The organism is Marinobacter sp. BW6, from assembly GCF_008107725.1.
Classification (GTDB): Bacteria; Pseudomonadota; Gammaproteobacteria; order Pseudomonadales; family Oleiphilaceae; genus Marinobacter.
Genome location: NZ_VIRN01000083.1, coordinates 1 through 115,343 on the forward strand (window position 1 = coordinate 1; position 115,343 = coordinate 115,343).

Genomic DNA, 115,343 nt, shown 5'->3' on the forward strand with positions numbered 1-115,343 from the left:
CAACCTGGTCCACCACCGCCAATTTAAAGGCCAGGGAATAATCCCTCTGACTCCTCCGCCTCTTCGTATTCATCACACCCTCCGTAATCTCAAGCAGGAAGGTGTAAACCTTATTCAGGACGGGTCATGAGTCACAAAAAGGGCCCGAAGTGAAAACTTCGGGCCCTTTTTGTGTGTTGGTCGACCACTATAAACTGTAATCGATCAATCGTCTGATTTTGAGACTGCACCATCGCCGCCCTCGTCTTCGGGTGGCATCGCCCAATCTTCAGCAAGGACCGACCGAGCGGAATCACGTACGCGCAGGGGGTAATCGGCGGGGAAATACCACAGATTCTCTGTTTCTGCATTGAGCAGCCCCCGCCTCTCTGGGCCAAGATCAGTGCGCATCAGCAGGATAATATCGCTGGCGTTCCATGGGTGTCGGTACCAATAGTGATGGCCAGTAATGTCAAAACCGCGAGCTTCATGACCGTGTGAGACGTCGATTATCTCGACATTTTCCATATGATGCGACCGGATAAACTCCAATTCAGCAGCCTCGGCGTCCTGGGTGCCGATCCGTACCTCGCCGCGCATATACATGCGGGCCGCGTTGAGCGCAACGTCACCATCGGTAACCGTAACGATCACTTCCTGCGCGAGATCGCTAGCAGAAGGTAGCCGCTCGAGGAACCGGTCGAGTTCCACATCGGCGGCGGCAAATACAACAGAACCGAGTCGATAACGTTCACGCAGTTGATGACGATCGAGATCTGGATGGTTTCGCCGCAGTTCATCGAGCGCCTTGGAGGTCACCCTTCCACCGGCCGACCAGCAAAGCAGATTGATACGGGTTGCGTCGGTCTCGGCCGCAAGCAGTTTGATCAGATCGCGCAGTGCCTCGCTGGAATGCTGGGCGCGGCGCACGTCGATACCTACCAAATAACTGATAATGTTCTCGTGCGCAGGCCATGCAAAGGCAACACCGACAAAATCCTTGCCGGCAAAATGGTCGATCTCGCCAGCCATTGCGATCGCCGGCACGAAGCCCGTCTTGGTACCGTGGACGTAGACCATGATCTCCTTGTCAGGATGATGCGCAAGTTCATAGTTGATATCGCTAACGAAGCGGCGATGTGACTCCTCGCGCCAATCAACCGCATTCTCAGATGATCTGTGGATCAGCGAATCCCAGTGCGTGATTGCTTCCAGAGTAATCGGCACGTCGCTGTCAGGCGGATTAAACAGGGACAAATCCACCACGTCATCCCAGCGGGCGTCGGGCCAGCCAATTCGCACCCAGGCCTGGCCCAGATGAAGCTCGTCGTCCACGCCGTTGCCGTACGGACGCTGTGCATCGTGCTCACGATGGGCACGATTGGTAGCGTAGAACACCTGTGTCAATGGCGTCTGAAGCGGCTTGGCCACATGCGAGAATGGCTCAATAACCTGTTCTTCGTAGAGAACCGGCGTGGGCATTAACGTAACCGGCTTCTGACTTGCGCATCCGGCCAGGACAAAGAGCGCAAAACAGGAGAGCAGGAGGCTGCAGTCGGTTCTCGATCGTGTCATTCTTCCAGTATAGCTGCTACTTGAGCATTGGTAGCTATACACCATGTATACGGGCCCCACGCCCTACAAGAGCAATTCAGAATTACCAGCGAGCGTACGTAACAATTTGCCAGCCCATGCTCAGGAGATTTATCGCAAAGCGTTCAATACCGCCTGGAAAACCGGGACAGATCTATTTTTCGTGACCCTCTGACTTAACGCTACCTCTCACCCACTCGATAACAGGAGACCGCCAATGACAGCCTACGTTATCGGCAACATCACCGTGAAAGACCCGGACAAATGGGCGGAATATCGCAGCTTGGTGCCGGAAACGCTGGTTCCCTGGGGTGCGGAACTGGTGCTTCGGGGTAAACAGGCGAAGGTGCTGAGCGGGCAATACCGGCATACAGATACGGTGGTTATCCGGTTCCCGGATGCGGATTCCGTCGCCGATTGGCACAACTCCCCTGCCTATCAGGCGCTGGTGCTGTTACGCACCCAGGCAGCGGATGTAGATCTGGTGACCTTCGAGGCCGATTAATAAGTACTGCCACCTGCCAGCACCCTGGCGCCTATACTGGATAGCAAACCACCAGAGAAGCGCCATGGACAACAATTCAACAAGCCTGAGCATGACCGTTCTGATGACGCCGGACAAAGCCAATTTCTCCGGCAATGTGCACGGCGGCACCCTGCTGAAGTATCTGGATGAAGTCGCCTATGCCTGCGCCAGCCGTTATGCGGGGACGTATGTCGTTACCCTGTCCGTCGACCAGGTAATGTTCCTCCAACCCATCCACGTTGGCGAGCTGGTCACCTTTCTGGCCAGCGTGAACTACACCGGCCGCACCTCCATGGAGATCGGCATTAAGGTGGTTACCGAGAACATCCGGGACAAGTTGGTCCGCCATAGCAACAGCTGCTTTTTTTCCATGGTGGCAGTTGATGACAACGGCAAAGCCGTCGCCGTGCCGCAGCTGGTCCCGAGCACCGATGATCAGATACGGCGATTTGCCAACGGTAAGGAGCGCAGGGCCATTCGTGCCGAACTGGAGGAACGCTATAGGGAACTGCATAAAAAATGAGCCCGGCGTGCGAGAAGTGAGCCGGCATCTCAGAAAAGACAGTGTCATCCATATTTGAGCACTCGCTCGGATGTTATTGTTAAAGGGTGCCAGTCAGACTGATATCGGAGGAACCATGGCAGGCGGATGGTCTCGTGATGGTGCGGTTCAGGAACAAATCGACGCAAGCGTTGAGGATGAAATCCAGCGCGCACGCAGCCAGTTGGCCAAAGGCGAGAGTGCCGAGGAATGCGATGAGTGCGGAGCACCAATTCCAGAGGCCCGGCGCAAGGCCATTCCCGGTGTTCGTTTGTGCATTGACTGCCAGTCGGCCCATGAAAAGGAGCACAGCCAGTCTGGCGGCATCAATCGCAGGGGCAGCAAGGACAGCCAGCTACGATAGAGGCGGCCCACAAAGTAGCCTGGGCGGGGGTTAAAGAGGAATATCACAAAGAGGGCGACAGGTGGGTCAAAAGCAAATCCCGAGAATAAATCGCCATGGTGTTCCCTCCCGGAGTAGCATTTGAACATGGACGTTTCAATCGAACCGGGGCGGGTTGATCATCTTGATGGTATTCACGCTCTGGTCCTCGAATGGGGTTATACAGCCAGCAGGCTCCGAACGAAAGAATGGCTCGAGGCAATCGCTGACTCTCCCGACCATCAGCTTTTCGTCGCCATTTCCGGGGCTTCGGTCGTTGGATGGATAGCAGTGGAAAAGCGCCTGTTCCTCAGCGAGCTGTTTGTCGCGGAAATTACAGGCCTGGTTGTAGGCTCCCGCGCACGGAGAGCTGGCGTCGGCCAGTTATTGGTGCAGTCTGCTGAAGACTGGTCCAGCTCTATGGGGCTCCCGCGGGTGGTGGTGCGCTCCAATGTAACGCGCCTGGAGTCTCATGGCTTTTATCCGGCGGTCGGCTATACGCAATCCAAAACGACGCATGTCTATACCAAAGACCTCAAGCAACCCGGATCGGAACCCTGAACGCCCCGGCCTGAAATACGTCGCACTCCCAGCAAAGGAAACTGCATGAAAATCTACGGCGATACCAAATCCGGCAACTGCTACAAGGTTCAGCTCGTTTGCCAACTGCTGAACATCGACCATCAGTGGATTGATGTCGACATTCTGGCCGGCGACACAAAATCCGATGATTTTTTGAAAAAGAATCCGAATGGCAAGATTCCTCTGCTGGAGCTGGATAGTGGCGAGACGCTGTCAGAGTCCAACGCCATCATCAACTACCTCGCATCCGGCTCTGATCTGTACCCGAATGACGGCCTCGCCCAGGCCCGCGTTCTGCAATGGCAATTCTTCGAGCAGTACAGCCATGAGCCGTTTATCGCTGTCGCGCGCTTTATCAACAAGTACCTGGGACTGCCGGCGGACAAAGCCGATGAGTACGCCGCCAAGCAAACCGGCGGGCACAAGGCCTTGCAGGTGATGGAGCAGCAGCTGGCACAAACGCCATTTCTGACGGGCGAGAATGTCACTACTGCAGATCTCTCACTCTATGCATACACCCACGTCGCGGATGAGGGTGGTTTTGAGCTGGAAGCCTACCCTGCGATTCGGGCATGGCTGGATCGCGTTGCGGCATTGCCGAATTTCAGGCCTATGGTTTAGGAGTCCTCTGTAATTGCCTACCAATCCCCGTGTGAAACCCAATAAGTTTGAACAGGGTCAAGACAATGAGTCTGAGAACAAATTTCGAATTGATGGCCGCCTACAATCAGTGGATGAACGAAAAGATCTATGGGGCGGCAAGAGGCCTTGAACAAACCGAGTTGGCCAGGGATCGTGGTGCGTTCTTCGGTTCCATTCTCGGAACGCTCAACCACATTATTGTAGGCGATACCATCTGGCTAAAACGGTTCGCCATGCACCCAACGTTTAGCAGTGCACTGAAGGAAGTCGCAGATCTGCCCTTACCCAACAAACTGAACGATATCCTGTTTGAAGACTTCGCCGCACTGTCGGAGCGGAGGGCCTGGCTCGACAACCATATCATCTGTTGGGTTGGTACATTGTCGGATGACGACCTGAACGTGGTTATCCGTTATCAAAACACAAAGGGGGTTCCAGCGAACCGGCGGTTTTCCAGTCTTCTTCAACACTTTTTCAATCACCAAACCCACCATCGCGGGCAGGTTTCTACGTTGCTCTTTCAGGCCGGGGTGGATATCGGGGTGACGGATCTACTGGCTCTGATTCCAGACGAGGCTTTGAAATAACCCTAAGCGAATCTCGAAACCTCATTGAATACGGCATTTCATCGATTAAAAGGAAAAACCTGTGCCTGAACTGAAGACAGTCGGTCTTTTTCTCGTCACCGCGCTGGCTGAAATCGTTGGCTGCTACCTGCCCTATCTCTGGCTTCGTGAGGGAAAGAGCATCTGGCTTCTGGTACCCGGGGCCCTGAGCCTGGCGGCATTTGCCTGGTTACTTTCCCTGCATCCCACTGCCGCCGGGCGGGTTTATGCGGCCTACGGCGGTGTGTATATCTTCATGGCCATTCTCTGGCTTTGGGCCGTTGATGGTATCCGGCCAACCGCCTGGGATCTGGTGGGATCCGGCGTAGCACTGCTCGGCATGGCGATCATCATGTTTGCGCCTCGAAGCGCATAAATTTGCATCGCGTACCCGATAATCGCCACATGTCTGATTAAGCCGTGACCTCTTTCGGCGCGCTGACGTACAGTAATCATGTGCTCGACGTTCCACTTACCAAAACGAAGACGATAGCGCCTCCTTACACTATGCAACGCTTTTCATATTGGCTTCTCGCACTGCTGCTCCTGGTGACCCAGCCAAGCCACTCAGAGACGGCCGACTGGCAAACAGAGGTGTCCAGAGAGGCTGCGAATCTTGAGCGCCTTCACACCCTGATTGTTGTTCATGGAGGTGAGGAAGTGCTGGCACTGGATTTGAAGAACGCCGGGCTGGACACGCCAACCAATATCAAATCTCTCTCCAAGACAGTGCTCGCTGCGCTGGTGGGTATCGGCATTGAAAAAGGCGTGTTCGAGGGAACCAGTCAACAGGTTATTGAAACGCTCGGTGACCGCGTACCGGCCTCCGCTACCGAGGGCGTGGACCGGATAACTCTGGGTCACCTGCTGTCTTTGCAGGCCGGGTTGCAGCGGACATCTGGCCGTTACTATGGCCCCTGGGTTAACAGCGATAACTGGGTGCACCATGTGCTCACCCGGCCTTTTGTGGATAAGCCGGGCGGTCGCATGCTCTACTCCACCGGCAGCAGCCACCTGCTCTCCGCCGCGCTCACCGAAAGCGCCGGACGCAGCACCCTCGACCTGGCGCGGGAATGGTTAGGCGGGCCACTGAATATAACCATTCCGGCCTGGGGCCGGGACCCCCAGGGAATCTATTTCGGTGGCAATAATATGGCTCTTTCGCCAAGGGACCTCGCAAAAATCGGTGAGCTTTATCGCAATGAAGGCCGCCTTGGTGATCGGCGCTTGTTTCCGGAAAACTGGGTGCGCGAATCCTGGACTGAACGCGGAAGATCCGCCTACACAGATGATCCCTATGGCTACGGCTGGTTCCAGCAACCTCTCGCCGGTGAAATGGGGTATTACGGGCGTGGGTACGGAGGCCAGGTACTCTACGTGATGCCCGCTCGTAAACTGACCGTGGTGATGACCTCCGACCCTACCCCACCCTCGCCAGGTTCGTCCTTTTTGCGCCGCCAGTTCCAGTTAATTGAGGACCACATAATTCCCGCCCTGGAGAACTGACCCGGCCGCCAAAACTTCACTTCCTCAACTATACTCACCCTTGGTAAACACCAAGGAGGAAATGAAATGAACAGGATTGCCATTACCCTTGCTTTAGCTCTGTTGACTGCGCCAGTGGCCGTGTTCGCAGAGAGCATGATGTCCGAGGCCCCGGCCAACGCCGGCGTGTATTTCGTCCAGCCAACCGATGGCGCAACCGTCGAGCAAACCTTCAAGGTTGTCTTTGGCCTTCGAAATATGGGCGTGGCGCCTGCCGGCGTTGAGAAATCAGGCACTGGGCACCACCACTTGCTGATCGATACCGAGGTACCGTCGGATTTGAGCAAGCCCTTGCCGGCCACCGATCAGGTCAAACATTTCGGCGGTGGGCAAACCGAAACGGAGATCACGCTCTCCCCAGGCAAACACACTTTGCAGCTTTTGCTGGGCAACCATATGCACGTGCCGCACAACCCTCCCGTAGTCTCTGAGAAGATCACGGTTACGGTGGAATAGCCTGCTTCGCTGAACGGAATGGCCAGTGCAGAGCCGCATTTCAGTCAATCCCATGGGCGTCCGATCATGGTACTGTGAGCGCAAATAACTCAAACGGACCCAGGGGATAACTGATGCGAAAGAACATTCTGATTACCGGTGCCAGCACCGGTCTCGGGGAAGGCATGGCCCGCGAATGGGCCGCCAAGGGCTGTAATCTGGCGCTTTGCGCACGGCGGGCTGACAAGCTGGAGGCTCTCCAGCGGGAATTGCAGCAGGCCAATCCCGGTATCCGGGTGCTGGTTCGTGGCCTTGATGTCTGCGATTACGATCAGGTGTTCGAAGTATTCCGTGGCTTCCGGGATGAGCTCGGCAGTCTGGACCGGGTGGTGGTTAACGCGGGCATTGGCAGCTCGCAGCCCATCGGTCGTGGGCATTTTACCGCCAATCGCCACACCGCCGAGACCAACTTTATCGCCGCGATTGCACAGAGCGAGGCGGCGATGGAGATCTTCCGCGAGCAGAACAGCGGCCACCTGGTGCTGATGTCGTCGGTCAGCGGCGTTCGTGGTTTCCGCGGTCCACTGAACGTTTATGCCGCTACAAAGGCTGCCGTGGCCTCTCTGGCGGAAGGCCTGCAATTGGACACCAAGGGCAAACCGATTAACGTCAGCAATATCATGCCCGGCTACATTCTGACCGATATTAACCGGGGTACGAAGAATGCGCCTTTCCGAGTGGACCTGGAAACTGGCGTGAAGGCGCTGGTGAAAGCCATCGAATCAGAAAAACGCCGCGCCTATGTGCCCTGGTGGCCCTGGACACCGCTAAGTTACGTAATAAAGGCTCTGCCCTTCGAGGTCTTCTCCAGGGCTATGTGAGCAATTCTCAAGGAGGCTGGAAATGTCTGGATTCAATCCTGCTTATGTTCTGGTGCTACTCGCATTTAGCTTTCCAGGTGCATGTGCAAGCACCCAGGCCGCCGCCCCCCTGAGCGCTGAAGCATCTGACCCTGAAACGCTGCAATGGATGACCGGATTTCCACCGCCAGACGACAAGCTGATCGCCCAGCCGCAAAGCAATTATTTCAGCTTCCCGAAGCTACGCTGGACGGTGTGCCACATCCGGGAACTGCTGCCTACCATCCAGGTTAGCCGGGGCATCGGTACACCTGATGCTCTGCCCCATGCACTGGATGATGGGATCAACAGCATTTCATTCACGCCTCTAGGTAGCGACACGCCCATGGGCTGGCAGGAATCTCTGGCCGCCAACTACACCGACGGGCTACTGATTCTGCATAATGGCAAAATCGTGTACGAATTTTACAGCGGCTGCCTGAACGAAACCGGCAAACACGCTGCCATGTCGATGACTAAGTCGCTTACGGGTTTATTGGCTGAGATCCTGGTAGCCGAAGGCAAACTGGATGATCACGCCAAAGTAGCCAGCATCGTTCCTGAGCTGGCTGACAGCGCCTTCGGAAGTGCCACGGTGCGACAGGTAATGGACATGACCACCGCGCTGGATTACAGCGAAAATTACGCCGACCCCAACGCCGATATCTGGCAGTACTCGGCTGCCGCCAGCCCCTTGCCCAAACCTTCCGATTACAACGGGCCTGATGGCTATTTCGAGTACCTGCAAACGGTGGAGCAAGCCGGCGAACATGGTCTGGCCTTTGGCTACCGCACCATCAACACGGATGCCCTGGGTTGGGTTATCTCCCGTGTGAGCGGTCAGAGCGTAGCTAATATGCTATCAGAACGCCTGTGGCAGCCACTCGGCACCGAACAGGACGCCTATATGACTGTCGATGGTAAAGGCACACCCTTCGCCGGTGGCGGCCTGAGTGCCGGCCTCAGAGACCTTGGCCGCGTTGGCCAGCTGATGCTTGAAAAGGGTCACTACGACGGCCACCAACTGTTCCCGGAAGCCGTGGTGGATAACATACAGGCTGGTGGCGACAAAACTGCCTTTGCCAAAGCGGGTTACACCACCCTCCCCGGCGGCAGCTATCGCAGCATGTGGTGGAACTTCCACAACGCCCACGGTGCTTACGCAGCAAGGGGCGTGCACGGCCAGACCATCTACATAGATCCCACCGCGAACATGGTTTTGGTACGCTTTGCCTCCTTTCCCAACGCCAGCAACAGTAATATAGACCCGACTTCTCTGCCTGCCTATCAGGCTGTGGCGGAGTATCTAATGGAAAGCGATTGAGGCAACCTTTGGCTCGTACGGAATCTTTTACATGATCAAGTCCACCGCCCTGGCCACACTGCTTTTCGTGTTGGTGGCCTTTCTCGGCTTTCAGTACTACATCACCTCAGTCCCAGATCTCGCAGAGCCGGTTTCTGTAGAGGAAACCCGTTTTATCGAACGGGACAACTCGCTGCTGGTAACGCTCCGGGGCAATGAAGGTCGCCAATTCACCCTCGGCTTGCGGGGAGACATAGAGAACAAACCGAAAGAAACCGCCCTGTTTTTTATCAGCAATCCGGAGCTAGTGCCCTATGTCTACTGGCCAGGACTTCGCAGCAACGATGAGAAGCGGGTGCTGGAATTACTTGAGGATGTGATAGAAAGAGAGGCGCAGGACGAGGCGGCCATATCGCGGATTTATGAGGTTCTGAAGAACCGGAACTGACTCTGTCAGTTTTGGACCAGAAGAATGCAATACCGTCTTGGGACTGGAAAAATGGCTGGGGAAGCGGGTCCAAGAACTCCCCCAACCAGCGCCACGCCTGTGGCGACTTTTTAGCGCACCTTGGAAAGGAATTTCTGGGTGAGCGGGTTTTGCGGATCGGTAATCACCTGCCTGGCTTCACCAATCTCGGCAATCACACCCTGATGGAAATAGGCCACGCGATCGGAGACATCCCGTGCGAATCCCATTTCATGGGTCACACAGATCATGGTCATCCCCTCTTCCGCCAACAGGCGCAGGGTGTCCAGAACCTCGCCGACCAGCTCAGGGTCGAGCGCAGAGGTCACCTCATCAAGCAGCATGTAGTCGGGCTTCATGGCCAGGGCACGGGCAATCGCCAGGCGCTGCTGCTGGCCGCCGGACATCTTGGTGGGGTAAACGTCGAACTTGTCACCCAGACCAACATGCTCCAGTTCCTTTTTGGCGATTTCAATCGCCTCTTCCTTGCTCATTTTCTTCACAATTCTGGGGGCAAGCGCCGCGTTCTCCAGCACCGTCATGTGGGGAAAGGAGTTCCACTGCTGGAAGACCATGCCCAGTTTTTGGCGCAGCTTGTCCTTGTTGGTGCCTTTGGCATGGACATCCACATCATCAACGAGGATCTTGCCCTTGTTGATAGGCTCAATGGCATTGATGCAATACAGGAGAGTCGACTTGCCACTGCCGGAGCCCCCGATAACGCTCACGACCTCGCCTTTCTTTACATCCAGGCTGACGCCTTTCAGTACTTCAAGATCGCCGAAGGATTTATGGACATTCTGTACGCTGATCATATTGCCATTTTCCTCTCAACATACCGGCCGTAGTGGGACAGCGGGTACGAAATAATGAAGTAAAAGATACCAACACCGATCAGGATCTCGAGCGGTTGCTGGGTTCTTGAAATCAGTTGCTCCGACGTTCGCAGCAATTCCATGTAACCGATGACCGAGACCAGGGCCGAGTCCTTGATTACACTGAGTGCAACACCCAGCCACGAGGGGAACACGGCACGCAAACCAATCGGTAACCGAATGTGGTAGATGGTTTGCCATTTGGTCATACCCAGTGAGCGCGCTGCCGTCTGCATTGAGGGGCTGACACTCTCAAAGCCACTGCGGAATACCTCGCTCATGAAGGCCATGGTATACAGCGAAAGCACAATGGAGCCCGCAACAAACGGAGCCAATGGATTCCCCATCGCACCGACAAAGGTGGAGAACAGGATAAGCTGAATGATCAGGGGAACACTTCTGAGCACGTCAAGCACGCTACCAAAAAGAACGTTGACGGCCTTGTTGCTCTCGGCACGGAGAAAACCGACGATCAAACCCAGGAGAGTGCCCACCACGATGGCGACAACGGAGATGATGACGGTATTCCAGACGCCGGTCAGGATTAGACCGCTATCGCTCCAGGACAAGGGAGTAAATAAAGAATTCATCAGATTTCCCCCTTGAACAGTCGACGCGCAAGCAGTGATGAGCCGAACAACACCAGTTTGGTGATGATGAAGTACATAACAGCCGCCACAATGAAGAACTCAAGCGTTCTGAACGACAGCGACTGTAACCGCTGTGTCGTACCGGACAATTCACTCATGCCCACCAGAATCCCCAGAGAGCTCATCAGAATCGACCAGACGAACTGGTTGGTCATCGGGTGGTAGATGCGTCTCAGCATCTGCGGGAGGATGATATACCGGTAGCTCTGGATGCTCGTCATGCCCAGGGATTTGGAGGCACTGTACTGGGTGCTCGGAATCGACTGGAACCCACCTCGGAAGGTCTCGGTCAGGTAACCGGCGTTAATGAAGACCAGTGCACTCAGTACCGCCAAATAGGGGCTGAGATGGATGCCAAACGCTCCAAGGCCGAAATAGGCCATGTAGATCTGGAACAGGGCTGGCGTATTTCGGGCGATCTCGACCCAGACCGTAGCGACCTGGCTGAAGAACTTTGTATTGTTCATTTTGGCGATCGCCAACAGTATTGCGATCACAACGCCCAGAAGCATCGCCAGAACGGACACGTGCAGGGTAACGAAGGCACCGTTCAGCAGCTGGGGCATGTTCTGGAACACAACGTTCCAGTGAAATTCGTAGTCCATACCTTGGCCATTTTATGAATGGTAGGAAACTCGACCACAGCCCTTTTACCGGGGCTGTGATCAGAATTTTAGGTCAGGACACCGCTGGGTGAGAGCCCGACCCGTGAACCAATGCAATGACGGCCGCCTGTTTGGCGGCCGTCGGCTCGGCGCTTACTTGTTGTCCCTGAGGGACTGGATCAGATCTGCCGGCGCATCGGTACCGAAGTGCTTGTTGTACGCTTCGTTCATGTTGCCATCGCGAATCTGACGCACCAGGAACAGGTTCAGGTAGTTGATCCAGGCAACCTCATCACGCTTGGCGATGATGCCCACTACGTCGTCGTAGTTGGGAACGTAGGGACCGGCCTCAAAATCTTCGAACTCTTCGCTACGCAGTTTGGTCGCGATGTTCGTGTTGGTTGAGATGATTGCGTCGACCTTGCCCTGGTAAAGACCCAGGTACGCATCGTTCTCGGATTTGAAGGAGGTGTAGTTGTCCTTGCCCCAGCCCTGCTGCTCGGCATAGGCGAGGTATTCGGTTTCGTAAGTGGTGCCGAGTGCCGCACCGACTTTCAGATCCTTCAGGTCATCGAAGGATTCAATGTTCTTGTCCTCGTTGGCGATTACCTGGAATTTGAACACAAAGTACGGATAGGTGAAGCCAACGGTCTTGGCGCGCTCAAGTGTATCGGAGGTAGAACCGATAACCACGTCGGTCTTGCCAGAGACCAGGGAGGGGATCCGCTCGCCCCAGGTCAGGTTGAGAACGTTGACGTCTACGCCGAGCGCTTCGCCCAGATCGTTACAGTAATCGACGTCGAAGCCGGCCGCCTCGTTGTTCTCGTCAAAATATCCCATTGGTGGGAAATCCAGAACCACGCCACAGTTCAGAGTGCCACGTTGAATCACGGTGTCCAGCTGATCGGCTGTCGCGCTTACGGAGGTTACCGCAGCACAAGCGAATACAAGCGGTGCTAGTTTGCGAATCATAGTTATTCTCTCTTTTTCTTTCGTGGGCGAAAAGTGTGTGTCCGTTATGCCTACACAACACGAGTTATGTGCAAAAAGCATACGTAAAAATACTACCGTAGATTATTTAGTGAAAATTTTTGAAATTTGCCATTTGGTAGGCAATTTTCCTTAATTTCCTCAATATAACGGGATTTTTTGGGCCTGCAACTCGTGTGCTGGCCACAAAATGAACAAACATTCTTTTTTCGTAATCTTAAGTGTTTAATTTAAATGATTTTTCCACCTCCTCTTTATAAAAGACGAATTTATTACGACAGCAGGGCTTTTTAACTGTCTCTGAGCAACACCGCGGGGTTTAACCGCATTGCCCTGAGCATGGGCAGGAGTCCACCCAGCAGCGCCAGCGAGCTGACACCGCCGGCAATCACCGCCCCAACCCACCATAAATCGCCTGCCGGCAGCTTTAAGGCGAGGTCAGCCACAGGTAAAGCAATTAGCGCACCAAGCGCCGTCGCGAAAACCGTTGCCAGAAAGGTCAGCAAGCCGGTTTCCAGCAGCATGGATTGGCGGATGGCCGAGTGACGGGCGCCAAGGCAGTGCAGCAGGTTGGCTTCGTAGAGCTGCCGCCTGCGGCTGACACTGACCACACTGGACAATACAAGCAGGCTGGCGAGGAGACTTACCGATGCTACAGCAGCCAGGCCAGCGGCGGCCTTGTTCAGCAGATCGCCGGCGGTTTCAAGCCAGTCAGCGGTGCGCAGCGTGATCACGTTGGGGATGTTCTGTGCCAGCCACTGCTGGGATTCTCTGGCGGCCTCATCGCTTTGGTAGACCGCACCGACGTAAAGGCTGATCAGGTCGTCGAGTGCGCCCTGCTGCAATATACCCTCGAACCAGAATCGGGTCTGGAGCCCTTTTTGCCGGTAAATTGCACGGATTTCGACGTCGATGCTCTTATCCTGTGCAGTAAAGGTGAGCTGATCACCAATCCCCAGGCCCAGCTGATAGGCCTCCCGATCCTCCATGGCCATGTATGCGGGCTCTCCCTCGGGAGCTGGTGATTCCCACCAGGTTCCTTCTATCAGTTCCAGGGCTTCGGGATTTCCCGAGAGATAGCTCAGTTTGTATTCATCCCCCATGGCTTCCCGCCGAGCTTCGGCATCATCGGCGAGAACCCTGGCAATTGGCTGCTGATTGATGGTATCCAGGCGGGAACGGACCATCGGAAGCAGCTCAACGCGACTGGAAGCATCCAACGCTTCCAGGCCGGTTTGCAGCGGTTCCATCTGGTCCGGGAATACTTCATAGAGAATCAGCGCCGGTGATTGTTCCGGGATGGTGGTTTCCAGCGCCCTCAAGAGCGTTGTAACCATCAACGTGCATGCCACTACAAGAGTCAGTGCGGTGCCCAGTGACAGCAGCGTTGCCCGTAGCGGCGAATCCGGCCGGTGCAGATTGGCCAGGGCCAACCTCCGGGCAAACCTGCGGTCGGCAAAACCGCCATCTTCCAGAGCCTTGGCACCGCGGCGTAAAGCCTTGATCAAACCTTCCAGTAGGCCCCAGAGCAACGTAACCGCCAGCAGGAAGAGAAAGCCCAAGTGAGGCGATGGAAGCCAGAACAGAGTAGCGCCGATGTAGACGGCCAGCAGCAGATAGCTGGCAATCCGCCAGCTGCGAGGCTCGTTTGGAGCCGCCTCAACCTGTCCCCGGAAAAGTCCGGCAGGCGCAGCAGCCAAGGCTCGAGCCAGTGCCGGCAGAGCAAACACGTAAGCAGTAAGAACAGCGAACAGCCAGCTCAGCAGCAAGGGAACCAACCACAAGGACAACCAGCCTCCGGCCCCCTCGGGCCCCGCCAAAGCAAAGGCATCGCCCGCCAGGCTGATCGCCAGGGCGGAAAGCCCCAGCCCGATACCGCCGCCAATAAGCCCTGCAAGGCTGCCCAATACGCCAATCTGCAGCAGGTATATGCCGACAAGCGGTTTGCGGCGCAGACCAAGTGTTTGCAAGGTGGCAATCGTGCCCAGCTTTTCATCGAGGTAGGCGTGGATGCTGTTGGCAACGCCGAGACCACCAATGAACAGGGTGGTGAAAGCGATAAGGATGAGTGCCGTGGCAATCTGATCGAGCCGCTCGGAAATCCGTTCGCTGCGCTCGGCAAAGGTGGTGATTTCCCATCGCGCATCCGGGAATGCCTGCTCGAATTCCTCAAGCCAGGTGTCAAGATTCTGCTCGGTCTGCACCCGGTATTCGTAATCCACGCGGCTACCCGGGCGTATCAATCCGGTTGCCTCGACCGCCTGCTCAGAAATCATGATCGGCAGGCCTCGCCAATTGGCGTTCAGGCTCCGATCCGGTTGCTTTTCAATAAGACCGCTGATTCGAAAGGTGGCTGCGCCGATCTCGATCTGTTCGCCAACCGACTGGTCCAGGCGTTCTGCCAGCAACGGATCGATAATGGCGCCCCACTGCCCTTCTTTCTCGTCTGTAAGAGCACCCAGGGGTTCATCCGGAGTGAGCTCCAGCTCGCCATAGAGGGGATAGAGGGCATCCGGAACCAATATCTCAGCCCGAAAGAAGCCATCGCCGCCGCTCCCGCTGACAATGGTATCGAACTCCCGAACCAGCGAAATCTTGCCGGTAGTGCGGATCCATTCGAGCGCCTCATCGGGCAGAGGCTCGCTGGTATCGAGTTCCACATCGCCACCGAGCAGCGCACGGGTATCTGCCAGCAAACTTTGCTCGATCACCCTGTAAAGGCTGGCTGTGGCAGCCACAAGGGTGACGCCAAGAATCAGGCAGGCCAGGAAAATCTTCAATGCAGAGATACGTGAACGCAGATCGGTGATTGCAAATCTGAGCATCCAGAGCGGGTTGGCCGAGCGTTCAGGAGGCATAGAGACGCCCACCGTCCATGCGTACCCTGTGCTGGCAACGCTCAGCAACGCGCTCGTCGTGGGTGACCAATACCAGCGTGGATTTGCTGTCTTTGTGCAGGTCGAACAGCAGGGACAGCACCTTCTCGCCGGTTTCGTGGTCCAGGTTGCCTGTGGGCTCATCCCCCAACAACAGACTTGGCTGATGAACCAGAGCCCTCGCGATCGCAACCCGTTGCTGCTCACCACCAGAGAGCTGCCCCGGGTAATGCTGCAGCCGATGGCTGAGACCGACCGCCTGCAGCATGTCGAGAGCTCGTTCCCGCGGTCTTGCCTCGCCGGCGATCTCAAGCGGCAGACTGACGTTTCCCAGCGCCGTAAGGCCCGGCAACAGGTGAAAGGACTGGAAAATAATGCCAAGGTGTTCACTTCGCCAGTCGGCCAGGGCATTGGCGTCCATATCGCCGAGGCGTTGATCGCCGACCAGAATCTCGCCGCTGGTCGGGCTCTGCAGTCCAGAGAGCAACAAAAGCAGGGACGTTTTCCCGCTGCCAGAGGGGCCTGTAATTGCCAGTGTTTCTCCCGGGGGCACCATGAGGGAGGCATTTTTGAGTACGGCGACCTTGCCGGACTCTGTGGGGTACTCGAGAAAAATGTCGGTCATTTCAACACTGGTGGACACTGGCGCTCCTCTGGTTTGATGAATTTCCTGTTGTGTTGCGTACTAGTAAATGATCGGCATCCGCATAAAGTTTAGAGTACGAACCCTTTTTAAGAGTGGCGCACTCACGTTTTTTGGCGCCTCCACGGAAAAACAGGAGTCCTCACCATGACCGGACCTCTCGATGGCATCCGCATTATCGATCTGACAGCCATGATTTCCGGGCCTCTCGCGACCATGATACTGGCGGATCAGGGTGCCGAGGTTATCAAGATCGAGAATCCGGCGGGTGGCGACTTTACTCGCTCCGCGGCCAATCGGCAGGGCGATATGTCTGCGCTGTACCTCAACAACAACCGCAACAAGAAATCAGTGGCACTAAACCTGAAAGAAAAGGCAGGACGCGACGCGCTGCTTCGACTGGTAGCGTCGGCCGATGTCTTTGTGCAGAACTTCCGGCCAGGCGTCATTGAGCGGATGGGGCTCGGCGAGGAGCAGCTGCGCAAAGTGGCCCCGAATCTCGTGATGGTATCAATCAGTGGCTTCGGTGACACCGGCCCCTATTCCCAGCGACCGGTATACGACCCGCTGATTCAGGGCCTCTCCGGATTGGCCACGGTGCAGGCGGGCGCCGATGAACTGCGTCCGCAACTGGTGAGGACCATCCTGCCCGACAAGCTCACGGGTGTAACCGCAGCCCAGGCGATTACCGCGGCTCTGTTTGCCCGGGAACGTACCGGGGAAAGCCAGCATGTCCGGTTGTCCATGCTGGACGCGATCATCGCGTTTCTGTGGAGCTCCGACATGGGCAGCCAGACCTTTGTTCACAGTGAGGTGCCACAGCAGGAGGCTGCGAGCCTTCAGGATCTCATCTATGAGACTACAACCGGCTACATCACCATTGCGGTTCAGAGCGATCGTGAGTGGCAAGCCCTTATTCGTGCTGTGGACCGCCCGGAGTGGGCGGAGGATCCAAGGTTCCTGACTGCCCGGCTGCGCCAGGAGAATATTGATGCGAGGCTGGAGCTGATCCAGTCGGTTATCAAAACCGATGCGGCCGAACACTGGCTGGCAAGGCTTGAAGCCGAACAAGTCCCCTGTGCCCCGGTGTTGACCCGCACCCAGGTGCTCGACCATCCCCAGGTACTGGCCAACGATCTGCTCTCACACTACGACCACCCCCAGGCCGGCCGACTCCGCCAGGCCCGCGCCCCGTCGCGATTCTCGGCAACACCAGAGCAGCACTGGCAAGGCGCTCCACGCCTCGGAGAGCAAACCAACGAACTTCTCGCAGAGTGCGGGTATTCCGCCGAAGAAATCCAGGCGATGTGTGATTCAGGCATTGCAGCCGTAGCCGCTGATTAACACTCCGAGGCCGGCATTCACGAACGGGACTTTCAAGTGCTGACGAAAATTTGGGCTATAGTCCGAAAATAACGCCCTTACGACAGCGTAATTATATCTGGTTGGGCTGAGTGTTAGGGTTGAGGGAGCGGTCAGGCAACGGGAGGGACACTAGGAATGCCTAGCCAGGAGGCCATTCAGCTACATCGTGACGTTGCGATAGGTTCACCGGGAATCTATCAGAGCATCGTCAACCGGATCGGCTGGGTGATCATTGTCGTATCCAGCCTGGTTTTGCTGTCCTGGTTTCTTGATATTGAAGCCGGTAAACGTGTTTTACCGGGCTTCCAATCAATGAAATTCAACACAGCCCTGTGTTTTCTCATCTCTGGCTTACTCCTCAGACACAAATCGCTGCGACCAACCCCTCACGCAAACGACCCCGTTACCGCGATGGCGGCGGTGTTCCTTATAGTTGTTTCAGCCCTTACGCTTCTTGAGTACGGTACTGGTTGGCAGCTTCACATTGATAATCTCGTAGTCATGGACACCGCAACGCCGGTCGATTCATACCCGGGGCGGATGTCCATTGGCACAGCGCTGTGTTTCGGCATTATCGGTATTGCATGGGCTGCAACGTTACTACCCATCCGCCACGCCACAGTCGCGCTGCAAGTCCTCGCTCTGGCTCTATTCACGATCAGCGGCGCAGCCCTGATTGGTTACCTGTTCGGAGTTCAGCAGTTCGAACTAACCATTTTTTCCACTATGGCTCTGCACACATCCCTGCTATTCGTACTCTGCGGTACCGCTATGCTGCTGGCGAAGCCTCGTGAAGGCGTAATGAGCTCTGCCACAAGCGCCTTTATTGGTGGGCGATCCCTACGGAGACTACTACCGTTCATTGTGGTTACACCTATCCTGGTTTGCTGGATAAGCCTTAAGGGCATCGAAGCGGGCTACTATGGCGAAGCCTTCGGGTTTGCCGTGGGCGCCGTGGTCAGCATTCTCGTGCTGAGTTTCGTTGGCTGGCTGGGCGCCGATGCTCTTAACCGAGAAGAAGACCGCTTCCGCTCGACAATCGACTCCTCTCCCGTCGCCACGGTGATGATCGATACGAGCGGCACAATCCAGATGGCTAACCGGCTCGCACACTCGCTCTTTCTTTACCCCAGGGGACAGCTGGTCGGAAAGTCGGTCGAGTACCTGATGCCCAATCGGTTCCGCAAAGGGCACGGTGGATTTGTCAAAGGTTACATGGACTTCCCTGAACAGCGCATGATGGGCCAGGGTCGGGCGCTCTTTGCCTTGCGACACGACGGCTCCGAGTTCCCAGCCGAAATTGCCCTAAACCCTGTTCGAACTGTCGAGGGGCGTTATGTCATGGCCTCGATTGTGGACATTACCGAACGAGTCGAGGCCGAGCAGAAAATTCTGAGACTCAACCGCATTCACAGAGTACTGAGCGGGATTAATACCCTGATAGTGCGTGCCCAGACTCAGGAGGCCTTATTTGAGGAGGCTACCCGCATTGCCGTTGAAGCGGGTGAAATAGCAGCCGCATTCGTTGTGCAATACAACCGGGCGCTGGGGCAATGCTCCGTGTCACAGCAACACGCTTCCGACCATCAGCTTTCACAACGACCTTTATCCATTGCGGAGAAGAACATCGTTCAGGAATGCCTGCAAAGACATCATGTGGTGATTCGAAATGAGCTTGCAGAGCGTCACAACCTTGGTGACTTTCGTGAGCTCATAGATCTTGGCGTTCAGGCATTGGCCGTGTTCCCGTTAACATCCCAACAACACTCTTTCGAGGCGGCTCTGGTGCTCTATCGCCGCGAGGCGTTTTCCTTCGATCATGCCGAAATGAAACTCTTGCATGAGGTTGCTGGCGATATTTCGTTTGCGATCGCTAACCTGGCAAAAAATCAGCAACTCGAATATCTGACCCATTTCGACGGTGTTACAGATCTGCCAAATCGACTCTTGCTGACCGACCGCCTCGAACAGGCCATACTCCAGGCCGACAGGCATCACGGTATATTCAGCATACTTTACGTAGACATCGACCGCTTCAAGCAGGTCAATGATAGCCTCGGTCATACAGGCGGCGACGATGTGCTCCGGAAAGTTGCCCATTGCATCCGATCATGCGTGGGAGAGGCTGATACGGTGGCGCGTTGGGGAGGCGACGAGTTCGTTGTGCTCCTTCCGGGCCAGAGCGCCGCCAAAGTTTCAGAGATCGCCAACTGCATCAATGGAGAACTGCACTCGGTAATTGTGCTGGAGGACGGGCGGGAACTATTCGTGTCTTGCAGCATGGGCATAGCAGAATACCCGCGCAACGGAGTCAATCTGGACGTCATGATCAGTAGCGCCAGGAGTGCGATGAGCGCTATCAAAGAGCATGGAGGTAACGACTATCGACTTTTTGTTCCGCAATCCGACGGCGCCGTTGATGACCGGCTTGCACTGGAAACCTCATTGCGGCACGCAATGGAGCAGGAACAGTTCCAGTTGTACTACCAGCCCCAGATCGATATCGCTTCCCGGCAAGTTGTCGGCCTTGAGGCACTGTTGCGCTGGAATCATCCCACGGAAGGCATGATCGCACCGGACCGTTTTATTCCCCTCGCCGAGAGGACTGGCTTGATCATCCCTATCGGAAAATGGGTCCTGGAAGAGGCCTGTCGTCAGGCTGTGGCGATGCCCGGTCTTAAAATGGCGGTAAACCTGTCAGCCCGCCAGTTCCACCAGGAAAACCTGGTTGCGAACGTTCAGGCAGTGCTCAGGAAAACCGGGATGCCGCCGGCCAACCTGGAACTGGAGATAACGGAAAGTGCCCTGATTTACGAGGTTGAATCGGCCATTGCCACTATGTCGCAATTAATGAACTTGGGCGTAGACATTTCCCTGGACGACTTCGGCACCGGCTACTCCAGTCTGAGCTACCTGAAGCGCTTCCCTATCGACACGTTAAAGATCGACAAGTCATTTATTAACGAATTGACCACTGACCCGGGCAGCGAGGTGATCGTCAACACCATTATTGCCATGGCCCACAGTCTGAAGCTCAAGGTTATTGCCGAAGGCGTGGAGACTGAGGAGCAGCTTGCGATGTTGCGCGAGCGCCAATGTGACCAGGCTCAGGGCTATCTGTTTTCCCGGCCGCTGCCATTCGCAGAAGCAATTGCCAAAGTGCAGCCCTGAACCGTATTTAGATTACTCGTCATCATCGCTGAACGCAGACCGATGGAATTCTGCGGCCTCTTCCGCTTCTCTGACACCCATTTCCCGGATTTCCGGAACCTCTCCGCCCGCCAAAGTTTCCAACACTGCATGTACACCCCGGGAGAGCGAAGTCAGGTTGTAACCGCCTTCGAGAACCAGCGCCAGCCGCCCTTCACAGTGCTTCTCGGCTATGCCCTCAACGATCCTTGTGATTGCCCGGAAGCCGTCGTAGGTCAGATTCATCGCCATGTCGTTTCGATGCGGATCGAAGCCGGCCGAGACCAGGACAAGATCGGGTTTGAAGTAATCGGCCGCTGGTACCAATATGTCGCGAAAGACCTTTTCGAAGGCGACGTCGCCTGCAGTTTCTGGTAACGGCACATTGATTGTGTAACCCTCCCCCATTCCGTCTCCGATATCCTCAATGTGGCCTGAGCCGGGATAGAAAGGGGCTGCACAATGGGTATCGAAGAAGAGCACATCCGGGTCAGCCCAGAAAATGTCCTGGGTACCGTTGCCATGATGGGCATCCCAGTCGATGATCAGAATCTTCTCACAGCCGAGTTTGACCTGGGCATGAGCCGCAGCGATCGCAACATTGTTGAGTAGGCAGAACCCCCGGGCCCGGACCGGTTCGGCGTGATGGCCGGGCGGGCGGATCAGGGCAAACGCGCTGTCACATTCACCTTTGACGACGCTTTCAACGGCGGCAATGGCGTTGCCAGCCGCAGCGGTAGCCGCTTTGATGCTGTCTGGCGACACCGCCGTTGTATCTTTATCGAGCCATGCGCGCTTACCGTCTAGTGAAAAGATGTGGTCAAGATAGGAAGTGGTGTGTACCCGGGCCAGCTGATCGTATGTGGCGGCAGGGGCACCGGATCTGAATTGAACGCCCGCTACGGGGTTTTCGTCCAGATACTCCTTGATAGCGCTAATCCGCCCGGGGTGCTCCGGATAGCTCCATTTGAAGTCCAGCCCCTGAAGAATCGATCGCACACGTTTTTCCACCCGGCTGGGCATGAACGGAAGATCCACCTCGGGGTTATGCCCGAGCATAATCTCATCGTAAAACACATTCACACTGCGATCGCCGATCATGGCCTGTTTCCTTTTCTTATCCTTGTGATTCTGTCAGCGCCTGCTTCACCACTGAGGTGAACGCCGCCGCGCGAACTCCGGTCGGTTTGAAACCCAGTTTGGTCCAGGCTGCCTTGGCTTCCTTGTTTGAAGCAGAATATTCCAGGATCAGCTCCGAGGCGTGATGCTCCTCCGCGAACGTCACCAGGTCCCGCAACAAGGCCTTGAGGATTCCGTGCCCGCGAAATTCCGGCTCTACCCAGATATCGTCAATAACGCCAGACTTGAACTCTTTGGACTCAGACTGCTCCCAAATGCCCTGGCTTCGCCAGATATAGACATAGCCCATTCCCACGAGACCCGAGTTTTTATTTTCCGCCACAAGCAACAGTTTGTTGGGATCGTCCAGCGAGGAGTGCAACGTTCGCAGAAGTCGTTTACGTTCGCTTTCCTTGAGATCATGAGGGGGCGCGCCCGAAACATGCAGGGCCAGTTTGGCCAGGAATCCCACCATTTCGGGCAGATCCTCTTCGCAGGCCTCTCTGATAACAAATCCACGCTTCGTGTGCTTTCCAGCCACGTGCAACTCCCGTTAGACCGCTGTGTAGAGCTAACCTTCAAAGCTTAGTCGCTGGTTGATCCCGCTACAAAAGCAAAGTCCTTGAAACTGTTCTTGGAATAATTTCGGCTGCAGGTTAGTTTCAACAACAAACCTGATTTGAATTGCATCGGGATTTCTATGAGGCACGCGTACCGGAACAACATTGGTCGAGTGAGTATTCAGGCCAAGCGATGATGGGAAAACTTCTTCTGATCCTTGGCCTTGCGACGATGATCGCGCTGGTAGCCACTATCAGCTCACGGCCTATGCTGATTGAAGAGAGGCTGATCCGGATTCAGGCGGAGGATACTCTCCGGGAGTTCCCTCGCATCGAATCGGAGCCACTTGAAGTTCAGGCTGCCTTGCTCGATATGGCCGACGACGAGCTTCTTCTACTGAAGGCCCGCGCGGCCTATTTGCGATACCCCGCCATGACCCGCGAGATCTTTCCGGTTTACGGACCTGAACCGGAATTCCGGGATATTCTCCGGCTATATGGCGAAAACATTCTTCCGCCGATCCACTATTTCCTGAGCAACCCAATTGGCTCGATCGAGCTGATGAACGATCTTGCCACTCAATACCAGGCAGCCGTGGAGTTCTTTACCGGGAGCGGAAAGACAGACACCGATGCAGCCCCCCAGCAAAGCACGCCCGGAGAGGAGAAGCTGACTCGGGAAGAGCGCGGGTGGTACGCCGTGCGCTTTATCCAGGAAGAAGGACATGATTTCCTGGGTCAGTTTGTTGTAAACGACCAGGGCGACATTATCTGGGTTCGAACGGAACGGGTTCTGGAGAACATTAACCAGTTTTTCGCCAGTGGCATCCGCAACCTTGAGATTCAGCACCGCACGGGTGAGGATGTGTCCGCCGCTGACGTTGGCTGGGCATCGGTGGATGTACTGGTTTTTGCCAGTGCATTGAAGGTGCTTCGGGCAGGACGGGCGGTTGCTGTTTCTTCAAGAAGCGCCGCGGCGGGTACCCGGTCTGCGGCGCTTGGCGCTCGCCTGGCCAATAGCGGGCGCATGCTGCTGACTACCGCCCGATACGCAAAATGGCCCGCCGTGATCGGCGTAGGGTACCTGGTGGTCACGCACCCGGGTATCATCAACGACTTTTTGGCCGAGGTGTCCGAAATCCTGGGCTACCCGGTAAAGCTGGTGCAGTTTCTCGGATGGATGCTGATATTGCTGCCCGTGTTGTACATCGGCAGCTGGGTATTCCGATTCATTTTACGTCCGGCACTCGTCTTGCTCGGAACCCTGATCAATGGCCTGGCACACCTTGGCAGCAGAAAATCACTTAACAGACTGGACTGATTCAGAAACCGCTATGTCCTTTTCCCGCATCTACGAACAAGCCGTCCTCCAGAAAGGCGGTGAAAATGAGGTCCACACACGGCTGCCACGAGTGGCAGAACCGGTTGAACTGGAAGCACTTGGGGATGATCGCTACCTCTCGGAAATCACCCGATGCATATTCAAGGCAGGGTTCGTCTGGCGGGTGATCGAAAATAAATGGCCGAAGTTTGAAGAGGCGTTTGAGGGGTTCGTTCCGCTTTACTGGCAACAGGTTCCACCCGAGGTACTTGAGCAGCTGGCCGGCGATGAACGGATCGTGCGAAACGCCCAGAAGATTCAGACCGTGCCCGAGAATGCCCGAATGATTGTGGATGCCGCCCGGGAACACGGCAGCTTTGGTAAATTCCTGGCGAATTGGCCCAGTAGTGACCAGGCTGGGTTACTGCTGTGGCTCAAACGCCACGGTGCCCGGCTTGGTGGCAACAGCGCCCAGTACTTTTTGCGCCGTGTAGGCTGGGACGGCTTTATTCTCTCCCGGGATGTCATTGCTGCGTTGCATCGCGAAGAGGTCCTGGATGCCTCGCCCACCAGCAAGAAGGGGCTATTGCAGGCCCAGGAAGCCTTCAACCGCTGGCATAAGGAGAGCGGCCTGCCCTACAGCCATATCTCGAGAATCCTCTCGTTTACTATCGACTGAGCCAACCTCGGACAGTGCAATTGGCCTTGCTTATTTAATGATAATTGTTATCATTCGCCTCCGCATTAACAACGAAGGCGCATCATCCTATGAAAGTCACCTACTCCCAACGCTGCGGTTCTCTGGCACTGGTTTCACTGCTGGGCGCAAGTTCAATTGCCACGGCACAATCCCAAACCGATGGCGCTACCACACTTGAAGCTCTCGATGTGGTGTCCGACGCCATTACCGCCCCCGACTATATGCCTCTGGAGAAGACGCCCGAGGTCGGCAAGCTCAATGTTCCGGTAGAGGAGCAACCCTATTCAGTCTCAATCGTCGATCGCGGATTCATCGAAGATTCCGGCGCCAAGAACATACAGGATGCCCTGCTCTACACACCGGGGGTCTACGCAGGCAACTTTGGTTTTGACACCCGAATCGATTCTGCAAAAGTTCGTGGTGTCGATGCCGGGCGCTATCTGGATGGTCTGCGTCAGATCTACGGTTCCTACAACACCGTGCGCACCAATGTGTACGCACTCGAGAGCATCGAAGTGCTCAAAGGCCCCTCGTCCATGCTTTATGGACAGAGTGACCTGGGCGGCATCATCAATGGGGTATCCAAGCTCCCGGAAAAGGAACAGGGCGGCGAGATCTGGGCCCAGTACGGCACGTTTAATCGTAAGCAGCTGGCCGTGGATGTAACCGGCCCCGTTAACGAGAGCGGTGATTTGCTGTACCGCCTCATCGCACTGGGACGCGACAGTGACACCCAGGTCGATTATGTGGAAGACGATGGCTACGTGCTCTCCCCTTCCCTGACCTGGCGCGCCACCGATGACACAAGCGTTACCCTGCTCCTGAACCGCCAGGAGAACGAAGGCCAGGTATCCGCCCAGTTCCTGCCACAGGCCGGCACCCTTGAGCCGGGATCACAAGGGTTTATCGGCTCTGAGCGATTTGTTGGCGAGCCAGGCTGGGATAGTTACGATCGGGAGAAAACAGAGGCTACTCTGCTTGTTGATCATCAGTTAAACACCAACTGGGCATTTGCCGCCACGGCCCGGTATACCCGCTCCAGTACCGAAAACCGCGAACACTGGATAACCATTCCAAGCGTTCCCGACGCCAATGGCGAAGTTCCGCGTACCATTTACACGGCAGATGCTGAAACTCGCATTTTCAATATGGACGCTCGCCTGGAGGGAGATGTTGAGCTGGGCATGACCCGCCACCGCCTTATTATCGGCGCCGACCGCCAGGACGCTCTCTGGAAACAGGACAACTACTTCTATGGTTACGGGCTGGGTGGCACCTTCGATGTGTATGACCCACAGTACGGCAACCTGAATGACGGTGTCATAAACCCAACTGACCGGCCGGATAACGAGATTGACCAGATCGGCCTCTACATTGCCGACCACATCGAGATCGGACCCGTCGTTGTGTCCGCCGGTCTTCGCCACGACTGGGCCGAGAACCGCCGCCTGGCCGTCTCCGGATCAGACACCGTCGGCGACGAAGAGGCCACCACCGGCCGAGCCGGGTTAATGTACCGGTTTGAAAACGGGATCTCCCCGTACATCAGCTACGCTGAAGCTTTCAGCATGAACCTCGGTACCGATGGCACCGCAGCGGCCAACACGTTGGAACCCACCACCGGCGACCAGCAGGAGGCGGGCGTTAAGTACGTTTCCCCAGACCAGTCCCTGGGCATTACCGCCGCTTACTTTGACATTACCCAGGAGAACCGGATCAGCGACGGCAGCACCCCCGGTGGTGTCGAGCAGACCGGTGCGGTGATCGATGGCTGGGAGCTGCAGGTGAATAAGCGCTGGCAGCGTTTTGAAACCCAGCTGGCCTATACCGACCTCAACGCCAAAGACGATGCCTCTGGCAATCGCCTGCCCTATGTGGCCGAGCGTCAGGCCTCCTGGTGGAACCAGCTCTACATCGCCAGCAACTGGCGCTTCGGTGCCGGGGTGCGTTACGTGGGTGACAACGTTGGCTCAGGCGGCGGGCCAGTCGTTCCTTCCGTAACCCTCTACGACGCCATGATTGGCTACACCTGGCAGAACTGGGACTTCACCGTAGATGCCAAGAACCTGGCCGATGAGGAGTACATCACCTGGTGCCGCTCCGAAGGCGCAGACTGCGGCTACGGCGAGCGGCGCACTGTGAACGCAAACGCCAAGTATCGTTTCTAAAACTTCATCCTGACGTCTCTGGTCGCCGCAGCCTGAAAACCTCTGCGGCGATCAGCTCTTCTTTTTCTTCTTTTTGGCCTTCTCGTACAATTCGCGCAATGCTTTGGGATTCTTCCCTTTACCCGAGCCGTGAGACTCCAGGATACGTGTCCAGATCGCCTGCTTATGATCAGGAGAGAGCTGCTTCCACTCCTTTTTTTCTTGCCTGGTTCGGCCACAGGCTTTGCAGATGGTTTTCTTGTCGAACTCGCAGACGTCAATACAGGGTTTCTTGGTGATGGGCTCCATGGGCTCTGGTTTCCCCTCGTTCTGAAAAAGTGGGCTACTTCAAACCTGAGGATTTTAGAGCTCCGATACAAGGCACAGAGCCAGTGGAATACCGAGACGGGCCCCTAGTAGGGAATAAACGCTTCCTCATCACCGACCACTTTGACGAACCGCCCTTCGCGCCAGTCTTCTCTGGCTTTATCTATGCGAGCTTTGCTGGAAGACACGAAGTTCCACTCGATAAAACGCTTGCCCAGCGGCTCACCGCCAATCACGACAATCCGGGTATCTTCTGTGGCGGTAATGGCAACATCGGGCTCTCGGGAAAAGATCGTCATGCTGTGGGTGGGCAGCTCAGAGCCATGGGCTCGCAGGGCGCCACTGGCAACGTAGACGGCGCGCTCAGGCGCCTGGGGTAATGCCAGGGTCTGACCGGTTTTAAGGCTGGCCTCAAGGTACAGAGTTTCGCTGAACTGGCGCACGGGCGAGGTTACTCCGTAGGCACTGCCGATCATGACTCGAACCGGCACGCCGTCTATCTCAACGGCGGGGATGTCATCCTCTGGATAGTGGTGGAACGCTGGCGCCGTTTCTTCGTGCCCTTGCGGCAGAGCCAGCCAGAGCTGGAGCCCATGCAAGCGGTGATCCGTTGCGGTGATCTCAGGGCGCTCCCGCTCGGAATGGGCGATACCGCTGCCGGCCACCATAAGATTGATATCTCCGGGCCGGATTGGCTGGTAGCTGCCAACGGAATCCCGGTGCAGTATCTCGCCCTCAAACAGGTAGGTTACGGTAGCAATGCCTATATGGGGGTGCGGCAATACGTTGATGCCCTCGCCCGCCGGAAAATCCGCCGGGCCCATTTCATCAAAGAAAATCCACGGGCCGACCATTTTCCGTTTTGCCGTTGGCAACAGGCGGCGGACAGAAAAGCCGCCCAGATCCGCAACCCGGGGGCTCAGTATGGTTTCAATAGCACCGCACGGTGCTTCAGTGGCATCACAGCCCTGCTCCGCCAATCTCATCAGATTACTCACGCTTCTCTCCCGAGGGCATAATACCCCTACCGAGTAATTGTAGAGCCATTATAGAGCCGCCCCCTACTTGGTCACCGATATTAGGCTTAACCGAATCTGGCCCGCTATAGTGAGCGTCAAGAAATTTAAGCAATACCATTAGCCCGGAGCCCTGATGTTTTCATCCCTGACTACAGGCATCATCGCTTTCGTCATCGCCACTTTCGTCATCGTGACTGCCGGCAGCCGGTTGGCACGGGTAGCCGATGAACTGGCCGATCGAACCGGCCTGGGCGAAGCCTTGTTCGGCATCTTTCTGCTGGCCGGGGTAACGTCACTTCCCGACTTCGCCGCCACTCTCAGCGCAGCCATGGATTCAAGGCCAGATCTGGCCATGAGCAATGTCATGGGCAGCATGGCTGCAAACCTGGTATTTCTGGGCATTGCGGACATCATTTACCGAAAGGCCAATCTGGAACACGCCGCCGCTTCTTCCACCAACCTGATGTTGGCCGCGTTGTTGATCGTCTTACTGGCTCTACCGCTGCTGGCAATTGCCAGTCCGCCTGTTTCCATTTGGGGCGTCCACCCAATCACGCCTGTTATTACCGCAGCCTATCTGTTTGGGCTGCACCTGGTTCGCACCACAGACAGCAAACCCATGTGGTTTCCCCGCCTGACCCGCCAGACGGTTCCCGACAAGCCCGATCATTACCTTCACGGAGGCCTTGCCCAGGCGTGGGTCGGTTTCATTGTGCTCGCTGCCATCACAGGTGTCGCCGGTTGGGTACTCATGGAGGGCGCCAAGGTGATCAGCGACGAAACGGGCCTGTCTGATACCCTGATCGGCGGCCTGTTTACAGCTCTCGCTACCTCCTCCCCTGAACTGGTCACTACCATTGCCGCCATTCGCAGAAATGCGCTGACTCTCGCGGTGAGCAATATCTTCGGCACGAATTGCTTTAACATGCTGGTGATCGCCTCCGCCGATGTGGGCTACCCGGGCGGTTCCATCTATCACGACATCACGCCCGTCCAGATGACCTGGGGTCTTGTCAGCATTCTGATGACGGCAACGCTGTTGATGGGTATGGTTCGGCGGCAACGCTACGGCATCGGCAAAATCGGTTTTGAAAGCGCTCTGATACTGTCGGTCTATGCAGTGGCGCTGACTATCGTTACGGTTAGCGGATAATAGGGAGGTTACCCATGAAAACCATTGGCCTTCTCGGCGGCATGAGCTGGGAATCCACCCAAACCTACTACCGACTCCTCAACGAGGGCGTCAAAGGCCGACTGGGCGGGCTGCATTCGGCGAAGCTGGTGCTCTTCAGCGTGGATTTCGCCGAGATCGAAGCGCTTCAACACAAAGGTGATTGGCCCGCTACTGCCGACATTCTTTCCGACGCCGCCTTGTCATTGCAGAGGGCCGGCGCGGATTTCCTGGTGATCGGCACCAACACCATGCACAAGGTTGCTCCGGAGATCGAACAGGCAATCGGGATTCCATTGCTACACATCGCGGATGCCACCGCGCAGTTACTGAAGAAAGAGGGTGTGACCCGAGTAGGCCTGCTGGGCACCCGCTTTACAATGGAGCAGGCGTTCTACAGGGAACGACTGGAGGCGGCCGGTATCGACGTTCTCACCCCGGATGAAGGCCAGCGGGATGAGGTGCACCGTGTTATCTACGAAGAGCTTTGCCAGGGCGAGATCAAGCCTGACTCGCGCCACATCTACCTGGATATCGTTTCGTCGCTTTCCGGGCGCGGGGCCCAGGCGGTCATTCTCGGCTGCACCGAGATCGGATTGCTGATCCGCCAGGCCGACACTGAGGTTCCACTTTACGACACCACGGAGATTCACGCCGCCCGAGCCGTGGAGCTGGCGTTACATCATCCGTAGAAGACCGACCAAGACGAACACCTGCAAAAACTGGATAATGGCCGCCATTAGAAGCCATGGCGCGCCAAATTCTCCGATCCAGGACTCTTTGCAATGGAAATCAACGTCAACTTTCTCGAGAACCTCAGACTTGAAGCCAAGTTTGACGATTTCACCGTCGTAACGGACCAGCCGATTCGCTATAAGGGCGACGGCTCGGCGCCCAGCCCGTTCGATTACTTCCTGGCGTCCTCTGCCCTGTGTGCGGCCTACTTTGTTCGGGTTTACTGTCTCGCGCGGGACATTCCCACCGAGAACATCCGCCTGTCCCAGAACAACATCGTGGACCCGGAGAATCGCTACAACCAGATCTTCAAGATTTCCGTGGAGCTGCCCGAGGACATCTCCGAGAAAGACCGTCAGGGCATTCTGCGCTCCATCGATCGCTGCACCGTAAAAAAGGTCGTCCAGACCGGCCCCACCTTCGAGATTGAAACCGTCGAGAACCTCGACGCCGATGCCCAGGCGCTGTTGATGACCCAGCCGGAAGGAGGCACCCAGACCTTTATCGAAGGCAAAGACCTGCCCCTTGAGCAAACCATTGCCAACATGACCGGCATTCTTGAAGAGCTGGGCATGAAGATCGAGATTGCGTCCTGGCGCAACATTGTGCCCCACGTGTGGTCCTTGCATATTCGCGACGCTGCCTCGCCCATGTGCTTCACCAATGGCAAGGGTGCCACCAAGGAGAGCGCTCTGTGCTCTGCCCTGGGTGAGTTCATCGAGCGGCTCAGCTGCAACTTCTTCTACAACGACCAGTTCTTCGGGGAAGAAATCGCCAACAGCGAGTTCGTCCACTACCCGAACGAAAAGTGGTTCAAGCCCGGCCCGGATGACGAGCTTCCCGAGGGCATCCTGGATGACCACTGCCTGGCCATCTACAACCCGGACGGCGAGCTGGGCGGTTCCAACCTGATCGATACCAACTCCGGCAGAGCCGACCGGGGCATTGTCTCCCTACCCTACGTCCGAAAATCTGACGGCGAGGTGGTGTATTTCCCCTCCAACCTGATCGAGAACCTTTTTCTCAGCAACGGTATGAGTGCGGGCAATACGCTGAACGAAGCACAAGTCCAGTGCCTGTCGGAGATTTTCGAGCGGGCGGTGAAGAAACAGATTATCGAAGAGGAAATTGCCCTGCCGGACGTGCCCCGGGAGGTGCTGGAAAAATACCCGGACATCCTCGAAGGCATTGATGCCCTGGAAGCCCAGGGCTTCCCGACCCTTGTGAAAGATGCCTCCCTCGGCGGCCAGTTCCCGGTGATGTGCGTAACCCTTATGAACCCACGAACCGGGGGCGTGTTTGCTTCCTTCGGCGCTCACCCAAGTTTCGAGGTGGCGCTTGAGCGGAGCCTGACCGAGTTGCTGCAGGGCCGCAGCTTCGAAGGCCTCAATGATGTGCCAGCGCCCACATTCAACAGTCTGGCAGTCACAGAGCCGAACAACTTCGTGGAGCACTTCATCGACTCCACTGGTGTGGTGTCCTGGCGCTTCTTTAGCGCTAAATCCGATTTCGATTTTGTCGAATGGGATTTCTCCGGCACCAACGCGGAGGAAGCCGAGCGCCTGTTTGGCATCCTCCGGGATCTGGGCAAGGAAGTGTATGTGGCAGTTTATGAGGAACTGGGCGCACCGGTCTGCCGGATCCTCGTTCCAGGCTATTCTGAGGTGTATCCGGTTGAAGACCTGATCATGGATAACACCAATATGGCTCTGGACTACCGTGAAGACATCCTCAACCTGCACCGTCTGGACGATGAGCAACTGGCCGATCTCGTGGAACGTCTGGAAGCCAGCCAGCTGGACAACTACATGACGATCATCACCCTGATCGGTGTGGAATTCGATGAGAACACCATCTGGGGACAGCTAACGATCCTGGAGCTCAAGATCCTGATCTGTCTTGCCCTGCAATGGCATGAAGAGGCGTTGGAGTTCGTCGATATGTTCCTGCAGTTCAACGACAACACCGTTGAGCGTGGCCTGTTCTACCGCGCCATGTACGCAGTACTGGAAGTCACCCTCGATGATGAAATGGAACTGACCGACTACATCACCAACTTCACCCGCATGTTCGGTGAGAAAACCATGGAAGCCGTTGTGGGCTCAGTGGATGGTACCGTTCGATTCCATGGACTGGAGCCGACCAACATGCAACTGGAAGGGCTGGAGAAACATCAGCGCTTGATCGAGAGCTACAAGAAACTGCACACCGCCCGCGCAGTCAAAGCGGGTTTGTAAGAGATCCTGAATTTTTCTGGAATAAATCCCTGGCTGGTACGTCCTCCTGATGAAAGCAACCCGAAAAGGGAAAACAGGAGGACGTAACCATGAAAAAGCACGTACTGACACTCGCAATCTGCTCACTCCTTTCCACTGGTGCATTTGCGGCCGAAGGTGCTGCCAACGCACAGGCCGACGCCAACATGTCGGCCGAAGCCAGCAGCCAGAATGGCGTTTCCGCGCAAGGTGGCGCATCGGCCAGCGCTCAAGGTAGCGTAAATGGCAACGCGGCGAGGGACGAAGCGCGCCAGAATGCCAATCAGGCCATCAGCGCCGGTGTTGAGGCCGGTCAGCGGGCACGAAGCACGGCGTCGGCAACGGCAACCACAGCCAGCAACGAAGCCAATGAACAAGCCGACCAAGCAAAGACTGAAATGAACAAGGCTCGAAATGCCGAGATCCGAGCCGAAACCAATCAACAGATTGGTACGTCTGTGTCCGATAGCGTTAAGAGCCAGGTCCAGAATTCCGTTAAGAGCACTGTTAAAGGTTCCGCCAGTGGCGGGCTGCTCTAAAACGCTTGCCGAATCTGGATCGCCGGGCCTCTTTTGGCCCGGCTCTTTTTTCAGCTCAGGAGGAACACACCGTCATGAACCTCACGCGATCCCTACCGTATGTTGTTACCGTTTTTGGCCTCACGACCCCTTTGGGTTTTGCCCAGGCTAACGAACAGGCTGCTTTTAACGGACACCTGTCAACCGGTATCGAACACGACAGCAATGTCTCAGTAGATGATCTGAACGCCTCATCGGACCAAAGTGATCAAGCCTGGGTTATCGACGCTGGCCTCGAAGGCGTGCTGAAGCCAACCCAGCGACTGAACCTTACTCTGGGGTATTCCCTCTCTGGCAGCCGATATCAGGAGCTCGATCAATTCGACCAGGACATTCATCTGCTCTCTGCCGATCTCAGCTACGATTTTGATCCGGTGACCATTGGTACGAGCTACCACTATTCACATTCGGTTCTTGGCTCTGAGCCCTTCCTCGATTTCCAGAGGGCAAGCGCCTATATCGGGAGTCTCATTGGTGATGATGTCTACCTGCTGGCGAGCCTGCAGGAAAAGCAAAAGGACTACGAAGAAAGCAAGGCACGCGATTCGGACATCCGCGGTGCAAGCCTTGATTCGTTTTTCTTCTTTAATAACGCCAGGAGTCATTTCGTGATCGGCGTGGACTACGAGGAGGAGGTTGCCGAAGCGGAAACCTTCGACAACGACGTCTGGCGGGTGCGGGCCACGTTGCTCAACCGCTTTTTGCTGGGGGGAGAGAATAATCGGATTCGTCTTGGCTGGAGATATGAAACACGAGAATACGACCAACCATCGGTTTCCTCTTCTGGCTCGTTTCTCGACAACCCTTTCACCGGGGATTTTATCGACACGTCATCCAGTCGTCGGGCCGAGCAGGCCAATGTTTTCGAAGCCAGTTGGCGAATTGGTCTTGACGGGACTTTCAGCGTCGAGCCTTCTGTGTCTCATGGTATTTACCAGGGCAACGAGGACTCTACCGACTACAGCCGAACCATTGCCGGTCTGACACTCAGGGCAGATTTCTGACGCGAGCAAGTCAGTACGGCAGAAAACCGAAGCCGAAAAGACTGTCCCGACCAGGCTCACCGAGATCCTGAGCCTGGTCGATCAACGCTTCAAGAGCCTTTTGTGGATTACTGCTACTGGCTTCGCAGGCCAGAGCTGCCGTAACCACAGGAGCCGCCAGTGAAGTGCCACTCTCCGTTTTCACACCCCCCTCCGGGTGCGGAACGCTTACCGCAACGCCATGTGCAGAAAACATTACCTGCTCTCCTCGATTTGCCCATCTGTAGAGCTCACCGGCGCGTGAGGTTGCGGTGACGCCAACAACCCCGGAATACGCCGCCGGATAGAGTGGCGATGCGGCAGGCCCCTCATTGCCAACCGCGGCAACCATCAGAGCCCCCCTTTTTTTCAGGTTTCTGACCGCTTCTGCCAGGAGCCGGTTATCGGGGCCGGCAAGACTGATATTGATCACTGACACCTCCTTGGTCGCCAACCAATCCAATCCCTGCAGTAGATGCGCCAGCGTGGCGCCGGAGAGACTTTCGTTCCGCGTGTAAAAAACCGAGGCATTGAAAAGCTTCGCACCCGGTAACCTTGCCTGCCCCGAGCTGCCATGCCGGCCAATCAACTGGCCTGCGACTGCTGTCCCGTGCGTTGTTACATGAGCCAGTTCCCCGCGGCCATCCTCAATGGACAAAAAGCGTTGTTCAATTATCTGGGCATCACCAAAAGCGGAATGGTCAGTTGCCACTGAAGTGTCGATCATTCCAATTCGGACCGGCTCCTCACAAAGACTCACACCTGAACGCACTTCAGGAACTTCCGAAGAACCCGACTCATCTGCCTGGGGGCTGTATACATGGTTGCGATCCAGTCGGTCCGCCAGTTCTGGCAGAAGCTCTCGCAGGGTCTCGAGCGAGTCAAGGTCGGGACGGACCCGAAATCTGGCGACGATCATGCCGAGTCCAGACAGGGCCGTACGTTCCAGAACCGTAATCCCCGGACGGTCCAGGTGATCAATGTCCTCAGCCGTGCCTGTTACCAGCCATTGCCTCTCCACCGCCCTGAAGCCATCATCCAGCACGACATCATTGAACGCATTTTGCCCTGCTTCAGTGTATACAGGGAGCGTATCGGGGAGCGCGTTCAAGGACTTTCGAAGGGCCTCAGACCGGTGCTCAACCCGACGGTTTGCTGCCCGCTCCACCAGACGCTCGGCATGTCGCTCCACCTGTCCGGTGATACTGCTCGCGGGGTTGTTAATCAGCCCGTCTCCGGTCAGCGCGATGGCCGAAGACGGCGCCCAACACATAAACACAGCTGACAGAATTGTGAATTTAAAAACTGGCTTCATCTTTACCATCCAAATTCTGGAATGTTTCACATACTCTAACGGCCCGAACTGAAAAAAATTCCCTCACACGTGGAATAAAACGTTTGCCAGATCGTCTTCCCGGTAAACCCGACTCAGAATGAGCACTATGCAACAGGAAATCACGGAACTACTACCCGGTCTCAGAAGGTTTGCATACTCCCTGACTGGCTCCATGGCAGATGCCGACGACCTCCTGCAGAATACCGTCGAGAGAATTCTGACCCGCCAAATGCCAAGTGACGTCGACCTCACCAAGTGGGCCTTCCGAATATGCCGTAATGTCTGGATAGACGAGTGCCGCGCCCGAAAGGTTCGACGTGACGCCGCCGAAAACCCGGAGTTAAGCGATGGGCAAGTGACTGATGGCGAGCACCAGACAACGAAGGAGATCGAGTGGAACAGAGTGGACTCCGCCATGTCCCGCCTTCCCGAAGACCAACGCCAGATCATTTCCCTTGTTGCTATCCAGGGGATGCCCTACAAGATGGTGGCGGAAATACTGGAGGTGCCCAAAGGCACTGTTATGAGCCGGCTGGCCCGTGCCAGGGCAGCCTTGAGTGAAGTTCTGTCGCCCGCAACCCTGAGGAGCGAGTCATGAAGATTACAGACGAGACACTGTCAGCCTTCCTTGACAGTGAACTGACCCCAACGGAAATGGATGCTGTCAGGGAGCAACTCTCAACAGACCCCTCGCTGGCAGACCGGTTGGCTGAGCTTGCAGTCGTTGATTCGGAACTACAGAGCCATTATGGCGAAATTGATGATCGCCCCTTGCCGGCATCAATAAACAGGATGCTGGCGAAAGATCATGAGGAAACAACAGAACAGACGGATAATAATATCGTGCCATTCCCCTGGTGGCGCAGACTGCGTGAGCACTCCGGCAAAGCAATTGCCGCCGCAGTGGTTGCGGGCTTCGCGATGACGCAGTGGCTGACAATGCCATCCGGTGACAACCCCGCCTGGCCAGCGGTAGCAGGGTTACTGGACAGCCGGGCCAGTGGAGAAACCTACTCCGTGAGTGAAGATATAAAGCTGACGCCCCGCTTGACCTTCAGGAACCACTCGGGCGAATGGTGCCGGCAGTTCCGGCTCCAGAGTGACAGCGATGCCTCTGAGCAGATTGCCTGCCGCACACAGTCGGGCGCTTGGGAACAGAGAGTTCAGGTAGAAACCGGCCAGCCAGTTGCTGCAGACGGCTACCGGACTGCCAGCGGAGGAAGCGTGCTTGACGATGAGCTCAACCAGATGATGTCGACTCCACCGCTCGGGCTGGAGAAAGAGCGAACACTGCTTGAGCAGCAATGGCGCGTTCAGTGACGGCAAGCCCGCAGCGGTAACGGGCAGCGCCATCAGCTGCGGGGGCGTAAACATCGGCAGCGGAACCGTGATTATCCGTGGCTGAATCAACCGCGCTGCTGTGGCAGCGCGGGCATTCCTGATCCAAACTGGATACCTACAAGTAGCCTATCTGCGTTTAATGCCCGTACACCCTTGTACATTTTCCGGCATAAGCCAATACAGGAGCCTTGCGATGAGCAATCCGGTGATCGCTGATAACAAGCCCAAGAAAGTCAGCCTGAAAAAAGGCGAGGAATACGCCTTCTGCGTTTGTGGCCGTTCCAACAATCAACCCTTCTGCGACGGTTCCCATGGGGATACGGGGTTCAAACCCAAGGTCTTCAAGGCCGAGAAAGACGAAGAGGCGGTTCTGTGCCAGTGCAAGCAGACCGGCAGCGCTCCCTATTGCGACGGCACCCACCAGCAGTTCAGCGATGACCAGGTTGGCAAGGAGGCGCCGGATTCCGGCGATGATGGCGACGACAAGTCCGGTAAAGCGCCGAAAGCCAAATCCACCAAAGAAGAGCCTACCGTCGAATTTATTCATCAACTGGCGCGTGAGGGGCTGAGCAGCATGGGCCACCACGGCCCCACAACCGCCATGGGCGTGCCCCGTCACACCCTGCCCCACTGGGACGATCTTCAGCTGATGGTTGCGCAGATGGCCAGTAAACCGCTGGCAGATGACGCCGACGTCTCGACCGAACTGGTGATCGGGCCTGAAGCCCGCAAGCCTCTGACACTGAGCATGCCCCTGTTCGTTTCCGACATGAGTTTCGGGGCCCTGTCGGAGGAGGCGAAGATTGCCCTCGCTCGTGGCGCCGAGCTTGCGGGCACTGGCATCTGCTCCGGCGAGGGCGGCATGCTGCCGGAGGAGCAACAGGAAAACTCCCGTTACTTCTATGAACTGGCCAGTGCCAAGTTTGGCTACAAAGAAGAGCTGTTGAAGAAAGTCCAGGCATTCCACTTCAAGGGTGGCCAGGGCGCCAAGACCGGCACCGGCGGACACCTGCCCGGCAACAAGAACACCGGCAAGATCTCCCAGGTTCGCAACATTCCCGAGGGCGAATCGGCCATTTCCCCGCCCACATTCGAGGATCTTCGCTCAGTTGAGGATTTCCAGCGCTTCGCCAGCCATGTTCGGGAAATCACCGGCGGAATTCCTGTTGGCTTCAAGCTGAGCGCCAATCACATCGAGCGGGACGTACAATTTGCATTGGATGCGGGCGCCGACTACATCATCCTCGACGGACGTGGCGGCGGCACCGGTGCTGCCCCCGAGATCTTCCGGGATCACATCAGTGTGCCCACCATTCCTGCCCTGGCTCGCGCCCGGCGCTATCTGGATGATCGTGGCGCCAGCGGACGAGTCACGTTGATCGTGACTGGCGGGCTGCGTGTACCCATTGATTTCGTGAAGGCCATGGCCCTGGGCGCAGACGGTATTGCGGTTGCCAACAGTGCCATGCAATCCATTGGCTGTGTTGCAGCCCGTATCTGCAACACTAACAACTGCCCGGCAGGCATTGCGACCCAGAACAAGGATCTGCGCCAGCGGTTAAACGTGGACCAGTCCGCCAAACAACTGCAGAACTTCCTTGAGGCTTCCGTCTCACTGATGCAGGTGATGGCCAGGGCCTGTGGTCACGACAGCCTGAGCAAACTGAATATTGATGACCTGTCCACATGGCATCGTGAGATGGCCCTGCTCAGCGGCGTTCGCTATGCCGGTGTGCTTGATCCCTCTGCCTGATGCTCCTCGCTGGCCGCCAGGACTCGAACCCGTTCGAAGTCCTCCTCGGTGAACACACCGTTCACCCCGGAGATGGCGGCCAGCTTCATACCATGCTTCAGTCCCAGCTTGTAGATCTCCCGCACCTTCTCCCACTCGATATTCCGGCCCAGAGTGAAATTCTCGAACCGTGCTTCCAGAGCAAGCACAATGGTTTCTGCCAGGCAAGCGTAGGCAATGCCTTTCGGCAGCCCGATGTCTTTCATATGCACCTCACCCGGTAGCTGGATCTCGCCGGATTCGATCACCAGCACATCCGGCCGCTTGGCGACATCTTCCGCCGGGATATCCAGGGGGCGGGCTACGTCAGTTATGACGCAGCCGGGCTTCACTTTCATGATATCCAGAATACGTTTGCCTGCGCCGGAGGTGGCGGTGACAATCATGTCCATGTCCGCCAGATCGCGTTCAGCAGAACCGGCAACATGCACAATGGCCCCCGGCGTTTCCTGTTCGATGCTTTCCTTGAGTGCCAGCAGTTTGGCCGGCTCCGGTGCCGCTAGGTAAATCTCATCCACTGCCTTGGCCAGCAATCTGGCGCAGACAGACCCGATAGCGCCCGTGGCGCCTACCACCATGGCCTTTCCGGCAGCTTTGCCACTGGGGCCAACACTCACCCGCCCAATTTTCTTCATGGCGTCATGGGCCGCCCAGAGGGCGCCAGATGCGCTGTAGCTGTTGCCGGTTGTGATCGGCAGCGGTGCCCGCTTGGCGACCGTTATACCGGCATCACCCACAACCTTGGTAAATGCACCCAGGCCCATGATCTGGGCCCCGAGCTTCTTCGCCAGTTTTGCCGCCTGCAGCAGCCTGGCGTAGGTAAATTCCGGCCCGTGGGCCATGATTTCCCTGGGCGTGCCACCAACGGTAATGAGCCAACCCTCTACCTCCTCGCCATTTGGTGACCGGATTCCGGATACCTTCGAGTAGATGAACGGCGGTGAATACGCTATGGCCTTTTCCACAAGGTTCATCACCACAGGGGGAGACACGCTGGCAACCCAGTCCAGGGGCGGTGTTTTGGTGAGGTATTGCTGCGACAGGGGATGAATGACAAACGCAAACCGGTTAACCCGGCGATACCCGTTCGGGTAAAGGATTCGCGGCTCGATCCCCAGGCTCTGGATAACATCCAGATAGTCATCGGGGCCCAACTGGTCCGGTGTCCTGGAGAGCGCCGCGCTAATCATGGCCTCCATGACATTCACCCCCACGGGGCGGCCCTCCAGCCAGGGGCTGTAATCTACCACCATAGCGACCTTACGCGAGCGCATCCAGTCCATGGCAGCATCCGTTACCCTTGAGGTAATCACGGTTTTTCCATCCAGCTCTTTCGCCGTGAAGTTCTCCAGGTCGCCAATCGAGGCCACAATCACATGAGCCTCGGACACAGCGTGATGAAGCGAACCTTTAACCAGGTTCTCACCCAATCGATACAGAGGCGTACGGAGAATAGTTTCTACTGCTTTCACGGCAACCGGCCTGAACATTATCGGAGCCGTCAACGAGGTATAGGTTTCCAGTTGTTTCAGAGAAGTCAGCAGCCTGGGCACCCCAAAATCTGTGTAAGGATCGGCAAAGAACAGGTTTTCGGTATGTTCCGACAGAGCCCTGGCAATTCGATAACCGGCCTGGCCATTCATGAAAAGCACACGGGCATTGTCGAAGAAATGCCCCAGTTCGGATTGGGTGTGACGTACGGCCCATTCCTGAAGGATCGCTCGCAGTCCGGCACCAGTAGTGACAGGCTTGTCCGGCACACAGGCCTCGAGGCGCGCGGTATCCGGGTGTTCCAGCTGCTCCCGCCCCACCTCATAATGATCGTGCACCATGCTCAGACCAATAGCGTCTGCCTGCGCATGCACCGATTCCAGAACCGCTTCGGCTCTGGAAAGATCGCCATCTGTGCCAATTCGGATAATCCGGAAAGGCTGATTAAGGAACTGGGTTTCCAGATCGTAATCGTAATCGGAGGCTCCCTGGCTGACACTGACAACGGTTTTCATATTCAGGCTTTCCCTTTTTCCTGTTGTTATCGTCTACAGCGTAATTCAGGACAACGGTTTCTGCCTTAGCCCAGATCAAATTCCAGGCCGCTATTGAACGTCTACAATAAGGTGGCGGGCCGAACGACCAACAAACTTTCAAGGATCAATCAGGAGCTCATCATGACCATCCAGGAAGAACTCAACTCTACCGTCCGGGAACTGGTTCAGCCCGGCAAGGGAATTCTCGCGGCGGATGAAAGCCACCCGACCATTGCCAAGCGCTTCAAGGCTGTTGGCGTGGAGTCGAGCGAAGACATGCGCCGGGAGTATCGGAGTCTTATTTTCTCGGCTTCCGGGCTCGGAGAATTCATTAGTGGGGTCATTCTGTTTGAAGAAACTCTCGGGCAGCAGAGCCTGGAGAATGTCCCCATGCCGACGCTACTGGCCAGCAAGGGCATTGTGCCGGGCATCAAGGTCGACAAGGGCAAAGGCCCTCTTGTGAATGCGCCCGGTGATGAGATCACCTTTGGCCTGGATGGTCTGGAGGACCGCCTGGAAATCTACAAAAACCAGGGGGCGCGGTTTGCCAAATGGCGGGATGTGTTCCATATCTCGGACACCCTGCCCTCGCGGCAGGCGGTTGAGGCGAATGCCGAGGTTCTCGCCCGCTACGCGGCTATCTGCCAGTCCCTGGGCATCGTGCCCATCGTGGAGCCGGAAGTGCTGATTGATGGCAACCACACCATCGAGCGCTGCGCGGAAGTCAGCGAGGCGGTGATTCGCGAGGTTTTCCACGCTCTTTACCGGCACAAAGTGGAACTGGAACACATGATCCTGAAGCCCAGCATGGTGACACCGGGCAAGGACAATCCAAAGGCATCGCCGGAAGAAGTGGCAACGGCAACTCTTGATGTTTTTCACAGGGCCGTACCGGCTGCGGTACCGGGCATCTTCTTCCTTTCAGGAGGCCAGACCCCGGAAGAAGCGACCATCAACCTGAATGCCATTAACGACATGGGGGACCAACCCTGGGCACTGAGCTTTTCCTACGGACGGGCCTTGCAGGAGCCAGCCCAGAAGGCCTGGGCCGGTAACCTGGATAACGCCTCCGCAGCCCAGGCGGCCATACTCAAGCGCGCCCGGTTAAACGGCGCGGCGCGCTCGGGCAATTACCGGTCAGAGATGGAAGACTGACTGTCCCCAGGTTTCTCCTGAGTGCCGGTCAGTTACAGCCAGAGACACAGCTGGCCGTGCCATTGAACGCCATGGTACGGCCGCTCAGCGGAACGTGGACCGGCACGTCTACAGAATCCCGGAACAGCGCCGTGCGTGTGCCGTCCTGGACCTTGCCACCAGAGGTAGCCGGCTCGTTGGCATGGGAGGCGATGACAGCCTTTGGTTGCACCAGATCATTGATTACGTAGGCAGCCTGTCTAGGCCCTGTGGTGAAGGTATCGCCGATGTTCATAACTACCAGCCCGGCACCATAGTGATCCTTCACAACCAGTTTCTGCTCGGCTGTAATACCCGTATCACCAGAAAGGTAAACAACCAGCCCGTTGGAAAATCTCAGCACATAACCGGTTGGCGGTCCGACACTGGCTCCGACACCAGCGGCGGCGAGATATTCCGCCAGTGGCCCGGTCAGGAAGGAAGGCGAAACGCCGTTGCTGTGAACCGCAGGCACCGTGGTGATCGCCACTCCACCAACCTCACGTTCGCCACCAAAACGCACCAACAGGGAGTTTGCGGGGTCACCGCCAGCGTCCTTGAGCTTGGCGGCAAAGAACGCGGGCATTTCGCTACCGGTCACTATTTTCGCGTTGTGCTTAACCGCAATATCCACGGTGTTTGATTGTGGCAGCGTTGAAACGCCGGTATCAGGCGATCCGCAGGTACCCTGATTGGTCTTGCTGATACGCTGATCGCCCACGTGGTCCCCATGCATGTGGGAAACCAGAACAATATCAATCATGCCCAGGCGGGGATCGTCTGGCCCGGCAACGGTTCTGCCGGCATCGTACAGAATTCGGGTGCCATTCGGGTCTTCAAACACCAGCGCCCGATCCCGGCCGCAGAACTCGCCATCGTGGCTACCAAGGGGTGTAACCTTCACTACATGATCATCAGCGGAAGCCGGCAGTGCGGCAACCAATAACATACATGCAATCACCCCTACGCTTGCTAAAGTGTAGCGAAACAGTCCCTGCAACATTTTGATCGTCCTCCCAGCCGTTTTTTTGTTTGGTACCACGGTGATACGAACGACATCACCATTCATACCAATATAGCCTTGGGAATACCTCAAAGACTGGGAAGCTTACGATCAGGCCGCGTGCGAGTCAGGAACCGCAATTCGCTGTTCGAGACACGTCATCATGGGGGCCACCTGGCGTATCTTGCGAGCCTCAGGCCAGAGGATTTCAGCCTCGGCAAAGCCTTGGCGAAGGAAGTTGAGCCATTGCTTGATACGACCGGTCACATAGCGGTCCTCAAGCCAGCCCTGCAGAACCGTAGCGTACTCACGAACCAGGGCGACAGCTTCTGGCCAGGTCATATCCGGAATTGTCTCACCCTGCTGGCTGGCCTTGATCTGCCGGGCCAGGTCCGGCCGGGCGATCAGCCCACGGCCAATCATCACATCGTCGCAACCAGACACCTCACGGCAGCGCCAATAGTCCGCAACCGTCCAGATCTCACCGTTGGCGATAATATGGGTATTCACTGCTTCCCGGGCCCGGGCGATTTCCTCCCAGTAGGCGGGTGGTTTGTAGCCATCTACTTTACTGCGGGCGTGGATAACAATCTCTTCGGCTCCGGCAGCTTCCAACGCCTCGGCACAGGCCACGCCCATGGAACGGTCGTCATACCCCAGCCGCATCTTGGCTGTGACTGGCACATGCCCGGGTACGGCCTGACGTACCGCGGCCACGATCTCGTGCATCAGCTCCGGCTCACGCATCAGCACGCAGCCACCTTTGTGCTTGTTCACGGTTTTGGCCGGGCAACCAAAGTTGATGTCCACCTGGGTAGCGCCGAGTTCGGCAGCCCGCACGCCATGTCGTGCCATCTGGTGAGGGTCCGATCCGAGTAACTGGACTGCCACTGGAGTGCCCACTTCGGTCAGTGACTGGTTATGGAGTTCCGGAGCGTATTTGTAGAAGACCCTGGGCGGCAGCATCCCGTGGGTCACGCGAACAAATTCTGTCACGCACCGGTCAATACCGCCGACTTTGGTCAGGGTTTCACGAATGGGTGCGTCGACCAGCCCCTCCATAGGGGCAAGAATGATTCGCATGGGTGCTCCAGAAAAACGAGACTCAGTTCAGGATGAGACTGATCAAAAATCAGACGGAGCGGATTGTAAGGAATTTGGCGGGAACTTGGTAGATGGGCACCCCGATTGCCGGGGTGCCCGCTCACTCACTTTAAGGTCTTATTTCGCGTCGAAGCGATCTGCGTTCATGACCTTGGTCCAGGCTGCAACGAAGTCTTTCACGAACTTCTCCTCGTTGTCGTCCTGGGCGTACACCTCTGCATAGGCGCGCAGGATGGAATTGGAACCGAACACGAGATCAACACGGGTCGCAGTGAACTTGGTATTACCGCTGTTGCGATCCACGATGTTGTACGAGTTCTTGCCAGTGGGCTCCCAACGATTCGACATGTCGGTCAGATTCACGAAGAAATCGTTGGTCAGCTGGCCAACGCGATCCGTGAAGACACCGTGCTTGGTGCCACCATGGTTGGTGCCGAGCACACGCATACCACCGAGCAGGACAGTCATTTCAGGTGCGGTCAGGCCCATCAGCTGGGTGCGATCCAGTAGCATTTCTTCCGGCTTGACCACGTAATCCTTCTTCTGCCAGTTCCGGAAGCCATCAGCCAGCGGCTCAAGCGGTTCGAAGGATTCAGCATCCGTCATCTCGTCCGTGGCATCACCACGGCCCTTAAGGAAGGGAACATGAACCTCATGACCGGCAGCCTTCGCAGCCATCTCGATACCCAGGTTACCGCCCAGCACGATGACGTCAGCAATGCTGGCGCCGGTATCGGCCGAGATTTGCTCGTAGACCTTAAGCACCTTATCCAGACGATCGGACTCGTTACCTTCCCAATCCTTCTGGGGCGCCAGGCGAATGCGCGCACCGTTAGCACCGCCACGCATGTCAGAACCGCGGAATGTGCGAGCACTATCCCACGCGGTGCAGACCAGCTCGTTCAGGCTCAGACCGGCTCCGGCGATCTTTTCCTTGACCACTTCCTCAATATAATTGGTCTCGCCCTGGGGGACCGGATCCTGCCAGATCAGGTCTTCATCCGGCACACCCGGCCCGATATAACGGGACTTGGGCCCCATATCACGGTGCGTCAGCTTGAACCAGGCGCGAGCGAAGCAATCCCTGAAGTAGTCCGGATCTGCCATGAACTTCTCACAGATCGCACGGTACTTCGGATCCACCTTCATCGCCATATCCGCATCCGTCATCATCGGCTTGCGGCGGACTGATGAATCGGTCGGGTCAACCGGCATGTGCTCTTCTTTGATATCGATCGGTTCCCACTGGTTTGCGCCAGCCGGGCTCTTCGTCAGCTGCCATTCGTAGCCGAACAGAAGATCGAAATAGCCCATGTCAAACTTGGTCGGGTTAGCGGTCCAGGCGCCTTCGATGCCAGAGGTGACGGCGTTTGTCGCCTTACCATCCAGGTTGGGGTTCATCCAACCAAAGCCCTGGGTCTCAACGTCTGCACCTTCAGGCTCTGCACCAAGGGCATCGGCATCACCGTTACCATGAGCCTTGCCTACGGTGTGGCCGCCCGCCGTCAGTGCAGCGGTCTCTTCGTCATTCATCGCCATACGGGCAAAGGTGACTCGCACCTGCTCAGCGGTTTTCTGAGGATTGGGCTGGCCGTTAACGCCCTCCGGATTCACATAGATCAAGCCCATCTGGACAGCAGCCAGCGGATTTTCCATGGTGTCCGGCTTATCGACGTCTTCATAACGGCTATCAGACGGTGCCAGCCACTCTTTTTCCGCACCCCAGTAAATGTCTTTTTCCGGGTGCCAGATATCCTCCCGGCCATAGGAGAAACCAAAGGTCTTCAGGCCAAAGGACTCGTAGGCGACGTTGCCGGCAAGGATAAACAGGTCGGCCCAGCTCACCTTGTTGCCGTATTTTTTCTTCAGCGGCCACAACAGACGGCGCGCCTTATCAAGGTTGCCGTTGTCGGGCCAGGAGTTCAGCGGGGCAAAACGCTGGTTTCCGGTGCCCGCGCCACCGCGGCCATCTGCCAGTCGGTAGGTACCGGCAGCGTGCCACGCCAGACGAATCATCAGGCCGCCGTAATGCCCCCAGTCGGCAGGCCACCACTCCTGACTGTTGGTCATCAGGTCGTGCATGTCTTTTTCAAGCGCTTCATGGTCAAGTTTCTTGACCTCCTCCCGATAATCGAAGTCCTCCCCCAGAGGATTCGTTTTACTGTCGTGCTGATGAAGAATGTCAAGATTGAGGTTCTCAGGCCACCAGCCGGCTACGTCGGCCTTCTCCTGCGTGTTCGAGCCATGCATTACGGGGCACTTTCCACCCGCGCTATTGTTATCTGTCATTTCTCTCTCCTCATTGGGGTTGGCAAAACGACACTGCTTTGATTCAGGCACTTCTAACTATAGGACACAGCAAATACTCTGCTCTGAGTATTTCTTATACCCGGGATAGCGTGTGCCTATAGAGTTCCCCGCAACGGTTGCGGGGTTCATTCCGTTTACTGGGCACAAGCGTAATCACTGGAGTAATCTGCCAAAATTCCCAGAAAATCCGGCCAGGCGATAGAACGACTGAGTGGAAACACATTGGACATGGGCTTGCTCCTGCCTAACGGGAATAGCTCCACCTTAGCGCGGGGACGATCGCCCAATACAATTAATTAAAAATAAATTTGTGAAAGCTTTTGTTTATGGATGAACGTTGGCTTCTCAAAGCCGTTCGATGTAGGAGAACTTGCCGGCAGCGTCAAAAACGATGCGGAAACTGCCGCGAATGCCATCGCGAAGGTAAAAACGGGAGAGGATACGGGCCGGGAATCGGACAGAACGTCCGTCCCGGGCCGTGGTGTGAACATCGGTGGCAACGCCCTGATAGAGCTTGATCCACTCATCAGGGCTGATGCTGATATCCACAATGATCTGCTGCATCTGACTCTGACCTATTTGGGATTACGGCTTCGCCTAATCCGGCCTACAAAGACTAACCGGCGTGCCTGTCATACTGTCGGATTACGGCTTCGCCTCACCCGACCTACAAATCAAGGTAGGTCGGATTAGCCAACGGCGTAATCCGACGCAGAACCGGATCCAGGCCTCAGTTGGCCAGTTCCAGCAGCAGACGGTTCAGGCGAGTAACGTAGGCACCGGGGTCCGGGAGCTGCTCTCCGCTGGCCAGGGTGGCCTGATCCAGAATGACTGCTGAGAGCTCATTGAACCGCTCTTCGCCCTTTTCGCTTTCGAGGCGCTGAACCAGAGGATGGTCCACGTTGATCTCAAAGATCGGCTTGCTGTCCGGAACTTTCTGGCCGGCGGCTTCCATGATCTTCTTCATCTGGGCACCCATGTCGAAATCGCCAACCACCAGACAGGCCGGGGAATCAGTCAGGCGATTGGTCACCCGCACTTCCTGCACACGGTCGCTCAGTGCATTCTTGATGCGCTCCAGCAGGTCCTTGTGCTCTTCGGCGGCTTCTTCCTTGTGTTTCTTGTCTTCCTCGGTCTCGATTTCACCAAGGTCCAGATCGCCACGAGCGACGTCCTCAAACTGCTTGCCGTCGTACTCGCTGAGGTAACCCATCATCCACTCATCGATGCGATCTGTGAGGATCAGCACCTCAATACCCTTCTTGCGGAATACTTCCAGGTGCGGGCTGCTCTTGGCCGCAGTGAAGTTGTCGGCGGTGATGTAGTAAAGCTTCTTCTGGCCTTCCTTCATCCGGCTGATGTAGTCATCCAGCGACACCTTGTGTGCGCTTTCACCGGTATGGGTAGAGGCAAAGCGCAGCAGGCCGGCAATTTTCTCGCGGTTGCTGAAGTCTTCCGCCGGGCCTTCTTTCAGCACCGTGCCGAACTCGCCCCAGAACTTCTGGTACTGCTCTGGATCCTTCTTGGCCAGCTTGGACAGCATATCCAGAACCCGCTTGGTCAGCGCAGTGCGGATGCTTTCCACGGTGCTATCGTTTTGCAGGATCTCTCGGGACACGTTCAGGGAGAGATCGTTGGAATCGATCACACCCTTTGCGAAGCGAAGGTACAGCGGCAGGAACTGCTCAGCGTCATCCATGATGAACACGCGCTGCACATACAGCTTCAGGCCACGGGGCGCCTCGCGGTTGTAGAGATCAAACGGTGCACGGGCAGGGATATACAGCAGGCTGGTGTAGTCCAGCTTGCCTTCCACCTTGTTATGGGACCAGGTCAGCGGATCTTCGAAATCGTGAGCGATGTGCTTGTAGAACTCCTTGTACTCCTCGTCCTTGATCTCGGTACGTGGAAGGGTCCAGAGCGCGGTGGCATCGTTGACGGTTTCATACTCGTCTTTCTTCTCGCCTTCATCGGACTCTGCCTTCATGACGACCGGGAACGAAATATGATCCGAATACTTCTTCACCAGACTGCGGAGTTTCCAGCCGTTGGCAAATTCCTTGGCGTCGGATTTCAGGTGTAGAACGATCTGGGTGCCGCGATTTTCCAGGTTCACCTGCTCTATAGAGAACTCCCCGTCACCCTGGGATTCCCAATGAACGCCCTCTTCCGCAGGCGCACCGGCGCGGCGGGTAAACACGTCGACCTTGTCGGCCACAATAAACGATGAGTAGAAACCAACGCCGAACTGACCGATCAGCTTGCTGTCCTTCTTCTCATCCCCAGACAGCTGCTGGAGGAATTCGGCCGTGCCGGAACGAGCGATGGTGCCAAGGTTCTGGATAACGTCGTCACGGGTCATGCCTATGCCGTTATCGATCAAAGTGACGGTATTCGCCTCTTCGTCAAATTCCAGACGAATCTTCAGCTCAGGATCGCTTTCATAGAGGCTGTCGTCCTTGAGGGCCGCAAAACGCAATTTGTCTTCGGCGTCTGAAGCGTTAGAAATCAGCTCACGAAGGAAGATTTCCTTGTTGGAGTAGAGGGAATGGATCATCAAGTGAAGCAACTGCTTCACTTCGGTCTGAAAACCCAGAGTCTCTTTTTGCGTCTCAACCGTCATGGCGTCTATATCTCCTGATACGAATAAACAAGCACGGTGTTGTGCCCGAGTTACCTCATGGTTCGTGTTGAACAGAAATTGGGGGCACACCGGGGCATTTCAAGCCCCGTAGCATAGGCAAATTCAGTCTTCGAGGAGGAAATGCGCGCGGGCGGTTGCGATAGGTTGCGAACGGGATTTCTGCCAGGCGCTGACCATCACATTGGCAACCCGGTTGCCCTGGCGGGTAAGACGGCACTCAGCATAGGTTTCACGGTTGAGGCCTGCGCGAAGGTAATCCAGGGAAAAGTCGATGATGCGTGGCATCCGTAAGCTTTCCTGCGACATAATCAGGTAGATATTGGCGGACATCTCCATGAAACCACCAATCACACCACCATGGATAGCCGGCAGGATTGGATTACCGAGGTTGGAATCCTTGCAGGGCAGGCGGAAAATCAGATCGTCGCCGAACTGCTCACATTGGAGGCCGATCCAGGTGGCGTACGGAATGCTTTTAAGCATCCGGCTGAAGTCACCGGTTTCCTGGGTATAGCGGAGGATTTCAGGGTCGGTCATTCTTCACCTCCTGTAATCAGGTCCCGGTAATGTTTCGGGCTGGCATCCTTCCCGATACGCATGAAGGTGGCCACGCAGTTAGCAATGGTTTCACCGCCCTCCTGGTAAGCCTCGCAGCGGGTAAAAATGATGTTCCGGGTTACCCGGTAGGTTTCAGCCCTCGCATAAACAGGCTTCCTGGGCTGGGCCGGGCGCATGTAGTCCACACGCAGATCCAGCGTCGGGCAGAGTTCGAACTCTTCCAGAGCACACAGGATCACACAACCTGACGTCGTATCCATCAAGGTAGTGATGGCCCCACCATGAATCACCCCGGTGTCGGGGTTTCCAATGATACGGTCACTGTAGGGCAGGCAAAGTGTGAGGCTGCCTTTTTTGGCTTCGGTAACCGCGAGGCCAAGCTCTTTGGCCTGGTTGAGTGTCTCGATAAAACGGGTAACCCGTTTCCGTCGGATATCATCGTTCATTCAGGTTCAACCTGTGGATCAGCTTTTGAATTTCGGGCTGTTTTCCGCCTTGCCGGGCAGCGGTTCCTCGAACACCTTACCTGCCCTCAACGCCTCCAGTGCAGTGGAACAGAACTCCCGACGGTAAAGGACAATAACCACCAATGTGGAGGCCGCCATGAAAACGATCGGGTGAATGAACCAGCCTACCACGGCGAGTGCGTAATAGTAGGACCGCAGCCCAAGGTTAAATGCGTCGCCAGCGAGATTGCAGATATTGCCGGCGCTGCGGGCGAACGCCTCCCGACCGGCTGGACTGGTTTTGGTATCGTCTGGCGGCGGGGCACTGCCCACCATCACCGACACGAAATTGTACATCCGCATGGACCAGGTGAATTTGAAGAAGGCGTAGATAAACACTACCAACAGCACCACCATGCGCAGTTCCCAAACTTCCCGGGTCGGCAATGTGCCAAATGGCATGGTGCTGAACACTTCCATCACCTCCTGGGTGTAGCCAAGAGCGGTGATAATACCGGCGAGAATCAGCAGGCAACTTGAGGCGAAAAACGCGCCGTTCCGCTCCAGGTTACCCACTACCGAAGCATCGGCAATCCGGTTTTCCCGGCGTAACATGACGCGCATCCAGTCTTCTCGGTAAAGGTCGAGCGTGTTGGACAGACAGGGACGATCTGCGGCACGGCGTTTGGAGTACTCGGTATACCCGAGCCAGCAAACCAGAAACCAGAGCAAAGCGATTAATTCGAGTACATTACCCATGGGTTGCCTTAGGTTCGAAAACAGCGAAACAGTGCAGGAACAGAGGCTTATGATACGCCAAGGGCCTGCCCGCCACCACCGCTGCACCCGGTGAGGTAATCCACTGTTTGGCAATCATATGCTATAAACTGCCCATTCAGGACTCGGGCACAAGCGTATTAGCGTGCCCGACATCGCATTATCTAAAAGGGAGCTCATTTGTGAACCTGTTTGCTATCAAAACCAGCGCAGTTGCCATTGCCCTGGCGGCAACGCTCAGTGGTTGCTCGGTCAATCCGGTTACCGGGGAAAAGCAGCTTTCGCTGATCGGGGAAAGCCAGGAGCTCGCCATGGGCGCGGAACAATACGTGCCCACCCAGCAAACCCAGGGCGGTCGTTTTTATGTGGACCCGGAGCTGACTCTCTACGTGAGCGAGGTTGGCCAGAAAATGGCCGAAGTCAGTGATCGGCCGGACCTGCCCTACGAGTTCGTGGTTCTGAACAGCAGCGTACCCAACGCCTGGGCCCTGCCCGGTGGCAAGATCGCGATCAACCGTGGCCTGCTGACAGAACTTGAGGACGAAGCCCAGCTTGCCTCGGTTCTGGGCCACGAGGTTGTTCATGCTGCGGCCAAACACAGTGTTCAACGCATGCAGCAGGGTATGCTGATCAGTGCCGGTGTTGCCGGCCTTGGTTTTGCCCTGTCGGATAACGAATGGGCCGGGCTGATCATGGGTGGCGCTGCAATGGGGGCGCAGCTTGCATTGGCTCAGTATAGCCAGGGTGATGAACTGGAATCCGATCATTACGGCATTCTCTACATGAAAGAGGCGGGCTACGACCCGCAGGCGGCGGTGGAGCTGCAGGAACTCTTCCTGAAGCTCTCTGAAGGCCGACAGTCCAGTTTCATTGATGGCCTGTTCGCGACCCATCCTCCCTCAGCAAAGCGCGTGGAGGAAAACCGCGAACTGGTGCAGAAGATTGGTGCCGGCGGCTATCGTGGTGAAGAAGTTTACGAACGCAAGATGGCCGAACTCCGTTCGCTGCAACCCGCTTACGATGCCCACGACAAGGCCATGGAACTGGCATCCAAAGACGAGATGAAGGCTGCTCTGGACAAGGTTAACGAAGCCATTCGCCTGCTACCGCGGGAAGCCATGTTCTATGCTCTGCGCGGCCGCATTTATCAGGATCAGAAGGAAGCCGAGAAAGCCGCTGCCGACTTTGAAAAGGCGGTGGAGCTCTACCCCGAGATGTTTAAATATCGTCTTTACAATGGCCTGAATGCTCTGAGACTCAACAATCTGGACAAGGCCAGAGAGAATCTCACGAAAGCCAATGAAACGGTCCCCACTTCCATTGCGTTCCTGCGCCTGGGCGACGTTGCGGTGAAACAGAACAACCGAAATGAGGCCATTGCCTATTACAGCAAGGCCGCCGAAGCCAGCGGTGAAGTTGCCGAGGAGGCCAAACGGAAACTGGCCGCGCTCACGCAGTAACTGTCCCCGGAATCGTTGACTTGAAAAGGCCGGAGTCCTGAAGGATTCCGGCCTTTTTGTTGCTCGGGATCAAGATTGCCGGGATGACGCGCATCTTATGTCATCCACTCCATTGACTTTTAGAGCAATAACTCTAAAAATCAGATGACATCAACAACGATTGGATGACGGACATGTTAGCGAAACGTATCCAGCCCATGGTCTTTCAGGCGCGCCGCTTGTATGTGGAACTGATGTTCCAGGTGATGGGGCGAGCCCTGCAGGCTGTAAGCGAAGTGGACGAAAAGGTTCAGAACGAAGCCAGGGCTCTGCCTGATGGCTTTCTCTTTGAGATGATGGTGATGCCGGCCGGCTCAAAGCTGATTGTGGAGCACACCGGCCAGGGACGCTTCCGTTATCACGGTGACAAGGCACCCCGCCCGGTCGACCTGTCCATTCAGTTCAAACACATTGCCCATGCTTTCCTGGTGCTGTCATTCCAGGAGAAGACGTCCGTTGCATTCGCCAACGACCGCATGCTGGTAGATGGCGACATTAGCTATGCCGTTCGTATGACCCGGGTGCTGAACCGGCTTGAGTCTTTCATCCTGCCGAAACTGGTCGCCAAGCGAGCCGTCAAGGAATACCCGGCCGACCTGCACCTTCCGGAAAAACTGATCAGCGCTGCGCGCATTTACCTGAAAGTTGCCACCAATTTCGTCGAGACAGTGAGAGCGTGATGACCAATAAATACTATGAGTTCTTCTGCCCGGTAAAAGTCATTGCCGGCAAGGCCGCCCTTGAACACATTCCCTACGAGCTCACGGGTATGGCTGCCAAGCGGCCTATGATCGTAACCGACAAGGGCGTGCGGGCCGCTGGCCTGCTGGAACCTGTGATCGCGGCTTGCGAAGAAAGCGGACTGGAGATAACGACCATTTACGATGACGTGCCACCAGATTCTTCCACTACCGTAGTGCGCGATATTGCCGGCATCTATCGTCAGGAGAAGTGCGACTCCATCATCGCCGTCGGCGGCGGTTCAGCGATTGATACCGGAAAAGCCGTCAACATTCTGGTTTCCGAAGGTGGTGACGATATCGCCAAGTACAGCGGTGCCGGCGTGCTCAAGCACCCCCTCAAACCCTTCTTCGTCGTGCCAACAACCGCCGGCACCGGCTCGGAAGTCACCTCGGTTGCCGTGATCACCGACGAAGCCAAGGGCGTCAAGCTGCCCTTCACGTCATCGTTCCTGCTTCCGAACGCGGCCATTATTGATCCTCGCATGACCCTTACCTTGCCGCCCCACATCACCGCGGCAACCGCGATGGACGCCATGACCCATGCAACCGAAGCCTTTACCTGCATGGCAAAAAATCCCTTGAGTGACGCCTACGCAACAGCAGCGATCAAGAAAATCAGCCAATCACTCCTGCAAGTCATGGACAACCCCAAGGACAGCGACGGACGGCTTGAACTGGCGCAGGCATCAACCATGGCCGGAATTGCGTTCTCAAACTCCATGGTGGGCCTGGTGCACGCGCTCGGACACTCGACCGGAGCCATCTGTCACCTGCCCCACGGCCTATGCATGAGCCTGTATCTTCCGTATGCGCTGGAATACAACCTGGAGACCATCCGGGAACCTCTGGGCGAGCTCTTGCTGTACCTTGAGGGCCCCGAAGTTTTTGCAGCGACTCCGGCAAGCCGCCGGGCAGAGGCCAGCATTTCCGCTATCCGGAAACTGCGGGACGCCCTGTACAAGCGGTGCCAGCTGCCCCGGACACTGAAGGAGACCGGCAAGGTAACCGAAGCACAGCTGGACCACATTGCCGAGATGGCCCTGGATGATGGCTCAATTATGTTCAATCCAAAGGAAGTGACGCTGGAGGATGCCCGCGCGGTTCTGCGACGCGCCTGGGCATGAAAGACAAGCGGGGCCTTTCGAGGCCCCTGTTTCAAGATTGCCTGAAGATAGAATTCAAATCATTGAAATTGACCAGGTAAGAGAGGAGAATCTGTCGACACTGGCAGGGATGATAGCCGGGTTCGTTTTCCACCTACAGTACCTTTCCGTAGAGAGCCCCCTCCACATGCAAAATCGATGTTCCTGTCGCATTCTCTCGGCTCTGAGTTCCCTGCTCCTTTTCCTGGCAACGCTCTCATTTTCAGCAGCAGGCTCCCCGGAAACATCCGCTGAAAAGCCGGTTTTTCGTTTCAACATTTCGCCTAATGGCTACCCACCCTACCTGATCGTTGACCAGAAAAACCCCTCCGGAATCATGTGGGATGTCGTCTCCGCAGTTGCCCAGCGCATGGGCTACACAGTCATTGCCGAACAGATACCGCGAAAACGGGTTGATGAGATGATCCTGCAGGGCTATATCGACGGCACGCCAAGAGCCCGGGAATGGGCGGACGACCCCGAGCAATTTCTGTTCACAGACCCGGTGGTCGACATAGATGAAGTATTTTTTGTGCCCGCTGGTTCAGGTTTCTCTTATGAGAGCCCCGAGGACCTGATTTCGAAAACCGTCGTCACTCATCTTGGCTACCGGTACCCTCTACTTGAGCCCTACTTCGCGGAAGGCAAAATCCGCCGGTTTGACGTGTCTCGGGACCGGGACATGTTTACCTTTGTTCTGCACGGGGACCGCTTTGATGCCGCCGTAGCTGACCGCCTTGTCGGCAAATGGATTCTGCGGAACGAGGGGCTACGGGAAAGCTTCGACATTGCCAGTCAAAGCATCAGCCATTACGGGCTCCGGCTGATGTTGCGAAAGGACTGGGAGTCCTTTGCCACTAACTTCAACAAAGAGCTGGCTCAGATGAAAGAGAATGGCGAACTAGACGCCATTCTCGCCAATTATCGATAAACGCTGCCGCTTTTACTCCAGACGTCTTAGCAACAGCATCGGCGACACGCTCAGAACCGGTCGGAGCTGCCAGCGGCCAAACAGGGCAAGGACGACAGCACTTACCAGCGGAATGGGCAGCACCACGTGCCAGTGCCACTGGAACGCACCCTCGAACATCCGGAATTGAAGTGCCCAAACGGCCGCCTCGGCGGCAACCACGCCCAATAAACCCGCAAAACCACCCAGTAACGCGAACTCGAGCATGGTGCTACGCACCAGCAGACTCTGGCGGCCACCAAGAGTGCGCAGTAACGCGCCTTCTCTCTGTCGGTCGCGGAGCGTCGCACTGACCACCGCCGCCATCACCACAAGCGCCGCGGCAAGAATCAGTGCCAGAATAGCTTCAATAGCCTGAGTTACCTGCCGGACAATCTCCTGTATTCGCTCAATCACATGGTCAATTTCCAGTACCGATACGGTCGGGAACTGCCGGGAGAACTCATTCAATGCATCCTTCCTGTCCTTGGGCAGGTAGAAGCTGGTAATCCAGGTTGCAGGCATCTCCGTCAAGCCGCCTTCCGGCGGAAACGCCATGTAGAAATTGGGCTTCATGCTGTCCCACTGAACCGTGCGAATACTGGTCACAGCCTCCGTTACCTTCTCGGAGCCGATCGTGAAGGTGAGTTTATCGCCCAGTGACAACCCGAGCTTGCCGGCCAGTTCGGCTTCTACAGAAACACCGTCTTTCTGGTTCTGGTCAAACCAACTGCCTTCAACAATCTCGTTATCTTCCGGCAACGTCGACATCCAGGTCAGATTCAGCTCGCGATTGAGGGCGTTGACGTTCTCGTCCTTGCTGACTGTCTCTTTCACCGGCTGGCCATTGAGCTCGGTCAGGCGTCCGCGAACCATCGGGTAGAGTTTATCCAGGGGCTGACCACGCTCCTGCCAGAACGCATCGACATCCTCCACAGCTTCCGGCGCGATATTAATCAGAAAGTGGTTGGGTGCATCACTCGGCAACTGGGCCTGCCAGTCGGACAGCAGTGACGTGCGCACCAGTATCAGTGTGGCGGCCAGCATCAGCGTCATCGCAAACACAGCGATCTGGGACAGACTGGCCCGCCGATGCCGATACAGGCCCACCAGTGCCAGGCGCCAGGAATTGCCTCCGCCCCGGACCTTACGCAGTGTCGCAACCAGCAGCCAGCCCACCAGACCCAACGCGCCAAGCAGTAGCGCAAGACCACCCAGGAGAGAGACCACCAGGGACAGTTCACCAGCGTACATCCAGACCAGACCGAATACCGCTACGATGGCAACGATCATGTCTGGCAGCGCCTCACGCCCGGTTTCACCAGGCTGGCTACGTAACACCCGCATCGCCGGAACATTGCGAAGCCGGCGCACGGGCGGATAGGCAAAGGCGAACAGGGAGACAAGGGCCGTCAACAGCGCAGGGGTCAGAGCACCAGGGTCAAGCTGGAAATCCACCGGTCGCTCCAGTACCTCGCTCAGCATCCGAGTCAGCAGCCAGTAAAGCGGTATGGCGACCAACAGACCACCAACGATACCGGTAACGCCCCAGAGTGCGAGACGCCTGAGGTAAAGGCCGCCGATACCGGCACCGCTCAGGCCCAGGGTTTTCAGCAGCGCGACGGTGTCGCGCTGGGACAGGGCATATTGCCGACTCGCCACGGCTACCGCCACAGCGGCGAGCAGAACCGCAAGGCTGCCACCCAGCAGCAGGAATCGTTCGGCACGTTCCAGGGAACGGGAAAAGGTTTCACCATCCCGCACACCTTCCCATTCATGGCTCGGTTCAAGCCGGGGCTGAAGCCATTGATAGTAGGACTCCAGCGAGGCTTCATCACCGGCAAAAAGATAGACATACTCTACGCGGCTGCCCTCCTGGATAACCCCAGTGGAGGAGACATCGTCCACGTGCATCATCACCCGGGGCGCCAGAGCCGAAAGCCGAAAACCGCCATCCGGTTCACGAATAAGAAGACCGGACACCGTCAGGTTCAGGTTCCCGACTTCCAGGGACTCGCCAATATCGAGATCCAGAAGTCTGAGCAAACGCGGGTTAATCCAGACCTCTCCCGGCCCGGGACCCTGGTTGACCAGCTCCCTCGTGCCCGATGGATCCCGCTGGATCTCGATATCGCCGCGAAGGGGATATTCATTGCTCACGGCCTTGACCGACACCAGTTGGAAATTATCGGCGCCGAACACCATGGTGGAAAATTCCACCATTCGGCCGGTTTCCAGCCCCTGCTTGGACGCTTGCTGCAACCAGGAATCCGGAATCGGGCGTCCGTTTTCTGCTTCCAGCTGACGATCTGCCGCCAGGAACGAGCTGGCTGAAGAAACCAACGTGCGCTGCAGCTGGCTGGCAAACAGAGCAATGGTGGCAACCGTGGCGACGGCAATGATCAGAGCGGCCAGAACGACACGAACATCCCGTTCCCGCCAGTCCCGGCGGACTGACATCAGTTTTTTTGCAGCAGCCATCAGTGCGCGATCTCCTGCGCTGTTTCCGGTTCGGTGAGAACGCCAGCTTCAATGTGAAACTGCCGATTGCAGCGAGCCGCCAGATGTTCATCGTGGGTGACCATCACCAGCGTTGTGCCCTGCTCCCGGTTCAGCGCCATCAGCAGATCAGAAACTGCCTGACCGGTACGATTGTCCAGGTTACCGGTCGGCTCATCAGCGAACAGAATCAGCGGGTCAGACGCGAACGCGCGAGCAATGGCTACCCGCTGCTGCTCACCGCCAGACAGCTGTCTGGGTGTGTGGGTCAGGCGCTCGCCCAAGCCGACTCGCTCCAGGAGCTCACGGGCCCTTTTGTCTGGTGAAGTCATACCGGCAAGTTCCAATGGCAGCATGACGTTCTCAAGCGCAGTGAGCGCCGGCAGGAGCTGAAAGGACTGGAACACAAACCCAACCCTGTGTGCCCGTAGCTTTGCCCGCTCGTCCTCGCTGAGCTTACTGATCACCGACCCGTCCAGCTCCACCGTTCCCTCAGTGGGCGTATCAAGGCCCGCCAGCAAGCCCAAAAGCGTAGTTTTGCCCGAACCGGAGCGCCCGACGATGGCTACGGATTCTCCCCGATTGATTTCAAGAGTGACCCCTTGCAAGATCGTGAGCGTATCGGTTTCAACACTGACGCGGTGAGTCAGGTTTTTTACCCGTAACATTGGGCTCTGGCTTTCCGGGTTAACATTGGTCATCTGATTCACGGAATCTCCCGATCCTGGGTCCTGAAAACGGCTTATAGGTGTCTTCGTTGTCTATGCATACGGCATTGGTGTACGTCAGATCAATTCTTTTTCTTGTAGTTTCCCTACTGTCCCTGCCGGCAGTGGCCAGCCAGACCACGCTGCTTATTGTCGGTGACAGCCTCAGCGCCGCCTATGGCATACCCTCCGAAACTGCATGGGTGCAGTTGCTGCGTAAACGTCTGGAGAGCAAGGGACTGACGGGCTGGACAGTGGTCAATGCCAGCATCAGTGGAGAAACCACCGATGGCGGTGCTCGCCGGCTGCCCGAACTCCTTGAGGAGAATGACCCCGAGGTGGTGATTATCGAATTGGGGGGCAACGATGGCCTTCGCGGCTTTCCGCCCAACGTTATCGAGTCCAATCTCGCCTCCATGATTGAAAAGGTCCAGAGCTCGGGTGCCCGTGCCGTGCTGGTGGGCATGCAGATACCACCGAACTACGGACAGCGGTATACAGAATTGTTTGCTGAGATTTACCCAAAGCTATCAGACCGTTACGACACCGCTCTGGTTCCCTTTTTCCTCGACGGTATCTACAACCAGGACGGGCTGATGCAGGACGATGGTATTCACCCTTCCGAGGAAGCTCAGCCCAAACTGCTGGAAAAGGTCTGGCCTGTGCTCAAACCAATCCTGCAATAAAGCCGGATCAGCTTAATCCTTGCAGGAAAGCCAGGGCCCGGCGCTCTGACCAGTAGAAGCCATCCTTCGCATGCTCGACAAACCCCACATGGCCGCCCCAGCGAGGCGCTTCCAGGCGTACATGGGCGCCAAGCTGCCGCCGGGATTCCGGGAAGCACTGCGCTGACAGGAACGGATCATCGGCGGCATTCACCATCAGCGCCGGCACCCGGATATCTCGCATCCGCCCCAGCGCCGAACACTGGGCCCAATAATCCTGAGCATCGCGAAAGCCATGCAGAGGCGCCGTGTAACGGTTATCAAACTCGTGAAAGCTGCGGATGGCATCAAATCCCGAAACATCAATCAGGTCCGGAAACTTTTCTGCCTTTTCCTGCATTTTTATCTTCAGATCCCGAAGAAAACGCTGCATATAGATCTTTCTGCTGGGTAGCGCCAGCATATCGGCGCTACCGGCCAGATCACAGGGAACTGAATAGGCAACGGCGCCGCAGATCCGGCTGTCCACCCGCTCACCCTGCTCCCCCAGATAGAGCAACGTCAGATTGCCTCCCATACTGAAACCCGACAGGAACAGGGTGTCGTAGGTGCCTGCCAGACCATGATCAATCACCAGGCTGAGGTCTTCGGTGGCGCCACTGTGGTAAAACCTTGGCTGTCGGTTCATTACCCCGCCGCAGGAGCGGAAGTTCCAGGCCAGAACGTCCCAGCCCTCGCGTAACAGAGCCCGAGTAAGGCCAAGCACATAGGGCCGGCGACTGTGACCTTCCAGGCCGTGAGACACGATGGCCAGGCGGTCACTGCCCTGCCGATACCAGTCCAGGTGCAGTTCGTCGTCATCCGGTGTGGCAATAGTTTCCGCTTCCGGATCCACCATTGGCACCTTGCGAAACAGTGTGGGCCAGACAGACTGGACGTGGCCGTTGCGCAACCACGGCGGCGGACGATAGTGAAGTGCCCTGCTTTCGTACAATTTTTAGCCTTTCATATCAGGGGGTTGACCCCGTAAATCAAAGCGCTTAATATGCGCGCCACTTGATGCTGTTCCCCGATAGCTCAGTTGGTAGAGCAACGGACTGTTAATCCGTTTGTCGCTGGTTCGAGCCCAGCTCGGGGAGCCACTTATTCCGAAATGCCGCTGCTTTCTGTAAAGCAGCGGCATTTTTCGTTTGTGGCCTCAGAAAATCTGTTCGCGCTGCATGAATTCGGTCAACACGCGGAACAGAGTGAAACCATCCTCGGTGCCAATCAGTTCCCGAATAGAATGCATACCGAATTGGGGTACACCAATATCCAGTGTGGTCACACCCAGATTCCCCGCCGTCAGTGGCCCGATGGTACTGCCACAGCCCATATCACTGCGAACCACGAAGGTCTGATGCGGCAAACCCAGTTCGTCGCTGATGTGACGGTATACCGCTGCTGAGCGACTGTTGGTAGCGTAGCGCTGGTTGTGGTTAACCTTGATCACCGGTCCCTGATTGAGAATCGGCCCGTGATTCTCATCATGCTTATCCATGTAATTCGGATGAACGCCGTGGGCGTTATCCGCCGATACCATCATCGAGCAGGCGATAGCGCGAGCCTTGCCAGCGCCGGCCCAGCGGTCAAGAACCGCTGTCAGGAACGGCCCCTGGGCGCCTTCGGCCGACATACTGCCAACCTCTTCGTGATCGTTACAGACCAACAGCGCGGCCTCATCACCAGAGGTTTTAAGCAACGCCTGGAGACCGATATAACAGCTCAGCAGATTGTCCAGGCGGGCCGACGCAATGAAATCGTCACGCAACCCCACAAACGAGGCCTCACGGGCATCATAGAAGCTCAGCTCGTACCCCAGAACCTTACGAACACTGATTCCGGACTCGGTCTTGACCTGTTGTGAGAGCAGATCAACAAAGCTGGTCGTGTCGCTTTCCGGAACCTGCATCAGAACCGGCGGCAGGTCAGTCTGGGGGTTGACCGTCCGATTGCTGTTGGCTTCGCGGTCCAGATGAATGGCCAGGCTCGGAATAAACGCGATTGGCTTGCGAAAATCTACCAGGGTGTCCCGCACCTTGTCGTCTTCGTCCAACACAGTCACCCGGCCAGCCAGGGAAAGATCCCGATCAAACCAGGGATTCAACAGCACGCCACCGTAGACCTCAACACCCAGCTGGAAAAAGCCCTTGCGGCGAAGCTCCGGGTTCGGCTTGACCTTCAGGCAGGGGCTATCGGTATGAGCGCCCACCATTCGGATTCCTGAGGTGGTAACCTCTTTGCTGCCGGTACGGAAGGCGACGATCGAGGAGCCGTTGCGGATAACGAAATAGCCCTGTTTGCTGGCCAGTGACCAGTCTTCCCGTTCGTCCAATTCCTGAAACCCGGCCGCAGTCAGCCGCTGCTTCATGGTTTCGACCGCATGCCAGGGTGTCGGGGAAGTGTTCAGAAACTTCAATAAATCTTTGTTAAATTCAGCGTGTTCCATGATGTCCCTGATTAAAAGATAATTGCTTCAACAGTATGGCATGAAGCCGTAAAGCCTCATACTGGGTCAGTGGACATTCCCTATAACCGGGTCACAAATCAACCACCACCGGGAGCCCAACGTGCCTGCACCGAGATTTCTCGACATTGAATATTGCCAGACCGATGACGCCCTGTTCCCGACCGCCATGGCCTGGTCGCTGGAAGACGGCCGAATGAAAACCGTGGTGATCGCCCCTTCCGATGACTGGCTTCCGGAAGACGGTGATCTGGGTGATGTCGATCTTCTCTACCTCGAAGAACAGGGCGTGCCCCTGATCGAACTGGCCCGAGAACTGCACCAGGACTTGCCAGACCAGACAGTTTTCGTGGACGGCCTTGATCCGGACGAGATTCTGGTGGACCTGATCTTCACTGCCGTGGCACAGGAGGCGCCATTCGAAATCGCTCCCATAAGCGAGCTGATCTCCGGCCTGGACAGTGAAACACTGGAAGACCGCCGGCGTCAGCTGCTGTTCGAAGAGAGCCTGGAACCCCAGCTGCCGGAAAACGGCGTCTACGCACTGCTATTGATGGCCCGGGAAGAAGGCCTGTTCGACGAGGACTGAGCAACGGACAGCACTGACAGGGGGAAGTGTGACACGGGTCGACGTAACAAACGGTTACACGAGGCAGAATCAGCCCGTATTCGCTCACGTCAGGAAGCCCGATAACAATGAACAAGGTTGTGCGAACGTCGCTCATCTTCCCGCTTGCCCCTGCCCTGCTTCTCGCCTCCCAGGCCGCTATAGCCCAGGAGACCCCAAGGGCAGAGAAACACTATATCGGCCTGCTGGCAACCACATACAACCACCGCACCATCGGTGAAAACACCCAGGAAACCGCTTGGGGCACTGGCGGAACACTGGTGGTGGGTGGTCATATAACCGATCTGTTCCACGCCGAGCTGCGGGCCGGTGGTGGCTTCAAAGACGCCGAGGTCCCGAACAGTGACCTGACCCTGAGCGTAGACTACTACGCCAGCTGGTACATGGGCCTGCACTACCCGATCACCGACTACGCCAACCTCTACGGCCAGTTCGGCTTTTCCTACATCCACGGTGAAGGCGAGATCAGCGATCCCGCGAACGACCGCAACAAACCCTACCTGGATCTCGAAGGCGAGTTTCCGGACAGCGGCTTCAGCGTAAGCTGGATTGCCGGGCTCGACTTCGAAGTTTTGGACGATACGTTCCTGGTGTTCGAGGGCGGCAAGCTCTTCGAAGACACCGGAACGGATGTAAATACCTTCCAGTTTTCCGGTGGCGTGCGCTACGAGTTCTAAGATGTAGGTCGGATTAGCGCAGCGTAATCCGACAATCTGCTGATACTTGATGCCAATGATTACTTGTCGGATTACGCTGCGCTAATCCGACCTACTATTCGATAGTGGTTACGCCTTGTGGCGAATATGCCAGCACCGGTGGATCCGGGCGTTGCGCTGAAAATCCTTGTCCAAGGTATCCCGGGTGACCTCGGCAACTTCAAACTCACTTTCCAGCGCCTCATCCAGTTTGAATCGCCGGAAGTTGTTGGAAAAGATCAGCAACCCGTCGGAACTCAACCTTGCCATGGCCTGCCTGACCAGCGTCGGATGATCCTTCTGGATATCCAGAACGCCGGCCATACGGGCAGAGTTAGAAAAGGTCGGAGGATCCATGAAGATCAGGTCAAACCGTTGGTCCGCCGTTTTCCGGTCTGCCAGCCAGGCCAGACAGTCCGCCTGCTCCACCCGATGCTTCTTGGGATCGGCTCCGTTCAGGGCCAGATTTTCCTCGGCCCAGCCGACGTAGGTCTTTGACATATCCAGGCTCAGGGATCGGCTGGCGCCTCCAACCACGGCATGCACAGTAGCCGCGCCGGTATAGCAGAACAGATTCAGAAAGCGCTGGTTAGCCGAGTGTTGCTGAATCCAGCGCCGCACCGGCCGATGATCCAGAAACAGACCGGTGTCCAGATAATCCTTGAGGTTTACCTTCAACACACAGCCGTGTTCGTGAACCTCGAAAAACTCGCCGCTGGCGGCCTGCTTCTCATACTGATTGGTACCCGTCTGGCGCTGACGCTGCTTACACACCATGTCTTCCCGCTCCACTCCCAGTGCTTCGGGAATGATCGCAAGGGCTTCGGCCAGGCGTTCACGGGCGGAGCGCTCGTCCACCGATTTCGGGGCCGCATACTCCTGCACGTGAACTCGCCCCTCGTAAATGTCGATCGCCAGGGCAAACTCCGGCATGTCAGCATCATATAAACGGTAGCAACCAATGCCCTGCTTTCTAGCCCACTGGCCAATGGCCTTCATATTCTTCTTGAGCCGGTTACGGAGCATGGCCGCACGCTCTTCGTTGGCAATACGTGGGGTAACCTCACCGGGGATGTCGGGTGCCCTCGGCGTCATGGCGCTGACGTCATTGATCTCGAACAACAGCAATTGCGCCGGCAGCTTGCCGTTGAAAAGCCGATATTGCTTGTAGCTTCTCAACCCGATGGATTTACCGAATTCCGGCGCCCCGGTGAACACACCGAGGCGCCAGCCTGGAACACTGCGTTTCACCGCGTCGCCCAGGGCCTGGTACAAAGCGCCCAATTCCCTGCGCTCACTCAATCGCTCACCGTATGGCGGATTAGTCAGCACAAGCCCCTGATCGGACCAATCCCCCTCCAGTTCCAGGGCGTCGACCGCGCGAGCCTCGACGTGGACAACACTCTCCAGCCCGGCTCTCTGGATGTTTTTCCGGGCCGTCTCGATTACGCGGCTGTCCTGGTCAAAGCCCGCCAGTCTCGGGATTCGTCCGTTTTTACCCTCATGGGCGCGGCGTTCCGCTTCCTGGCGCAGGGACAACCAGAGCTCCGGCTGATGACCGGGCCATTTCTCGAAGCCGAACCGTTCCTGCTTGCGGCCGGGCGCCATGTCCAGAGCCATCATCGCAGCTTCAACTACCAGGGTGCCTGACCCACACATCGGGTCCAGGAAATCGCCGCCGGCCGCGGCAATCTCCGGCCAGCCTGAGCGCATCAGCAATGCCGCAGCCAGGTTTTCTTTCAGTGGTGCTATACCTTTATCCGTGCGATAGCCGCGCATGTGCAGGCTGTGACCACTAAGGTCGATTCCCAATGACAGACGACCCCGATTCAGACGGGCCGAGACAATCACATCCGGATTCTTTGCATCGACCGAAGGTCGGGGGCCACCGTTGGCCTGGAACCGGTCTACGATGCCATCCTTTACCCGTTGCGCGCCGTATTGAGTGTTCCGGATTGCCTCGTTCTGACCCAGGAAGGTCACCCGGAAGCTGCCATGCAGCGGGATATGCTGCTGCCAGTCCATGTGTACAACGCCGTCATAGAGTTGGTCGCCGCTGTTGGCATCCACTTCGTCAATGTGAAGGATCACCCGGTTGGCGAGACGCGACCATAGACAGGCGCGATAACCACCCTCCAGGGAACCTTCCACCCAGACCCCGGCCGGGGCATTGCGTACGGTATCCAGACCAAAGGTGCTGAGCTCGTCCGCCAGTAGGTATTCCACTCCCTTCGGGCAGGTTACGAAAAATACAGATTTGGACAAGTTCAACTCCTGGTTCCTGGACGGCTTGAGGTAAGTTTCCGAAATAAGGGCTATTCCGAAAATCGCAGTAAAATTTTTAGTTCATATAACTATAAAAAAAGCGTCACATAGATGAAATAATTAGTGTACATCCGCTAAAGGTTCGACTTACCTTGTAAGTGACGCGTCGTTCCGGAAGGGTGCAAACCTTCCGTTAACAGGATCCTGACTGCTCTGGCTTGAGCTGACAATAGTGGGTTATCCCGGAGCGGATAACACTGGTCGCAGCCACTGCAGATGTGTACACGCTTGTTCTGTTAATCCATTAGTGAGGAACGGCATGAAAAGACAGAAAAGAGACATGTACGCTCGTGCATTCAAGCGGGGTTATCTCGCTGGCGTGTCCGGAAAATCCAAAGACAGCTGCCCGATTGAACAGGCGGAAGTTCGCCAGGAATGGCTGAACGGGTGGCGAGAAGGCCGCACAGATCAATGGGAGGGCATGACCGGCGTATCCGGCATCCACAGACTGGCCAACGTTACGACGGCGTGACGCCTGAACTAACCCCGAATCTTAATCTGATCTTTTTCTACACAAAATGAAGCAGTACTCAGAGAAACCCAAACGGGGCCTCCCGCCCCGTACCATGCGATGATACGCCACGGGGTTCATTCCCCGCTCGGGCCCGCTAAGCGGGCCCACCTTCGTTATGGGGCACAGCAAATCACTTGACGTGCCGAATCGCCTCAACCGCCTCTTTAATAAGCTCAGGCCCACGGTAAATAAATCCGGTGTAGATCTGGACCAACTTGGCACCGGCACGAACTTTCTCTGCCGCGCTCTCGCCATCGGTAATGCCGCCAACACCAATAATCGGCAGCGATTCCCCCAACTCGGCGTAAAGCCCTCTAATGACCCTGAGAGATGCTTCGCGAACCGGCGCTCCACTAAGACCGCCAGCTTCATCTGCATGTGTATGGCCCGCCACCGCATCACGACTGATGGTTGTATTGGTCGCAATGACGCCATCCAGCCCCGTCTCCCTCAGTGCAGATGCCACAAAGCGGATACCCTCATCGTCCATGTCCGGAGCAATCTTAACCGCCACAGGCACATACCGGCCATGCTGCTTCTCGCACTGGAGCTGTTCGTCCTTGATGGCCTCCAACAGGCCCTTCAGGGAATCCCCAAACTGCAGATCCCGAAGACCCGGGGTATTGGGTGAGGACACGTTCACCGTGATGTAGTCAGCCCGTGAGTAAACCGCCGATATTCCTTTCCTGTAATCCGACTCGGACTGATCGTTGGGCGTATCCTTGTTCTTGCCAACATTGATTCCCAGCACACCCCTGTAGCGACGGTTATCAACCCGGGCCAGCAGGTGATCCAGCCCCTCATTGTTGAAACCCATTCGATTAATGATGGCCTGGTGTTCCGGCAGCCGAAACATCCGCGGCTTGGGGTTGCCGGGCTGCGCCAGAGGCGTCACGGTACCGACTTCAATAAACCCGAAGCCGAGGGCGCCAAGCGCATCGAGGTGATCGGCGTTCTTATCTAGACCTGCAGCAAGCCCGACGGGGTTCGGAAAATCCAGCCCCATAACATTCACTGGCAATGAATCTATCTTTGGTGAAAAAGCGTTCAATACGCCTAATCGGTGCGCAAGATCCAGACCATTCAATGCAACATTGTGAGCCTGCTCCGCTGGAAGGCGGAAAAGCAGATTGCGGATAACGCCGTACATCTGAAAAAACTCCCCTGATCCAAGTGGGCGGAGTATACCGGAAGTTTTCCACAGCATCCCGGGATAGAACCAAATCAGCTGTAAATGACTGTATCATGGCACTCTCATGACCTTTTCCACGGAATCTGTGGATAAACCTGTTGAAAATCGCGGGGCAACGGTTGCCATCCCTTGATAACTGCGCCAATCTACAAATTGATCATTTTTTAACCAGTTATTTTTATGTTTATTTTCAATGGTTTATATATTTTTCTCCTGACTGTCGACAAATACTAAACAAAATGTTACCCAGTCATCGTTCTGCAATGATGTGCATAAATCACTTGAAATCCCCTCTTTTAGCCGCCCCTGCCAAAGCCCGTGGGAATAACGTTATACTGACACCTGTCTTCTGATCTGGAGCGCATCAATGCAAGAGCCGATTTCCCCCGCCCAACAGCACCGGGACAATCTCGCGGGCGAAATGAAGGCGGCCTCGCGCGTCACCATTATCGGAATGATTCTCGATGCCGTACTCGGGTTCATAAAAGTCATTGGTGGTGCTCTTTTTAACTCCCAGGCCCTGCTGGTGGATGGCATTCACTCCTTTACGGATGTCGCCTCTGATCTGGTTGTTCTTGGCGTCATGAAGGTATCGCGCCAGGAGCCGGATGACGACCACCCCTACGGCCATCAGCGAATCGAAACCTTTGGCACTCTGGTTCTGGGCAGCATCCTGATTGCCGTTGGCGCCGCCCTGGCCTGGGAAAATACCCTACGCCTGATAGAGGGCGGCGTGGATACCGTGCCTGGCTGGCCGGTTCTGGTGGCAGCTGCCGCATCTGTTGCGGGCAAGGAATGGATTTTCCGATACACACGCCATGTCGGTCTGAAGATCCGCTCGGACCTGATTATCGCCAACGCCTGGCACAGCCGTACTGATGCGTTCTCCTCTGTCGTGGTTCTGGTGTCCACGGCCGGCGCCATGCTCGGCATGGTCTGGCTAGATGTGTTCGCGGCGGTGGTGATCGCAGGCATCATTATCCATATCGGCTGGAAGTTCACCTGGGACAGCGTCAAGGAGCTTGTGGATACCGGCCTCTCCCAGGAGGACACGGAGATGCTCAAGAGTATCGCCCGGGACACAGACGGAGTGCGCAACGTGCACGAACTTCGCAGCCGTCGTATGGGGCACGACATTCTGCTGGATATTCACCTGGTGGTTCGCCCGGAAATCAGCGTATCGGAAGGGCATCAGATCGGCATGCAGGTTGTCTCGGGAATGCGGGATGCCCTGGACAACATCCGGGACATCAACTTCCACATCGACGCCGAAAACGACGAAGATCAGCCGCTGACCTCCGAGCGCCTGCCCTCCCGTGAAGACATCCGGGCCATCCTGGCCAGACACCTGGGAGAGTTGCCGCAACACAGCCGGCTCCGGCTGCACTATCTGAAAAACAAGGTGCATCTGGAGCTGTTCCTGGACAGCCCCGAGGGTGAAACCGTCTTCTCATCCTCAAACATCAGGGAAGAGCTCAATGATTACCCCTGGTTTGGGAGTGTCCGGGTCTGGGTGGCCGGCCCCTGAAAGCCGCCGGCCATAGAGCCTAGCGACGCCTGTTCTCTTCCATCCTTGAAAGAAACTCCTGCATGATCAAGGTGTAGAGCTCGCCCCCCAGGAAGCGGTCTTCCACGCCCGCATCAATGCTCGGGTTGTCGTTGACTTCGATGACGGCAACCCGGTTGCCTGACTGCTTGATATCCACACCGTAAAGCCCGTTGCCGATCAGCCTGGTGGCATTCAGGGCCGCCTGAATGACATTTCTTGGCACCTCATACGTGGGCATGGTCTCAAAGCCACCGCTCTCACTCTCGGATTCGCCGTGCTGATAGATCTGCCAGTGGCCTTTCACCATCATGTACTTGCAGGCGTAGATGGCCCGGCCACCAAGCACACCAATACGCCAGTCATAATCGGTGTACAGATATTCCTGGGCCAGGACCAAAGCCGACTGTTTGAACAAGTCCCTGAGACCGGCACGGAGGGTTTTCTCGTCCTCCGCCTTGGTAACGCCTCGGGAAAACGCGCCATCCGGAATCTTGATGACCACCGGGAAGCCCAGTTCACTAATGACCTGCTCGACAGCATTCTTCTGATCTTTTGACAGAATCAGGGTCTTGGGCGTGGGAACCTTATTGTTCTTCAAAAGATCAGCAAGGAAGACCTTGTTAGTGCACTTCAGGATCGATACCGGGTCATCAATAACCACCATGCCTTCAGCTGCCGCTTTGCGAGCAAAGCGGTAGGTATGGTGATCAATGGCGGTGGTTTCCCGGATGAACAGGCCATCGTATTCCGGCAGCCGCATATAATCCCGGCGGGTAATCTGCTCAACGTTTATGCCCAGTTTACGGCCGGCCTTCTCGAAGCGCTTCAGGGCAACCTTGTCGCTCGGCGGCATCTCCTCATCGGGGTTCACCAGCACAGCCAGATCATAGCGGTAACGGCGTCGGGTCCGTGGCTTACGCCACACCATGCTGCTGAAGCGATCCAGGGCGGCTGCGAACACGTCCTGTTCCTGTTCGCCGAGATCTGCCGGAGCGGCGGGTCTCATGGACTCGATCTGCCACTGCTTGCGGCGCTTGAAGACAATCTCAAGAATCGGGCATGGGAACCGCTCGAACAGTGCCCGGGCGACCGGTTTGAGATCCGGATGTTCAGCCTGGCCAAAGTAGGTCCGAATCCGGACTTCATGGGTGGCCTCACGCTCGTCACTGGCAGGATCAATCGCCGAGCCTGCCGCTTCCAGCCAGTTGATGACGCTTTCATCAAGCTCTTCCAGCTCAAGGGAAAACAGCCCTTTGCGGCCAAGATCATTGAGCGTCATTACCGAAGGCACCACGTGGTGGCCACGGGCTTCAGCCAGGAGTGAGCAGTAATAGCCCTTGCTAAGATATCGGGCGCTTTGGCACAGGTTGATGACCCTTACCCGGCTGGCAGGCGGAGCTGAGAACTGGAGGTACTGATCAAACGTCAGCACATCCTCACTGGGATAATAAGGCGCCCAGTCTTTGGCGCGGTCCACTACGATAAGCAATCGGGACATTAAAGGCATTCCTCCCTGAAAGGTCTTGCCTGAGGTAATGGCAGCCACAATACGCCGGTCACGATATCTGCACAATCGACGAATAATGCGTGCTTTTACGCATCCTTGCGGTCTTTGCGTTACCCCTACTCTCACCCATAATAGCCGGATACGGGAAGCCCACCAGCATGCCCTCAAAGCTCTTCTCAAGGCCGCATCTCAATGCCTGACTTCCAGCTCCGACAAGCCACCAGCAAGGATCTCGACGCACTGGTCTCGCTTGAAAACCGGTGCTTCACTGAAGATCGTCTTTCAAGGCGGAGCTTTCGTCGTTTTCTGGAAATGCCCAGAGACCGGTTGATTGTGGGCGAGGCCGATGGCGAACTGGTGGGTTACTGCCTGGTTCTGATGAGCGCTGCCACCCGGCTCGCCCGGATTTACTCCATTGCGGTGTCACCGGCTGTTCGGGGCCAGGGTGTGGGCGAAAGATTGGTACGGGAGGCGGAATCGGAGGCGGTGGACGCTGGCCGTATCATCATGCGTCTGGAAGTGCGCGAAGACAACAAAGGCGCCATCAACCTCTACCAGCGCCTCGGCTATCGCCAGTTCGGCACCTACCGGGACTATTACGAAGACCACGGAGACGCCCTTCGCTTCGAGCGACGGATCCTGTTCTATGAGCCTTCGAGAGAATTCCCAGCGGTTCCCTACTACCCGCAGACCACGGACTTTTCCTGCGGACCCGCGGCGCTGATCATGTCGATGGCGGCTCTGGATGAGCATCAACCACTTACAACCCTGGAAGAACTGAGAATATGGCGGGAAGCGACCACCATATTCATGCTCGCCGGCCATGGAGGGTGCGGTCCACATGGCCTTGCGCTATCGGCCTGGAATCGCGGTTTTGAAGCCAGCGCCTGGATCAGCATGGAAGGCGCCCTGTTCAAGGATACGGTCCGCAACGAGGACAAGAAGCGGGTTCTGGAACTCGTTCATGAGGGCTTTCTGCACGACATCGGCCAGACCGGCATTCAGCTACACCATGACCCGCTGACCCTCGAAGCGATGGAAGAAGCCCTTCACGAAGGCAGAATTCCGGTCATCCTGATCAGCACCTGGCAACTGAATCGCAGCCGCGTTCCCCATTGGGTCACCGTCTGCGCGATCGATGACCAGTTCGTGTACCTGCACGACCCGGAAATCGATGCTGAACTCGGCGAAACCGTGGCTGACAAACAGTACCTGCCGATCGACCGGCGGGTATTCAGCCAGATTTCCCGCTATGGCAGAAACCAGCCATTGCAGGCCGCAGTCATCGTGGGACCGAAACGACCAACCTGATTACCCTGTCCGCAGAGCCGCCTCTTTCAGCTCGGCGATATCATCTCGCAGGCGGGCGGCCGTTTCGAAATCCAGTTCGGAAGCGGCCTTGTACATTTCATCCTCGAGCCGGGACACTTCCTTGAGGACTTCCTCCGGAGACCGATTGCCAGCCTTGGCCCGATACTGTTCCGCCTCTTCGGCTGCTTTCTGCCCCGGGCGTTCGGCCTTGCGACGGCCACGACCGCCACCTCCTGCACCTTCCATGATGTCGGCAATCTTCTTGTTCAGGCCCTGCGGGGTAATGCCCTGCTCCAGGTTGTGAGCTTCCTGCTTGGCCCGGCGGCGTTCCGTTTCATCAATGGCCCGCTGCATGGAACCTGTAATCCGGTCACCGTAGAGAATGGCCTTGCCGTGAACATTCCGCGCCGCACGACCCATGGTCTGGATCAGTGAGCGCTCGGAGCGCAGGAACCCTTCCTTATCAGCATCCAGAATGGCCACCAGCGAGACCTCTGGCATGTCCAGACCTTCCCGCAGCAGGTTGATACCCACCAGCACATCGAATTCCCCTCGCCGGAGGTCCCGGATGATCTCCACCCGCTCTACGGTATCGATGTCCGAGTGCAGATAGCGAACCTTGATGTCGTGTTCCATCAGGAAGTCGGTGAGATCCTCGGCCATACGCTTGGTCAGCGTGGTCACCAGAACCCGTTCCTTCACTTTCACCCGCGTGTGGATTTCCGAGAGCAGATCGTCCACCTGGGTAGACGCGGGACGCACTTCGATTTCCGGGTCCAACAGGCCGGTGGGGCGCACCACTTGTTCCACCACCTGACCCGCATGCTCGGCCTCGTAAGTGGACGGGGTTGCGGACACGAAGATCATCTGCGGCGCAATTCGCTCCCATTCTTCAAACTTCATGGGTCGGTTATCCAGCGCCGATGGAAGGCGGAAACCGTACTCAACAAGGGTTTCCTTCCGGGACCGGTCGCCCTTGTACATGGCGCCGATCTGGGGAATGGTCACATGGGATTCATCAACCACCAACAAGGCGTTGGGTGGCAGGTAATCAAACAGTGTCGGTGGCGCCTCACCGGGTCGGCGACCGGAGAGATAACGCGAGTAGTTCTCGATGCCGTTGCAATAGCCCAGTTCCAGCATCATTTCGATGTCGTACCGGGTTCTCTCTTCCAGTCGCTGCGCTTCCACCAGGCGGTTGTTATCCCGCAGCTGCTGCAGACGCTCATCCAGTTCCACCTTGATATGCTCTACCGCATCCAGCACCGTCTGCCGGGGCGTCACATAGTGGGATTTCGGGTAAATGGTTACCCGAGGCACACGGCGAAGGACTTCACCGGTCAGAGGATCAAAATAACTGAGATTTTCCACCTCATCATCGAACAGCTCGATGCGGATGGCTTCCTTCTCGGATTCAGCCGGGAATACATCGATCACATCGCCCCGCACCCGATAATTGGCCCGGTGAAACTCGACATCGTTCCGGGTGTATTGAAGCTCGGCCAGGCGACGAAGAATGAAGCGCTGATCGATCTGATCACCCCGGTCCAGGTGCAGCATCATTTTCAGATAGGACTGGGGATCACCCAGGCCGTAGATCGACGAAACCGTCGCCACAATGATGGCGTCCGATCTCTCCAGCAACGCCTTTGTGGCAGACAGACGCATCTGCTCAATGTGCTCGTTGATCGAAGCGTCTTTCTCGATAAACGTGTCCGACGAGGGCACATAGGCTTCAGGCTGGTAGTAGTCGTAATAGGAAACGAAATACTCTACCGCGTTGTCGGGAAAGAATTCCTTGAACTCACCATAGAGCTGGGCCGCCAGTGTCTTGTTGTGGGCCATGATGATGGTTGGCCGCTGGATCTGCTGGATAACATTGGCGATGGTGAAGGTTTTACCGGAGCCGGTTACCCCCAGCAACGTCTGGTGTGCCAGACCGGAGTGGATACCATCCACCAGTCCCTCGATTGCCTTGGGCTGATCGCCCGCTGGTTGGAACGGTGAATCAACCTGGAACACACCCTCTCTGGCGGAAACGTTTGCCTGAATACTGGCCATAACTGGCGGAAACCTCCGGTAAAACCGATGCGGGGCCGAAACAGCCCCTACCATTTGAGAAATTTAGCGATACACTGGCTTCATGATACCATCAGTGCGATCGACGGCTGGGCGAAAATCAGCCAGAAGCTCTGGCACCCGGCGGTCGCAGCCCTATCAGACGCAGCTTTAAGGAGCGCAAGTTTGGACCTTCAACTTTCCAGCCGAGTACAGGCTATCAAGCCCTCTCCCACCCTCGCAGTCACCAACAAGGCCGCGGAACTCCGCGCAGCGGGCCAGGACATTATCGGCCTGGGTGCCGGCGAGCCGGACTTCGACACACCTGATCACATCAAACAGGCAGCCATTGAAGCCATCAATAACGGCCAGACCAAATACACCGCGGTCGATGGTACGCCAGCCCTGAAAAAAGCGATTATTGCGAAGTTCAAACGGGATAACGGCCTGGATTACGAAGCCAACCAGATACTGGTAAGCAGTGGTGGCAAACAGAGCTTTTTCAACCTCGCACTTGCCACACTGAACCCGGGTGACGAAGCCATCATTCCGGCGCCCTATTGGGTTTCCTACCCGGACATGGTTCTGGTGGCCGAAGGCAAACCGGTCATTATCGAAACCGGCGCTGAAACCCGCTTCAAGATCACCCCGGAACAGCTGGAAAACGCCATTACCGAGCGTACCCGCCTGTTCGTGATCAACAGCCCCTCGAACCCGAGCGGCATGGCCTACACCCTGGAAGAATTGCAGGCCGTCGGCGAGGTGCTGAAGAAGCATCCGAACATCATGATCGCCACCGATGACATGTACGAGCCGATCCTGTGGACCGGCAAGCCTTTCTGCAACATCCTGAACGCTACGCCCGAGCTGTATGATCGTACGTTCGTGCTGAATGGCGTGTCCAAGGCCTACTCGATGACTGGTTGGCGTATCGGCTACGCGGCTGGCCCGGCGAAAATCATCGGTGCCATGAAGAAGATCCAGTCCCAGAGCACCTCCAACCCGGCCTCCATCTCCCAGGCGGCAGCACAGGCTGCCCTTGATGGCGATCAGGGCTGCGTGGGCGAGATGGTCAAGGCATTCAAGGAACGCCACGACTGGCTGGTAGAGGCCCTGAACAAGCTGCCGGGCGTTGAGTGTCTGACCGGTGACGGAACCTTCTACGTGTTCCCCAGCTTCCATGGCGCCATCGACGCCGATTCCAGCGTCAGCACCGACGTTGAATTTGCCGAGAAACTGCTGACCGACGCTGGTGTGGCACTGGTGCCTGGCTCTGCCTTCGGCTGCCCCGGCCACATGCGCCTGAGCTTCGCCACCAGCATGGACAACCTGGAAAAGGCTATCGAACGTCTGCAGAAAGCGCTTGGCTAAAAAGTTCTGGCCAGGGGTTGACGGGGCGGTATTGCCAACTTAATATACGCGCCTCGTCACACGACGACGTTCCCCGATAGCTCAGTTGGTAGAGCAACGGACTGTTAATCCGTTTGTCGCTGGTTCGAGCCCAGCTCGGGGAGCCACTATTCTGAAAACCCGCTAATTCTTTGAGTTAGCGGGTTTTTTATTGCCCTCTTTTTTTGCATTACGTTTTTAACCACATCTTAGGCGGTGATGCATACTCCTGCCCTAGCCTGTTTCATTCGGGGCTGGTGGTGTGGGGTCGCCCTCCCAAAAACCGCTACGAGCACGTCCATGTGCGCTTGACTGTGGCCATCCATGGCCACAGACATTTTTGGGAGGGCGACCCCACACCACCGATCTAGAATTCAAAGAGATATTCACGAGATATTTGCTGAGTTTCCGCAAGGTACCTAAGGATATGCAACTTGGATTTGCACAGACATGTAGGTCGGATTACGCTGCGCTAATCCGACCTACACCCGCCTTTGTTTTTCAGGAATAGGCGGTCAACTGAAAGGTCCAAACGGGACAGCTGGCAGGGCTTTCCAAAACTGTAGAGGGCCATGGACGGCCCGAAACAAGCGCACACGGACGTGCTTATAGCGTGTTTTGGAGAGCCCTGCCAGCTGTTCCTGCCACCATTACTCAAAGGCTGGGTCAGGATTCGAAGCCCGGATAGAGCTAGAGTCCTATCACCTCTGAGTGAATCGCCTCCAAGGCAGCCAGAGGGTCCGGCGCCTGGGTGATCGGACGGCCAATCACGAGGTAGTCGGAACCGGCTTTGAGGGCATCTGTGGGCGTCATGATGCGCTGCTGATCGCCTTTATCGGCAGTCAACGGACGGATACCCGGTGTGATCAGCTTGAAGTCAGCGCCCTGCTCTGCTTTGAGCTTCGGTGCCTCCTGCGCGGAGCAGACGACGCCGTCGAGGCCGCAGCTTTTCGTGAGGGTTGCCAGGCGTGAGACCTGCTCCTCTGGGGAATCGGAGATGCCGATGCCTGCCAGATCGTCGGCGGTCATGCTGGTGAGGACGGTGACGGCGATCAACAGCGGGCGATCCGCGCCAAAGGCTTCCAGGCGCTCCCGGCAGGCGGTCATCATTTTCTCGCCGCCAGAGGCATGAACGTTCACCATCCAGACACCGAGGTCGGCGGCGGCTGCAACTGCCGCCGATGTGGTGTTCGGGATGTCATGGAATTTCAAATCCAGAAACACTTCGAATCCACGCTTCTGCAACCCCTCGACCAGTTGCGGGCCGGAACGGGTGAACAGTTCTTTGCCAACTTTCAGGCGGCATTTGGCCGGATCCAGCTTTTCTACCAGCTCAAGGGCCGGATTCTGGGAGGGAAAATCGAGGGCGACGATAATCTTGGGATCGTTAGCGGTTTGCACGTTCACTTGTCCTGCGGAAATTCGGTAAAGGTTTATTCGGCTTCAACACCCTGGATCGGGCGAACGGTTTCCCATTGTTTGCAGCTCGGGCACAGCCAGTGCAGCTGACGACCAGAGAAGCCACAACTGACACAGCGATAGACCGGACGGTTGGCCAGTATCAGATGGCCAATGCGGCTCACCAGCCTGCCCTCATCGGTGGTCATGCCTTTTTCGTAGCCGGCCATTTCCACCAACCTCAGCAAACCACGGACGCTCGGGCGTGTTTCCAGCTCCTTTCTGAGCAAGTCGATGGCTGCCGGTCGCCCCGAGGCGCGCTCTACGGATTCCACGAGGGCCAGCAGCAGGCTGGTACTCGGATAGCTTTCGTAAAGCTTGCGCAGCTTCTTCGCCAGCCGGCCAATATCGCCATGTTCGTGCTCTAGCTTCATCAAGCGATCAATCGCTTCCGGCCCGAACTCGGCGTTCTGGTCAAACACTTTCAGGCATTGGTTGCCGGCCTCGCGATAACTGCCCTGACGAACCAGAAGCTTCATCAAAATCAGGTTGGCCCGCACGCAGGAGCGATCATATTCGAGTGCTTCCTTGGCCAGTTTCTGGGCGGCCCAGCGGTCATCCTGCTTCAGGGAAACCTCTGACAACTCGCAGGTCAGATAGGCCAGAACCTTGAACATCGCAGGGTCGGCATCGCCTCGGGTCAGGGTCCGTGCGACCTCTGCAGCTTTCGCCCACTCCTTCTCTTGCTGGTAAAGGTCAATCAGCTGCTGGGAGGAATGCCGCCCGTACTCCTTGTCGCCCATCAGCTGGTGCAGCAGCGCCTCGGCGCGGTCAAGTAAACCGGCATTAAGGTAATCCCTGGCGAGCTCCAGGGTTACCTGTGGCGAGAAACGTGGGGGCAGCTCCGGCCTGGCCAGCAGATTCTGGTGGATCAATATAGCCCGGTCTGTTTCCCCCTTATTGCGGAAATGACTACCAATGGAGAGGTGCAGACTGACAGTGTCCTTATTGACCGCAAGGGACTGGACGAAGTTCTCAACAGCCTGATCTGAGTAGTTGGTGAAAAGGAACTGGAGACGATCCTTCACCGATTCCTCATCGGAAATCGCTTTGCCGGATCGGTTGTCATTGCTTCCCAGCCGGCCTACAAGCCAGCCAACGGCGACTGCAACTGTCAACAGCAGCCACTGAAGTACCATATCCATTAAAGAGTCCGGTCGTTCTGGGCCCTGGATTTCTCCAATGCCTGCTCGGCGCGATCAAGTCGTTTTTGAAGGGTTCGCCGGGACACCGAGGTGCGGACAGTGGCCAGCATGGTTATCAGCACGCCAACGAGGGCGCCGACAACGAATGCCAGGATAATCCAGACGGCTACACCATGAGGCTGGGTTTCAAACAGCAGGAAGTTGAGGGAAACTGCCATTTGATTGTTGAGCGAGAATACCAATGCCAGCAGAACCAGGACCAAAACCAACAGAATAATGAGGATCTTCTGCAATCCTGCCATAGCAATAGCACTCCCAAAGGGCTTTTATGCCCGAATTATACGCGTTCCCTGAGCAGCTGTTAAAAGCCTTTCTTCAAGCTGTCGTTAACCTGCTCTCTCAATTCTTTGCCGGGCTTGAAGTGCGGCACATACTTGGCTGGCAACTGAACAGCCTCACCGGTTTTCGGATTGCGCCCGGTACGCGCGGCCCGGTGATGAAGGGAAAAACTGCCAAATCCCCGGATTTCTATTCTCTGGCCATCGGCAAGCGACTGGGACATGTGCTCGATGATGGTTTTTACAGCCAGCTCGACATCTTTAACGGAGAGCTGAGTCTGCTTGGAAGCAATCAGCTCGACCAGTTCGGACTTCGTCATGAGGCGTTTCCCTCTTTCATTTTTATTCGGCCGTCGGTTACCGGATTCCCATGACTACCTAGTTTAGCCAAACCAGAAAAAAACACAAAAAAAACGGGCTCTTAGAGCCCGTTTTTTTCGTACCAACCGGAGTATCAGTCCTTGTTGGCGTTTTGCTGCTGCATCTGCTCCTTGATGAGATCACCGATGGTGGTCGCACCAGAAGAAGTTTCCGCAGTTTTGGTCCGCACGTTTTCCAGTGCCTGCTTGTCGTCCTCAACATCTTTGGACTTCACAGACAGGTTGATGATGCGGTTCTTGCGGTCGATGCTGATGATCTTCGCTTCAACTTCTTCGCCTTCCTTCAGCGCGTTGCGTGCATCTTCAACACGGTCACGGCTAATTTCAGAGGCTTTCAGTACTGCTTCAACTTCGTCGTTCAGAGCAATGGTAGCTGCCTTGGCATCAACTGCAGACACGGTGCCCTTAACAATGGAGCCCTTGTCGTTCAGCTGTACGAACTCGGCGAACGGATCGCTCTCGAGCTGCTTGATACCCAGGGAGATACGCTCACGCTCCGGATCAACAGACAGGATAACGGTTTCAACTTCGTCACCCTTCTTGTATTCACGAACCGCTTCTTCGCCAGTCTCGTTCCAGCTGATGTCAGACAGGTGAACCAGGCCGTCGATGCCGCCATCCAGTCCGATGAAGATACCGAAGTCAGTGATTGACTTGATCTTACCGGAGATGCGGTCGCCCTTGTTGAAGTTGCTGGAGAAATCTTCCCACGGGTTGGATACACACTGCTTGATACCCAGGGAAATACGACGACGCTCTTCGTCGATATCCAGAATCATCACGCCAACTTCGTCGCCCACCTGAACAACTTTGGACGGGTGGATGTTCTTGTTGGTCCAATCCATTTCGGAAACGTGAACCAGACCTTCAACACCTTCTTCCAGCTCAGCAAAGCAGCCGTAGTCAGTCAGGTTAGTGACACGTGCAGTAACCTTGCTGCCTTCCGGGTAACGACCCTTGATATCAACCCAGGGATCTTCGCCCAGCTGCTTCAAGCCGAGAGAAACACGGTTGCGCTCACGGTCGAACTTCAGGACCTTAACGCTGATTTCGTCACCAACATTAACGATTTCGCTCGGATGCTTGATGCGCTTCCAGGCCATATCGGTAATGTGCAACAGGCCGTCGACACCGCCCAGATCTACGAATGCGCCGTAGTCGGTCAGGTTCTTGACGATACCCTTGATTTCCATACCCTCGGTCAGGGTTTCCAGCAGAGCTTCACGCTCGGCACTGTTCTCAGCTTCCAGAACGGCGCGGCGGGAAACAACCACGTTGTTACGCTTCTGGTCGAGCTTGATAACCTTGAATTCGAGTTCTTTGTTCTCCAGGTGCGCGGTGTCGCGAACCGGACGAACGTCTACCAGCGAGCCAGGCAGGAAGGCACGGATACCGGCCAGATCGACGGTGAAACCACCCTTGACCTTACCGTTGATGATACCTTTAACCACTTCCTCAGCTTCGAAGGACTTCTCGAGTACCTTCCAGGCTTCTGCACGCTTGGCCTTTTCACGGGACAGACGTGTCTCACCGAAGCCGTCTTCAACAGCGTCGAGAGCTACATCGACAACGTCGCCGATAGCAATTTCCAACTCGCCTTTTTCGTTAAGAAACTGGGAGGCGGGGATAACGCCTTCGGACTTAAGTCCGGCGTTAACGGTGACCCAGTCGTTATCGACGTCAACAACGGTTCCCTGGACGATGGAACCTGGTTGCATGTCAATTTCTTTTAGGCTTTCTTCAAAAAGATCCGCAAAGCTCTCGCTCATTATGAGTCCTATATGATCAACGCAAGTGTACTCCGTGCCACCAGCAACACGGTCTGTTAACAAGTTCCGGATTAAGCCTGTGGCTGGCAGATAGCGCTACATCCGGCATTTCAACGACAAAAAGGTGTAGTCAGGCCTGACCTACTGCGGCCATACACCTGCCCAACACCTCTTCAATACTCAACCCCGTAGAATCAATGACTTGCGCATCATCTGCGGGTTTGAGAGGGGCTGCGGAACGGTTCATATCCCGTTCATCACGAACCCGTATCTCCTCTAAAAGGGCGTCAATATTAACATCGACACCTGCGTCCTTCAACTGGCTATAGCGCCGCTGAGCCCTCTCCTCGGCGCTTGCCGTCAGGAAGATTTTTACCGGCGCATCCGGAAACACCACCGTTCCCATATCACGGCCATCGGCTACCAGGCCCGGCGCCTGCCGAAAGTCGCGCTGGCGCTGCAACAGGGCATCCCGAACCGGCTGCATCACAGCCACCTTTGAAGCGTTGTCGCCTGCCGATTCTGTACGTATATCTGCGGTCACATCCTGTCCGGCCAGAATGACTTTCACCGGCTCGCCTGCCGGCGTGGGCTCGAACGCCACATCCAGTCCGGCAGCGACTTTTACCAGACCAGCCTCATCGTCCAGGGAGACACCCTGATAAACCGCGGCCAGCGCCGTCAGCCGGTACAAAGCGCCGCTATCAAGCAGGTGCCAACCCAACTTTCGGGCCAACATCTGGGTAATCGTGCCTTTGCCGGCCCCTCCGGGACCGTCTACGGTGATCACCGGCGCACTGATCGTTGCCATTATTCAGCCCCCTCGGCTGAGATATTGATTCCCGTACCTTGCGCAAGTTCCACAAATCCCGGGAAAGACGTGGCCACATTGGCGCAATCGGTAACCGTGATCTCTCCCTTGGCGCGCAGTGATGCCACTGCGAACGACATGGCAATCCGGTGGTCGCCATGACTGTTCACGGTACCGCCGCCAATGGTCTGACCGCCATCAATAATGATGCCGTCGGGCGTTACGGTGCTTTCCACACCCAGAGCGGCCAGGCCGTCTGCCATTACCTGGATACGGTCACTCTCCTTGACCCGAAGCTCTTCTGCACCCCTAAGAACCGTTCGGCCGTTGGCGCAGGCTGCAGCAACGAACAGCACCGGGAATTCGTCGATGGCCAGAGGTACCTGATCTTCAGGAATATCGATACCCTGCAGCTCCGCCGAGCGGACCCGCAGGTCAGCAACCGGCTCGCCACCGATTTCACGCTCGTCCAGAACTTCTATGCTGGCGCCCATCTGGTTCAGGATGTTGATCACCCCGACCCGGGTCGGGTTCATACCGACATGCCGCAGCACCAGATCGGATTCCGGGGCGATACTGGCCGCGACCAGGAAAAAGGCGGACGAGGAAATATCGGCAGGCACATCAATGTTGGTCGCCGTCAGTCTGCCGCCACCGCTGACACTGGCTGTCGCGCCATCCCGGTGGACGTGGTAGCCAAAGCCCGCCAGCATCCGCTCGGTATGATCGCGGGTGGGAGCCGGCTCGGTCACCGATGTACTGCCTTCGGCGTAAAGGCCAGCCAGCAGGAGGCAAGACTTCACCTGGGCACTGGCAACCGGCATTTCGTAATGAATACCCGACAACTTCTGGCCGCCCCGGATTTTCAGTGGTGGACGACCACCTTCTGCGGTGTCAATCACAGCACCCATAGCTCTCAATGGGTCGGCAACCCGCCCCATCGGGCGACCGGACAGGCTCGCATCGCCGGTCAGCTCAGAATCAAAGGGCTGGGCCGCCAGCAATCCCGCAAACAACCGCATGGCCGTTCCGGAGTTACCCAGATACAAAGGACCTCTTGGCGCCTGCAGCCCGTTCATCCCAACGCCGCGGATGCGCACAAAACCGTCGTCCGGCCCCTCGATGGTGACACCCATATCCCGGAACGCCTGAAGCGTGGCCAGACTGTCCTCACCCTCCAGAAACCCTTTAACCTCGGTCACGCCGTCAGCCAGCGCACCCAGCATAATGGAACGGTGCGACATCGATTTGTCGCCGGGCACCCGGATATCACCGGTAATCGCGCCACCGGGCTGAAGACGGAACGTTACCTGCTTTTCACTGTTGTTTGTCACGTAAGCCTGTCCTGAAAGCATCTTCGAAAAATGTTCACGCGCCGCTTTGGCGCGACTGAAAACCCGCAACAATGTGGCACTGTCCTGATTGGCGATGGCAGTGCGCAGTTGTTCCAGATCGTGGGTGAAGTGGTCTATCACACGCAGAACCGCATCGCGGTTCGACAGAAAGATATCGTGCCACATCACCGGATCACTGGCCGCAATCCGGGTGAAGTCCCTGAAGCCGCCGGCGGCATAGCGGAAGATATCCATGTTCTCATCTTCACCCGCGAGGGTATCCACTAGAGAGAAAGCAATCAGGTGCGGCAAGTGGCTGGTAGCTGCCAGCACCTCATCGTGATACGCCACCGACATGGTCAGAACCGTGGCACCGCAGCCCTCCCACAACTCTCTCAGACGGGCAAGGTGTGGCTGACTGACGTCGTCCGGCGGCGTAAGAATGACCTTGTGGTTGGCGAACAGCTCGGGATTGGCCGCCCGAATGCCACTTTTCTCGGAACCGGCAATGGGATGGCCGGGAATAACCCGGGGCGACAAGCCGCCGAATACGGCCTCAACATCGGTTACGAAACTGGATTTGGTGCTACCGACGTCGGTGAGTATCGCGTCCGGCTCCAAGGCCGGGCGAATCTCTTCAAGAACCGCGCGGGTTGCCCTTACCGGAACGGCAAGCACAACCAGGTCCGCACCACGAACAGCGTCAGACACCGTCGACGCCGCCTGATCGATCACACCCAACTCTATGCCGAGTTGCAGTTCCTCGGTGCGCTGATCAGCGCCAACAACGGTGCCCGCCAGCCCGTTACGCCGGATTGCACAAGCCAGGGAGCCACCGATCAGCCCCAGACCGATGACCGCCACCCGCTCAAACAGAGGCTCGGAAGACGCCATATCAGTCGCTGAGCCCCGACGCGGTCAGGGCCTGGGCCAGAGCCTCGATAAAGCGCTCGTTTTCTTCCGGAAGGCCGACAGTCACCCGAAGATGTCGAGGCATGCCATAGCCCGCGATGGGCCGGACAATCACACCGTGAGCCAGAAGGGACTGGTACACGCCCATGGCCTGCTCCCCCACTTCCACGGCAACAAAGTTCCCGGCGGACGGAATGTAGCTGAGCCCCATCCGGTCGAATGCTTCCTGCAACTGACGCAAACCGGCCGTATTCACATCCCGGGCACGCTGGAGGTAGTCCTCATCGTCCAGAACGGCAGTGGCCGCAGACAGGGCAACGGTATCCACGTTGAACGGCTGACGCACTCGGTTAAGGATGTCTGCAATGGCCGGGGAGCTGATGCTGTACCCCACCCGCAGAGCCGCCAGCCCCCAGGCTTTGGAAAACGTGCGGCAAACGATGAGATTCGGGAAGCGGGCCAACAGCTCGACACCATTCGGGTATTGAGCACCGGTCAGGTATTCGCAGTAGGCCTCATCCAGGACCACAAGCACGTTCTCGGGAATCTTTTTCAGGAACGCCTCAATGGCGTCCGCCGTGTGAACAGTACCCGTAGGGTTGTTCGGGTTGGCGACAAACACCAGGCGAGTGCGATCGGTAACCGCTTCTGCCATGGCATCCAGATCGTGCCCCCACTCCCGGGCAGGTACAGACACACCCTTGGCGCCGATGGCCTGGGTCACCAGGGGATAGACGGCGAATGCGTACTGGGAGAAAACAACTTCGGAATCTGCATCGGCGAAACAACGGGTAATCACTTCCAGTACATCGTTGGAGCCGTTACCAAGGGTGATCTGATCCATTCCCACGTTCAGACGCTTCGACAACGCCTGTTTGAGATTGAATCCGTTACCATCAGGATACAGACAAAGCTCGGATAGCGCCTGCCGCGCAGCCGACAGAGCTTTTTCGCTGGGTCCCAGCGGATTTTCGTTGCTCGCCAGCTTGATGATCTCTGCCGGATTGAGGCCAAGTTCACGGGCCAGCTCTTCAATCGGCTTGCCCGGCTGGTAGGGTGAGAGCGCCTGTACGCCGCGAACCGCCAGGCTCTGGTAATCAATAGCCATAAATCGTCCTCGACACTCTTTGCTCAAAACGCAGGTGCAGATACTTACAGAACGCCAATCGGGTAGGACCCCAGACGCTTGAGTTCAACCGCTTCGTCGTCCACTTCTGCCAGCACTTTACGAACCTGTTCGTCTTCCATGTGCCCCTCGAAATCGATGTAGAACACATAGGCCCAGGTACCACTCGGCGAGGGCCGGGTTTCAATCCGGGTCAGACTGAGACCATGACGATGGAACGGCTCGAGGAGCTGATACAGGGCCCCCGGCTTGTTCCGCATGGACACCAGGATCGACGACTTGTCGTGACCACTGGCCGGCACTTCCTCCCGGCCAATAATCAGGAATCGGGTGGTATTGTCCGGGCGATCCTCAATGCTGTTCGCCAGCTTTTGCAGGCCATAGAGCTCGGCGGCCATATCACCGGCAATGGCCGCCGTGCCAGGCTCCTCGGCTGCGCGCCGGGCGGCTTCTGCATTGCTTGAGACGGTAACCCGCTCGATGCCGTAGCGATGGGTATCGAGCCACTGGCGGCACTGGGCAAAAGACTGCTGATGGGAATAAATCCGGGTGATCTCCTGGTCGCCATGCTTCGGAGACACCAACAGGTGATGGTGAATCCGCAGCTGAACCTCCCCGCAGATCTTCAGCGGCGAGGACATGAACATATCCAGGGTGTGGTTGATCATACCCTCAGTAGAGTTTTCGACCGGCACCACGCCGTAATGGGCTGCGCCGGATTCCACCTCCCGGAACACCGCATCAATAGCCGGCAAAGGCACACTGACCACCGAGTGACCAAAATGCTTGAGCGCTGCTGCCTGGGTGAAGGTGCCAATTGGCCCCAGGAAGGCAATGTGCATGGGCTTTTCCAGCGCCAGGCAGGCGGACATAATCTCTCGGAACAAACGGGCCATTTCCTCACCGGACAGGGGGCCGGGATTCTGTTCCTTGATGCGCCGAAGCACCTGCGCTTCCCGCTCCGGGCGGTAGAAGAAGACGTCCTGCCCCGGATTGGCGGCCATCTTGACGTGGGCCACTTCCTGGGCACAGGCGGCCCTGGCACTGATCAGCTCCATGATCTTCTGATCAAGCTGATCGATCTCGTCCCGCAGCTCTCCGAGCCGAACCTGCTCGTCACTCATGATCAGCCACGCTCCTTCGCAAATTCGGTCATGTAATCAATCAGCGCATCGACACCTGCTTCCGGCATCGCGTTGTAGATGCTTGCACGCATCCCGCCAACCGAACGGTGGCCGGCGAGGTTCAGCAGGCCACGGGCATTGGCACCCTTCAGAAATTCGCCATTCAGGGCATCATCCGCCAGTGTGAAAGGCACGTTCATCCAGGAGCGGAAGCGCGGGTCGATCGGGTTAGCGTAAAACTCGTTGGTATCAATGAAATCGTAGAGCTTACGGGCTTTGCGCAGGTTGATCTCACCCATCGCCTTCACCCCGCCCTGCTCCTTCAGCCACTTGAACACCAGACCAGCCAGATACCAGGAATAGGTGGCCGGCGTGTTGTACATGGAACCGTTATCCGCAATGACCTGATAATTCATCATGGTCGGGGTCTCTTTTCGGGCCTTGCCCAGGAGATCCTTGCGAATAATGACCACCACCAATCCTGAGGGACCAATGTTCTTCTGCGCGCCAGCGTAAATCATGCCAAACCTGGAGACATCTACCGGCCTCGACAGCATCGACGAGGACATATCGGCAACCAGCGGCGTGCCAGGGCTCTCGGGAACAAAGTCGAACTCCAGACCACCGATGGTCTCGTTGGGCGTGTAGTGCAGGTACGCCGCATCGGCACTGGTCTGCCAGGAAGACTGGTCCGGAATCGTGGTAAAACCACTGTCTTCCGAACTCGCCACCACGTTCACATTGCCGTAGCGACTGGCCTCGGCAATGGCCTTCTTGGACCAGATGCCGGTGTTCACGTAGTCAGCAGAGCTTTTCTCCCCCAGCAGATTCAGAGGAATGGTGGAAAACTGGCTGGACGCCCCACCCTGCATAAACAGAACGGCGTAGTCGTCAGACACGCCGGCCAGTTCACGCAGATCTTTTTCTGCAGTTTCGGCAATCTGAACAAACTCGTCACTGCGATGGCTCATCTCCATCACCGACATGCCGGTACCGCGCCAGTCGAGCATTTCATCCCGCGCCTGACAAAGCACGCTCTCCGGCAAGGTGGCCGGACCTGCACAAAAGTTATACGCCCTGCTCATGATGCTGCTTTCTCTCAAGTCTTACTGATTCTGTCTGTGGTGGCAGTGCCGGCTTATTCGTCGCCGGCACCCTCACCTTCTTCCGGGCTTTCGTCGACAACGATCGGATTGCCTTCGCTGTCGAGCTCTTCATCGTCGGTTTCGGCGATCCGCTCAACACCCACCAGGCGCTCGTCTTCCTGACTCAGCTTGATCAGGCGCACACCCTGGGTGTTACGACTCAGAACCGATACTTCGTCTGTCCGGGTACGCACCAGCGTGCCCTTGTCAGAGATCAACATCATTTCATCGCCGTCGAACAGCTGCAGGGCTGTTACCAGGTTGCCGTTCCGCTCAGAGCACTGCATGGCAATAACGCCCTGACTGCCCCGACTGTAGGTCGGGAACTCATCGATGGCCGTCCGCTTGCCGTAGCCATTTTCGGAGGCGGTCAGAAGAACCCCATCCTCCTGCGGGATGATCAGGGACACCACATGGTGACCTTCCGGCATCTTGATACCGCGAACACCACGAGCTGTCCGGCTCATCGGACGAACGGCCTCTTCGTTGAAACGCACGGCCTTGCCAGCAGTCGAGAACAGCATCACTTCGGCATCGCCCTTGGTAATGGCCGCACCGATCAGGGTGTCGCCCTCATCCAGAGACAGCGCAATCAGGCCGCTGCTGCGCGGACGTGAGAAGTTCGGCAATGGCGTTTTCTTGACCACACCGGCAGAGGTCGCCATGAGTACGAACTGGTCTTCCGGATAGTCACGAACCGGCAGGAAGGTGGTAATACGCTCTCCCTCATCCAGCGGCAGGATATTCACCATTGGCCGACCGCGGGACGCCCGGCTGGCACGCGGAATCTCGAATACCCGCAGCCAGTAGACCTTGCCACGGTTGGAGAAACACAGAATCGTGTCGTGGGAGTTGGCAACCAGCAGCTTCTCAACGAAGTCCTCATCCTTCATCGAGGTTGCCGCCTTGCCGCGACCGCCCCGGCGCTGGGCCTGGTAGTCTTCCACTGCCTGGGTCTTGGCGTAACCACCGTGAGAGATGGTGACGACGAGGTCTTCCTCATCGATCAGATCCGCAATGGTCAGATCGCGCTGGGAGCTGGTGATCTCGGTGCGACGCTCATCGCCGAACTCGGAAACAACGGCTTCGAGTTCTTCACGGATAACCTGCATCAGGCGGTCAGGATCGGCCAGGATCTCGAGGAGGCCGGCGATTTTTTCGAGGATGTCCTTGTACTCGTTCTGCAGCTTCTCGGTTTCAAGACCGGTCAGGCGGTGCAGACGCATATCCAGAATTGCCTGGGTCTGCTCGGGAGACAGGTAATAAAGGCCATCACGCAGACCATAGATTTCCGGCAGATCGTCTGGACGACAGGCGTCCTCACCGGCACGCTCCAGCATTGCCAGAACATCACCCGGAGCCCAGCCCTTGGCCATCAGCTTTTCTTTTGCTTCTACCGAACTGGGCGACGCCTTTATCAGCTCAATCATCTCGTCGATGTTGGCGAGAGCAACCGTGAGACCTTCAAGGATATGGCCGCGTTCGCGGGCCTTGCGCAGCTCATAGATGGTCCGGCGAGTAACCACCTCTCGGCGGTGCCGCACAAACGCATCCAGCATCTGCTTCAGATTCAGCGTTTTCGGCTCGCCGTTAATCAGCGCAACCATATTGATACCGAACACCGTCTGCAGCTGGGTGTGAGCGAACAGGTTATTGACCACAACGTCCGGGTTTTCACCCCGACGCAGCTCGATCACCACTCGGATACCTTCCTTGTTGGATTCGTCCCGCAGCTCGGTAATACCTTCGAGGCGCTTCTCTTTCACCAGCTCGGCGATCTTTTCGATCAGGCGGGCCTTGTTGAGCTGATACGGCAGCTCAGTGATGATGACAGCGTCACGATTGGTTTTTTTGTCGTGTTCAATCTCGTGGCGGGCACGGACATAAATACGGCCCCGGCCAGTACGGTAGGCTTCGACAATGCCGGCACGGCCATTGATGATGCCCTCGGTCGGGAAATCCGGGCCCGGGATGAATTCCATCAGCTCATCAACAGTGAGATCCGGATTATCAATCAGCGCCAGACAGCCATTGACCACTTCCGTCAGGTTGTGGGGCGGAATATTGGTGGCCATGCCCACGGCAATACCGGAGGAACCGTTCACCAGCAGGTTCGGAACCCGGGTAGGAAGCACCTCGGGAATACGCTCGGTGCCGTCGTAGTTATCGACAAAATCGACGGTTTCCTTGTCCAGATCCGCCAACAGGGAGTGGGCAATCTTCTCCATGCGGATCTCGGTGTAACGCATGGCAGCCGCGTTATCACCGTCAATGGAACCGAAGTTACCCTGACCGTCGACCAGCGGATAACGAAGGGAGAACGGCTGCGCCATACGTACGATGGTGTCGTAGACCGCAGAGTCACCGTGCGGGTGGTATTTACCGATAACGTCACCCACCACACGGGCGGACTTCTTGTAGGCCTTGTTCCAGTCGTTGTTCAGTTCGGACATGGCGAACAGAACACGGCGGTGAACCGGTTTGAGGCCATCCCTCACATCCGGAAGCGCCCGCCCGACGATTACACTCATGGCGTAGTCGAGGTAGGACTGTTTTAACTCGTCTTCAATATTGACCGGCAGGATCTCTTTGGCTAACTCACCCATCGAGAAAGGTTCCTTTGCGTTACTGGAAGTCGTATCAGGGCCGTTTCCGGGCCCCATAGTTATTCTTCAACAAGCCGCCAAGTCTACCACAGTCGCGCCCTTTCCGGGGCAACTGTGAGGCAGCCTTAATCAAACACCACTGTCTTGTTTTCGTAGGTAATCACCCGATCTTCGATGTGCGAACGCAGGCCCCGGGCCAACACGTTCTTTTCCACATCCTTGCCCAGGCGAACCATATCCTCAATGGAATCGCTGTGGGTGATCCGGATAACGTCCTGCTCGATGATCGGGCCCTCGTCGAGGTCCTGAGTCACATAGTGGCAGGTAGCACCAATCAGCTTTACACCCCGGCTGTAGGCCTGGTGGTAAGGGCGGGCACCGGCAAAGGACGGCAGGAAGCTGTGATGGATGTTGATCACCTTGCCCGCGTACTTTTTACAAAGCTCTCCGGGCAGAATCTGCATGTAACGGGCCAGCACAACCACATCGGCTTCGTATTTCTGGAACAGCTCATCAATGTGGGCGAAGGCGTCCGACTTGTTTTCCTTGCTGACCGGCACATGGTGATAGGGAATCTCGTGCCACTCCACCATCCTGCGAAGGTCGTCGTGGTTAGAGATGACCGCCACTATCTCGGCATTGATCTCCTTGCTGTGCCAGCGGTACAGCAGATCGGCCACACAGTGGGATTCCTTGCTGCACATCAGGATCACCTTCTTCGGCTGGGCCGAATCGGCAATGTGCCAGTTCATGTTGAATTCACGGGCAATGGGCTCGAACGCAGCCCGGAACTGGTCCAGGCCAAACGGAATCGAGTTAGCCTTGATTTCGTGCCGCATGAAAAACCAGCCGGTATGGGTATCCGAATGGTGACTCGCCTCGGTTATCCAGCCATTGTATGTGGACAGAAAATTACTCACCTTGGCGACAATTCCCACCCGGTCGGGGCAGGAAATCACAAGACGATAGGTATGCTCCATGAAAGCCTTTCCTTAACTGAAATCCGGGAAAGCAGGTGCGTCGGGGAATCACCACCGACATTAACGGCAGGTTAACGGTACGCACCTATGAAAATGACCGGCTATCATAGCCTATCTGAACGCCAGAAACGAGGAATGGAGATATGGACAGAGGCCTCTACCAACGCACAACCAAAAACCTCGCCAGGGGGCGCTCAGGCCGCCTTTCGATTGCAGCTGCCCTTGCCTTTTTCATAGCCACCGGTCCCGCCTTCGGGCAGGCCATTCTCGAGGGTGAGCGGTTTCACCCGGTTAAGGCGACCCAGGGCATGGTTGCCACCAGCCACACCCTGGCCACAGAGGTCGCGCTGGAGGTACTGAAAAACGGCGGCAACGCGATAGATGCCGCGGTCACAGCCGGTTTTGCCCTGGCAGTTACCCAGCCCCGCTCCGGAAACATTGGCGGCGGCGGTTTCATGCTGATTTCCAAAGGCGACGGCACAGACCCTGAAGCCATCGACTATCGGGAAAAAGCGCCTGCCGCCGCGACGGAAACCATGTTCCAGGACGAATCCGGCAATGTGGTTAAAAACCGCAGCCGCTTCACCCACCTGGCCGCTGGTGTACCGGGAACCGTTGCAGGCCTCGCTATGGCGCTGGAGCGACACGGCACGATTACCCTGAAACAGGCGCTGGCGCCGGCAATAAAACTTGCGAGCAATGGATTCATCGTACCCCCGCGATTCACCGAAGGCCTGGAGCAGGCCAGGGAAAGGCTAGAGCGGTGGCCTGCCACGCGCGACACCTTTTATAAAGAAGATGGCAGCGCCTGGCAGCCTGGAGAACATTTTCGCCAGCCAGAACTGGCGGCTACGCTGCAGCGAATTGCTGACAACGGTGTACGAGGCTTTTATGAGGGCAAAACCGCCGAGCTTATTGCCAGCGAGATGGACCGTCACGGTGGCCTGATCACGCTAAAGGATCTAAAAGAGTATCGGCCCGTTGTCCGCGCACCCGTTCACGGCAACTATCGCGGGTACGATATTTTCTCCATGTCGCCACCCTCTTCCGGCGGCACCCACATTGTCCAGATCCTGAATATCCTCGAAGGCTTCCCCATGGCCGATTTCGGGCACAACTCCGCCGATGCGATCCACCATATGGCCGAAGCCATGAAGCTGGCCTACGCCGACCGCTCGCAATACCTTGGCGACACAGATTTTGTGAATGTACCGCTCGAAGGGCTGACCAGCAAAGGTTACGCAGACGAACTTCGCAATGGTATTAACCCGGAGAAGGCGCGACCGGCCAGCGACATCAATCCCGGCCAGCCGGCTGCCTGGGAAAGCCCGGAAACCACCCATTTTTCCGTCGTGGATAAATGGGGCAACGCCGTGTCCAACACCTACACCATCAATTTCAGTTATGGGTCCGGCATTACGGTGGAAGGCGCCGGATTCCTGCTTAACAACGAAATGGACGACTTCAGTGCCAAACCCGGTGTACCCAACGCCTACGGCCTGATCGGTGGTGAAGCCAACAAGGTTGAGCCCGGCAAGCGCATGCTGAGCTCCATGTCGCCCACCATCGTGAAGAAGGATGGCAAAAATGTTTTGGTAACCGGCAGCCCCGGTGGCTCCAGGATTATTACCACCACCTTGCAGGTTATCCTCAATGTGATTGATCATGGGATGAACATTCAGACTGCCGTGAGCGCACCCCGTATGCACCATCAGTGGCTGCCGGATGAAATCCGGATCGAACAGGGCATCAGCCCCGACACTATCCAGCTGCTGCACGAACGGGGGCACAAAGTGGTTGGTGGATCAGCCATGGGCGCTATCCAGAGCATCATGGTGGATGAAACTGGTGTGCTGCATGGCGGCGCGGACCCGCGCAGAAGCACATCGTCCGCCATGGGCTATTAATGTTGGCAATTGACCAGGGTCACTGACCTGACCGGAGGCATTATGTATCTTTCTGTTCAACTGAGCTGTTATCCCCTGAAAGAGGAATATAAACAGCCAATAAAAGACCTCATCGCACGGCTGGAGCAAACCGGGTTGGAAGTGTATCCGGGGCGCATGAGCACGGAGATTTTTGGCGACTATGATGAGGTTATGGGCGTGCTCTCGGATACCATGAAGTGGTCATTCGAGACCTATGGAAAATCCGTCTTCGTGGCGAAGATCATGGAGGGCGACCGGAGACCAAAATGACAGCACCGAGCGGGCCAGACAACCAGCAACAGAAGCCGGATCAGAACCAACAGCCGGCCATCCCGAACCAGTTCGCGTTCCTGTGGCTCAGCGCTGCCATCTTCCTGATGGTGCTTTGGCTTCAGGACGGCGGACAGCCCCGGCTTCAGGACCTGGCCTACTCCGAATTCAAAACCGCAGTCATGAACGAACAGGTGGCGGAAGTCACTCTGAAAGAAGAAACCATCACCGGCCTGTTTACCGACAGCGGTGCAGCAGATTTCAGCTCAGACAGCCCTCCCCATACCAGCACACCCGGATTCCAGACTATCCGTCCTCCCATGGAAGATCCGTCCCTGCTCAACCTGCTGGAAGAGCACAGTGTCACCATCCGGGCCACACCATCGGGATTGCCCTGGTGGCAGGAGATGATCCGCGGCTTCCTGCCCTGGATCCTGCTGCTGGCGCTGATGTTCTGGTTCTGGGGTGCCGCCCAGAAACGCATGACTCAGGGTGGCGGGCCGTTTGATTTCGGCCGGTCCAAGGCCCGGAGGTCCCGCAGGGAAACATCCACAGCTACCCTGGACGATGTGGCCGGCATTGAATCCGCCAAGCGGGAAATTGCCGAGATCATCGACTTCCTGAAATCCCCGGAGAAGTACCGGGCACTGGGTGCCGTCATGCCCAAGGGCGTGCTTCTGGTCGGCCCGCCGGGGACCGGCAAGACCCTGCTGGCCCGGGCCATCGCTGGAGAGGCCGAAGTGCCCTTCTTCAGCATCAGCGCCTCGGAATTTATCGAAATGTTCGTTGGCGTCGGGGCCTCCCGCGTTCGAGATATGTTCAAGGAAGCCCGGAAAGAAGCGCCAGCGTTGATTTTCATCGACGAACTGGACGCAATCGGTCGGTCACGGGGCGCAGGCCTGGGTGGCGGCCACGATGAGCGGGAGCAGACCCTGAACCAGATTCTCACCGAAATGGACGGTTTCGAGGCCCACGAGAATGTTCTGGTACTGGCTGCCACCAACCGGCCAGACGTTCTCGACAGCGCCCTACTCCGCCCTGGTCGCTTTGACCGCAAGATCACTCTGGATCGCCCACATAAGGAGGCCCGCGCGGCGATCCTGGCGGTTCATGTGCGCAAAGTGCCATTAGCCAGTGATGTCGACCTTGATCAGCTGGCCGCTCGCACCATCGGTTTTTCCGGGGCGGACCTGAAGAACCTCGTGAATGAGGCAGCCCTCACCGCAGCCCGCGAAAGCCTGCACGAAGTGAACGCCCATTGCTTTGAGCTGGCCCGGGACAGGATCATTCTTGGCGAAGAACGAGATACCAAGCTCAACCCGCAGGAGCGCGAGGCGGTTGCGTACCACGAATGCGGTCATGCCATCATGGCCTACTACATGCCCAACGCAGACCCACTCACTAAATTGACCATCATCCCTCATGGCATGGCTATGGGAGTGACTGAACAGACACCTAAGGAAGATCACTACACCTACACCGAGAGCTACCTGAAGGATCGGATCAAGGTGATGCTTGGCGGCCGCTGCTCAGAAAAACTGATCTATGGCGAAGTCAGCACCGGCGCCCAGAACGACCTCAAGGAAGCCACCGCGCTGATACGCAAGATGATCGGCCAATGGGGCATGAGCGAAAAGATTGGCCCACTGGGCCTGAACATCGGCGAGGAACATGTCTTCCTTGGACGGGAAATGGGCATGCCAAGGGAATTCAGTGAGAAGATGGCGGAGATGATCGATGGGGAAATCCAGTCCCAGCTGCTGGCCCTGGAAAAAGCGACCCTGGACTTCCTGACGGGGCACCGTAACCAGCTTGAAGCACTGGCAAAAGCCGTACTGAAGAACGAAACCCTGTCTGCCGAAGATGTCGAGAAAATCCTGAGCAAGGAAGACGCCCGCCAGATTGCCTGAACGGCCAGATCAGACCTGGCCCAATAAGTCATGGCTGAACAACGCCAGGCAGAACCCAACCACTGCACCCAGCGGCGGCGCCCAGTGATTCTCAAGCCTGGATTGTGGCGCAATATCCTGAAAAATCAGGTAGAGAATACCGCCTGAAGCGACCAGCATGATTGCGCCCAATACTACAGGGCGCTCGGACAGGAAAAAATATCCAAGCAAGCCGGCCAGCGGCCCGGTAATCACAAGGCAGGCCATGAACACCAGGGTTTTCCCGGAGGTGTAACCGGGCAATCTGGCCAACTCCCGATAGGCATTGAAGCCTTCAGGCAAGTTCTGCATCGCGATTAACACAGCCATGAGCACAGCCGTTTCCGGGCTCACAACTGCCAGCCCGCCCAAAGCCGTTGCTTCAGGAATAAAGTCGAGCATCACGCCCATCAGCTGCGGAGACTCGCGCCGCTTCAAGCCAAGAATGCGCTCAATACCAAAGAAAAGAAGCCCACCGACAATAATGGCAGGAATCGCCCAGAGAGAGTCGCCCATGCTGGACTGCCCTTCCGGAATCAGGACCACTGAAACCGCACCAAGCAGAATCCCCCCACCTAACGCGATCAGAAAATGGCGGAACTCCTGCTCCAGCCAATTGGGGCGGATCCGTTCGAAGCTGGCAACCAGGCCGCCCAGAGGAATGCAGGCGCCGGCAAGGACGGTCAGGCCAACAATGTAGAGAACATCCGTAACCATCAGAAAATCAGACTTTTTGGCAAGTGAATGCGTTCAAGGGGTGACCGTAACCGGGAGATTCAGAGCTACCAGCAACTCCTCCGCACCCGGTGCCTGGAGCAAGGCGCAACCCCGGCTCAGGATCAATTGGACCGCCTTCTCCTGACTTAACAACCTGGCGACAAAAACCGGATCCGTTGAAGCCAGTGACCGTACGCGAAGATCTGACTCCTGAATACCCAGGTTGCGCTGGATGCCTTGCAGGTCTTCGGATGGGATATCCGAACCCGCCCCCAGCAACAGCGTCACAGGTCGATAAGAGTGGCGGATCATCTCTGCCGCTGCCGTCACAGCACGGCTATTGGCTTCCTTATGGTCATTCAGGAAGACAACAACCCTGCCCTGCGGCAGAATTCGGTTCTCGCACCAGAGCAACACTCTCCCCGGCGACCGGCGTACAAGGCCTTTTGCAGTGGAACCCAAACGCGCCCCGGGTGCGAAGGACCAACCAACCCGGCCAAGCACCAGCAGATCCTGAGGCTCCGCCAGAGCCAATACCTCATCAACCACGTGGCCGCGTACAACACTCAGAGTATGTCGACCACCATAAGGAGCTACGGCACTGGCAAGAGCACGACGAACCTGGTGCGCCAGGCGTTGCATGCGCTGCTCCAGCCCGGTCGGATCAAAGGGGTGGCTGATGCCGGATGACGCTCCAACCTCTCTTGAAAAACCAAAACCCGCGCTTCGCAGCAGATCCTGCTCCTCCACAAATACACCCAAAAGATCGGCACCGGTGTTGGCCGCAATTTCCGCTGCCGCCGTCAGTGCGGCGTAACTCATTCTGGAGCCATCCAAAAGTACCAGTACACGACCGGTTGGCGTAGGCGTAGCCTGACTTTGGGGCACATCAGTCATTGTCCTCGCCCCCGCCACTGTTCACGCCTGCATTATCATCCGGCTTCTTGCTGGCTTTCGCGAATTTTGCCAGCCGCTCGGAAACCCTGCGGTTAAAACTGTTCTCCGGAAATTCCCCGCGACTATCCGTTTCTCCGGCCTCCAACCCCGTTAATAGCTCAATGGCCTGGTTGACGTTCGACACCGGATAGATCCGGAACCGGTCCTCGGCGATCGCCTGCCTCACATCGGCTCTGAGCATCAGGTGTTCAACATTGCTCGCGGGAAGCAGAACGCCCTGCCCTCGAACGCCACCGGCTTCCTGGCAGACGTCGAAAAAGCCCTCGATCTTTTCATTCACGCCACCCACCGCCTGAACTTCGCCATGCTGGTTCATGGAACCTGTTACTGCGAAAGACTGCTTGAGGGGCACCCGGGAAATGGCTGAAAGCAGTACACAGGTCTCCGCCACCGAGGCGGAATCGCCTTCAACGCCACCGTAGGACTGCTCGAAAGCCAGACTCGCTGACAGCGAGAGCTCACCGTCACCGGCGTATCGGCTGGCCAGAAACCGGGAAAGAATCATCACCGCCTTACTGTGAATAGGGCCACCCAGTTTGGCCTCCCGCTCGATATCGACCACCTGACCCTTGCCCGGACGGGCAGTGGCGGTAATCCGGGTGGGCTGTCCAAACATGGACGCCCCGAGCCTGAGTACCGAAAGGCCGTTCACCTGAGCCACTTCCTCACCGGCGGTGGCGATCATCACCACACCCCGGCTGATCTGCTCCCGGCTTCGTTCACGAACCCGACTGGCCCGGTACTCTCGCTCATCAATGGCCTGCTGGAGATGGCTGGCTTCGACAGTCTCGGCGCCTGCCTGGCCGGCCCAGTGGTTTGCCTCACTCAGAATGTCCCGGAGCACCCGGTCGTGGGCGGTCAGTTTGCGCTGATCCGCTGCCAACCGGCTGGCATGTTCAATCAGCCTGGCCACGGCGCTGCGCTCCAGCGGCCGCATTTTAAGGGCCCGGGCCATGGTGGCGATCATTCGCGCATAGAGTTCGTAGCACTCATCGGTCCGTTCAAGATCGTCCTCAAAATCTGCCTCTACCTTGAACAGGTCCAGAAAGTCCGGATCATAATGGGACAGCAGGTAATACAGCATCCGGTCCCCGAGCAGAACCACCTTGACCGATACCGGAATCGGCTCCGGTTGCAGACTGACCGTACTCGCCAGGCCATAAAGCCTTTCCAGTGACTCGATACGAATCTCACCGGAAGACAAGATTCGCTTCAGGCTCTCCCAGGCCAATGGCTGGGTCAGCACCCGCCGGGCATCAATAATGAGGTAGCCGCCATTGGCCCGGTGCATGGAGCCGCCGCGAATCAGGGTGAAATCCGTATACAGGGTTCCCTGCCGGGCCCGATGTTCGATCTGCCCGGCCAGGTGCTGATGGTTTGGGAGGTCCTCATAGATAACCGGCGCGCCGACTGTCTCGGCATTGTCGACCAGCAAATTGACCTTGTACCGGGCCAGCAGACCGGCCGGTGGCCCGTTATCGCTGTCCTGGAAGGCTTCCGCATGCTCCACTACGTCTTCGCGAACGGCATCCAGATAGTCGACAACATCTGGCAGATGCGACCACTTTTCCCTGAGCTCTCCGATCGGTCCGCCCAGGGTCAGCTGCACCATCTCTTCATTGAGGGCGTGGACACGCTCTCGCACTTCCTTTCTCATCCTGGGAATCTGCTGAATGGTCTGCTGCAGTTTCTTCTGCAGATCCTCAACCTTGGACTCAATCAATTCCTTCTCGTCATCGGAGAAGTTCTTATATTCCTCAGGGTCAATCACCTCACCATTTCGCTTGGGTGCGAAGGTAAAGCCGGCCGGTGTCGTGATCATCGCAATGTTATTGCGAGCAGCCTCCTCCTGAATATCAAAGAGGCCCTGATGCTGGCGCTTCGCCATTTCTTCCTGCAGTTGCTGTAACCGGCCCTGGTATTCCTCGCTTTCAAAAGCGGCCGGAATAGCAGTGCCGAGCTCCTCCGCAAGGTCGCTCATGTCTTTTTTGAACTGCCGCCCCTCTCCAGCCGCCAGCTTGATGGCATTGGGTCTGTCTGAAAAACGGAAGTTGTAGACATGGCACCAATCCGAGGGAACTGGCTGAGAGGAAGCGTGCGTGGAGAGAAAGCGCTCAACGAGTTCGTGCTTGCCGGCTCCCGCCGGCCCCAGCACAAAGAGATTGAAACCATCCGCCTGAATGCCCGCGCCAAACTCAAGCGCCCTCAGAACCCGATCCTGACCGTAAGGACGTTCAAGGTCCTGAAGGTCATCGGTGGTAACGAAATCCAGTTTTTCTTCGGGGCAACCGTGATAGACCTGGCTTTCGGTCAATGGTGCGGGTAGAGGCATTACATTCTCCTGATGGTTTGCACGCCGCGATGGAATGCGGCGATTCAATTACACGAGTCTTTCGGTTGGGTATATTTCGATGGCCGACACTAGCCCTGGGCATCCCTCAGTGAAGCCCAGAATAGCTCACCTAAAACGCGATGGGCCTCTTCAACGCTGGTGTCTCCCTCATTCACTGCCTCAAAGGCAACCTCAGCGAGGGACCGTGCACCAGCGTCTTTCGCAATCGATCGTAACTTTTGGGTGTCTGCGGTATCTCGTATGGCATCTGCCAATTCTCGGGTCATAGGAACCACCTCGAGGATCGGAAACCTGCCCCTATATCCTGTATTACCGCAGTGGTTGCATCCGTCGCCCACCAGTGCAGAGGTCGACACTTTTAGAGAACTCAATCGATCGACCAAAGTATTCTCTCCCGGTCGAGCTTTCCGCTTGCAATTACTGCAAAGCTTTCTCATCAAGCGCTGTGAAAGCACACCGCATACGGTGTCCGCAATGACCGTTGGCGCAGTGCCAAGATCTGTTAATCGAGGAATAGCTGAAACCGCATCATTAGTGTGGATGGTGCTTAGGACAAGGTGCCCGGTGTTGGCGGCTCTCAGCGCAATCGACGCCGTCTCTTCATCCCGGATTTCACCGATCAGGATAATATCGGGGTCCTGACGAAGAATCGATCTCAGCGCGCTGGCAAAGGTCACTCCCTGAGCTCTATTCACGCGAATCTGAGCAATTCCATCCAATTTGTATTCGATGGGATCTTCCACGGTCACAATGCAGCGCTCAAACGAGTGAAGCTGTTTTAGCGCTGCGTAAAGCGTCGTGCTTTTTCCCGAACCTGTTGGACCCGAAATCAGAATGACCCCGGCCTGATAGGTCAAGAGGTTAAGCAGGCGGTCAAGTTCCTGCTTGCGCAACCCGACATCCTTCAGTGACTGCACGGTATTCTGGACAAGCAGTCGGATGACAACTTTCTCGCCATCCTTCACAGGGATCGACGAAACCCTCAAATCAATCGGCTGGCCATTGATGGTGATCGAAAGGCCGCCGTCTTGGGGGATCATTCGGTTAGCAACGTTCAATCCCGCAATGGACTTGATGCGTTGCGTTACATGGGAAGAAACTCTCTCGGGTAGCGAAGTGATTTGCCGAAGTACGCCATCCACTCGATACCGCAGCAATCCGCTTCCCGCAAAAGGCTCCAGGTGAATATCGCTGGCACGTTCTTCAAAGGCTTCCGCCAACATATCAGAAACCAGCGCTGCAACAGCGGATTCCTCACCGGAAACCGCTGTCTGCGTTGAGGACGAAGCAGCATTATCTTTTACAATCTGAACGTCATCATCCTTGGCTTGCGGCTCATAATTCTCATCCAGTGCCCGCTGAATAGACGAAACAGAAGCAATGGCGAGATCAACGTGCAAACCGGTGAGAAAACCCACGTTAGCCAGCATGTCTTCATCAAAGGGATGACAGGCCGCGACAATAATGGCGTGCTGCCCCATTGTTACCGGAAAGATGTGATGACGACGGGCCACCTCACCCGGAATTGACCGAAGCAACGTCGAATCGGCTACCTGCTCCTCAAGGTCGACCAGTGGCAGATCAAACTGAGATGCGATGGCTTTAGCGATTTCATGGTCAGATTTCCCAGTCAGTTCAGACAGATATGGTTGAATTGCAATGAACGAACCTTGAAGCCGCTCTGCAGCTGGTATTGCCGAGGGTGCAAGATTTTCACAGAGGGCATAAACCCAGTTCGGGGCCATGCCGCCAACACTCTGTTCAGAGGACTCTCTCACGATTCTTCCACTTCCAGTAGTTCTTTGCCGTTCCCTACCCGGATTTTTGCCCTGTAGTGCTCGACTTCGAGACGAAACTCGTCATCGCTAAGCTTTTGATAGCTCACATCCATAAGATTTTGCAGTGCGCCGGGAATCGCATCGGGAAGCCGACCATTCATCTTTCGGAAATGCTCAATGTCCTCGGCCATCATCAGCAATGCCACCTTTCCACCGGTTTGGAACTCTTGTGGCGCTGAATCCTCATGGTACGAGCTGCCAGACAAGTAGATGTTGGCGATAAAAACCCCAAGAACAAGAAAACATATGTACGGAAACCAGGGCGGCAATTCTATGGAGCGCGAGTTACGTTTACTGGCTCCACGCCCTTCGATTTCGTTGACAGCGCGCTCGATTTTGCTTTCCCAGCGATTCTGAATATCTGTCATTTTTCAGTCCTCAATGGTGTCCGTTGCCAGGAAAGTTTTGCCCCTGATGCTGACCAGGATGTTTTGCCCATCCAGGCGGCCAGTTCAGGCCAACAGGAGTCGAACTCGCAACTGGCCGAGGGCCGCCTGAGGACGGCGGCTGATTATCAACCGCCGTGGGCGTTTGTGTTTGCGTCGACCCTGTGTTCGATTGGTCCGTGGCCGCATCGGTGCCCGCAACCGACGAAGGTTTGGGTAGAGGCGTTTCGGAGCTTCCAGAACCCGTGTCGGGTTGGACGACAGGGGCCGTGGATGGAGTGCCGGATCCGGTTCGAGGCGTTGACAGACCGGATACAGATGGTTGGTTTGCAGGATAATGGCGTCCTCGGCCGATCGGCTCTGCCAATGCAATCACCATCAAATCTTCATTAATGAAAACATGTTGTTGCTGCATAACATGATTCAAAGCGTGCAGAATACCGCGTTCGTTGGCATTAGTTGCTTTTAAAAAGGCAACAGGGAACTGGCCATCATGGGCAAATCGAAAGTAGCCCGAATGATTTACCAGGTAAGTGGCGTAGGAAATATTGTCCGGCCCCTCGTAGACGGGTTCCAATAGAGATAGTGCAGGCGGTGATTTGCCAAATTCAGTGCTGTCGTAATCCAGAGCATTCTCTCGAATATTCGGGTCCACTAGCATCGCATCATGGTAAGCAAAACCAATGCGCTTTAGGTTGACGAGAATTTCTGCGGCTTTGGCTTCATTCACGTAACCTCGATACACAGGAACGGCAAACGAAGCGAGAATGCCAATAATCGCAACCACGGTCATCAGCTCCAGAAGAGTGAATCCTCGTGAGCGACGCAGCTTGAAAGATCGTGGAATAAAGTCGTGCATTAAGCTTGGGCTCTTTAAAGGCTGAAGTTTAAGAATAATGGGTTTAAGTTTCGCACGTTATTGATATTCCACAAGCCTTCGATGTTCTTTTTGATAACAGGGAGCGCCGGGCATTCCAGTTGGAAAAGGAACGTGTTCTGTACTGCTATGGTTTTGTGGTCATAGGCTGGTGCCAGGCGCATCTTCCACTACTATCAAGGTAAGTTTTCGCCAGAGGCGACGTCGCCGTGGGACTGTCGATCAAGACAACAGAATTTGCGCCGGAAGAGTTCGAGCGTTTTGCAGCCAAGGTCCGGACGGATCTTAAAGCACTCACTCGCCTTCTGAACCGGCCCGGCTTTGGTGAGGGAGAGAGTTCCATTGGAGCCGAGGTCGAGTTCTACATCGTAAACTCTGACCTGCGCGTTCAACCCATCAACACAGAAATCGCCGCCCGCGTTCAGGACCCCCAACTGACGGTTGAGCTGAACCGCTTCAATCTCGAATACAACCTCAGCCCCCAGGCTTTCAAGGGATCTCCGTTTGCCAGAACCGAGCAAGAACTGCTCGCTGCGATCCGACGAATCAACCGGCACGCCGCGTCATTGGATGGGGAACTGGTACCGATTGGCATACTGCCCACACTTCGCCAGTCCGATATGGGCGCCAAGGTGATGACAGACGAACCCCGCTACCATGCCTTATCCAACGCGCTGCTCAAGCAACGGGGCGAGCCATTCAGCATCCATATTGGCGGCAACGATGTTATCAATCTGGAGGCCGACGACGTCTACATGGAAGGAGCCAATACCTCGTTCCAGCTGCACTGGCGTGTGCCAGCACATCGTTTTGCCGATTATTTCAACGCAGTACAACTGGTCACGCCGGTTGTACTTGCTCTGGCCAGCAACTCGCCCAGCCTCTTTGGCCACCACTTGTGGGAGGAAACCCGGATTGCCCTGTTCAAGCAATCCATTGACAGCCGATCCCCCAACCATAAAACCTGGCGCCATCCACCGCGGGTTTATTACGGAAACGGCTGGACACGCAGCGCCTGGGAACTGTTTGCGGCCTCGGCATCGCTCTATCCCCCCATCATTCCACTGATGTCGGAGGAAGATCCGATGGCGGTGATTGATCGTGGTGAAGTACCTAAACTGGCCGAAATGCGACTGCACCAGGGAACCACCTGGCCCTGGAACCGGGCCATCTATGACCATACCGAAGGCGGCCATCTACGCATTGAGATTCGTTCCATGCCTGCCGGCCCGACTGCCGCTGACATGTGCGCGAACGGCCTGTTCGTGATCGGGGCTGCGCTGGCCGTACTCGATGACATCAGCCATCTGACGTCGATACTCCCCTTCCATTACACCGAACACAATTTCTACCGCGCCGCCAAATATGGCATCGGCGCAGAAATCATCTGGCCTCACAAGGACCAGGTTCAGTTGCAGGATACGCCCCTGTTAACCGTGGCCCGGGAACTGCTACCGCGCGCACGGGAAGCATTGAAACAAACAGCTGTGGACGAGACGGAAATTCAGCGGCTACTGGGAATTATCGAAGGCCGCATTGAAACCGCCATGACGGGCGCCCGGTGGCAGCGCCACGTCACAGAGTCTTTACTCAGGTCCCTGAGCCCTGATGAGGCGTTCCGGAGTATGCTGGCTCTGTACATGGCTAACCAGAAGAAAAACGTGCCGCTTCATGAATGGACATTGCTGCCGTGAGTAATTCGAACGTACTTGATTACCTCAATAACCCCTCCCCCCAAACGCTGGGTCGCTCACCCCTTGAGTGGCTGGACCAACTGCAAAAGCCGACGGTTGTTCGAGTGGCCGGTCGCGATCGCTCCCGCACCCGAGCCATGGCGACGCTTCTGCACGGCAATGAGCCTTCGGGTCTGTTTGCACTTCACCGGTGGTTACTTGAGCAGCGCACCCCCGAGGTCAACATGCTGTTTCTGCTGGGAGGCATCTACCCCGCGAAAATTCCGCCCCCTCTCTCAATGCGCCAGCTTCCCGAAGGACGTGACCTCAACCGGTGTTTCAAAGAACCTTTCGAGGGGGACGAAGGTGCGATTGCCGAGGCCATGCTGACAGAACTTCGAAACGCAAACCCGGAATGCCTGCTGGACGTGCACAACACCTCAGGCACAGGCCCGGCCTTTGCTGTGTCTATCACCAACGACGCGGCGCATCAGGCGTTGACTTCACTCTTTACCGACCGCCTCATTATGACGGATCTTCGCCTGGGAGCGCTGATGGAATATTCTGAGCAGGAGGTGCCTACGGTAACCATCGAGTGCGGTGGGTTCCAGGACGATCATGCTCATCAATTGGCGTATGAGGGACTCGTTCGCTATAGCTCAAGGCCGGATGTGCTGTCACTGGAAAAAGCGGAGTGGGACGTCACCGTGCTGCGCAACCCGATCCGGGTGGAGCTGGCGCCTGAAGCGATCATAGAATACCGCCTTGAGCCTTCCGGGCAGGCCGACGTGACGTTTCCGCCCGACATCGAACACCGCAATTTCGGCATTGTTTCTCCGGATGACCCCCTGGGATGGGTGGGGAAAAAAGGCCTTAGCATACTCACTGCGATCAGCCACAACCGAACCGAAAATATGGAGCAGGTTCTGCAAGTCAGAGATGGGCAGATCTACCCCGCCCAAGCCATCAGGGCCTTTATGATTACCACCAATCCGGTTATTGCGAAGAGCGATTGCCTGTTTTATGCAGTCAAAGCAACTGGCGAACCCATTTTCTAATAACAATGGTAATGGGTGCGGTTGTTCCCTGTTTTTTATTCCGGCGGAACGGAGGCGAAGCAGCATTCTAGGAGCCGTCGCCGCGCCTGTGATTGTCAGGATCGACTGATGGTTCCGCGATTACGTCAGATCCTGGTAAGGGTTGTAGGCTACTTCCCAGTAATGACCTTCCGGATCTTGAAAGTAACCGGAGTAACCGCCCCAGAAAACCTCCACCGCTGGCTTGATGAGTTGCGCGCCTGCGGATACCGCCTGACTAAGGACAGCATCAACTTCTGACTTGCTTGCGACATTATGGGCCAGTGTAATACCGGAGAAGCCAACCTGCGTGGAAACGGCTAACCCGATGTCCTTGGCCAACTCTTCCCGCGGGTAAAGCGCTAACCAGGTGCCTTCCAGACTGAAAAAGGATATGTTGCCGCCCTCAAAATCATGCTTTGGCAGACCGAGACCTTCGCTATAGAAGCGAGTGGCCCTCTCCAGATCCTCCACACCAAGTGTGATAACGCTGATCTTCGGTTTCATGATTCCCTTCCTAACGCCCAGCTTTGCGGCAATTCTGGAGCCGCGAAGCGGTGGAAAATTTGTCCGGCAACAGCGGCTGGTTATGCATTATTCGTAGTGGCTCCAGAGTCTGAGGACTTTCACCACTTGCTCGTCCTCCAGTACTTGGTAGACCAGGCGATGCTGAATATTAACGCGGCGCGAATAGGCCCCCGCAAGATCACCAATTAGCTTCTCAAACGGAGGCGGCTTGCGGTAAGGATCTTCCGCTATTAGCGCTAACAGTTCCTGGGCTTTTGGTTTGAGGCCGCTGGAGGCCAACTTTTTTGCATCTTTCTGGGCGTGCTTGGTGTAAACCAACTTCCATGTCACCAGTCCAGCTCCTCATCGCATTCATCCACGGGGGTATCCATCCCTTCCCGAATAGACTCCCGCATACCGGGTACGGAGAGCAGGTAAAGTGTTTCCTGAATAGCAGACCAGTCTTCTTCGGATACCAGAACAGCTTTGTTCCGCTTACCCATGATGACGATTGGTTGGTGGGACTCGGCGGTCTCGTCAATCAACCGATAAAGGTTGCTGCGCGCCTCAGTTGCTGTGATTCCGCTCATGACACACCTCTTGCGTGTTCAACTTTTCATCAGTGTACGCTTTTAGGTACGTACGTCAAGACGAACGCCTGTGCATAACGCCTTGGCTTTGCAGCGTGACGGAGCGCCAGCGTAGGCACGTCCGACAACAGCCATTGGTTAAATGCTTGCATGCGCATAGCTATGCGCATAAGATCAAACTTTGTATTCTATATCTTCTGGGAGGCCCTCATGGCCGAACTCTATAACTCAGCCGCCCCCAAAAAAGCAGCGAACCTCTCAATCAATAGCGATCTTCTGCGTAAAACCCGGGAACTGAACATTAACTTGTCTGCCACCCTGGAACGAGCTCTGAAAGAAGAGCTTTCGAAACGCGAAGCCGCTCAATGGGTTGAAGAGAATCGCGCTGCGATAAAAAGCTACAACGATTTCGTCGAACAACATGGATGCTTCGGCGACGAATTCAGGGAGTTCTGATGGCACAGTTCGATGTGTACCCCAACCCGAGCAAAATCAGCAAGGCTCACTATCCTTACCTGGTGGATATTCAAAGCAGCCTTCTGAGCGATTTGGCAACTCGCATTGTTATCCCTTTGGGCAAACGTTCTGCCTTCGGTGGCGAAGCCATGCAAGGGCTCACTCCGGAAATCAGCTTTGACGATCAGGAGCTGTTGCTGTTAACTCCGCAAATTTCCTCCGTGCCTGAAAAACATCTCAAGAGCCCTATTGGCTCCCTCTCACATTTCAGAGACCAGATTGTTGGAGCTTTGGACCTGGCTATCACCGGCATTTAACGCCGCTCAGCAAGCGCGGCTACGAAATGGAGGCGAAGCCGCAATGTAGTAGGCGTCGCCGTGACTGGCCTTGTTAGGCATAAAAAATTGCCTTACTCCTTCACCAATGCCCCGGTTATTCTGATCGTAGATTTCATCTCAATCGTCCAGCGGAATGAGTTCTCGACAAGTTCCACAGAGAAGGCTACTGGCGTGACCATATCGGGCTCATTCGGTCTTGCTTCTGCTGCTCTTTTCTCAAGGTAAGCTCGGACATTCTTAGCTTTCTTTTGAGTGGAGCTTAGATTTCTATTCGCTTTATCAGGCACTTCGGGGATTTGAATTGGGCGTTCTGACAAGTCGTACAAAACGCCAATACGGAACCTCTCCCAGTTTTCATGATTTACCATGACTGGGTCTATATCGTGATCGGTGAAGAAGTCATGCAGTTCGTGCTTAAGCCTTCCCATACCGAAGGCTACAGAAACGTCTCTGACAACTTTGTCGTATCGGCCATTATCGTCATGATTGCTGGCCATCAGATCATCAAAAATGACATCGCCAGCTTTTCGAATGACTTCATACCCCAGAGTTGACCTATCTATCTCACAATGTTGGTACCAGTTACACACCATTGAAAGAAAAGGATATTTTCGTTTTTCCGACTTCTTTTCTAAAACGATTCTTATATGAGAGAAGAGGAAGTTAAAAAGCGCCGAGTCAGCGCCACCATTCCTCACTGCTAGATCTATTTTCTCTCTGATCTGGACTAATGACTTCATGGCTTCTTCATTGCCTAACGCTGAAACGAAGCGGCGCGTCTCACGCGTCCGCCTTCCGTGACTTGTTACACCTCACTAAAAACGACAAATATCAAAGGCATAGAAAGTAAAAACATTACCAACAGAGCAGGCTTGATGGCCTTGGCCAGGAGCGTTGCGAAACTGGGTTGGGTAGTTAAAACAACGCCTGGCAGCTGGTTGGAGACCCAAACCTCCATCTCGGCGCCAACCTCCAATTCCTCGTCGGGCGTGTAAGGCGGAGGAGCGATAAAGTGGATAGGCCCCTTCCCTTCAACCCTGATGCCCAGTTGAACCAACCGATCTAGAGCAGCGCGATGATTCTGTTCAACCACCGCCGAGGTCTGTCTAGCCTCGGACAATGGCTTAAGCTGCGAAAAACGCACCAGTGCGATCAGCAAAAAGATCGCTGATACGACGATTAAATAGTAAACGACAAACTCGGTTGTATTCATGCGGTGTAACGCCGCTCAGCACGCGCGGCTGCGAAATGGAGGCGAAGCCGCAATGTAGTAGGCGTCGCCGTGACTGGGTTGGTTATATCAGATATACAAATCGTCATCCCTGCGAAACTCTAACAACCCATGCCCAACATAGATTTTTGGACAAGACGGGCATTTGTAAAGCTGCTTGGGATCGTTGACAACAAGTATGTGATACCCCAAACAAACGAGCACCCCAACTACACTCAAGACGTTTTGAAAAATGGCAGCAAGCGCAACGCTGAGAATGAGCAATAAGAGAGAGCGCTGGCTTCGGCTATCGCCGGTCCATGTAAAAGCCCCAAAGGGATAGCCCACGTACGGGGCAGCATTGAGCTTCACGGTGCCTGCCTTGACTAGCTTTGCGTTACAACTCTTACACCGGAGCATAATTTTTCATTCGGATATAACGCGAAAACGAAGCGGCGCGTCTCACGCGTCCGCCTTCCGTGACTGGTTAGGCATTCTGATCACTGAGGAACTCTGAGATCGAATGCCATTTCTCCTCGTACTCATGGTAGTCAGGAATGTCCCTCAGATTTACCTTTCCCCAGTCTTTGCTCCGTGGTGCGTTGCGAATTATTTCTATGGGAAAGATATAGTACTTGGGAGGCAGAACTTCTTTTTTTCCGTCCTTGGAGCCACGATTGAGTAAAACCACCACGACAAAATCACAACTAAAGTTTTTGATCGGAAAAGCTGCAGCACCAGTGCGCCACCTGCTTTTAACCTGGATCATTGCGGATTTATTCGACTCAGGATTAGTCGCTACCAAGTCATAACCCGGCATATTCGTGTAGGTTTTGTATGAAGCTATCTTGTGCAATAGAAGCTGGCCTAGCACCAGAAACTCAGCACCTTCTGCTTCGAGCCTAGTATCAAGTCTTGGCATGCCTCTCCTTGATGCCTAACGCCAAAATTCAGCGGCGGCCTTTGCGTAGCGAAGCGGAGAAAAGGCCGTCCGGTGGAGGCCCCCATCAGGGCCGTAACGAACTGGAATGATTGGTTATGTATTTTGTACTACCAAGTACACGAAAGAACCCGCCCCGCCGAAAAAACCTAGCATAGTTAAAAAGATGCATATTCTCAGCATCTGGTGTGAAAATGACCCGCGAGGAACCTCTTCAATATTTGCGACCAGTATGTACTTGGCGATGCTGCTACTGACTACGACGCAAAAGAAACAAGATACTGCGAAGACCAAAGCGTCCGAGCTAGCTTTCAGCTGTGAAAAATTCCCGAGAAATGCGGCGCTCAGCGCAAGAACACCGATAGACAAAGTCGAGAAGTGCTTGAGTAAATCAATGAAAACTTTCCTCTTCTCGAATCCGGGCATCACATGCTTCATAGCACTCCTTTCGATACATAACGCTGAACGAAGCGGCGCGTCTCACGCGTCCGCCTTCCGTGACTTGTTACAAGCTCACTCAAAAACCGGCCTCATAAAACTGCGTTCACAGCTTAGTACACAACGAGTTTCTTCGGCGTATTTGAATGCGGCCTGGCAATCGGAGTCTTGGAACGAAGCCTCACGGTATTTTTCATAGGCTGCCAGAGACTCGAACGTGAATAGTGCGATGGCGATATTGTTGGCACCCTCGGAAGGCAAGAAATACCCATGGTGCTGACCGCCGAACCTCTGGACCAGAGGTATCCACATCTTGGAATAGCGCTCGAACTCAGCGGCTTTGTAGGGATCTATAACGTACTTTAGGTAGCAGGTAACCACTTGAACTCCCTTTCAGTTGGCCTTGTAACGCGAAAACGAAGCGGCGCGTCTAACGCGTCCGCCTTCCGTGACTTGTTATATCATAGGCATCGCATAACCTAATAGATTCGCTATTACTTTTATAAATACCACGGTCCATGTGACGATAAATAGCACCATTATCATTGAATAAATCTTACTTTGGCTCCCGTCTTTATGTTTTATGTTCGTATGCTGCACCAGACCAAGCTCTTTTTCGAGCTCCTTACAGCGCTTATACTTCTGATTTCTAATGCTTCTAAATTGTCTTGCGAATAACCAAGAGCAAAGGATTAGAAAAATACCAATCAAACAAAAAAGCAGGACCACGATTCCGAGTGAGCTTTCAGTTATGTTGTTCAGAACGAAGCCAAGCAATACAGAGCTAACTCCCCAGTTCAAGGTAGAGACAGACCAAACTAAATTATCATGGTGCTCCGCGGAGTTCTGCGCCATCTCATATTCTGTTAGTTTGTTTTCAATATTCGCTATTAAATACCTTTTCATATTTTTCTCTTAAGAAGATATAACGCCCGGCTCACGCGCCGGTTTGGAGCCGCGAAGCGGCGGAAAATCGGTCGCCGTGCAGCCGATTGTTATGCATCTCGTTCCATTCCACGTCCCGCATATATAGCGAAACTTACGATGAGCAGAATAAATCCACAGAACACCTCGTATACAACCAACCCTTTTGGAATCCAATGGGCTGGATGTATATCTCCATAACCAAGAGTGGTGATTGTAACGCCACTATAGTAAAGCGCATCCCATATTCCCTCTAATGGCTCCGAGAACCATTCTTTCGGAATCAAGTAATAAATGATTGCGAAATTTGCTAGAAGCTCGATGTAGCTATGCAGCGCTAAACGAATTCTTTCACTGAATAACAGATTACTAGACGGGTCCTTGTGGGAAACCTTGTCATACGCGTCTTCGAGAAACGCGAGGAATATTTCATTGCTTCGTGAAAAAGGAAACAGCCAAACCAAAACCGCGACCATTACCCCATATGGGATAAGCCATCCGTCCGAAGGATATTCATTCCATTGCCACGTCAACCCAAGCATTGCAGCCAGGAACCACGAAGCGACTAGATATCTACGATTATACTTCTTAATCAACTCCGTCCGCTCTTCCTTCGACACCTTTGATTTTCTGTAGTCAGCGTAAAAGTACGTGGGCGATACTACGAATTCTAGGAGTTTGTTCATTTCAGAAATTCCATGCATAGCGCTTGCAGCAATGGCACGGTCTTTTTCCCGCCCATTGCGTGCACTTGTGATACAACTGACTCAAAACCTTTGGTCAAAATATCTATTTAATCTTGTTAGTCGTCGTCATATTCCGTGATTAATCCGACGTTCATATCTTGCCATCGGCCGTCAGGCTTTCGTCGAACTGAAATTGTGCCGTTGTCTAGGGTATTTATTGTCATGGCCTGCTCCGCTTCATCGTCAGAGAGAACTTGGATTTCTCTCTCCTTCTTCTGCGCATCAGACATAGCCCATAGGGTGTCAAGATCATTTTGTGAGAATGGTCCAACATTGGTCATATGAAACCCCTTGCAATTTGCTCTTTGTATAACGCCTTGGGTAAGCTGCCGGTGCGGAGTGCAGCGTAGTACCGGTCAGCTTCACCCACTTGTTATAAGGTTCTGGGTTTATGCTGATAATTCCCTCGCTCCTTCTCTGGCAACACATATTTCTTCATTTCGATTTCGCAAGCGCCGAACTCGCCAAAGTTATTTCTAGCCTGTCTGAGAGTAATGTAGTGATTCGGACCTGATTCAACATCAAGTTCGTCAACATCCTGACCATCGTCCTCCCAATAGCAAATTGGGCAAATCAGAAAATTCCCGCGTTCCGCAAGTGAAATGTAGTCGCAACAAGGGCATTGCTCCCTCGGAGTTGGATCTTCAGGTTCGTACCACTGAATCTCCTTCTTCCTAAATATGCTGACTACCTTCTTGAACATTCAATGTGCCTTATAACGCTGAGCTTAGCGGCGACCTTGTAATGGAGGCGAAGCCGCAATGAAAAGGGCGTCCGGCGGCCATCGGCCGCGTACTACAGCGACTTGTTAAAAGATTAGGTCCGCTTCGGGTACACGTGATAGCGGTCAGTGCCCGTTTTCTCGATTACCACCCGATCACCTGCTGCCAAATTATGAACCTCGAAAAACTCACCTATCCAAGCCCGGCGGCGAAAAATTTTCTTATCACCTGCGATGTCAGTGCGAACTGGTGATGCGATGCCGCTGTGAACTTCGAGGACTCTCGGAGCGAGGCTACTCTCGTTGCTGCCTCCGATAGAGTCTGGTGGAAAAAACTCGAGCACCGATGACAGGTAAAGGTGATTGTTGTTGATATTGCCTTGGGTTAGCTCGATTTCGACAAATTCCATTTGATACTTCCTTTTACTTTTAACGCCAGCAATAAACGGCGGCTTTTGCGCAGCGAAGCGGAGAAAAAGCCGTCCGGTGGAGGCCCATCGGGCCGGAACGAATTTAATTGCCTTGTTAGATGCTTAGGCACGTATCAGGTCGGAATACTCACTGGCCCGATGCGCTGGTATTCCTGAATTCTGTTCTTCATACAACGAACAATGGGTATCAGCGATAAAGATCTCAGGCCGAGTAGACGCTCCAATCAACCGTATCTGGACAGAACAATTTAGCGAGTGATCTGTAAGAGGAATCGTGTTTGCCAGCTTTGCTTCCATTGGCGGTTCAGTAGTCAGATCCTCTTCCTCCCAGAGATCCCAGACTTTCTGAAACTGATCCTGGGTGAGTTCAGCCCAAGCTCCAATAGAATAACGTTCAGTGCCGCCACGAACGGGCAAAGGGATCGTACAACGCAAGAAAAATCTATTGTCGTCAAGAATATAAATATCGTCGTTGAACTTGCACCTTTGTACGACCTCTTGTTCATCCATCCCAGCAATTTCATCCGGTCGGCGCAAAACCAACTCAATATTATTGGCCGCAACGAGCTCGCCACAACACGAACAGCGGACTACTTCTTCTTGCATTGCTTTCTCCATTTAACGCTGAGTGCAGTGGCGCGCTTTAGCGCGTCCACTGACACGACTTGTTAAATGGCAACTGGTTGCGCATAGTCTTCCGACTTGATTCTGCTCGGATGCAGAAAACCACCGCCGGTATTCCGTTTGATGCAGTAGAGCTTCTTTTTGCTTAAAAGTTCGAGCACCTGATTAGATCTACTCCTGTGGCCATTTCCCCAAGCAAGTACCACACATTCCGTTGTGTTCGAAATGCTGGTGATGGCTTCATCGTTTTTTGGGCCATTAGGATCGGCTTGTGCTCTCATATCATTCTGATTGGTTGCCATATAGGCAAAAATATTGATGATATAAAACCCGCCCCAGCCCCACTGTACAGCGAGATTATTGCAATTGCTTAGCGTTGTATCGGACAGAAGAGAGGTCGCTTTTGAAGGGTTGGTGCAGACAAAAGCTCCAATGTCTCCACTTTCATTCCAGATACGGCTCAGCCAATAACGGTATTTTCCGCACTCGGATAGACATGCTTCAGACTTGATCAAATTACACTCAGTTGAATCCATGCTCATTACCATTTAACGCCGCGTTAACTGGTGAAGTGATGTTGGCGACTTTGCTGCGTTTCTTTGCAGCAAAGGTGACAATATTACTGAATCCATTTGAACGCCTTGTTAGGTTTCATATTCGAAAATTCTCGGATTATGTTTTTTCCAGATTTGCATTTCTATGTCTTCAGGAAGTGTATAGTCAGAGTCAAATTCTGGCCGACTAACCCAATCTATGCATGTGTTAACCATCGACTCTATAGTGTAATAATATACATCTATTCCTTGCAGCACCGAAATTACTGGGCTTTTTAACGACGGGTTAAAGTCATGTTTTCTCGTTGGTAAAACGTACCAGCCACCGTTAAATGAAGCGAACGGAAACGAATACTTGAGCATCTCGTGGTCCTCTGGGTTTTTACCATAGGAATTCATCATGCTCTGATACTCTGTTTGAGCCCGCGCTAGACTTGAAAAGCTATTGTCTCTGAACCAAAAAGGATGTTTGGTTTCCCATGCATCATTCTGTTGACCACCACGCCATGAATATAAAGAAATAATTTCTTGGGTTAGCTCACCAGGAAACCAAGTACACTGATCTCTAATTTCTTTTTCAGATAGTGCAGGAAGTAGTGTATCTGATACATTCATTCCTTTGTCTTCGTATGCAGCTAATAGCCTATCTAATTGGGAGTGCAATCGAGAATGAGAAAACTCAGGCATGTTAATTTCATGATATTTTTCACTCATTTGGTCGCCCTTTCCACACCCTACAAATAAGGGTGAAAATATTGCCATTGATCCTAGTTTGATGAAATCTCTTCGTCTCATTGAAAACCTAACGCCTGCATAAACGGCGCCCGACTAGGGCGTCCGGTGGAGGCCCTTTAGGGCCGGAACGAATTTGATGCACTGGTTATGAGTTGCCGACGCCTGCCACACCAATGATTACTGCTACAAAAATAACCAGATACGAATAGAAAAATCTTTTCAAGAACCGACTTTTAGAAACCAGCTGGTCATCACCAGATGCAATATAGTCGCTGCCGCAAACGTACCTCAAGAATGAAGTGTTGTTTGATGGCGTGTTGTTCGCAAACAACGATGGCTCCCCCATTTGTCTATACAAGCCAGGGTGATTCGCACTGAGAAAACTGAAGTATCGAGAGACTGCAACGAACCACACAGGAACCATGACGACCATTGCTGCGATCAACACCACCAAAAGCAAAGCCAATATCTCACTCATGATTTACTCATAACGCAAAAACGAAGCGGCGCGTCTCACGCGTCCGTCTTCCGTGACTTGTTAAACGAATCCTAGAGCTCGACGAAAACACGAACCTGGATTGACGACTCTGGATCCATTGGTGCAGTTACGTGGACAAGCTCATTCGTCTTGGCCAACCTTACATAATGTTCTGACAAGAGCTGTTCGATACGTCGCAAGTACTCCGGCACCTGACGATGAAATGCCAAAGAATTTTTGCCCTTCGAAAAAGGGTTCTTGATATGAAGCATTGCCCCACACTTGTCATATAGCTGCGAAAACTGACGACGACTAAGATAACCACCGTTCAGATTTACCCAGCGATTCCCGTCATGTCCCCGCACCGGGGTGGGATAGAAGTCTGGGTTAATGCCTTCTATCTTTTTAAGTATTCGAGCTGCATGCCAATCTTTAGCAATATCATTGCGAACCGTGCGATAGGCATCTTGGTATGAGACCAAGGAGGCAAATGCAATCAACTCTAGCAGCTTTCGCAATTGAAGCGCTTCCGACTCGATCGTCGTCTGTAGGTATGTGCAATGAGTCGTGCCTTCGACAAAATCCCGCAACGTCTCTAGCCGATAGCGACATTCCCAAATGAGTGATGCGTATTTTCTCCGGGTTCGACTATCCATACTTACCGTTTAACGCTGAGCGCACCGGCGACCATTTTATGGCCGTCCGAGTGCCGTGATTTGTTATAGCTGTCGCTATTAAAACCGAGAGTCGTTTTCACAAGGGATACCGTCGCGATCACCATCCATCTTTGTGTTCGGGCAGTTTCTAGTGAAAAACTCAGCTTCGGCTCTGGAGGTCATCTGGCTGCAATGTTGGCGCCCGTCACAACTGAAACTAGTTTGGGAACTATAAATAGGTGCTTCCTTGGGAACATCAGTCTCCCCAGACCAGCGGATCGTAGGGCTAGACGCAGAATTTACGTTATTTGTGTAGTAGTTCCACGCACCGAAACCTATAAGAGCCAGAAGAAGAATTTTTTTCAAACTCACGATCCTAAGTTAATTGCGCTATAACGCCGGCAGCAGGCGCGGTTTAGTTGTTGTGACGAAGGAGCAACGACTAAACCGTCGCACTGCCTGCACTTGTTAGGGTTGCTGACTGGTAAAAATGGGCCGACCATACTTTTTCTCCATCCAATCTCTTACCAATTGCCGATCGCCCCACATCTCGCTCAGGTTAAAATCTTCCCCATGGATCGTAAGGCCATATTGCTGAGAAAATTCTTCATTTTCGTTTTCTGACGCTATTACTACTGCAACAATTAACCCAATGATGAAAGTTGGGGGAAGGTTCCACGTGCTCCCAATAGAAAGGCCATTCTGATTGTCGAAATTTAAGCGCTCATCAAGTTCACCCTCATGAACTATCGATGTACGGCCAAACTTATAGATTGCCTCGGGAAAAGATACTCCATCACAGTCCACACGGAAGATGTTTTGGGTCGCGATGTGGGAAATTATATCCAGTTCATCATCTAGGAAGCTCTTTATTCGACGTCCAACACTTTCCTTTGGTCGGCGACGCTTTGCAGTCTTGTCTAAGGCTGGAAAGTACTGAACCAACGCAGCTTCGTAGTCGCCATTTTGATATGCCGCAATGCTCGCTTCCATTCTTCGGCTGATTGAACTAGTAGCCATCGCTGAACTTCTCCAAGACCCTAACGCCAGCCATAAGCGGCGCCCTGACAAGGGCGTCCGGTGGAGGGCCATCGGCCCGGAACAACCTTAATGGCCTTGTTAGGTCTAAACATGTACGAGCAATGCTGGTGCATACGCAGACCAATAAAGAGCCACTGTACCCGCGAAGCTCGCGGAAATTGCGGCCAATGGCAACCATTTGGTTGCGCGGAACAGTGCTGAAAAGGCCAAGCCTAGACATAAAATAGGCAATACCACCCACCACTGAATCGTACGGAAAACGAACTGCGAATAGGCCGTTTGCTCTACACCAAAGCTATACCAGAGTTGCGTAAATGACTTGGCAGCCTCCGGTTGGTTTAGAGCATAGATAAAGTAGGACTGCGCAAACACGAAGAAAAGAATGAACAACCAAAAAAACAGCTTCTTCATACGATGACCTAACGCCAGCCATAAGGGGCGCCCTGACAAGGGCGTCCCGTGGAGGGCCATCGGCCCGGAACAGACTTAATGGCCTTGTTAAATTTAGTTGCGGCTGACGACACGGATTATCCCTGCACCGATGAGCGCGACAATGGCAATAATGTCTGCGATAACGACCTTACGGACAGACTCATTGTACCCGCCGACAGACCACGCAATAGCGATGAAGGACACAACGCTGATAAGGCCCGCGATGATCGCCAGCGTTTGCAAAGATGGCTGGAACGCTGCATACAACAGAAACAGGCCAAGAAGCCCAAACAGGATGGCCCGGTGGCGCATTAGAATTTCGATGTTGGGCTCACCCAGGGAAACGCCATAAAGCGT

112 protein-coding genes and 2 tRNA genes (1 of these 114 running past the window's edge) are annotated in these 115,343 nt (G+C 55.7%); 47 read left to right on the forward strand and 67 right to left on the reverse strand.

The window, feature by feature from the left end:
* Positions 1-204 precede the first annotated feature (204 nt).
* On the reverse strand, positions 205-1,461 hold the full coding sequence (locus FMN52_RS18565) for an alpha/beta hydrolase (RefSeq protein ID WP_162525043.1): 1,257 nt from the start codon (positions 1,459-1,461) through the stop codon (positions 205-207).
* 136 nt (positions 1,462-1,597) lie between these two features.
* Between FMN52_RS18565 and FMN52_RS18570 the strand changes: the two genes are divergently transcribed.
* The 13 genes from FMN52_RS18570 to FMN52_RS18635 all read left to right on the forward strand — a co-directional run bounded on the left by FMN52_RS18570 (position 1,598) and on the right by FMN52_RS18635 (position 9,480).
* Complete coding sequence (locus FMN52_RS18570) at positions 1,598-1,747, forward strand: ChaB family protein (protein ID WP_148610108.1); 150 nt, start codon at positions 1,598-1,600, stop codon at positions 1,745-1,747.
* Positions 1,748-1,789: 42 nt separating this feature from the next.
* The gene (locus tag FMN52_RS18575) at positions 1,790-2,077 is read left to right on the forward strand and encodes a DUF1330 domain-containing protein (RefSeq protein ID WP_148610109.1); all 288 of its coding nucleotides are present in this window, start codon (positions 1,790-1,792) and stop codon (positions 2,075-2,077) included.
* A 64-nt stretch (positions 2,078-2,141) separates the two neighbouring features.
* Positions 2,142-2,621, forward strand: coding sequence for an acyl-CoA thioesterase (locus tag FMN52_RS18580; RefSeq protein WP_148610110.1), 480 nt, complete (start codon positions 2,142-2,144; stop codon positions 2,619-2,621).
* A 115-nt stretch (positions 2,622-2,736) separates the two neighbouring features.
* The gene (locus FMN52_RS18585; RefSeq protein WP_041645172.1) at positions 2,737-3,003 is read left to right on the forward strand and encodes a DksA/TraR family C4-type zinc finger protein; all 267 of its coding nucleotides are present in this window, start codon (positions 2,737-2,739) and stop codon (positions 3,001-3,003) included.
* Positions 3,004-3,129: 126 nt separating this feature from the next.
* Positions 3,130-3,582 (forward strand): GNAT family N-acetyltransferase, encoded by a 453-nt coding sequence (locus FMN52_RS18595; RefSeq protein ID WP_148610111.1) that lies wholly within the window; start codon positions 3,130-3,132, stop codon positions 3,580-3,582.
* A gap of 45 nt (positions 3,583-3,627) precedes the next feature.
* A complete protein-coding gene (locus FMN52_RS18600; protein ID WP_148610112.1) occupies positions 3,628-4,224 on the forward strand; it encodes a glutathione S-transferase family protein in 597 nt (198 codons plus the stop codon).
* A 65-nt stretch (positions 4,225-4,289) separates the two neighbouring features.
* Positions 4,290-4,832: a DinB family protein gene (locus FMN52_RS18605; protein WP_148610113.1), complete on the forward strand. Its 543-nt coding sequence runs from the start codon at positions 4,290-4,292 to the stop codon at positions 4,830-4,832.
* Between the two features lie 61 nt (positions 4,833-4,893).
* Positions 4,894-5,226, forward strand: a complete 333-nt coding sequence (locus tag FMN52_RS18610) for a YnfA family protein (protein WP_148610114.1) — start codon at positions 4,894-4,896, stop codon at positions 5,224-5,226.
* Positions 5,227-5,357: 131 nt separating this feature from the next.
* The gene (locus tag FMN52_RS18615; RefSeq protein ID WP_148610115.1) at positions 5,358-6,356 is read left to right on the forward strand and encodes a serine hydrolase; all 999 of its coding nucleotides are present in this window, start codon (positions 5,358-5,360) and stop codon (positions 6,354-6,356) included.
* Positions 6,357-6,491: 135 nt separating this feature from the next.
* Complete coding sequence (locus FMN52_RS18620; protein WP_240339548.1) at positions 6,492-6,851, forward strand: DUF4399 domain-containing protein; 360 nt, start codon at positions 6,492-6,494, stop codon at positions 6,849-6,851.
* A 113-nt stretch (positions 6,852-6,964) separates the two neighbouring features.
* Positions 6,965-7,711 (forward strand): SDR family oxidoreductase, encoded by a 747-nt coding sequence (locus FMN52_RS18625; protein WP_148610117.1) that lies wholly within the window; start codon positions 6,965-6,967, stop codon positions 7,709-7,711.
* Between the two features lie 22 nt (positions 7,712-7,733).
* Positions 7,734-9,053 (forward strand): serine hydrolase, encoded by a 1,320-nt coding sequence (locus FMN52_RS18630; RefSeq protein WP_148610118.1) that lies wholly within the window; start codon positions 7,734-7,736, stop codon positions 9,051-9,053.
* Between the two features lie 31 nt (positions 9,054-9,084).
* Positions 9,085-9,480, forward strand: a complete 396-nt coding sequence (locus FMN52_RS18635; protein WP_148610119.1) for a hypothetical protein — start codon at positions 9,085-9,087, stop codon at positions 9,478-9,480.
* A gap of 110 nt (positions 9,481-9,590) precedes the next feature.
* Here FMN52_RS18635 and FMN52_RS18640 read toward each other — a convergent pair whose 3' ends face one another.
* The 6 genes from FMN52_RS18640 to FMN52_RS18665 form a co-directional block, all read right to left on the reverse strand.
* The gene (locus FMN52_RS18640) at positions 9,591-10,313 is read right to left on the reverse strand and encodes an amino acid ABC transporter ATP-binding protein (protein ID WP_148610120.1); all 723 of its coding nucleotides are present in this window, start codon (positions 10,311-10,313) and stop codon (positions 9,591-9,593) included.
* The gene (locus FMN52_RS18645) at positions 10,310-10,963 is read right to left on the reverse strand and encodes an amino acid ABC transporter permease (RefSeq protein WP_148610121.1); all 654 of its coding nucleotides are present in this window, start codon (positions 10,961-10,963) and stop codon (positions 10,310-10,312) included. The genes FMN52_RS18640 and FMN52_RS18645 overlap by 4 nt, the downstream gene beginning before the upstream one ends.
* Positions 10,963-11,628: an amino acid ABC transporter permease gene (locus FMN52_RS18650; protein WP_148610122.1), complete on the reverse strand. Its 666-nt coding sequence runs from the start codon at positions 11,626-11,628 to the stop codon at positions 10,963-10,965. Before FMN52_RS18650 ends, FMN52_RS18645 begins: the two co-directional genes overlap by 1 nt.
* A 153-nt stretch (positions 11,629-11,781) precedes the next feature.
* Complete coding sequence (locus tag FMN52_RS18655; protein WP_148610123.1) at positions 11,782-12,600, reverse strand: transporter substrate-binding domain-containing protein; 819 nt, start codon at positions 12,598-12,600, stop codon at positions 11,782-11,784.
* Positions 12,601-12,908: 308 nt separating this feature from the next.
* Positions 12,909-15,476, reverse strand: a complete 2,568-nt coding sequence (locus FMN52_RS18660) for an FtsX-like permease family protein (protein ID WP_148610124.1) — start codon at positions 15,474-15,476, stop codon at positions 12,909-12,911.
* On the reverse strand, positions 15,466-16,119 hold the full coding sequence (locus tag FMN52_RS18665) for an ABC transporter ATP-binding protein (RefSeq protein WP_148610295.1): 654 nt from the start codon (positions 16,117-16,119) through the stop codon (positions 15,466-15,468). Before FMN52_RS18665 ends, FMN52_RS18660 begins: the two co-directional genes overlap by 11 nt.
* A gap of 165 nt (positions 16,120-16,284) precedes the next feature.
* Between FMN52_RS18665 and FMN52_RS18670 the strand changes: the two genes are divergently transcribed.
* Both FMN52_RS18670 and FMN52_RS18675 read left to right on the forward strand, forming a co-directional pair.
* A complete protein-coding gene (locus FMN52_RS18670; RefSeq protein WP_148610125.1) occupies positions 16,285-17,481 on the forward strand; it encodes a CoA transferase in 1,197 nt (398 codons plus the stop codon).
* A gap of 156 nt (positions 17,482-17,637) precedes the next feature.
* Positions 17,638-20,673 carry an EAL domain-containing protein gene (locus FMN52_RS18675; RefSeq protein WP_240339541.1) on the forward strand — a complete coding sequence of 1,012 codons (3,036 nt, stop codon included), beginning with the start codon at positions 17,638-17,640 and terminating at the stop codon, positions 20,671-20,673.
* 12 nt (positions 20,674-20,685) lie between these two features.
* Here FMN52_RS18675 and FMN52_RS18680 read toward each other — a convergent pair whose 3' ends face one another.
* Both FMN52_RS18680 and FMN52_RS18685 read right to left on the reverse strand, forming a co-directional pair.
* Positions 20,686-21,792 (reverse strand): histone deacetylase, encoded by a 1,107-nt coding sequence (locus FMN52_RS18680; protein ID WP_148610126.1) that lies wholly within the window; start codon positions 21,790-21,792, stop codon positions 20,686-20,688.
* 16 nt (positions 21,793-21,808) lie between these two features.
* Positions 21,809-22,351 (reverse strand): GNAT family N-acetyltransferase, encoded by a 543-nt coding sequence (locus FMN52_RS18685; RefSeq protein ID WP_148610127.1) that lies wholly within the window; start codon positions 22,349-22,351, stop codon positions 21,809-21,811.
* 215 nt (positions 22,352-22,566) lie between these two features.
* Here FMN52_RS18685 and FMN52_RS18690 point away from each other — a divergent pair, with 215 nt between their 5' ends.
* The 3 genes from FMN52_RS18690 to FMN52_RS18700 all read left to right on the forward strand — a co-directional run bounded on the left by FMN52_RS18690 (position 22,567) and on the right by FMN52_RS18700 (position 26,559).
* A complete protein-coding gene (locus tag FMN52_RS18690) occupies positions 22,567-23,691 on the forward strand; it encodes a hypothetical protein (RefSeq protein ID WP_148610128.1) in 1,125 nt (374 codons plus the stop codon).
* Between the two features lie 13 nt (positions 23,692-23,704).
* Positions 23,705-24,370, forward strand: a complete 666-nt coding sequence (locus FMN52_RS18695) for a DNA-3-methyladenine glycosylase I (RefSeq protein WP_148610129.1) — start codon at positions 23,705-23,707, stop codon at positions 24,368-24,370.
* Between the two features lie 89 nt (positions 24,371-24,459).
* Positions 24,460-26,559, forward strand: coding sequence for a TonB-dependent siderophore receptor (locus tag FMN52_RS18700; protein WP_148610130.1), 2,100 nt, complete (start codon positions 24,460-24,462; stop codon positions 26,557-26,559).
* 51 nt (positions 26,560-26,610) lie between these two features.
* Here the strand turns inward: FMN52_RS18700 and FMN52_RS18705 are convergent, their stop codons facing one another.
* Positions 26,611-26,847: a DUF1289 domain-containing protein gene (locus tag FMN52_RS18705; protein WP_148610131.1), complete on the reverse strand. Its 237-nt coding sequence runs from the start codon at positions 26,845-26,847 to the stop codon at positions 26,611-26,613.
* Between the two features lie 104 nt (positions 26,848-26,951).
* Positions 26,952-27,863, reverse strand: coding sequence for a pirin family protein (locus FMN52_RS18710; RefSeq protein ID WP_148610132.1), 912 nt, complete (start codon positions 27,861-27,863; stop codon positions 26,952-26,954).
* Between the two features lie 154 nt (positions 27,864-28,017).
* Between FMN52_RS18710 and FMN52_RS18715 the strand changes: the two genes are divergently transcribed.
* From FMN52_RS18715 to FMN52_RS18735, 5 genes are all read left to right on the forward strand, one after another.
* Positions 28,018-29,037, forward strand: coding sequence for a sodium:calcium antiporter (locus tag FMN52_RS18715; protein ID WP_148610133.1), 1,020 nt, complete (start codon positions 28,018-28,020; stop codon positions 29,035-29,037).
* Between the two features lie 14 nt (positions 29,038-29,051).
* Positions 29,052-29,747, forward strand: a complete 696-nt coding sequence (locus tag FMN52_RS18720; protein WP_148610134.1) for an aspartate/glutamate racemase family protein — start codon at positions 29,052-29,054, stop codon at positions 29,745-29,747.
* A gap of 93 nt (positions 29,748-29,840) precedes the next feature.
* Positions 29,841-32,027 (forward strand): OsmC domain/YcaO domain-containing protein, encoded by a 2,187-nt coding sequence (locus FMN52_RS18725; RefSeq protein ID WP_148610135.1) that lies wholly within the window; start codon positions 29,841-29,843, stop codon positions 32,025-32,027.
* An 89-nt stretch (positions 32,028-32,116) separates the two neighbouring features.
* On the forward strand, positions 32,117-32,584 hold the full coding sequence (locus FMN52_RS18730; protein ID WP_148610136.1) for a hypothetical protein: 468 nt from the start codon (positions 32,117-32,119) through the stop codon (positions 32,582-32,584).
* A 74-nt stretch (positions 32,585-32,658) separates the two neighbouring features.
* A complete protein-coding gene (locus FMN52_RS18735) occupies positions 32,659-33,627 on the forward strand; it encodes a surface lipoprotein assembly modifier (protein WP_148610137.1) in 969 nt (322 codons plus the stop codon).
* A 10-nt stretch (positions 33,628-33,637) separates the two neighbouring features.
* On the opposite strand, the gene FMN52_RS18740 is transcribed toward FMN52_RS18735, so the two are convergent.
* The gene (locus FMN52_RS18740; RefSeq protein ID WP_162525044.1) at positions 33,638-34,960 is read right to left on the reverse strand and encodes a S8 family serine peptidase; all 1,323 of its coding nucleotides are present in this window, start codon (positions 34,958-34,960) and stop codon (positions 33,638-33,640) included.
* Between the two features lie 118 nt (positions 34,961-35,078).
* Between FMN52_RS18740 and FMN52_RS18745 the strand changes: the two genes are divergently transcribed.
* The 3 genes from FMN52_RS18745 to FMN52_RS18755 all read left to right on the forward strand — a co-directional run bounded on the left by FMN52_RS18745 (position 35,079) and on the right by FMN52_RS18755 (position 38,075).
* Entirely contained in the window at positions 35,079-35,579 is a 501-nt protein-coding gene (locus tag FMN52_RS18745) for an RNA polymerase sigma factor (RefSeq protein WP_240339542.1), read from the forward strand.
* Positions 35,576-36,301 carry a hypothetical protein gene (locus FMN52_RS18750; RefSeq protein ID WP_148610139.1) on the forward strand — a complete coding sequence of 242 codons (726 nt, stop codon included), beginning with the start codon at positions 35,576-35,578 and terminating at the stop codon, positions 36,299-36,301. Before FMN52_RS18745 ends, FMN52_RS18750 begins: the two co-directional genes overlap by 4 nt.
* A gap of 214 nt (positions 36,302-36,515) precedes the next feature.
* Positions 36,516-38,075 (forward strand): glutamate synthase-related protein, encoded by a 1,560-nt coding sequence (locus FMN52_RS18755; RefSeq protein ID WP_148610140.1) that lies wholly within the window; start codon positions 36,516-36,518, stop codon positions 38,073-38,075.
* Here the strand turns inward: FMN52_RS18755 and FMN52_RS18760 are convergent.
* The gene (locus FMN52_RS18760; RefSeq protein WP_148610141.1) at positions 38,045-40,120 is read right to left on the reverse strand and encodes a dehydrogenase; all 2,076 of its coding nucleotides are present in this window, start codon (positions 40,118-40,120) and stop codon (positions 38,045-38,047) included. The genes FMN52_RS18755 and FMN52_RS18760 overlap by 31 nt on opposite strands.
* Positions 40,121-40,282: 162 nt before the next feature.
* On the opposite strand from FMN52_RS18760, the gene FMN52_RS18765 reads away from it, so the two are divergent.
* Positions 40,283-41,296, forward strand: coding sequence for a class I fructose-bisphosphate aldolase (locus FMN52_RS18765; protein WP_148610142.1), 1,014 nt, complete (start codon positions 40,283-40,285; stop codon positions 41,294-41,296).
* A gap of 28 nt (positions 41,297-41,324) precedes the next feature.
* On the opposite strand, the gene FMN52_RS18770 is transcribed toward FMN52_RS18765, so the two are convergent.
* From FMN52_RS18770 to FMN52_RS18805, 8 genes are all read right to left on the reverse strand, one after another.
* Complete coding sequence (locus FMN52_RS18770) at positions 41,325-42,263, reverse strand: MBL fold metallo-hydrolase (RefSeq protein ID WP_148610143.1); 939 nt, start codon at positions 42,261-42,263, stop codon at positions 41,325-41,327.
* A 165-nt stretch (positions 42,264-42,428) separates the two neighbouring features.
* The gene (locus tag FMN52_RS18775) at positions 42,429-43,400 is read right to left on the reverse strand and encodes a tRNA-dihydrouridine synthase (protein WP_148610144.1); all 972 of its coding nucleotides are present in this window, start codon (positions 43,398-43,400) and stop codon (positions 42,429-42,431) included.
* Between the two features lie 138 nt (positions 43,401-43,538).
* The gene (gene katG, locus FMN52_RS18780) at positions 43,539-45,710 is read right to left on the reverse strand and encodes a catalase/peroxidase HPI (RefSeq protein ID WP_148610145.1); all 2,172 of its coding nucleotides are present in this window, start codon (positions 45,708-45,710) and stop codon (positions 43,539-43,541) included.
* Between the two features lie 366 nt (positions 45,711-46,076).
* Positions 46,077-46,295: a DUF2835 domain-containing protein gene (locus tag FMN52_RS18785; protein WP_148610146.1), complete on the reverse strand. Its 219-nt coding sequence runs from the start codon at positions 46,293-46,295 to the stop codon at positions 46,077-46,079.
* Positions 46,296-46,461: 166 nt separating this feature from the next.
* Positions 46,462-48,354, reverse strand: a complete 1,893-nt coding sequence (gene htpG, locus FMN52_RS18790; protein ID WP_148610147.1) for a molecular chaperone HtpG — start codon at positions 48,352-48,354, stop codon at positions 46,462-46,464.
* 123 nt (positions 48,355-48,477) lie between these two features.
* Positions 48,478-48,912, reverse strand: coding sequence for a PaaI family thioesterase (locus tag FMN52_RS18795; RefSeq protein WP_148610148.1), 435 nt, complete (start codon positions 48,910-48,912; stop codon positions 48,478-48,480).
* Positions 48,909-49,379 (reverse strand): PaaI family thioesterase, encoded by a 471-nt coding sequence (locus FMN52_RS18800; RefSeq protein WP_148610149.1) that lies wholly within the window; start codon positions 49,377-49,379, stop codon positions 48,909-48,911. Before FMN52_RS18800 ends, FMN52_RS18795 begins: the two co-directional genes overlap by 4 nt.
* An 18-nt stretch (positions 49,380-49,397) precedes the next feature.
* Positions 49,398-50,138, reverse strand: coding sequence for a DUF599 domain-containing protein (locus tag FMN52_RS18805; protein ID WP_148610150.1), 741 nt, complete (start codon positions 50,136-50,138; stop codon positions 49,398-49,400).
* Positions 50,139-50,338: 200 nt separating this feature from the next.
* Here FMN52_RS18805 and FMN52_RS18810 point away from each other — a divergent pair, with 200 nt between their 5' ends.
* The 4 genes from FMN52_RS18810 to FMN52_RS18825 all read left to right on the forward strand — a co-directional run bounded on the left by FMN52_RS18810 (position 50,339) and on the right by FMN52_RS18825 (position 54,471).
* Positions 50,339-51,616 (forward strand): M48 family metalloprotease, encoded by a 1,278-nt coding sequence (locus FMN52_RS18810; protein WP_148610151.1) that lies wholly within the window; start codon positions 50,339-50,341, stop codon positions 51,614-51,616.
* Positions 51,617-51,789: 173 nt separating this feature from the next.
* Positions 51,790-52,335 (forward strand): hypothetical protein, encoded by a 546-nt coding sequence (locus FMN52_RS18815; RefSeq protein ID WP_148610152.1) that lies wholly within the window; start codon positions 51,790-51,792, stop codon positions 52,333-52,335.
* Complete coding sequence (locus tag FMN52_RS18820) at positions 52,335-53,522, forward strand: iron-containing alcohol dehydrogenase (RefSeq protein WP_148610153.1); 1,188 nt, start codon at positions 52,335-52,337, stop codon at positions 53,520-53,522. The genes FMN52_RS18815 and FMN52_RS18820 overlap by 1 nt, the downstream gene beginning before the upstream one ends.
* Before the next feature lie 166 nt (positions 53,523-53,688).
* Positions 53,689-54,471: a transporter substrate-binding domain-containing protein gene (locus FMN52_RS18825; protein ID WP_148610154.1), complete on the forward strand. Its 783-nt coding sequence runs from the start codon at positions 53,689-53,691 to the stop codon at positions 54,469-54,471.
* A 12-nt stretch (positions 54,472-54,483) separates the two neighbouring features.
* On the opposite strand, the gene FMN52_RS18830 is transcribed toward FMN52_RS18825, so the two are convergent.
* Together FMN52_RS18830 and FMN52_RS18835 are read right to left on the reverse strand one after the other, a co-directional pair.
* Positions 54,484-56,970 (reverse strand): FtsX-like permease family protein, encoded by a 2,487-nt coding sequence (locus tag FMN52_RS18830; protein WP_148610155.1) that lies wholly within the window; start codon positions 56,968-56,970, stop codon positions 54,484-54,486.
* Positions 56,970-57,689 carry an ATP-binding cassette domain-containing protein gene (locus FMN52_RS18835; protein ID WP_148610298.1) on the reverse strand — a complete coding sequence of 240 codons (720 nt, stop codon included), beginning with the start codon at positions 57,687-57,689 and terminating at the stop codon, positions 56,970-56,972. Before FMN52_RS18835 ends, FMN52_RS18830 begins: the two co-directional genes overlap by 1 nt.
* 62 nt (positions 57,690-57,751) lie before the next feature.
* On the opposite strand from FMN52_RS18835, the gene FMN52_RS18840 reads away from it, so the two are divergent.
* Positions 57,752-58,381 carry an arylesterase gene (locus FMN52_RS18840; protein ID WP_148610156.1) on the forward strand — a complete coding sequence of 210 codons (630 nt, stop codon included), beginning with the start codon at positions 57,752-57,754 and terminating at the stop codon, positions 58,379-58,381.
* 7 nt (positions 58,382-58,388) lie between these two features.
* On the opposite strand, the gene FMN52_RS18845 is transcribed toward FMN52_RS18840, so the two are convergent.
* Complete coding sequence (locus tag FMN52_RS18845) at positions 58,389-59,354, reverse strand: alpha/beta fold hydrolase (protein WP_162851889.1); 966 nt, start codon at positions 59,352-59,354, stop codon at positions 58,389-58,391.
* Positions 59,355-59,426: 72 nt separating this feature from the next.
* Between FMN52_RS18845 and FMN52_RS18850 the strand changes: the two genes are divergently transcribed.
* A tRNA-Asn gene (locus tag FMN52_RS18850) sits at positions 59,427-59,502 on the forward strand.
* Positions 59,503-59,558: 56 nt separating this feature from the next.
* On the opposite strand, the gene FMN52_RS18855 is transcribed toward FMN52_RS18850, so the two are convergent.
* Positions 59,559-60,848, reverse strand: a complete 1,290-nt coding sequence (locus tag FMN52_RS18855) for a M18 family aminopeptidase (RefSeq protein WP_148610157.1) — start codon at positions 60,846-60,848, stop codon at positions 59,559-59,561.
* A gap of 121 nt (positions 60,849-60,969) precedes the next feature.
* Here FMN52_RS18855 and FMN52_RS18860 point away from each other — a divergent pair, with 121 nt between their 5' ends.
* On the forward strand, positions 60,970-61,455 hold the full coding sequence (locus tag FMN52_RS18860) for a hypothetical protein (RefSeq protein WP_148610158.1): 486 nt from the start codon (positions 60,970-60,972) through the stop codon (positions 61,453-61,455).
* Between the two features lie 107 nt (positions 61,456-61,562).
* Entirely contained in the window at positions 61,563-62,171 is a 609-nt protein-coding gene (locus FMN52_RS18865; RefSeq protein WP_148610159.1) for an outer membrane beta-barrel protein, read from the forward strand.
* 108 nt (positions 62,172-62,279) lie between these two features.
* Here FMN52_RS18865 and rlmKL read toward each other — a convergent pair whose 3' ends face one another.
* Positions 62,280-64,454, reverse strand: a complete 2,175-nt coding sequence (gene rlmKL, locus FMN52_RS18870) for a bifunctional 23S rRNA (guanine(2069)-N(7))-methyltransferase RlmK/23S rRNA (guanine(2445)-N(2))-methyltransferase RlmL (protein ID WP_148610160.1) — start codon at positions 64,452-64,454, stop codon at positions 62,280-62,282.
* Positions 64,455-64,773: 319 nt separating this feature from the next.
* Here rlmKL and rmf point away from each other — a divergent pair, with 319 nt between their 5' ends.
* Positions 64,774-64,986, forward strand: coding sequence for a ribosome modulation factor (gene rmf / locus FMN52_RS18875; protein WP_148610161.1), 213 nt, complete (start codon positions 64,774-64,776; stop codon positions 64,984-64,986).
* A 172-nt stretch (positions 64,987-65,158) separates the two neighbouring features.
* On the opposite strand, the gene FMN52_RS18880 is transcribed toward rmf, so the two are convergent.
* Positions 65,159-66,178, reverse strand: coding sequence for a quinone-dependent dihydroorotate dehydrogenase (locus FMN52_RS18880; RefSeq protein ID WP_148610162.1), 1,020 nt, complete (start codon positions 66,176-66,178; stop codon positions 65,159-65,161).
* A gap of 409 nt (positions 66,179-66,587) precedes the next feature.
* On the opposite strand from FMN52_RS18880, the gene FMN52_RS18885 reads away from it, so the two are divergent.
* The gene (locus FMN52_RS18885) at positions 66,588-67,748 is read left to right on the forward strand and encodes a cation diffusion facilitator family transporter (protein WP_148610163.1); all 1,161 of its coding nucleotides are present in this window, start codon (positions 66,588-66,590) and stop codon (positions 67,746-67,748) included.
* Between the two features lie 19 nt (positions 67,749-67,767).
* Here the strand turns inward: FMN52_RS18885 and FMN52_RS18890 are convergent, their stop codons facing one another.
* Entirely contained in the window at positions 67,768-69,267 is a 1,500-nt protein-coding gene (locus FMN52_RS18890; protein WP_148610164.1) for a RimK family protein, read from the reverse strand.
* Positions 69,268-69,468: 201 nt separating this feature from the next.
* Here FMN52_RS18890 and rimI point away from each other — a divergent pair, with 201 nt between their 5' ends.
* Positions 69,469-70,587, forward strand: a complete 1,119-nt coding sequence (gene rimI / locus FMN52_RS18895; RefSeq protein ID WP_148610165.1) for a ribosomal protein S18-alanine N-acetyltransferase — start codon at positions 69,469-69,471, stop codon at positions 70,585-70,587.
* Here the strand turns inward: rimI and uvrB are convergent, their stop codons facing one another.
* Positions 70,588-72,648: an excinuclease ABC subunit UvrB gene (gene uvrB / locus FMN52_RS18900; protein WP_148610166.1), complete on the reverse strand. Its 2,061-nt coding sequence runs from the start codon at positions 72,646-72,648 to the stop codon at positions 70,588-70,590.
* A gap of 183 nt (positions 72,649-72,831) precedes the next feature.
* Here uvrB and FMN52_RS18905 point away from each other — a divergent pair, with 183 nt between their 5' ends.
* Positions 72,832-74,016 (forward strand): pyridoxal phosphate-dependent aminotransferase, encoded by a 1,185-nt coding sequence (locus FMN52_RS18905; protein ID WP_148610167.1) that lies wholly within the window; start codon positions 72,832-72,834, stop codon positions 74,014-74,016.
* A gap of 70 nt (positions 74,017-74,086) precedes the next feature.
* A tRNA-Asn gene (locus FMN52_RS18910) sits at positions 74,087-74,162 on the forward strand.
* A 562-nt stretch (positions 74,163-74,724) separates the two neighbouring features.
* On the opposite strand, the gene pyrF is transcribed toward FMN52_RS18910, so the two are convergent.
* The 12 genes from pyrF to purU form a co-directional block, all read right to left on the reverse strand.
* Entirely contained in the window at positions 74,725-75,435 is a 711-nt protein-coding gene (pyrF, locus tag FMN52_RS18915; protein WP_148610168.1) for an orotidine-5'-phosphate decarboxylase, read from the reverse strand.
* A gap of 32 nt (positions 75,436-75,467) precedes the next feature.
* The gene (lapB, locus tag FMN52_RS18920; protein ID WP_148610169.1) at positions 75,468-76,637 is read right to left on the reverse strand and encodes a lipopolysaccharide assembly protein LapB; all 1,170 of its coding nucleotides are present in this window, start codon (positions 76,635-76,637) and stop codon (positions 75,468-75,470) included.
* A complete protein-coding gene (locus FMN52_RS18925; protein WP_148610170.1) occupies positions 76,637-76,939 on the reverse strand; it encodes a LapA family protein in 303 nt (100 codons plus the stop codon). The genes lapB and FMN52_RS18925 overlap by 1 nt, the downstream gene beginning before the upstream one ends.
* Positions 76,940-76,998: 59 nt before the next feature.
* Entirely contained in the window at positions 76,999-77,295 is a 297-nt protein-coding gene (locus FMN52_RS18930; protein ID WP_008172061.1) for an integration host factor subunit beta, read from the reverse strand.
* 134 nt (positions 77,296-77,429) lie between these two features.
* Positions 77,430-79,124, reverse strand: coding sequence for a 30S ribosomal protein S1 (gene rpsA / locus FMN52_RS18935; RefSeq protein WP_008172063.1), 1,695 nt, complete (start codon positions 79,122-79,124; stop codon positions 77,430-77,432).
* Positions 79,125-79,254: 130 nt separating this feature from the next.
* A complete protein-coding gene (gene cmk, locus FMN52_RS18940; protein WP_148610171.1) occupies positions 79,255-79,935 on the reverse strand; it encodes a (d)CMP kinase in 681 nt (226 codons plus the stop codon).
* On the reverse strand, positions 79,935-82,163 hold the full coding sequence (locus FMN52_RS18945; protein ID WP_148610172.1) for a bifunctional prephenate dehydrogenase/3-phosphoshikimate 1-carboxyvinyltransferase: 2,229 nt from the start codon (positions 82,161-82,163) through the stop codon (positions 79,935-79,937). Before FMN52_RS18945 ends, cmk begins: the two co-directional genes overlap by 1 nt.
* A 1-nt stretch (position 82,164) precedes the next feature.
* Positions 82,165-83,289 (reverse strand): histidinol-phosphate transaminase, encoded by a 1,125-nt coding sequence (hisC, locus tag FMN52_RS18950; protein ID WP_148610173.1) that lies wholly within the window; start codon positions 83,287-83,289, stop codon positions 82,165-82,167.
* 44 nt (positions 83,290-83,333) lie between these two features.
* A complete protein-coding gene (gene pheA, locus FMN52_RS18955) occupies positions 83,334-84,431 on the reverse strand; it encodes a prephenate dehydratase (protein ID WP_148610174.1) in 1,098 nt (365 codons plus the stop codon).
* A gap of 2 nt (positions 84,432-84,433) precedes the next feature.
* Entirely contained in the window at positions 84,434-85,516 is a 1,083-nt protein-coding gene (gene serC / locus FMN52_RS18960; protein WP_148610175.1) for a 3-phosphoserine/phosphohydroxythreonine transaminase, read from the reverse strand.
* 53 nt (positions 85,517-85,569) lie between these two features.
* Positions 85,570-88,182, reverse strand: a complete 2,613-nt coding sequence (gyrA, locus tag FMN52_RS18965) for a DNA gyrase subunit A (RefSeq protein WP_148610176.1) — start codon at positions 88,180-88,182, stop codon at positions 85,570-85,572.
* Between the two features lie 125 nt (positions 88,183-88,307).
* Positions 88,308-89,162, reverse strand: a complete 855-nt coding sequence (purU, locus tag FMN52_RS18970; protein ID WP_148610177.1) for a formyltetrahydrofolate deformylase — start codon at positions 89,160-89,162, stop codon at positions 88,308-88,310.
* Between the two features lie 143 nt (positions 89,163-89,305).
* Between purU and ggt the strand changes: the two genes are divergently transcribed.
* From ggt to ftsH, 3 genes are read left to right on the forward strand one after another with little or no spacing between them, the layout of a single operon-like run.
* Positions 89,306-91,069 carry a gamma-glutamyltransferase gene (ggt, locus tag FMN52_RS18975; protein ID WP_148610178.1) on the forward strand — a complete coding sequence of 588 codons (1,764 nt, stop codon included), beginning with the start codon at positions 89,306-89,308 and terminating at the stop codon, positions 91,067-91,069.
* Between the two features lie 42 nt (positions 91,070-91,111).
* Entirely contained in the window at positions 91,112-91,360 is a 249-nt protein-coding gene (locus FMN52_RS18980) for a thiamine-binding protein (RefSeq protein ID WP_014576785.1), read from the forward strand.
* Positions 91,357-93,270 (forward strand): ATP-dependent zinc metalloprotease FtsH, encoded by a 1,914-nt coding sequence (gene ftsH / locus FMN52_RS18985; RefSeq protein ID WP_148610179.1) that lies wholly within the window; start codon positions 91,357-91,359, stop codon positions 93,268-93,270. Before FMN52_RS18980 ends, ftsH begins: the two co-directional genes overlap by 4 nt.
* Before the next feature lie 9 nt (positions 93,271-93,279).
* Here the strand turns inward: ftsH and FMN52_RS18990 are convergent, their stop codons facing one another.
* The 6 genes from FMN52_RS18990 to FMN52_RS20150 form a co-directional block, all read right to left on the reverse strand.
* Positions 93,280-94,005, reverse strand: a complete 726-nt coding sequence (locus FMN52_RS18990; RefSeq protein WP_148610180.1) for a divalent cation transporter — start codon at positions 94,003-94,005, stop codon at positions 93,280-93,282.
* 33 nt (positions 94,006-94,038) lie between these two features.
* The gene (locus tag FMN52_RS18995) at positions 94,039-94,902 is read right to left on the reverse strand and encodes a universal stress protein (protein WP_148610181.1); all 864 of its coding nucleotides are present in this window, start codon (positions 94,900-94,902) and stop codon (positions 94,039-94,041) included.
* Positions 94,895-97,294, reverse strand: a complete 2,400-nt coding sequence (locus tag FMN52_RS19000; RefSeq protein WP_148610182.1) for an ATP-binding protein — start codon at positions 97,292-97,294, stop codon at positions 94,895-94,897. Before FMN52_RS19000 ends, FMN52_RS18995 begins: the two co-directional genes overlap by 8 nt.
* Before the next feature lie 89 nt (positions 97,295-97,383).
* Positions 97,384-99,093 carry a GspE/PulE family protein gene (locus tag FMN52_RS19005; RefSeq protein WP_162525045.1) on the reverse strand — a complete coding sequence of 570 codons (1,710 nt, stop codon included), beginning with the start codon at positions 99,091-99,093 and terminating at the stop codon, positions 97,384-97,386.
* Positions 99,090-99,521, reverse strand: coding sequence for a hypothetical protein (locus tag FMN52_RS19010; protein WP_148610184.1), 432 nt, complete (start codon positions 99,519-99,521; stop codon positions 99,090-99,092). Before FMN52_RS19010 ends, FMN52_RS19005 begins: the two co-directional genes overlap by 4 nt.
* A 10-nt stretch (positions 99,522-99,531) precedes the next feature.
* The gene (locus tag FMN52_RS20150) at positions 99,532-100,398 is read right to left on the reverse strand and encodes a prepilin-type N-terminal cleavage/methylation domain-containing protein (protein ID WP_148610185.1); all 867 of its coding nucleotides are present in this window, start codon (positions 100,396-100,398) and stop codon (positions 99,532-99,534) included.
* 227 nt (positions 100,399-100,625) lie between these two features.
* On the opposite strand from FMN52_RS20150, the gene FMN52_RS19020 reads away from it, so the two are divergent.
* Both FMN52_RS19020 and FMN52_RS19025 read left to right on the forward strand, forming a co-directional pair.
* The gene (locus tag FMN52_RS19020; protein ID WP_148610186.1) at positions 100,626-102,110 is read left to right on the forward strand and encodes a hypothetical protein; all 1,485 of its coding nucleotides are present in this window, start codon (positions 100,626-100,628) and stop codon (positions 102,108-102,110) included.
* The gene (locus tag FMN52_RS19025; RefSeq protein WP_240339544.1) at positions 102,107-103,147 is read left to right on the forward strand and encodes a succinylglutamate desuccinylase; all 1,041 of its coding nucleotides are present in this window, start codon (positions 102,107-102,109) and stop codon (positions 103,145-103,147) included. Before FMN52_RS19020 ends, FMN52_RS19025 begins: the two co-directional genes overlap by 4 nt.
* 120 nt (positions 103,148-103,267) lie before the next feature.
* On the opposite strand, the gene FMN52_RS19030 is transcribed toward FMN52_RS19025, so the two are convergent.
* The 3 genes from FMN52_RS19030 to FMN52_RS19040 form a co-directional block, all read right to left on the reverse strand.
* On the reverse strand, positions 103,268-103,672 hold the full coding sequence (locus tag FMN52_RS19030) for a VOC family protein (protein WP_148610188.1): 405 nt from the start codon (positions 103,670-103,672) through the stop codon (positions 103,268-103,270).
* An 87-nt stretch (positions 103,673-103,759) separates the two neighbouring features.
* Complete coding sequence (locus tag FMN52_RS19035; protein ID WP_148610189.1) at positions 103,760-104,023, reverse strand: Txe/YoeB family addiction module toxin; 264 nt, start codon at positions 104,021-104,023, stop codon at positions 103,760-103,762.
* The gene (locus FMN52_RS19040; protein WP_148610190.1) at positions 104,020-104,262 is read right to left on the reverse strand and encodes a type II toxin-antitoxin system Phd/YefM family antitoxin; all 243 of its coding nucleotides are present in this window, start codon (positions 104,260-104,262) and stop codon (positions 104,020-104,022) included. The genes FMN52_RS19035 and FMN52_RS19040 overlap by 4 nt, the downstream gene beginning before the upstream one ends.
* A gap of 210 nt (positions 104,263-104,472) precedes the next feature.
* On the opposite strand from FMN52_RS19040, the gene FMN52_RS19045 reads away from it, so the two are divergent.
* Positions 104,473-104,718: a type II toxin-antitoxin system CcdA family antitoxin gene (locus tag FMN52_RS19045; protein ID WP_091853970.1), complete on the forward strand. Its 246-nt coding sequence runs from the start codon at positions 104,473-104,475 to the stop codon at positions 104,716-104,718.
* Positions 104,718-105,035 carry a CcdB family protein gene (locus FMN52_RS19050; protein WP_148610191.1) on the forward strand — a complete coding sequence of 106 codons (318 nt, stop codon included), beginning with the start codon at positions 104,718-104,720 and terminating at the stop codon, positions 105,033-105,035. The genes FMN52_RS19045 and FMN52_RS19050 overlap by 1 nt, the downstream gene beginning before the upstream one ends.
* A gap of 92 nt (positions 105,036-105,127) precedes the next feature.
* On the opposite strand, the gene FMN52_RS19055 is transcribed toward FMN52_RS19050, so the two are convergent.
* The 17 genes from FMN52_RS19055 to FMN52_RS19135 form a co-directional block, all read right to left on the reverse strand.
* Entirely contained in the window at positions 105,128-105,796 is a 669-nt protein-coding gene (locus FMN52_RS19055; protein ID WP_148610192.1) for a hypothetical protein, read from the reverse strand.
* Between the two features lie 65 nt (positions 105,797-105,861).
* Positions 105,862-106,269, reverse strand: coding sequence for a hypothetical protein (locus FMN52_RS19060; protein WP_148610193.1), 408 nt, complete (start codon positions 106,267-106,269; stop codon positions 105,862-105,864).
* 484 nt (positions 106,270-106,753) lie between these two features.
* Entirely contained in the window at positions 106,754-107,188 is a 435-nt protein-coding gene (locus tag FMN52_RS19065) for a hypothetical protein (RefSeq protein ID WP_148610194.1), read from the reverse strand.
* Positions 107,189-107,719: 531 nt separating this feature from the next.
* On the reverse strand, positions 107,720-108,025 hold the full coding sequence (locus FMN52_RS19070; RefSeq protein ID WP_048494329.1) for an NIPSNAP family protein: 306 nt from the start codon (positions 108,023-108,025) through the stop codon (positions 107,720-107,722).
* A 614-nt stretch (positions 108,026-108,639) separates the two neighbouring features.
* Complete coding sequence (locus FMN52_RS19075; RefSeq protein ID WP_162525046.1) at positions 108,640-109,254, reverse strand: potassium channel family protein; 615 nt, start codon at positions 109,252-109,254, stop codon at positions 108,640-108,642.
* Between the two features lie 116 nt (positions 109,255-109,370).
* A complete protein-coding gene (locus FMN52_RS19080; protein ID WP_148610196.1) occupies positions 109,371-109,595 on the reverse strand; it encodes a hypothetical protein in 225 nt (74 codons plus the stop codon).
* Positions 109,596-109,687: 92 nt separating this feature from the next.
* The gene (locus FMN52_RS19085; protein WP_148610197.1) at positions 109,688-110,017 is read right to left on the reverse strand and encodes a CPCC family cysteine-rich protein; all 330 of its coding nucleotides are present in this window, start codon (positions 110,015-110,017) and stop codon (positions 109,688-109,690) included.
* Positions 110,018-110,130: 113 nt separating this feature from the next.
* Positions 110,131-110,445, reverse strand: a complete 315-nt coding sequence (locus tag FMN52_RS19090; RefSeq protein ID WP_148610198.1) for a hypothetical protein — start codon at positions 110,443-110,445, stop codon at positions 110,131-110,133.
* Positions 110,446-110,568: 123 nt separating this feature from the next.
* A complete protein-coding gene (locus tag FMN52_RS19095) occupies positions 110,569-111,072 on the reverse strand; it encodes a DUF2199 domain-containing protein (protein ID WP_148610199.1) in 504 nt (167 codons plus the stop codon).
* Between the two features lie 62 nt (positions 111,073-111,134).
* Positions 111,135-111,626, reverse strand: a complete 492-nt coding sequence (locus FMN52_RS19100; protein WP_162525047.1) for a DUF1643 domain-containing protein — start codon at positions 111,624-111,626, stop codon at positions 111,135-111,137.
* A 108-nt stretch (positions 111,627-111,734) separates the two neighbouring features.
* Entirely contained in the window at positions 111,735-112,439 is a 705-nt protein-coding gene (locus tag FMN52_RS19105) for a hypothetical protein (protein ID WP_205424975.1), read from the reverse strand.
* 85 nt (positions 112,440-112,524) lie between these two features.
* Complete coding sequence (locus tag FMN52_RS19110) at positions 112,525-112,857, reverse strand: hypothetical protein (RefSeq protein ID WP_148610201.1); 333 nt, start codon at positions 112,855-112,857, stop codon at positions 112,525-112,527.
* Positions 112,858-112,928: 71 nt separating this feature from the next.
* Positions 112,929-113,375, reverse strand: coding sequence for a hypothetical protein (locus tag FMN52_RS19115; RefSeq protein ID WP_205424976.1), 447 nt, complete (start codon positions 113,373-113,375; stop codon positions 112,929-112,931).
* A 216-nt stretch (positions 113,376-113,591) separates the two neighbouring features.
* The gene (locus tag FMN52_RS20155; protein WP_346341316.1) at positions 113,592-113,885 is read right to left on the reverse strand and encodes an excalibur calcium-binding domain-containing protein; all 294 of its coding nucleotides are present in this window, start codon (positions 113,883-113,885) and stop codon (positions 113,592-113,594) included.
* Positions 113,886-113,981: 96 nt separating this feature from the next.
* Positions 113,982-114,533 (reverse strand): hypothetical protein, encoded by a 552-nt coding sequence (locus FMN52_RS19125; protein ID WP_148610203.1) that lies wholly within the window; start codon positions 114,531-114,533, stop codon positions 113,982-113,984.
* A gap of 105 nt (positions 114,534-114,638) precedes the next feature.
* Entirely contained in the window at positions 114,639-114,965 is a 327-nt protein-coding gene (locus tag FMN52_RS19130; RefSeq protein ID WP_148610204.1) for a hypothetical protein, read from the reverse strand.
* Between the two features lie 93 nt (positions 114,966-115,058).
* Positions 115,059-115,343 carry the 3' portion of a phosphopantetheine adenylyltransferase gene (locus FMN52_RS19135; protein WP_148610205.1) on the reverse strand. It continues 90 nt past the right edge of the window, so only the last 285 of its 375 coding nucleotides appear in the window; its start codon lies off the right edge, out of view — the gene reads right to left on this strand; the stop codon is at positions 115,059-115,061.

Coding starts and splice junctions, on each gene's coding strand:
- FMN52_RS19080 (WP_148610196.1), bottom strand. CDS start 109,595: ATGACCAATGTTGGACCATTCTCACAAAATGATCTTGACACCCTATGG.
- FMN52_RS18765 (WP_148610142.1), top strand. CDS start 40,283: ATGACCATCCAGGAAGAACTCAACTCTACCGTCCGGGAACTGGTTCAG.
- FMN52_RS18655 (WP_148610123.1), bottom strand. CDS start 12,600: ATGATTCGCAAACTAGCACCGCTTGTATTCGCTTGTGCTGCGGTAACC.
- FMN52_RS19000 (WP_148610182.1), bottom strand. CDS start 97,294: ATGCCTCTACCCGCACCATTGACCGAAAGCCAGGTCTATCACGGTTGC.
- FMN52_RS18730 (WP_148610136.1), top strand. CDS start 32,117: ATGAAAAAGCACGTACTGACACTCGCAATCTGCTCACTCCTTTCCACT.
- FMN52_RS18995 (WP_148610181.1), bottom strand. CDS start 94,902: ATGACTGATGTGCCCCAAAGTCAGGCTACGCCTACGCCAACCGGTCGT.
- FMN52_RS18580 (WP_148610110.1), top strand. CDS start 2,142: ATGGACAACAATTCAACAAGCCTGAGCATGACCGTTCTGATGACGCCG.
- FMN52_RS18925 (WP_148610170.1), bottom strand. CDS start 76,939: ATGGCAGGATTGCAGAAGATCCTCATTATTCTGTTGGTTTTGGTCCTG.
- FMN52_RS18840 (WP_148610156.1), top strand. CDS start 57,752: ATGCATACGGCATTGGTGTACGTCAGATCAATTCTTTTTCTTGTAGTT.
- FMN52_RS19030 (WP_148610188.1), bottom strand. CDS start 103,672: ATGAAACCGAAGATCAGCGTTATCACACTTGGTGTGGAGGATCTGGAG.
- FMN52_RS19125 (WP_148610203.1), bottom strand. CDS start 114,533: ATGGCTACTAGTTCAATCAGCCGAAGAATGGAAGCGAGCATTGCGGCA.
- htpG (WP_148610147.1), bottom strand. CDS start 48,354: ATGACGGTTGAGACGCAAAAAGAGACTCTGGGTTTTCAGACCGAAGTG.
- FMN52_RS20150 (WP_148610185.1), bottom strand. CDS start 100,398: ATGCACGACTTTATTCCACGATCTTTCAAGCTGCGTCGCTCACGAGGA.
- FMN52_RS19010 (WP_148610184.1), bottom strand. CDS start 99,521: ATGACAGATATTCAGAATCGCTGGGAAAGCAAAATCGAGCGCGCTGTC.
- FMN52_RS18930 (WP_008172061.1), bottom strand. CDS start 77,295: ATGACGAAGTCCGAACTGGTCGAGCTGATTGCTTCCAAGCAGACTCAG.
- FMN52_RS18650 (WP_148610122.1), bottom strand. CDS start 11,628: ATGGACTACGAATTTCACTGGAACGTTGTGTTCCAGAACATGCCCCAG.
- FMN52_RS18630 (WP_148610118.1), top strand. CDS start 7,734: ATGTCTGGATTCAATCCTGCTTATGTTCTGGTGCTACTCGCATTTAGC.
- FMN52_RS18830 (WP_148610155.1), bottom strand. CDS start 56,970: ATGGCTGCTGCAAAAAAACTGATGTCAGTCCGCCGGGACTGGCGGGAA.
- FMN52_RS18565 (WP_162525043.1), bottom strand. CDS start 1,461: ATGCCCACGCCGGTTCTCTACGAAGAACAGGTTATTGAGCCATTCTCG.
- FMN52_RS18885 (WP_148610163.1), top strand. CDS start 66,588: ATGCAAGAGCCGATTTCCCCCGCCCAACAGCACCGGGACAATCTCGCG.
- ggt (WP_148610178.1), top strand. CDS start 89,306: ATGGACAGAGGCCTCTACCAACGCACAACCAAAAACCTCGCCAGGGGG.
- FMN52_RS18720 (WP_148610134.1), top strand. CDS start 29,052: ATGAAAACCATTGGCCTTCTCGGCGGCATGAGCTGGGAATCCACCCAA.
- lapB (WP_148610169.1), bottom strand. CDS start 76,637: ATGGATATGGTACTTCAGTGGCTGCTGTTGACAGTTGCAGTCGCCGTT.
- FMN52_RS18770 (WP_148610143.1), bottom strand. CDS start 42,263: ATGTTATTGGTTGCCGCACTGCCGGCTTCCGCTGATGATCATGTAGTG.
- pheA (WP_148610174.1), bottom strand. CDS start 84,431: ATGAGTGACGAGCAGGTTCGGCTCGGAGAGCTGCGGGACGAGATCGAT.
- FMN52_RS19095 (WP_148610199.1), bottom strand. CDS start 111,072: ATGCAAGAAGAAGTAGTCCGCTGTTCGTGTTGTGGCGAGCTCGTTGCG.
- FMN52_RS18575 (WP_148610109.1), top strand. CDS start 1,790: ATGACAGCCTACGTTATCGGCAACATCACCGTGAAAGACCCGGACAAA.
- FMN52_RS18990 (WP_148610180.1), bottom strand. CDS start 94,005: ATGGTTACGGATGTTCTCTACATTGTTGGCCTGACCGTCCTTGCCGGC.
- rimI (WP_148610165.1), top strand. CDS start 69,469: ATGCCTGACTTCCAGCTCCGACAAGCCACCAGCAAGGATCTCGACGCA.
- FMN52_RS18835 (WP_148610298.1), bottom strand. CDS start 57,689: ATGACCAATGTTAACCCGGAAAGCCAGAGCCCAATGTTACGGGTAAAA.
- FMN52_RS18820 (WP_148610153.1), top strand. CDS start 52,335: ATGACCAATAAATACTATGAGTTCTTCTGCCCGGTAAAAGTCATTGCC.
- FMN52_RS19075 (WP_162525046.1), bottom strand. CDS start 109,254: ATGAACAAACTCCTAGAATTCGTAGTATCGCCCACGTACTTTTACGCT.
- FMN52_RS18945 (WP_148610172.1), bottom strand. CDS start 82,163: ATGGCGTCTTCCGAGCCTCTGTTTGAGCGGGTGGCGGTCATCGGTCTG.
- FMN52_RS18865 (WP_148610159.1), top strand. CDS start 61,563: ATGAACAAGGTTGTGCGAACGTCGCTCATCTTCCCGCTTGCCCCTGCC.
- cmk (WP_148610171.1), bottom strand. CDS start 79,935: ATGGCAACGATCAGTGCGCCGGTGATCACCGTAGACGGTCCCGGAGGG.
- FMN52_RS19085 (WP_148610197.1), bottom strand. CDS start 110,017: ATGTTCAAGAAGGTAGTCAGCATATTTAGGAAGAAGGAGATTCAGTGG.
- FMN52_RS18760 (WP_148610141.1), bottom strand. CDS start 40,120: ATGAAAACCGTTGTCAGTGTCAGCCAGGGAGCCTCCGATTACGATTAC.
- FMN52_RS19130 (WP_148610204.1), bottom strand. CDS start 114,965: ATGAAGAAGCTGTTTTTTTGGTTGTTCATTCTTTTCTTCGTGTTTGCG.
- FMN52_RS18725 (WP_148610135.1), top strand. CDS start 29,841: ATGGAAATCAACGTCAACTTTCTCGAGAACCTCAGACTTGAAGCCAAG.
- FMN52_RS18805 (WP_148610150.1), bottom strand. CDS start 50,138: ATGGGTAATGTACTCGAATTAATCGCTTTGCTCTGGTTTCTGGTTTGC.
- FMN52_RS18665 (WP_148610295.1), bottom strand. CDS start 16,119: ATGACCGACATTTTTCTCGAGTACCCCACAGAGTCCGGCAAGGTCGCC.
- FMN52_RS18675 (WP_240339541.1), top strand. CDS start 17,638: ATGCCTAGCCAGGAGGCCATTCAGCTACATCGTGACGTTGCGATAGGT.
- purU (WP_148610177.1), bottom strand. CDS start 89,162: ATGGAGCATACCTATCGTCTTGTGATTTCCTGCCCCGACCGGGTGGGA.
- rmf (WP_148610161.1), top strand. CDS start 64,774: ATGAAAAGACAGAAAAGAGACATGTACGCTCGTGCATTCAAGCGGGGT.
- FMN52_RS18745 (WP_240339542.1), top strand. CDS start 35,079: ATGAGCACTATGCAACAGGAAATCACGGAACTACTACCCGGTCTCAGA.
- FMN52_RS18605 (WP_148610113.1), top strand. CDS start 4,290: ATGAGTCTGAGAACAAATTTCGAATTGATGGCCGCCTACAATCAGTGG.
- FMN52_RS19100 (WP_162525047.1), bottom strand. CDS start 111,626: ATGGATTCAACTGAGTGTAATTTGATCAAGTCTGAAGCATGTCTATCC.
- FMN52_RS18600 (WP_148610112.1), top strand. CDS start 3,628: ATGAAAATCTACGGCGATACCAAATCCGGCAACTGCTACAAGGTTCAG.
- FMN52_RS18680 (WP_148610126.1), bottom strand. CDS start 21,792: ATGATCGGCGATCGCAGTGTGAATGTGTTTTACGATGAGATTATGCTC.
- FMN52_RS18660 (WP_148610124.1), bottom strand. CDS start 15,476: ATGCCTCCTGAACGCTCGGCCAACCCGCTCTGGATGCTCAGATTTGCA.
- FMN52_RS18620 (WP_240339548.1), top strand. CDS start 6,492: ATGATGTCCGAGGCCCCGGCCAACGCCGGCGTGTATTTCGTCCAGCCA.
- FMN52_RS18695 (WP_148610129.1), top strand. CDS start 23,705: ATGTCCTTTTCCCGCATCTACGAACAAGCCGTCCTCCAGAAAGGCGGT.
- FMN52_RS18615 (WP_148610115.1), top strand. CDS start 5,358: ATGCAACGCTTTTCATATTGGCTTCTCGCACTGCTGCTCCTGGTGACC.
- FMN52_RS18585 (WP_041645172.1), top strand. CDS start 2,737: ATGGCAGGCGGATGGTCTCGTGATGGTGCGGTTCAGGAACAAATCGAC.
- FMN52_RS18715 (WP_148610133.1), top strand. CDS start 28,018: ATGTTTTCATCCCTGACTACAGGCATCATCGCTTTCGTCATCGCCACT.
- FMN52_RS18735 (WP_148610137.1), top strand. CDS start 32,659: ATGAACCTCACGCGATCCCTACCGTATGTTGTTACCGTTTTTGGCCTC.
- FMN52_RS18785 (WP_148610146.1), bottom strand. CDS start 46,295: ATGCAGCAGATCATTGTGGATATCAGCATCAGCCCTGATGAGTGGATC.
- rpsA (WP_008172063.1), bottom strand. CDS start 79,124: ATGAGCGAGAGCTTTGCGGATCTTTTTGAAGAAAGCCTAAAAGAAATT.
- FMN52_RS18635 (WP_148610119.1), top strand. CDS start 9,085: ATGATCAAGTCCACCGCCCTGGCCACACTGCTTTTCGTGTTGGTGGCC.
- FMN52_RS19050 (WP_148610191.1), top strand. CDS start 104,718: ATGGCACAGTTCGATGTGTACCCCAACCCGAGCAAAATCAGCAAGGCT.
- FMN52_RS18825 (WP_148610154.1), top strand. CDS start 53,689: ATGCAAAATCGATGTTCCTGTCGCATTCTCTCGGCTCTGAGTTCCCTG.
- gyrA (WP_148610176.1), bottom strand. CDS start 88,182: ATGGGTGAGTTAGCCAAAGAGATCCTGCCGGTCAATATTGAAGACGAG.
- FMN52_RS19065 (WP_148610194.1), bottom strand. CDS start 107,188: ATGCCAAGACTTGATACTAGGCTCGAAGCAGAAGGTGCTGAGTTTCTG.
- FMN52_RS19060 (WP_148610193.1), bottom strand. CDS start 106,269: ATGAATACAACCGAGTTTGTCGTTTACTATTTAATCGTCGTATCAGCG.
- FMN52_RS19055 (WP_148610192.1), bottom strand. CDS start 105,796: ATGAAGTCATTAGTCCAGATCAGAGAGAAAATAGATCTAGCAGTGAGG.
- FMN52_RS18670 (WP_148610125.1), top strand. CDS start 16,285: ATGACCGGACCTCTCGATGGCATCCGCATTATCGATCTGACAGCCATG.
- FMN52_RS18880 (WP_148610162.1), bottom strand. CDS start 66,178: ATGTACGGCGTTATCCGCAATCTGCTTTTCCGCCTTCCAGCGGAGCAG.
- ftsH (WP_148610179.1), top strand. CDS start 91,357: ATGACAGCACCGAGCGGGCCAGACAACCAGCAACAGAAGCCGGATCAG.
- FMN52_RS18595 (WP_148610111.1), top strand. CDS start 3,130: ATGGACGTTTCAATCGAACCGGGGCGGGTTGATCATCTTGATGGTATT.
- FMN52_RS18775 (WP_148610144.1), bottom strand. CDS start 43,400: ATGCGAATCATTCTTGCCCCTATGGAGGGGCTGGTCGACGCACCCATT.
- serC (WP_148610175.1), bottom strand. CDS start 85,516: ATGAGCAGGGCGTATAACTTTTGTGCAGGTCCGGCCACCTTGCCGGAG.
- FMN52_RS19090 (WP_148610198.1), bottom strand. CDS start 110,445: ATGGAATTTGTCGAAATCGAGCTAACCCAAGGCAATATCAACAACAAT.
- uvrB (WP_148610166.1), bottom strand. CDS start 72,648: ATGGCCAGTATTCAGGCAAACGTTTCCGCCAGAGAGGGTGTGTTCCAG.
- katG (WP_148610145.1), bottom strand. CDS start 45,710: ATGACAGATAACAATAGCGCGGGTGGAAAGTGCCCCGTAATGCATGGC.
- FMN52_RS18815 (WP_148610152.1), top strand. CDS start 51,790: ATGTTAGCGAAACGTATCCAGCCCATGGTCTTTCAGGCGCGCCGCTTG.
- FMN52_RS18980 (WP_014576785.1), top strand. CDS start 91,112: ATGTATCTTTCTGTTCAACTGAGCTGTTATCCCCTGAAAGAGGAATAT.
- FMN52_RS18640 (WP_148610120.1), bottom strand. CDS start 10,313: ATGATCAGCGTACAGAATGTCCATAAATCCTTCGGCGATCTTGAAGTA.
- FMN52_RS18755 (WP_148610140.1), top strand. CDS start 36,516: ATGAGCAATCCGGTGATCGCTGATAACAAGCCCAAGAAAGTCAGCCTG.
- FMN52_RS18705 (WP_148610131.1), bottom strand. CDS start 26,847: ATGGAGCCCATCACCAAGAAACCCTGTATTGACGTCTGCGAGTTCGAC.
- FMN52_RS18855 (WP_148610157.1), bottom strand. CDS start 60,848: ATGGAACACGCTGAATTTAACAAAGATTTATTGAAGTTTCTGAACACT.
- FMN52_RS18700 (WP_148610130.1), top strand. CDS start 24,460: ATGAAAGTCACCTACTCCCAACGCTGCGGTTCTCTGGCACTGGTTTCA.
- FMN52_RS18690 (WP_148610128.1), top strand. CDS start 22,567: ATGGGAAAACTTCTTCTGATCCTTGGCCTTGCGACGATGATCGCGCTG.
- FMN52_RS18740 (WP_162525044.1), bottom strand. CDS start 34,960: ATGAAGCCAGTTTTTAAATTCACAATTCTGTCAGCTGTGTTTATGTGT.
- FMN52_RS19110 (WP_148610201.1), bottom strand. CDS start 112,857: ATGAGTGAGATATTGGCTTTGCTTTTGGTGGTGTTGATCGCAGCAATG.
- FMN52_RS18890 (WP_148610164.1), bottom strand. CDS start 69,267: ATGTCCCGATTGCTTATCGTAGTGGACCGCGCCAAAGACTGGGCGCCT.
- FMN52_RS18800 (WP_148610149.1), bottom strand. CDS start 49,379: ATGAACGATGATATCCGACGGAAACGGGTTACCCGTTTTATCGAGACA.
- FMN52_RS18750 (WP_148610139.1), top strand. CDS start 35,576: ATGAAGATTACAGACGAGACACTGTCAGCCTTCCTTGACAGTGAACTG.
- FMN52_RS18795 (WP_148610148.1), bottom strand. CDS start 48,912: ATGACCGACCCTGAAATCCTCCGCTATACCCAGGAAACCGGTGACTTC.
- hisC (WP_148610173.1), bottom strand. CDS start 83,289: ATGGCTATTGATTACCAGAGCCTGGCGGTTCGCGGCGTACAGGCGCTC.
- FMN52_RS18645 (WP_148610121.1), bottom strand. CDS start 10,963: ATGAATTCTTTATTTACTCCCTTGTCCTGGAGCGATAGCGGTCTAATC.
- FMN52_RS18625 (WP_148610117.1), top strand. CDS start 6,965: ATGCGAAAGAACATTCTGATTACCGGTGCCAGCACCGGTCTCGGGGAA.
- FMN52_RS18570 (WP_148610108.1), top strand. CDS start 1,598: ATGTATACGGGCCCCACGCCCTACAAGAGCAATTCAGAATTACCAGCG.
- FMN52_RS19040 (WP_148610190.1), bottom strand. CDS start 104,262: ATGAGCGGAATCACAGCAACTGAGGCGCGCAGCAACCTTTATCGGTTG.
- FMN52_RS19045 (WP_091853970.1), top strand. CDS start 104,473: ATGGCCGAACTCTATAACTCAGCCGCCCCCAAAAAAGCAGCGAACCTC.
- FMN52_RS19105 (WP_205424975.1), bottom strand. CDS start 112,439: ATGAGACGAAGAGATTTCATCAAACTAGGATCAATGGCAATATTTTCA.